Source organism: Micromonospora sp. NPDC049301 (assembly GCF_040678715.1).
In the GTDB taxonomy this organism is placed as follows: Bacteria; Actinomycetota; Actinomycetes; order Mycobacteriales; family Micromonosporaceae; genus Micromonospora.
This window is the reverse complement of record NZ_JBFAQO010000003.1, coordinates 261,915-375,296: the sequence shown is the minus strand read 5'-3', so window position 1 is coordinate 375,296 and position 113,382 is coordinate 261,915. Positions and strand designations below refer to the sequence as shown.

Here is a 113,382-nt window from a genome sequence, read left to right as displayed (position 1 = left end):
CGATCTCCGACCTGTCGAAGACGCGTGAGAGCATCCTCGTACGCTGGGCTCGGCTCGCGGGGCTCGGGCTGCTGCCGTTGATCGCATTGGCGGCCGTGGCGTGGCCGGTATCGGCGTGGGTGCTGCGGCCGGTGCGGAAGCTGGACGCGGCGACCTCGCGGATCTCCGAGGGCGACCTGACGATCCGCGCCGACGCCGAGGCCGGCCCGATCGAGCTGCGGCGACTGGCGGAATCGTTCAACACCATGATGGACGCCGTCGAGAACGCCGTGCAGCGGCAGCGGGCGTTCGTGTCCGACGCCTCGCATCAGTTGCGCAACCCGTTGACCAGCCTCCGGCTCGCGGTGGAGAGCCTCGCGCCGCACCTGCGGCCGGACGGCAACGGGCGGCAGGTGTACGACGTGGCCGTGGACGAGCTGAAGGCGATGCAGCGGATGCTGAACGCGCTGCAGGCGAGTGCCCGGATGGAGAGCATGCGGACCGCGTCGCCGGTGGACCTCGACGACGTGCTGGCGACCCGGGTGGTCCGGTGGCGGGCGTTGACGGCGACGGCGGGGCAGACGCTGGCGGTCGACGTGCCGCCGGGGTTGCGGCTGCTGGAACCGCCGGGCGGACTGGGCAGCATCCTGGACGAGCTGATCAGCAACGCGTTACGGCTGTCGGGCGCGCAGGCGGTGGAGGTGACCGCCCGCGTAGTTCCCGGTGGTGCCGGCGCCGGGAACCGCGCTGGCTCCGCGGCCGCGGGGGTGGTCACCATCGCTGTCCGTGACGACGGGCAGGGGATCGACGTTTCCGAGCGGGCCCAGGCGCTACAACGGTTCTGGCGGTCGCCGCGGCACCAGAACGTGACCGGGACCGGCCTGGGGCTGGCGATCTGCGCCGACCTGGTCGGGGCGGCCGGGGGTGAGCTGCGGCTGGAGGAGGGCCTGCCGCGTCCGGACGGGTCCGGGCACGGGCTCGCCGCAGTGGTTGCGTTACCGGTCGTTCCGCAGGTGGCATCGTCGCCCGGCGCCCCGGCTCCGTCGCCGGTCTGAGGACCCGGTCCCGTCGCCGGCCTGTCGCTGTCCCTGGTCAGCGCTTGCGGTCGCGGAACCAGGCCGCCGCTCCCGGATGGAGCGGAACCGACCCGGTGGAGATCCCGGTGCGTACGTTGATCTGCCACGCTTCGGGAACGGCCGCGGCGTCGCCGCGGCTGGCGGAAGTGATCGTGCCGGTGTGCGTGAAGATCGTGTCGGTGATGGCGTAGACCAGGTCGTCGGGCAGGTCGTTGCGCGCGAGCAGCACGTTCGGCACGGCGACGGTGCGGGTGGCCGGGACGCCGGCGTAGGCGGTCGCGTGGATCATGGCGGGAGCGTAGGGACCGGGGTACGCGGTGAAGAGCGCGTCCGCCTGGGCGTCCAACGGGATCAGCCGGATCGGGTGCCGCTGCGCCAGCTCGGTGATGGCGGGCGTCGGGACGCCGGTCAGGGAGAACATCGCGTCGATCGTGCCGTCACGCAGCGCCGCCGCCGATTCGGCCTGGCTGAGGTACCGAGCGTCGGTGTTCACCGGGCCGAGCTTCAGCACCCGCAGCGACGTGAACTCGGTGCCCGAATTGCGGGCACCGAGGGAGATGCGCTTGCCCTCAAGGTCCCGGAACCCACCGATCGCCGAACCGGCCATGACCACGAGATGCAGATGACTGTCGTAGAGCCGGCACACCGCTGAGAGCCCCTCGGGCGCGCTGCCGTCGGTCGTGATCAGCGCATCCAGGCTACTCAGTCCGAGGTGCGCCTCGCCGGCCCGCAGCATCCGGATGTTGTCGGTGGACGCTCCGCTCGGCACGGTGGTCACCGTGGCGCCAGGCACCTGCTCGGAGATGTGTTCGGCCAGCGCTCCGCCGATGCGCCGGTACACCGCCCCCGCCGGCCCGGTCGCCAGTCGCAGGTGGACCTTGTCAGCCTCGGGCTGCCCGGAGCAACCGACGAGCATCCCTCCCGCGGCCAGGAGCACCGCCCGCCGGCTGATCCGTGGCTCCAGGTTCAGCACCATGCCGAGATGATACGGACGGCGGCCGGCAGCTCACGATTCATCGGCGGTCGGCGGGCCTGGTGCGAGCCGGGACGTGCGCCGGACCGGTCAAGGCTCGATAAGCCATCGAGCTCTGCAGTCTGTCCACCTGAGGATGCGCCCGCTGTAAGCCGGCTGTGAGCCCACTGTGAGCGACGCGTGAGCGGACGGCCTCAATCTGGGCCCTGGTCGGCAGACCGGTGAACTCCAACTGAGAGGTCTCGGGCCATGATGCGGTGGATCGTCGGGTCAAGCGTCAAATATCAACGGCTGGTGCTCGCCATCGCCGTGGCCCTGATGGCCGTCGGCTTCGTTCAGCTTCGTAACACGTCGGTCGAGGCCCTGCCGGAGTTCGGGCCGGTGCGGGTGGACGTGCAGGTCGAGGCCCTTGGGCTCTCCGCCGAGGAGGTGGAGAATCTGATCACCAACCCGATGGAGAACGAGTTCTTCAACGGGATCCCGTGGCTGGCCAAGCTCGAATCCCGCACGCTACCGGGATTGTCGTCGATGGAGATGACGTTCGAGCCCGGAACGGACCCTATCCGGGCCAGGCAGGTCGTGCAGGAGCGCCTGACCATGGTCGCCATGCTGCCGGCCGCCTCGTCGAGGCCGCCGCTGGTGGTGCAGCCCCTCTCGTCGACCGGTCGGCTCATGATGATCGGTTTGTCGTCCCAGGATCGCTCACTGATCGACATGTCGCTGCTGTCGCGCTGGACGATCGTGCCCCGCCTGCTGAGCGTCCCCGGCGTGGCCAACGTGGCCATCTGGGGGTTCCGCGACCGGCAACTACAGGTGCAGGTCGATCCCTCCAAGCTGATGCAGAGCGGCGTCACGCTGGACCAGGTCCTGCGCACGTCGGCGAATGCGCTGTGGGTCTCACCGCTCACCTTTGTGGAGGCGTCTACGCCCGGGCTGGGCGGTTTCATCGACACCGCCAACCAGCGGATCGAAATCCAGCACAACCAGCCGATCAAGACTGCGGCGGATCTCGGCAAGGTCACCGTTCAGGGCGCCGAGGACCGCGGAGTGCTGCTGGGTGATGTCACCCAGATCGTCGAGGACCACCAGCTGCTCATCGGTGACGCGGTCGTCAAGGACACCCCGAGCCTCATGCTCGTGGTGGAGCGATTCCCGGGCGCCAACGTGGCGGACGTGACCCGGGACGTGGAGGCCGCACTCGACGAGCTGCGACCCGCCATGCCGAGCGTCGAGATCGACACGACAGTGTACCGACCGGCCACCTTCATCGAAAAGATGGTCGACCACCTCACCACGACGCTGATCCTCGGCGCCCTCCTCCTGTTGCTGGTGCTCGGCGCCTTCCTGTTCAACTGGCGCACCGCGCTGGTCAGCGTGCTGACCATCGCGTCCTCCGTGGCGCTGACGGTGCTCGTCCTGTCCTGGTTCGGCGTGACCCTCAACATGATGTCCCTGGCAGGGCTGGTGATGGCCCTCGCCATCGTCGTGGACGACGCCGTCGTCTGCGTCGACAACATCCGGCGACGGCTGCGGCAGCACCGCGAGGAGGCGTCCAACGAGTCGGTTTCCGACACCATCCGTACGGCCATCCTCGAGATGCGCGGCCCGCTCTTCGTCGCAGCCCTGATCGCCGCGGTCTCGGTGGTGCCCCTCTTCATCCTCGACGGAGTGCGTGGGGCGTTCCTCACCCCGGTCGCCCAGGGCTTCCTGGCCGCCACGGCGGTCTCCCTGGTGGTCGCGCTGACGCTGGCCCCCGTGCTGGCCACGCTCCTACTCTCCCGGTCGTCGCTGCAGCACGGCCAGTCGCCGCTCGCCCGAGCGTTGGATCGGGCGTACGGCGCGCTGCTGCCTCGGCTGCTCCGCCGGCCCGTATGGTCCTATGCCCTGGTCGGCCTACTCATGGTGGTGGGACTGGCCGCTCTGCCGCTCCTCGGTTCGCGGCCGCTGTCCCCGACGCTTCAGGAGCGGGACCTGCTGATCACCTGGGAGGCGCCCCCCGGCACCTCCCGGCCGGAGATGAACCGGATCACGGGTGCGCTCAGTGCCGAGCTGCGGGCCGTCCAGGGAGTACGCAACGTCGGCGCCCACACCGGGCGGGCACTGGCGTCGGACCAGGTCGTCAACATGAACTCGGGCGAGGTGTGGCTCAGCGTCGACGGGACCGCCGACTACGGCCGAACCCTGGCCGCCGTGCAGCGGGTCGTGGATGGCTATCCCGGGGTGCAGAGCGACGTGATCACCTACTCGGACAAGCGGATCCGGGAGGTGGTGACCCGCGGTGCCACGGACGACCTCATCGTGCGCATCTACGGCAACGACTATGCGGTTCTCAACGAGAAGGCCCAGGAGGTCCTCGGCATCATCGCCGGCATCGACGGCGTCACCGAGCCACGGGTACGGACCGCAGAGGTCGCGCCCACGGTGGAGATCGAGGTCTCCGTCGCCAAGGCCGCGCAGTACGGCCTCAAGCCGGGCGACGTGCGCCGGGCGGCCGCGACCCTCGTCTCGTCCACGGTCGCGGGCAATCTCTTCGACGACCAGAAGGTGTTCGAGGTCGTCGTGTGGGGCGTCCCCGCGGTGCGCCAGAACATGTCCACCATCCAGAACCTTCTGATCGACGCGCCGGTCGGAGGCCCGGGCGGCAGCCCGACCCAGGTGCGCCTGGCGGATGTTGCCGACGTGAGGATCGTGGCGAAGCCGGAGGTCATCACACACGACCAGGTCTCCCGCAGCATGGACGTCGTCGCGAACGTGCGCGGACGTGGTCTGGGTGCCGTCACGAGTGAGGTCAAGGACCGGCTCGCGCAGGTGACCTTCCCCCGCGAGCACCACCTGGAGGTGCTCGGAGAGGCCCAGGCACAGGCGAGTTCCGACTTCCACGTCTGGACCTTCGTGATCGGCGCCGTGATCCTGATCTTCTTCCTGCTACAGGCCGGCCTCGGTAGCTGGCGGGTGGCGTCGCTGTACTTCCTGCTCCTGCCGACGGCCCTGGCGGGCGGACTGCTACTGGCGGCCATCGACCGGTCGGCCGTCTCGGTGGTCGCGCTGCTGGGGCTGCTCACCGTGCTGGCCATGGCCGTTCGGGGCGGCACGCTGCAGATCGTGCGGTACCGGCGGCTGGAAGAGGAAGGCCACAAGCCCGGTGCCGAGCTGGTCGAGCTCGGGTCACGGCAACAGTTCATCCCGGCCGTGACGGGCATCCTGGCGGCGGGGCTGGCTCTGCTTCCCATGGTGATCTACGGCAGCGTCTCCGGCCTCGAGATCGTGAGCCCGCTCGCCCTGATCATCCTTGGTGGCCTGGTCACGACCGCGCTACTGAACCTGCTCGTCCTGCCCGTGCTGTATCTGCGGTTCGCCGTCCGGTCGCCATCGGTGACCGGGTCGGAGCCTCGGGCCGGATCGATACCCGCGCCCAGGCCAGCACCCGGTGCGGCGGGCAAGAAAACCCCTTCAAGCCCGGCTCCGGCCTGATCGGAAGAAGGCAAGTCCCATGCACAGACGAGGAGGCGACCACATGCGACACCGTGGTCGGTGGATGGCAGCGATCCTGATAACGCTGGGCTTGGCGGCCTGCACGACGCCCGCCTCGGACACCTCGGGTGGCCACAAGGAGAGCCCGGCCAGTGTCGAGGCGATGCCGGGCAAGGACGTCAAGAAGGTGACGCTGACCGAGCAGGCGGCGCGACGGGTGGGCATCGCGACGGTCACGATCGGCGCCGCGCAGACCGCGCCGCCGGTCGGGCCGACCCCCTCGCCGGGCCCGCCGGCGACCGTGGTGCCGTACTCGGCAGTGCTCTACGACCCGACAGGCCTGGCCTGGGTCTATACCGTTCCACAGCCGTTGACCTACGTCCGGGAGAAGGTCGTGGTGGCGAGCGTGGGCGGGGCGCGCGGGACCGACGCGTTCCTTGCGCAGGCGCCGCCGGCGGGGACCTCGATCGTGACGACAGGCGTGATCGAACTCTGGGGCGCCGAGCTCGGGGTCGGCAAGTAGTCCATCCAGTCGCTACGAGGGTAGGGACCCCCCACCATGATGCGTTGGATCATTGGAACCAGTCTGAAGCTCCGGTTCCTCGTGGTTGTCGGGGCCTCCATGCTGATGTTCTTCGGCGTCCTGCAGATCCGCGACATGCCCGTCGACGCGTTCCCTGAGTTCGCGCCGCCCCGGGTGGAGATTCAGACGATCTGCATCGGCCTGTCCGCACAGGACGTCGAGGAGCTTGTCTCCGTCCCGCTGGAGCAGGGGCTCACCGGGATCGAGGGCCTGGACGTGATGCGCTCCAAGTCGGTCTCCCAGCTCTCCTCGATTCTCGTGATCTTCAAGCCGGGGACCGACCTGATGGCGGCCCGTCTGCTGATTCAGGAGCGCCTCACCGCCATCACTCCCAGACTGCCGCGCTGGGCCAACTCCCCCTTCATGATCCAACCGCTGTCGTCAACCAGTCGGGTGATGAAGATCGGAATATCCCAGGCGGACAAGTCGGATGCGGCTCACGTCGAGATGGCGCTGCAGGCCTATTGGACGGTTCGGCCCCGCCTGATGCGGGTGCCCGGGGTGGCGAACGTGGCGATCTGGGGCGATCGGTGGCACGTCAAGCAGGCCCTCGTCGATCCCGAGCTCATGAAGCAGCACAACGTCACGCTGGCCCAGGTCATGGAGGCCGCCGGAGACGCGGTCGACGTGGGTCAGCTGAAGTTCAACGGCGGGTTCGAGATCGGCACTGGCGGGTGGGTCGACACCGCCAACCAGCGGCTCCAGGTGCAGCACCAACTGCCCGCGCTGACCGGGCAGCAGCTGGCCGAGATCCCCATCGAGGTGCCGAAGGGCGCCAAGCCGGTCTACCTGAAGGACGTCGCCTACATCACCGACGACATCATGCCGCCGTCCCTGCTCACCGGGGACGCGGTCATCAACGACGGCCCCGGCCTCATGCTCATCGTCGAGAAGCTGCCCTGGGGCAACACCCTCGAGGTGACCCGCGGGGTCGAGGCCGCACTGAAGGAGATGGCGCCGGGCATGCAGGGCCTCGACGTCGATACCGAGATCTTCCGGCCGGCGACCTTCATCGAGACCTCGGTCGAGAATCTCGGTCGTGCGATGGTCATCGGATTCATTCTGGTGGTCCTGATCCTGGTGCTCTTCCTCTTCGAGTGGCGGGTCGCGCTGATCAGCGCCATTTCGATCCCGCTCTCCCTCGTCGCGGCGGGACTCGTCCTGCACTGGACCGGGGCCACGATAAATACCATGATCCTGGCCGGGCTCGTGATCGCCCTCGGCGTGCTCGTCGACGACGCCATCATCGACGTTGAGAACATCGTCCGCCGCATCCGGCAACATCGACGGGCGGGCAGCACGAAGTCGACCGCCGCCATCGTCCTCGACGCGTCGGTGGAGGTCCGTGGTCCCATCGTCCAGGCCACGATGATCATCCTGGTCAGCACGGTCCCGATCTTCCTGCTCACCGGGCTCACCGGCTCGTTCTTCCGGCCGATGGCGTTCGCCTACGGGTTGGCCATCCTGGCCTCGCTGCTGGTGGCCCTGACGGTGATCCCGGCGCTCGCCCTGATGCTGCTGGCACGGTCACCGATCGAGCGGCGGGAGTCACCGCTGGTGCGCTGGCTCCAGCGCGGCTACACCGCGTGGCTGGCACGCATCATCCCGCGTCCCGCCGTCGCCTACGCGACCGTCGTGCTCGTCCTGGCGGGCGGCGTCATGGTGGTACCGATGCTGGGGCAGAACCTGTTCCCCGCGTTCAAGGAGCGGGACTTCCTGATGCACTGGGTGACCCAGCCCGGTACCTCACGCGAGGAGAGTGTCCGCATCACCGAACAGGTCAGCAGGGAACTGCGGGCGATCCCCGGGGTCCGGAACTTCGGCGCCCACATCGGGCAGGGCACGTTGGCCGACGAGGTCGTCGGCATGAACTTCACCGAGAACTGGATCAGCATCGACCCGAAGGTCGACTACGACAAGACTCATGACGCCGTGCAGAAGGTGGTCGACGGCTATCCCGGCCTGCAGCGCGATGTGCAGACCTATCTGAAGGAGCGCACGAAGGAGGTGCTCACCGGCTCCAGCGACGCCATCATCGTTCGCATCGTCGGCGACGACCTCGACGTGCTCCGCGACAAGGCCAACGAGGTCAAGGACCTCGTCGCCGGGATCGACGGCATCATCGACGAACACGTGACGCTGCAGACCACCGTTCCGCAGGTCGACGTCCAGGTCGACCTGGCCAAGGCGGCCCGGTACGGGATCAAGCCCGGCGACGTACGCCGAACGGCGGCCACGTTCATCGCTAGCGAGGAGGCTGGCGATATCTGGCGAAACGGCAAGAACACCGAGGTGCACGTGTGGAGCGTGCCGAGTGCCCGGTACAGCATCGAGAGCGTCCGTAACCTCCTGATGGACGCGGCGGACGGGCGCAAGGTCCCCGTGGGTGAGCTTGCCGAGGTCAAGATGGTGCCCACGCCCAACCAGGTCCTGCGGGAGAACGGCTCGCGGTACATCAATGTGGGTGCCAATGTGGCCGCAGGTAAGGCCCTGAGTGACGTCGCGGCCGAGGTTGAGCGTCGCCTGGCGACGGTGGACTTCCCGCCCGGCTACCACCCACAACTGCTCGGTGAGTACAAGGAGGCGACGAGCGCCCAGGACCGGCTGCGGCTCTTCGCCGGCGTCGCGGTGATCGGGATTCTCTTCCTGCTGACGACAGCCTTCAACAGCTGGCGGCTGGCGTTCCTCGTCCTCCTCACGCTGCCCATGGCCCTGGTGGGCGGGGTCCTCGCGGCATACGTCGGTGGCGGCATCCTCTCTCTCGGCTCGCTCGTGGGATTCTTCACCGTGCTGGGCATCGCCGCGCGCAACGGTATTCTCATGATCAACCATTTCCAGCATCTCGAGCGGGAGGAAGGGGAAAGCTTCGGTCGAAACCTCGTCCTCCTTGGTGCGAAGGAGCGATTCTCGCCGATCCTCATGACGTCGTTGGCGACCGGGCTCGCCCTGGTTCCCCTGGCCATCGAGGGCAGCCTGCCCGGCCACGAGATAGAACACCCGATGGCGGTGGTGATTCTGGGTGGCCTGTTCACCTCGACTCTGCTGAACCTGTTTGTCCTCCCGTCGCTCTATCTGCGTTTCGGCCGACCCAAGGATTCGTCCACGCGCCGGCCGCTTGCGGGGCGGGTATGGCCCACGGCCCTGCGGCCCGGAAGGTCTGATGCCTGACCGGCCCGGCGGACTTTCGGCCCAGCTACGACGAATCGCCGTGGTTGCCGACGGGTCCGCCGGGCCGCTGCGGTCACGGCAGGTCAAGTGCAGGATCGCCGCGAAGGATCGCCCTCTCCAGCTGCTGCAGCTGCGGCGATGTGTCCAGTCCGAGCTCGTCGACCAGCCGACTCCGCGTCAACCGGTAGGTGACGAGCGCGTCGGCGGCGCGGCCGGCGCGGTACAGGGCCAGCATGAGCTGCGCGAGCAATCGTTGGCGGTACGGATACTGCCCGGCGTACTCGGCGAGTTCGTCCAGTACGGCCTCGTGCCGGCCGAGCCGCAACTGCGCGTCCAGCCACTCCTCCACAGCCGTCAACCTCGCCTCCTCCAGTCCCCGGCACAGGTCTTCGACTCGCGGGGTCGCCACGTCGGCCAGCGGAGGTCCGTGCCACAGGTCGAGCGCGCGCCGCAACATCGCCGTCTTCTCCAGGTCGTCCGTCTCAAGACGAGCCCCGGCAAGGAGGGCGCGAAAGCGGTGGGCGTCCACGCTCATCGGGTCGGCCCGCAGAAGATACGTCGGGCCGCGCGTGGTGATCTTCACGCCTTCACGGTCCGCACCGGCCATGGCCAGGACGGTGCGCAGTTGCGAGACGCGGACGTGGATGGCATGACGTGCGGTCGGTGGCGGCGATTCAGGCCATGTCAGATCCACGAGGCGGTCGAGCGGCACAAACTGATTCACGTTCAACGCGAGGATCGCCAGCACAAGCCGCTGTTGGCGTGGCCCGACATCGACTTGCCGATCCCCCGCCCATGCCTCCACTGCCCCCAGAAGCCGGAACTCCACAACCCCACACCCCCCTGCTGCGTCAAACCTCCTCCGCCTCGCTGCGCAGGGTCACGGAACAGCGCCATGGACGCTCGTGATGATCAGGTTGATCGGCCGATTGCCACTTCCCGTATTCCGCCGGCACTAGCCGCATCTGGTTAGCGGAGTCAACGCCTGAACGTGTGTAAACTCGGCTGTAATACGATCTACGCAGGACCGTCAAGTTTAATTCTACTTTGTAATACTATGTTGCAACTCGGCTGATTGGCTGGTCAAGAGGCTCGCCGGATCGCTGGGGATTTCCGCAAATGCCTGTAGGGGCTCCGCACAGCCTCGCAATTTAGTGAGGAGTCGTCGGATCTTCCCGAGCGAGGTCTCGGTCAGCGCGCAGGTAGGCAGATGACGAACCGGGCACCCCGAGGTGCGTCCTCGACGTCTATCGACCCTCCGTGTGCGTCGATGATCTCTTTCGCGATGGCCAGACCGAGACCGGTGCCGCCCGTGCGCCGGCTCCGGTCATCGTCGAGGCGCGTGAATCGCTCGAAGACGCGCTTCCGGTCCGCGCACGCAATCCCCGGCCCGTCGTCGTGGACGATCAACGTCACCCGGCGGTCGTCGCTGCCGAGCGCGATGCTGACCGAGGACGAGGCGTAGTGCTCGGCGTTGTCGAACAGGTTGCGTACGGCCCTGGTCAGGTCGTCGCGACGGCCGTCGACGGCAGCCGCCGAGACCGCGCCGGTGTCGACCCGCAGGTGGCCGCCACCACGGATCCGGGCCGCTTCGGACAGGACGATGTCGTCAAGGTCCACCGGACGGGTCGCCGCGCGAGGGGCGCCGGCGTCCACCCGGGCGAGGAAAAGCAAGTCCCGGACCAGGCGCTCCATCCGGCGATTCGCCGCGAGCAGGTCGGCTGCCGTGTCGTTCCAATTGGTGCTGTCGGGGTGCGCGAGCGCGACCTCCAGGTCGGTGCGCGCCGCGGCGAGCGGGGTCTGCAACTCGTGCGAGGCGTCCGCCACGAAGCGACGTTGACGCTCGGCGGCGGCATTCAACCGGTCGAGCATCATGTTCATCGTGCCCGCCAGCCGACTGATCTCGTCGCCCGTGGCCGGCACGGACACGCGCCGGTCGAGGGATCGTTCGGAGATGTCGGCGACCTCGGCCCGGATAGCGTCCACCGGCCGCAGGGTGCGACCCGCGACCGTCCAGGTCGTGACGGCGACGAGTGCCAGCAGCAGCGGAGCACCGGTGGCAAGAGCGCCCTGGAGGACGTCGACGACGTCATCGACCGGGGAGAGACTTGCCGCAACGTAGACGGTGACCGGTCCCTCGGGCGTAGCCGTGGACAGCGCGATGACCCGGTAGCTGCCGGCCTCGCCGAACGGAAGACCGTCCACTGAGCGCACCTCGGACCCCGCCCCGGGAGAGCCGAACCGGGCGAGAGACTGATCACGCGGCAGTCCGGCGGTGGCGGCCACCACGCGGCCGGCGCCGTCCACGACCTGGGCGATGCTCCCGTCGTCACTCTCGACGGCCAGCTCCGTGGGGAGTGTGCCCTGGCGGGCCAGGGTGGCGACGTCGTGCGCACGTACCCTCGCCATGTCGTCGACGCGTTCGACCAGGGAACGACGGAGAAACACCACCAGGCCCACGGCGGTGACCACGAGGGCGACACCGACGACGATGGTGGCGGCCACGGTGGTGCGGGCGCGCACCGTCGTGAGGCGTGCCCGAGGCCGGGGGTCTTCAGCCGCCATCGGGGTCCAGCCGGTAGCCGACGAGACGGACGGTCTGGATCGCGGATCGACCGAACGGCTCGTCGATCTTCCTGCGCAGATGCCGGACGTAGACCTCGACGATGTTGGGGTCGCCGTCGAACGCGAAGTCCCAGACGTGGTCGAGGATGGTGCCTTTGGAAAGCACTTCGCCCGAGCGCCGCATGAGGAACTCGAGCAGGGCGAACTGGCGCGGAGTGAGTGAGACCTCCGTTTCCCCCCGCCAGACCCTGTGGGCGGCGGGGTCGAGCCGCAGGTCGCCGACATTCAGCGTGGCCGGGCGCTCCCGCGAGCCTCGGCGCAGCAGCGCCCGAATTCTGGCGACCAGGACGACATAGGAGAACGGCTTGGACAGGTAGTCATCGGCGCCGGTATCGAGAGCTTCCGCCTCGTCGAGCTCGCCGTCCTTGGCCGTGAGCATGAGAATCGGGGTCCAGTTGCCGGCGTCACGCAACTCGGCGCACACCTGGAAGCCGTTCTTGCCGGGCAGCATGATGTCGAGAACGATGACGTCGAAGTCGCCGTCCGTGGCCCGCCAGAGGCCGTCGATGCCGTCGAGTGCGACCTCAGCAGCGAACCCCTCGGCCTCCAGTCCACGCTTGATTGACCGGGCGAGGTGCTTGTCGTCCTCGACCACGAGGATGCGCACTCCCCCAGTGTGCCACTCGCCGGCTTACTGCCCGCTGAAGCCGCCGACGCAGACCTGCGGCTCCGTCCGCGTTCAGCCGGTCTTCAGCCAACCCGCCATACAGTCGCCTCGATGTCCTGGTCGACGGACCGCGGGTGGCGCGCCGCCACCTCGCACACGGCGAGAGAGGGGGACGCTCATGTCCAGCGTGCAGCTCGAGGCGGTGCGGCTCACCAAGCGGTTCGGGGACCGTACGGCGGTGGACGGGTTGAGCTTCACGGCTCGACAAGGCGAGGTCGTGGGGCTGCTCGGTCCGAACGGGTCGGGCAAGACGACCACCATCCGACTACTCACCACGGTGCTCGCGCCAACGAGTGGGGAATTCTCGGTGGCCGGTGTTTCCTACACCCGGCCGGCCGAGATTCGACGGCGGATCGGCGTGCTGCCGGAGAGCAGCGGCTACCCCGGACACCAGACGGGCGAGGAGTACCTGCGCTACCACGCGCGGCTGTTCGGCAACGCCCGTCCGGACGCCGCGCGGGTCGCCGAGCGGCTACTGGCGGAGGTGGGCCTGGCCGAGCGTGGCGCGTCGCGGATCTCCACGTACAGCCGCGGCATGCGGCAGCGGCTGGGTATCGCACGGGCGCTGGTCAACGATCCCGCTGTCGTGTTCCTCGACGAGCCGACGCTCGGGCTCGACCCCGCCGGGCAACGTCAGATGCTGGCGATCGTCCGCGAGATCGCGGTGGTCAGGGGATCGACGGTCATCCTCAGCACCCACACCCTTCCGGACGTCGAGGAGATCTGCACGAGCGTGCTGATCCTTCACAAGGGAAAGGTCCTCGTCTCCGGCACCTTCGCCGAGGTCACCCGCGCTGTCCCCACCCAGCGGTACGCGCAGATGCGCGTACCGATCGAGTTGGTCGGTCGGGCCCGGGACGCCCTCGCGGCGGTTGCCGGCCTGGCGATGGAGCCGGCCGATGACCGTCCCGACGTCCTCAAGTTTTCCGTGGACGACCGGTCGGTCGTCACGCAGGCCGGCCCGGATCCGGGCATGAATGGACCGCTGTGGGCGGTGCTGAGCGCCGACGTGCCGGTTCTGTCCTTTGAGGTCGAAGGCGCGCGGCTCAGCGACGCGTTTTTAGCTATGACCGCGGAGGGTGTCCGATGACGACGGGTCTGCCGAGGCGGGTCCGCAACGTCGAACCCGGCGCGGGCGGGGTTAACGGCGATGGCCCGGGTTGGCGGGTCGTCGCCGAACAAGAGTGCCGTGATCTGTGGGTGAGCGGGCGCGGCCCGGTGTTGGTCTTCGCGTTCAGCGTCGTCCTGAGCGTCATGACCTACCTTGCCGGTACCAGTCAGGTGCTCAACTTCCTCGAGCAGCGGGAGGCGGTGAACCTCACCCTGCAGGTTGCGGTGGCGGTCGGCGTCCTCGTCACGCTGGTGGTCAGCGCCGACGCGATCAGCGGGGAGCGGGAACGGGGCACGTTGGAGAGCCTGCTGCTCGCACCCGTCTCCCGCCGGGCGATCGTGCTGGGGAAGATGGCCGCAGCCTTGTCGCTCTGGCTCGCGGCGTTCGTTGTGAGCGTGCCGTATCTGTGGGTGCTCGGGCGCGGAGTGTCCATCGTCGGGCAGGCGCTGCTGCTGGGCCTGCTCGTCGGCACGCTGCTGGCGGTCGCGCTCGCCGCGCTCGGTCTGCTGATCAGCGCCGTGTCGAGTTCCAACAAAGTCAGCCTCGCGGTGAGCCTGTTCCTGCTGTTGGCGCTCTTCGCACCGACCCAGTTGCCCGGCGGCGCGCCGAAGGGCTGGTTCGGTGATCTTCTCGTCCGACTCAATCCGGTCGGCGCGGCGCTGCACTACCTGACGGCTGTGCTCGTCAACGGGCACAGCTGGACGCGGGACCTGTCCTACCTGATCTCTCCGCTACTCACCGCGGTACTGGCCGGCGGCATCCTGGTTGCCGCCGGCACCCGGATCGTCAGGCTGCATGGAGGGGTGAGCGGAACATGAAGACCGGGCTGGCCCTCGCCGGGCTGTTGTTGGCGCTGACGGCTCCCGTCGGCCTGACCGCTTCGGCGGCGGCCGCTCCGCCGCCACTGCCGGGCGTCGTCGAGGTCGTTTTGGAGCAGAGCCGAGTCAACACGGTCGTTGGTGAGCGGTTGACGATCGAGTCCCGCGTGCTCAATTCGGCTGACGCGCCGACGGACCGGCTGGTGGCCCACCTCAACGTCGCGAGCCTGGACGGCGTCTACGTCGACCTCGAGGACTGGTCGGCGGACGTGACCCGGGAAGTTCCGCCGGTGGCGCCGGGCAGCAGCACGTCACTGTCCTGGCAGTTCCAGGCCGTCAACACCGGCAGTTTCGACGTCTACGTCGTGCTCATGCCCGGCGGCGACTCCACTGCGGGTACGGGCCCGCTGGTGGTGAGCCAGCCGCTACACGTGACGGTGGCCGGAAAGCGGACCCTGACCGCAGCGGGCTCGCTGCCGGTTGCCATCGTCGTTCCGGTCGTGCTCGCTCTGGTGGCCGCAGCTGCCAGATACCGCATTCGGCGTATGAGTTGACCCGGGGACACTACCGCCAGATACGCGCCTGACAGTAGCGCGGTCGGCCCCATCGAATGATCGAGCACATATACCGTTCGGCGGACCGGCCGGGGCGACCCGGCCGGCCCTGCCCGGTCAGCGGTGGGTCAGATAGTGGCGGGCCGCCTCACGCAGCCGGGCGTGCATCGCGTCGTACCCGCCGACCCCGCCCAGGTAGCGCTTGTCCACCTTCGCCACCATCGTGTAGTTCGTGTCGCACACGTTGCCGACCGGAGCCTCACCGGCCTGGCTGACCAGTTGGTACGCGTCGAGCTGGTCCAGCCCGACCAGCTCGGCGGTCCAGGTGACCAGGTCGTGCTGACTGATCCGGTAGGCGTCCTCCAGCGGGCGGGCCGAGCCAGTGGACATCAGCGAGTCGTCCGACTCGAGCCGCGGCCACGGGCTGCCCACCCCCTTGACGACGTCCACCACGACCGTGGTGTTCATGGCCGCCTCGATGCCGGTGCCGCAGACCTCGCCATGACCCTGCCGGCAGTGCCCGTCGCCGAGGGCGAAGAGCGCTCCCGACACGTTCACGCCGAAGTACGCGGTGACTCCGGCCCGCAGCTCCGGGGTGTCCATGTTGCCGCCGTGCGCGTCCGGGGTGATCGTCATCCGCGCCTCGAACGCACCCGGCGCCACCCCCGCGGTGCCGTGCATCGGATCCAGCGGCAGCGCCACGGTGTAGTCGTTCCGGCGTGCCCGGTACGTCGCCGTGCCCGCGGCGACGTCGACGTCGTACCGCCAGACCACCTCGTCCAGTGGGGGTTGCAGGGTCGCCGTGGTGTGGGTGCCGGTGAGCGCGCCGAAATGCGGAAAGGTGGTGGACACGGCCCAGTCCCGGGCCGGCTCGATGGAGATGAAGTGCACGGCGAGGGTGTCCCCGGGCTCGGCGCCCTCGATGTGGATCGGCCCCGTCACGGGGTTGAGGTACGGGAACTGGCAGACCTGCGACGGCAGGTCGTCGGTGCTCCGGACCCGACCGCCGAAGCAGTCCTCGGTGTAGAGCTCGAGGATGGTGCCCGGACGTACCCGGAGCACCGCCTCGCGCCCGCCGAAGGTGTAGGCGAGTTCGTCCGGCTCCGGCCGGTACTTCACGACGTCCATGTTCACTGCGGCTCCTTCACCGGCTCATCGGTGTTGTCGTGGGCGACGTCGACGAGCGCGGCCAGCTCGGGACGCCGGCCCGTCAGGTAGAAGGCCAGCAGGACCAGCAGCCCGACGCCCAGCCAGACGAAGCCGAGCACCTGGGCGGCGACCTTGGCGTTGATCACGACGTACAGAAGGATCAGGAATCCGATCACCGGCACCACCAGATGCCGCAACCAGTCCCGGCTGCCGTTACGCACGACGTAGTGGGTCACCACGGAGACGTGCAGCGCCAGGAACGCCGTCATGGCACCGAAGTTGACCAGTGTGGACAGCAGTGAGATGCCGTCGTCCCGGCTGGCCATGTAGAGGCCGAGCGCTAGGGAGATCGCGGCGACCAGCAGGGTGGCGTTGGCCGGCACCTTGTGTTTCGGGTTGATCCGGGCCAGGAAGCGCGGCATCTGCCGGTCGCGGGCCATCGCGTACAGCAGGCGGGAGGTCGCGGCCTGGGCGACCAGGGAGTTGGCGAAGCCCCAGGCGATCGCGGTGGCCAGGGCCGTCAGCCCGGCCAGCCAACCCCCGCCGGCCACCCGGGCCGCGTCGTAGAACGCGGTTCCCTCGGGGTCGCCGTTGTCGAGGAGGCCGGCCGCGTCCGGCACCAGCAGGGCCGCGACCCACGTCTGCACGACGAACAGGACGCCGGCCAGCAGCAGCGCCGCGACCATCGCCCGGCCGATCTGCCGGGCCTCCTCGCGGCTCTCCTCGGCCAGCATGGAGATCCCGTCGAAGCCGAGGAAGGAGAGTACGGCGATCGACACCGCGCCGAAGACCAGCGGCCAAGAGAAGGTGTCCGCGTTGAACAGCGGCCCGAGCGAGACGCCCTCGCCCTTGCCCTGCGCCAGCGCGACCACGCCGACGACCAGGAAGATCGCGAGGATGACCAATTCGGCGACGAGCATCACCCGGTTGACGCGGGCGGTCATCCGGATGCCGAAGTAGTTGACGACGGTGTTGAGCACGACGAAGGCCGCCAGCCACGCCCACACCGGCACCCCGGGCACGAGGGAGTGCATGGCCACGCTGGCCACCAGGTAGAGCAGACCGGGCACGAGGACATAGTCGAGCAGGATCACCCAGCCGGCGAGGAAGCCGACTGGCGGTGCGATGCCGCGACCGGTGTAGCTGTAGACGGAGCCGGCCATGGGGAACGCGCGGACCATCTGCGCGTACGACAGGGCGGTGAACATCATCGCCACCATGCCGATGATGTAGGCCAGCGCGACCATGCCGCCGGAGCCGGCGTACACGCTGCCGAAGATGCCGAAGGGGGCGATCGGCACCATGAAGATCAGCCCGTAGATGAGCAGGTCGGTGAAGCTGAGGGTCCGGCTCAGTTCCTGTCGGTAGCCGAACCGTTCGACCTGGGCGATTGTCTCGGATGGGTCGGGAGGTTGAGTCACGGCGCGCCTCCTTGATCTGGTGAGGCCGCACGTTAGTCCAGCCATCGACGAACAGCTAGATCTATGCGTCTGGATTGAGAACATCGCGAAGCCACGACTCGGAAAAAGTCAGGCTTGACTGTTTGGCGATGCGGCGAAGCGGCCCGTGTGGCTGGCTGTCGTACCCAGCTGTGAGGCTTGCGGTCATGGCGACTTTCGTTCTGATCCACGGCGGCGGGGGCAGCGCTTGGGACTGGCATCTCCTGGTCCCCGAGCTGGCCGACCGCGGCCACGACGTCGTGGTTCCGGAGCTGCCGATCGAGGACAGATCGGCGGGGTTCGCCGAGTTCCGCGAAACGGTCGTCGACGCGATCGGCGACCGGAGCGACCTTGTGGTCGTCGGACATTCGTATGGTGCGTTCACCGCGCCGCTGATCGCCGACAGGCTGCCGGTGCGGCTGATCGTCCTGCTGACTCCGATGGTCCCGAAGCCCGGTGAAAGGCCCGGGGACTGGTGGGGCAACACCGGTTACCGCGGCGTGGAAGGGCTCAGCGAGGAGCAGCAGTTCTACAACGGTGTGCCGGCCGAGATCGTTGCGGAGGCAGCGGCGCATGGCCGGGACCAGGTCAGTGCGGAAGGGAACGAGCCGTGGCCTCTGGACGCCTGGCCGGACGTGCCGACGACGGTGCTCATCGCCCGCGAGGACCGGTTCTTCCCGGCGGACTTCCAACGCCGGGTGGCCGCCGACCGGCTCGGCGCCACCCCGGATGAGATCGACGGTTCTCACTCGGTGCCGCTCAGTCACCCGAAGCAACTCGCCGACCGGCTGACCTCGTACCTGCTGCGCTGACGGCGGCTGAGCCCGCAGCGCCGGGCCGTCCGACTGGCTGCGCTCGGGCCTGGCTGGGGGAAATCCCCCAGCGGAAGACGGCCGTCAGCCGGGTCCCGTCCGGGCGGCCGCGTGCCTAGCGTGATCTTCCGTAGCCTCCAACGACGGAAGGAGTTCGGGTGATCGAGGCCCGGAATCTCACCAGGCGATACGGACCGAGAGTCGCGGTCGACGCACTCAGCTTCGACGTGCGGCCGGGCAGCGTCACCGGCTTCCTCGGCCCCAACGGGTCGGGCAAGTCCACCACCATGCGGCTGATCCTTGGGCTGGACCGGCCCGATGCTGGCCAGGTCCGGGTCGGCGGCCGACGCTACCGCCAGCTGCGCTGGCCGCTGCGCGAGGTCGGCGCGCTGCTCGAGGCCAGGGCGTTCCATCCGGGCCGTAACGCCCGCAGTCACCTGGCCGCGTTGGCCGCCAGCAACGCGATTCCGCGGGCCAGGGTCGACGAGGTGCTCGACATGGTCGGCCTGACCAGCGCGGCCGGGCGGCGGGCCGGGACGTTCTCCCTCGGGATGGGGCAGCGGCTCGGGGTCGCCGCGGCGCTGCTGGGTGATCCGGCTGTGCTGCTGCTGGATGAGCCGGTGAACGGGCTGGATCCCGAGGGGGTCCGCTGGATCCGCGACCTGCTGAAGGCGCTGGCCGCGCAGGGCCGCACGGTGTTCGTGTCCAGCCACCTGATCAGTGAGATGGCGCTGACCGCCGAGCGGCTGGTGGTGATCGGCCGGGGGCGGCTTCTCGCGGACACGACCGTCGCCGAACTGTCGGCCGGGTCGACGTCGCTGGAGGAAGCGTTCTTCCGGCTCACCAGCGGAGCGGTCGAGTACCCGGGTAACGCGATGAAGGAGGCAACGTCATGACCACGACCGCAGGGACGCGCGTGCCAAGCGGCCGTTACGGGCTGGCGCAGGCGGTCCGGATGGAATGGATCAAGCTGCGCAGCCTGCGCTCCACCTGGTGGACCCTGGCCGTCACGGTCGCCGGAACCGTCGGGATCGGGGTCGCTGTGGGCCTGAACAGCCGGGACGCCTCCGCGGACCTGACCAACAACGCGCTGGCCGGTGTGGTCCCCGGCCTGCTGCTGGGGGGTGTGCTCGGCGTACTGACCATGACGAGCGAATACTCCTCGGGAACGATCCGGGCCACGCTGGCTGCCGTCCCGCGGCGCCCCCTGATCCTGGCGGCGAAGGCAGCGGTGTTCGGGGCCGTGACCCTGATCGTCGGGGAGGCCGCGTCCCTCATCGCGTTCCTCGCCGCAGCAGCCACGCTGCGCCACGACATCGCGGCACCCACGCTGGGCCAGCCCGGCGTGCTACGGGCGGTCGTGCTGACCGGGGCGGCCTTCTGCCTGATCGGGCTGCTCGGCCTGGGCCTGGGCGCGATCATCCGGCACAGCGCCGCTGCGATCGGGGTGCTGGTGGCCGGCGTGTACGTGGTCGTGCAGGTCATCGGCTTCATCGCGCACAGCGCGGCGGTGTACATGCCGATCCTGATCCTGGCCAATTCGCTGAGCACGACCAAGCCGGTGACCTGCGGCACCGACGGGGCGTCCTGCCCGGACTTCCTGTCCGCGTGGGCCGGGCTCGGCGTGCTGTCCCTGTACGCCGCGATCGCACTGGGAGTCGGCGGTTGGCTGCTGGCCAAGCGGGACGCGTAGGCACAAGGCGGGGAGGGAGGAGGATGGCGGCATGGGCCTTCCGGTGATCACGCCGACCACGGACCCGCCACCGGGCAGCCAGACGCGGGCCAGGAGCCCATGGGCTGTCGCCCGCAGGGCGGTGGTGGCGCCATCCACCCGGCGTGCGGGCCGCGAGCTGTTGTTCTGCCTGGCCGGGCTGCCGTTCGCCGTGGTCAACCCGCTGGTGCTCTTCGTTCTCATTGTGGACATGATCTGGTTGGTGGCCGGCGGTGGACGGGGTAACCCGTCCCCGGCCGACATGGCCATCGCCGGTGTCTGCGTGGGGCTGCTGCTCGTACTGCTGGTGTCGACGACGGCGGCCCGGAGGCTCGGCTCGCTGCAGCGCGTGCTCGCGGCTCGACTGCTCGGGTTGCGAGTCGCGGCGCCACCGTCGGTGCGGCGTCGCCCCGGCGGTCGGGCCTGGCCCGGCCCGGGTCCGCGGGACGGGGCGGGCTGGCGGGTCGTGGTCTACCAGCTGGCCAAGCTGCCCGTCGGCCTGATCGAGTTGTACGCCGTGTCCCTCTGGATCGGCGGGCTGGTCAACCTGAGTTACCCGCTCCTGTGGGGGGCGTTCCGCAACCACCCGCCGGGAGTCCGGCTGAGCCCGTTGCCGGTGTTCACGCCGTTCGGGTGGTTCGGCGACGGCACGTTCCGCGTCGCGACCTTCCCCGGCACGTTCGCCGCCGCCGCAGCGGGAGCGGCGATGCTGCTGGCCGCCCCGTGGGTGACCAGGGCCGTCACCTCCGTCGACGCCTGGCTGATCCGCGGCCTGCTGGGGCCCGGGCGGCTGGTGCAGCGGGTCCAGGACCTGGAGCTGAGCCGGGCGCTGGCCGTGGACGACTCCGCCGCGCTGCTGCGGCGGCTCGAGCGGAACCTGCACGACGGCGCGCAGATCCGGCTGGCCACGCTGGCCATGAACCTCGGCATGGCCCGGGAGAAGCTCGGCGACGGCGGCGAGGTTCCGGACGCCGCGGCCGTCCGCGAGCTGGTCGACGCCGCGCTCCGGGGCGCCAAGGACGCGCTCGGCGAGCTGCGCAGCCTGGCCCGCGGGATCCACCCGCCGGTGCTCGACAACGGGCTGGCGGACGCCCTCGCCTCGCTGGCCGCCGACAGCGCGATCCCGGTCGAGCTGGAGGTCAGCATCCCGGTGCGGCCCACCCCCGCGATCGAGACCATCGCGTACTTCTGCGCCGCCGAGCTGCTGACCAACGCGGCCAAGCACAGCTTCGCGAACAAGATCGCCATCCGGGCGGCCGGACACCGGGACGTGCTGCTGCTCAGCGTCGCCGATGACGGCACGGGCGGTGCCGACCCGGCCCGGGGCAGCGGCCTGTCCGGGCTCGCGCAACGGGTCGCCGTCGTGGACGGCCGGCTCACGATCGCGAGCCCGCCCGGCGGCCCAACGAAGACCACCGTCGAGCTCCCGTTGCGCGCATGAACGCGCGGGTGGTGATCGCCGAGGACGCGGCCCTGTTCCGGGCGGGGCTCACCCGGCTGATCGAGGACCACGGCCACCGGGTGTGCGCCGCCGTGGGCGATGGCGGCGCACTGCTGGCCGCGGTGGCCAAGCATCAGCCCGACGTCGTGGTGGCCGACATCCGGATGCCGCCGACGCACACCGACGAGGGGCTGCGCGCCGCGCTCGAGATCCGTAGCCAGCATCCCCGCACCGCGGTGCTGGTGCTGTCGCAGTACATCGAGACCAGGTACACGTCCCGCCTGCTGGAAGGTAACGCGGCAGGCGCCGGCTACCTGCTGAAGGAGCGGGTGGCCGACGTCGCCGAGTTCGTCGACGCGCTGGAGCGGGTCGCCACGGGCGGCACGGCGCTCGACCCCGAGGTCGTCGGCCAACTGCTGCGCGTCAGCCGCCGCGCCGACGGCGTGGCGGCGCTCACCGCGCGGGAGCGCCACGTGCTCGCGCTGATGGCAGAGGGGCGTTCAAACGCCGGGATCGCCAGCGCGCTCGTGGTGACCGGCGGGACCGTGGAGAAGCACGTCGCGAGCATTTTCGACAAGCTAGGGCTCCCCCAGGACGAGGCCGACAACCGCCGCGTCCTCGCGGTCCTGCGCTACCTGAGCTCGTAAGACCGCACCGGCCTGCTACGTCCACAGAGGACGACGGCCGAAAAGCCACGACCTCCGACCCACACCTGGATGTATCGCGGTGTTCCTGTCGGGCAGTGGGGGCTAGCCCCCACGTCGGGTTTCGGGTTTTCCGGTTGGTGCCGACATCGAAGTTATTCGTACGCTTTGGGCCAGTCACTTTCCCCTGAAAGGAGCCTCGATGTGAGCGCACATTCCGCAGTCCACAAAACGGTCCGGTGGCGGAGGGCCGTGGCGGCCGCGACGGCTGGCGCGGTGCTGGTCACCGCGGTCGGCGGTGGGGCCGGGTCGGCCGCGCCGCCGGCCCCGGATCACCGGTCCACGGCCGCGGTGCTCCAGCACGGCCTCGACGATCTGCGCGACCTCGGCGTATCCGGGACGCAGGGCCTGGTCCGCGACGGGAACCGGGTGACCGTGGCCCGCAGCGGCGTGGCCGACCTGGACAACGGCACGCCGATGCCGGTCGACGGGTACTTCCGGATCGGCAGCACCACGAAGACTTTTGTGTCGGTAGTGCTGCTCCAACTCGTCGGCGAGGGCCGGATCGGGCTGGACGACCCAATCGACCGCTGGCTGCCCGGTGTCGTCGACGGCAACGGCAACGACGGCCGGCACGTCACCGTACGCCAGGTCCTGCAGCACACCAGCGGCCTCTACGACGCCACGAACGACCTCGCCGCGCTGAAGTCGGCCGACGAGTTCCTGGCGCACCGCTTCGACCACTACACCGAGGCGCAACTGGTGGCGATCGCGATGCGCCACCCGCCGCTGTTCGCCGCCGGCACGCACTGGAGCTACTCGAACACCAACTACCTCGTGGCCGGGATGCTCATCAAACGGGTCACCGGACACCTGTGGCACACCGAGGTACGCACGCGGATCCTGCTGCCGCTGCGCCTGACCCGTACGTTCTACCCCGGCGACCGGCCGACTCTGCCCCAGCCCCACGCCGAGGGGTACCGGCAGTTCGAGCCGAGCGGGCCGCTGGTCGACACGACCGTCTTCAATCCGACCGTGACGGCCTCGGCCGGCGGCCTGGTCAGCACCAGCACCGACCTGGCCCGCTTCTGGCAGGCGATGGCGCGCGGCCAGCTGTTACGGCCCGGACAGATGGCCGAGCTGCACCGAACCGTGCTGGCCGACGGGTTCCAGGGAATCCGGCCCAGCATCCGCTACGGGCTGGGCATCATGTGGATACCCAACCGGTGCGGCGGCTCCTGGGCGCACGTCGGCTCCATGCCCGGAATGAGCACCCTCGCCGCCGTCACCCCGGACGGGCACCGCTCGACGGTCTTGTACCTGGCCACCGAGCTGGCCGACCCGGACCGGGCAACGGCGGTCATCCAACGGGAGATGGCACTGCTCGACGACCTGATCTGCGGCTGACGGTCAGGCGGTGGAGGATCTTTCCGTCCTGGCCGACCTGCCTCGGGCGACCGGGTGCTCGACCGACGCCGGACGGTCTCCGAGCTCGGTCGCGGGTCCCCGTCGTCTCACCGGGGCCTGCCGCGCTCGCGACGCTGATCTTTGCTCGGTGGCCTGCTCCGCCGCGTCGGGCGCCGCGACCGGTGGTGTGGTGCGGCTCGCCGCGGTGTTGACGAGATCCGGCAGGTCCCGCCCGACCACCAGGGGTAGCTCTCGCGTGACGTCCGCAGTCGGCCCCGGCTCGCCCGCCGGGTCGGCGACTCGGGCGACACCTGCCCGTCCCGTCGCGGTTCGCGGCATCGGTGCCGCACGGCGGGTCGTTGCCGGCGGCGCGTCGGCCGGCTCCGCGACGGCGCCTGACACGTCCGTGGTCGACGGCGATTCCGCCCGGCTGATCGCCGAGCGGCCCGCCGTGCTGCGCGGCGTCCGGCGCGCTGGGGCTGCCGGCAGGAGCGGGGCGAGTTCCGCGTGCAGCGCCGCCCACTCGGAGGCGCGAGGCGGGTCGGACTGATCTGTGGTCGAGGTCGGCTGGCCCGTGCCTTCGGACCGCTCCACCTGCCGGCCGGCACGGTCCGGCGTCACCGCCCGGGACCGCTCCGATTCCGGGCGCTCGGCACCGTCTCCCGCCTGCTGTGCGGAGTCTCCGGCCGACTCTGGCCGCACTGAACCGCCGGAGTCCCCGTCCGCCGCAGGGGCTACGGGGACCGCGTCCGTGACCGGCTCGGTGGCGTGGGCGACCAGCCGCTCCGGCGCGTCGGCGAGCAGCCGCGCGGCCGAGGCCAGTGCGACAGGGTCGGGGTGGCCGGCCCGACGCCACCGCCGGCGGCGGCCGCTGGCCGGCAGGTTCCCGGCCAGCACACGCGCGGGTGCCAGATCGGCGGCGATCAGCGCGGTGAGCCCGTCGTAGTCCGCCTGCTCGGCCAGCCGCAGGGCGATCTCGTCGAGGTCGTACACCGCCAGGGCGATGTCCGCGGTGGTGGCGTCGAGTGCTCGGCTGATCTTGCGGCGCAACACCTTTCTGAGCGCCGCCTGCCGCCGCTCGGCGCGAATCTGCGCGCGGGCCGCGTCGAGCGAACCGTACAGCCCGAGGTTGGGGTCGGCCTTGGCCAACGAGCGGGCGCGGCGGGTCAGCCACGGGTGTCGCAACCAGTGCCCGACCGGTTCGTACCCCGGCGTCGTGGGCGGCAGCTGCTGCCTGGCGCGCAGCCGGTCCCGGCGCTGATTCTCGCTGCTCATCAACCACACCAGATAACCGAGCAGCGACATGCCCGCGTAGAAACCGCCTTCGAGGTGGTTACTGTGCGCCAGCCAGTTGAAGGCGACCGCGGCGGCGGCGATTCCGGCCGACAACACCCGGGACAGCATCGCCCCTTCGCCCAGTCGACGGCGCACGTCAGCGTTCGCGAGCACCACGACGCCGCCCAGCTCCAGCGCCCCAACCGCGGGAAGGGCGACGTACCACGGCATGCCGAGCACTTCCATCGCCCCGGACACCTGGCCACCGAGCGCGATCAGCAGCACGACAACGTAGAACCCGGTGCGCAGCACGGCCACGTGCCGCACCGCCTTGTCCAGCTCCGCGTCCCACACCTCCGGCGGCCCGGCGCCTGACGCCCCGCCAATTGACCTTCCGCCGGTCATCCGAATCTGGTCCGGTTCCTGGAACACGCCGAGCAGGTTCCTCTCTCACCCCGGCCCCGGCCTGACCGGCGCCGCGGCCGCCCAACCCGGCGGTGCCGCCCGTCGGGTCGTACCGGAGCCGCGCTCCGGCTGTCGGCCGTCGTCCGCCGCATGCTACAAGGTTCCGGGCGAATTGGAGTTCGCAGATGCCGCGCTGAGCGGGCAGAGTCACTCGGGTGCGTCTGCTCGTCGTGGTTATCCCTCGGACCCGACCGATGCCCGTCCGGATCGGGCACGGCGCGCCACGGCCCGGTCGTCGGGTGAGAGGCTGAGTGGGTGGGCCTGGACATGGGGATCGCCATTCGGCTCGCCGAGGCACGGCTGACGGAGTGGCGACGCCTCGGCTATGCCGCGTGGCGCGCTCTCCTCGACCACAAAGAGATGCGCCAGATCGTTGGCGAAGACGGCCAGCGGTACAGCGTGGTCAGCTACGCCCTTGATGACGGCGATGGGCGTGTCCGCATGTCGGTAGCTGTGGACGACGGCGGCTGGTCCACATGTGTCCCGCTGGTGCGAAACGAGATCATGAATTCGGATGGCACCTTCGTCGCGTGACCTCCTCGTCCCAGCTAGTCACTCAGTTTTTCCGCAGCAGCCCGTTCAGCCGCCGGCGCGCGTGCACATCGTTCTGGCTCAGCACGTTCATCCTGACGCCCGGCCCTGGCAAGTGGTCCATGGGCCACCGATGGGCGTCATGCCGCGAGCCATCGGAGCTGTAACACGCCGCTGAGGCGGTGATGGGCCGGTGAGCGGCGGTCGGGCCCCTCGATTACGGTGACCTTGGAAAGGGGGGTGGGCCATGGCGCCGGAGGTGTCGCCGCGAAGGGCCAGGGCCGTGCTCGTCGCGCTCTCCCTCGCCGCGTTCGCGTTCATCACGACCGAGTTGCTGCCCGTCGGCCTGCTGACCCACATCGCACCCGATCTCGACCGGTCCCACTCGCAGGTGGGTCTGCTGGTCAGCGGGTACGCCGTCGTGGTCGTGCTGGCGTCCGTGCCGCTGGCCCGGCTGACCCAGCGGATACCCCGGCGTCAACTGCTCGGCGTCACGATGCTCCTGTTCGCCGCCGCGAACGCCACCGCCGCGCTCGCACCGACGTACGCCGTGCTGGCCGGCTCCCGCCTCGCAACCGCCCTCGCCCAGGCGCTGTTCTGGTCCATCGCCACGGCCACCGTGACCGGGCCCTTCCCGGTCGCGGTGCGCGGCCGGGTGGTTGCGCTGTTCGCGACCGGGGCGACGCTCGCCCCGGTGCTCGGCGTACCCCTCGGCACCTGGCTCGGGCAGCAGGCCGGTTGGCGCGCGGCGTTCGCGGTGCTGGCCGGGGTGGGTGTGGTGATCGCCGCCGCGGTGCTCGTCCTCCTTCCCTCCTATCCCCCGGCCGCTGGCGGCGCCGCCCGGGGCACCGCACCGGACGGGCGGCGTTTCGTCCTGTTGCTGATCGCGACGGCGCTCGGCATCGGCGGCTTCATGACCCTGCAGACCTACGTCACACCGTTCCTGCTCGACGTGAGCGGCTTCGCCGATGCGGTGCTGGCGCCGCTGCTGTTCGTCTCCGGCGCGGCCGGCGTCGTCGGCACCCTGGCCGCGGCCCGGACTCTGGACACCCGGCCGATCGCTTCCCTGCTGACGCCGCTGAGCATCGGCACGGCCTCGCTGTTCGGCCTGTACGCGCTCGGCGCGCTCCGGCCCGGCGCGGTCGCACTCCTCGCCGGGGTCGGCCTCGCCTACGCGGCGTTCGGCTCCGCCGTGCAGAGCCGGATGCTGCAACTGGCTCCGGGCAGCACCGACATCGCGTCGGCGGGCGTCAGCACCGCCTTCAACGCCGGCATTGCCGGCGGATCGCTGCTCGGCGGTGCCCTCCTGCCCACCTCGGGGGCACGCCCGCTGGCACTCGTCGGCGGGCTGCTGACGCTGGTCGCTCTCACGCTGCTCGCCGTGGACGCGCGGCGGAGCCGCGCCGCCGGGCCAGCCCCGACGGCCGCCCGTTCCCCCACCAGCCCCGCGGCTACGCGGCAGGTCACACCCACCTGACGTATTCACCCCGGCGGGCGACCTGATCCGCGCCACCCTTGCCCCGTTCCGGACCCGGACCTGACAGCGGCAGATCGGGATGCCGGGCGGAGGCAGACGCTGATGCGTACTGTTCCGGTATGGCCCAACGACTCGTCAGCGTGTGGCAACCGTTCTTCCTCGGTAGCGAGAGTCAGGGCGCGGCCATCGATGCCGCGTCCGAGTTGGAGGAGCTCGGCTATTCACGGCTCTGGTTCTCGGGCGGTTTCGAGGAGAACGTCGCCCCTCGCTTCCGGGAGATCCTGGACGGGACCAAGCGCATCGGGGTCGCGTCGGGGATCGTGAGCATCTGGCACTCGTCGCCCGCCGAGGTGGCGGCGTTCGCCCAGGACGCGGAGCGGGCCCATCCCGGCCGGTTCCTGCTCGGTCTCGGCGCCAGCCACGCTGTGCTCGTGGAAGGCAGCGGCACCGCCTACCGCAAGCCGTATTCGAAGATGGTGGAGTACCTCGACGGTCTCGACGCTGCCGGGCTCCCTCCCGAGCGGCGGGTCCTGGCCGCACTCGGCCCGCGGATGCTCGAGCTCTCCCGCGACCGTTCAGCCGGGGCGCACCCGTATTTCGTCCCTGCCGAGCACACCGCCGAGGCGCGAGCGGCACTCGGGCCTGACCGGCTGCTCGCCCCCGAGGTCGCGGTGGTCCTCGAAACAGACGCCACCACTGCGCGCGGCACGGCCCGGCAATACACGAGCGGATACCTCGCACTGCCGAACTACACCAACAACCTGCGGCGGTTCGGCTGGACCGACGAGGACTTCGCGGCCGGCGGCAGCGACCGCCTCGTCGACGCCCTGATTCCCTGGGGCACGGCCGAAGAGGTCGCGGCCGGGCTGGAGAAGCACTACCAGGCCGGCGCGGACGAGGTGGCTGTCCAGGTACTAAATGGCGGCGACGCCACGGCATTCCCCGCCGACGCGTTCCGCGCTCTGGCGGCGGTCCTGATCTGACCTTCCGATGGCCCGCGTCCGCCACGGCGCGGGCCGTCGACTCTACCGGCCACCGTCGCCGGCCGGCGGTGCCGGGAGGCCCTGACGCGTGCCGCTGCGGGACTCCAGCACCATCAAGCGCGGCCGAAGTGGCTGCTCATGCAACGGCGGTGGCCATCCGGCGTACCGCCTCGGTGATCAACTCCGGCGCGGTGGCCAGATTCAGCCGGACGTGGCCATCGCCGCCGGTGCCGAAGGCCACACCGGAGTTGAGCGCCACCCGGCCACGGTCGAGGAACACGGCGGCGGGGTCGTCGCCGAGGCCCAGGGCTCGGCAGTCGAGCCAGGCGAGATAGGTGGCCTGACCGGGGTGGTAGCGGATGGCCGGCAGGTGCTCGGCGAGCAGCGCGACGAGGAGTCGACGGTTGTCGTCCAGGCCGGTCATCAAGGCGTCCAGCCACTCGCCGCCGTCGCGGAAGGCGGCGGTGTGGGCGATCACGGCGAGGTGGCTGGTGCTGACGCTGGCTTCGAACGGAACGCGGGCGAGGTCTCCGGCCGCGGCCGGGCCGGCAATGAGGAGCGCACCCCGCAGGCCGGCCAGGTTCCACCCCTTGGAGGCCGACATCAGCGACAGGCCGTTCTCCGCGCCGGGCACCGAGAGGTACGGCACGAACCGCGCTCCCCCAACCACCACCGGAGCGTGGATCTCGTCGGCGACCACCCGCACCCCGTGCCGCTCGGCCAGACTGGCGACGGCGGCCAACTCGTCCGCGGTGTGCAGGACGCCGGTCGGGTTATGCGGGCTGCACAGCAGGTACGCCGCTGGCCGCCCACCTGCCCGAGCCTGCCGGAACGCGTCCTCCAGTGTGCCGAGGTCGATCCGCAGGTCCTCGCCGAGTGGCGCCTCCACGATCCGGCGGCCGGCGTGCGTCACGAACTCGTAGAACGGCGGGTAGACCGGGCAGTTGACGACCACGGCGTCCCCCGGCTCGGTGACCAGCCGCAGCGCCTCGACGATGCCGTGCATCACGTCGGGCACCAGCGCGGTGCGCTCCACGGCCAGCCCGTCCCAACCCCACCGCCGCCGGGCGAACTCGGCCAGCGCCCGCGGGTACGCCGTGCCGGCGGTGTAGCCGGTGTCGCCGCGCGCGACGGCGTCGGTGATCGCCCGCGCGACCGGCTCGGCCAGCGGCACGTCCATCTCCGCCACCCAGAGCGGCAGCACGTCGTCGGGGTACTCCCGCCATTTGAGGCTCGTCCGTTGGCGGAGCTGGTCGATCGTGAGCTGGCGAAGAGGATTGACCGCGTTTCGGGCACCACTGAGCACACCACTCATGGCGGAAGCCTATTCCGCTCCGTCCCCGCCGGCCCTCCGAGTACGGGGTGCTGAGTGTGGTTTCCGTCGGTTGATGAACGCATGCGCCGTACTGGTTCGTAGCTACCGCCGTCGCCATTCCGGATTCACTTCCGATTCGCCAGGCCGACCGCTTCGGCTGGCTAGCGTCTCCCGGGCATGACCTTGATCGAACCGGTCGGGGTGTCGTGTAGCGGCAGGTCCGCTGGCGGCAGGTCGACAGCGGTTCGCGTGAAATGGGGACCAGATGGAACTAGACCGCAGACAGTTCATCGCCGTGAGCGGCGCGGTCGCCGCCGCCGGGCTGCTGCCCGGGGCTGCGGCATGGGCGGACACCGGCGAGGAGCGTAAGCCCGGTGGGCACGACGAGCCGAAGGGCACGTGGCTGCCGGGTGACACCCATGTCCACGACGACCACTCGTCGGACGGGAGCGCCCCGCGCCAGTTGTCGAACCAGCGCGATCCGGGGAACCTGCCGGTCAGTGACCAGATCAGCTACGCCGAGTCGGTGGGCCTGGCATTCATGCCACTGACCGACCACCGCACCTTCGACCAGCACTGGGATCCGCTCTGGAAGTCCGACCGGCTGCTACTGCTCACCGGTGAGGAGGCGAACGGATCGCCACACGCCATCGTGCTGGGCGCGGTGGATGCGGTGGTGGACGGCGCAAACCCGCCCGGCTCGGCGCCGTTCCGTCATGTGCAGCAGTCGATCTGGGACGCGCATGCCCAGGACGCCGTCTGGTCGGTCGCCCACCCGGACGACGGCGAGTACACCCCGGCCGGTGGCCCGAACGAGAACGCCAGCGCGCAGGGGATCGACACCGTCGAGGTGTGGAACGTCAGCAGCAACCCCGAAGTCGAGATCGAGTACGCCGAGAACCGCTGGAACCACGGGTTCCGCTTCGGCGCGGTAGCGGCGAGCGACAGCCACTTCAAGGAACTGCGGCCGGGCAACGCCCCCGGTCGACCGACCACCTGGGTCTTTGCCGCAGAACGCTCCGTCCGAGCGATCCTCGACGCGTTGAAGGCGGGCCGGACGACGGTGTCGCTGAGCCCGGACGGGCCCTTCGTGACCATCGAGGCCGACGTCAACGGCGATGGCCGGTTCGAGGCCATCTGCGGCGACGAGGTGATCGTCGCCGACCGCGAGCTGTCGAAGCGCGCCGCGCTTCGGGTTCGGGCCAGGTCCGCCGTCGGCATGCGGGTACTCGTCTACGCCGCACCGGGCCGCTCGGCCGGCCCTGTCGCGACCTTCGTACCCACCAGGGACGACCAGACGTACCTGCTCCCGCTCAAGCTGACCGGGGATCACAGCTGGTACCGGGTGGAGGTGCGCGGGCCGGGTGAGCTCTCCGGGCGCGACGCCGATCCGAACCTGCCCGACCAGTTGCGCGGCGCCACGTCACCGGTGTTCGTGTCGGTGCAGCGGGGAGCCGAGCCGGCGCCCGAGATCGCACTGCCGCAGCCTGCCAGCGGCAATGACCGGGCCGAGTTGGTGCTGGGTGAGCAGGGCGAGTTCGCCGGCTTCGCCGACGTCGCGGTGGCCGGTCGGGTCACCCACGTGGTCGCCCAGGCCCACCGGGACCACCGTACGTCGGTGGTGTATCGCCGGCTGGACGGGCACGGGAACAAGCACGCCGACAAGGGAATCGTTCTCTCCGGCGATTCGGGTACGGCACGGGCACCGCGGGTCGCGGCCTCCGGCGACGACGTCTGGGTGGTGTGGCAGGACTCCCGTGGCCACGAGCAGCCCCACCGGCCGGGAATCTACCTGCGCCACAGCCGCAACGGCGGTAGGAGCTTCGAGTCCGCGGTGAAGCTCAGCAGCGGCCAGGGTCGTGCCGAGCAACCCGCGCTTGCCCTGCTCGACGACCGGCACCCCGTGGTGGCCTGGGCGCAGAACAGCGGTGGCGCGTTCGACGTCTACGTTCAGGTGGTCGGGGTCGACCGGACCCCGGTCAACGTCTCCGCCGCCGGCAAGGTCATCGTCCCCGGTACGCCGGACGACGCCCGCTCGCCCATCCACCCGGCCTCGCTCTTCCCGTCGGTGGCCGTGACCCAGCGCGGGGGCATCGTCGTGACCTGGCAGGACAACCGGTTCGACCCGGACGCGGGCTGGACCGGGCACACCCCGCCGCCCGGCCAGGCCGCCAGTGGTGGCACCAACCCGGACGCCTGGGAGATCCTGGCGGCGGCCCGGACCAGCCGGTCGGAGGGCTGGGGTGCGCCCATGCGGGTCAGCGCAAACGACAACGCGGCCGACCGTCACCCGAGCGTCGCCGTGGGCCGTGACGGTGTCCTGGTCGTCATCTGGGAGACCAAGGCCCTCTCGGCCTCCGGGGCCAATCTCTCGCTGCGGGCGAGCCGGTCGGCCGACGGCACGACGTGGTCGGCGGCCGAGTCGGTCGGTCTCGATGCCAACGCCATGAGCCAGCGTCCCCGGCTGGGCGTCGACCCCGACGGCTCCGTCCGCGCGGTCTGGTACGACTCCCGCTCCGCCGACTGGCGCTGGAAGGTCTTCACGTCTCGCCTGGCGGCAACGGGCTGGACGCCGGCGGTCCAGCTGAGCACGCGTGGCAACGGCACGTGGCCGGCGATTGACAACAGCACCGTGGTCTTCACCAGTGACCGAGAGGCGCAGCGCAGCCAGCGCGACGTCACCCAGGGGATCTACCTGATCGCGTGAAGCAAGGTGAACGAGAAGCGGTGACGGTCACTGCTCGCAGCCGCCCCATCCACGCTGTGAACGACAGCGTGGGTGGGGCCCGCCGTCGTCGTCCCCGCCGTTGACGGTCACGGCGTCGGACCACGGGCGGTTGCCTGGTTACCGGTCCCGGGTCGGCTTGCCAGTGGCCGAGCGGGGCAACGTCGTGACGATGACGATGTCACGGGGCAGTTCGGCGCGGGTGAGCCGGTGCCGTAGCCACTCGCGGAGGCTCGCCTCAGTCAACGTGCGATCCGTACGCACCTCGACCGTGGCCAGCAGTCGCTGGCCGAACTCCTCGTCGGGTACCGGCCGCAGCACGGCGTCTGCTACGTCGGGGTGGCTGGTGATCACGGCGGCGACGGGGCCGGGGTACACGTTCTGTCCACCGGAGACGATCATTTCGTCGATCCGGCCGTCCAGCAGGAGCCGGCCCACCAGGTCGAGATGGCCGAGGTCACCGGTGGCGAGCCAGGCTCCGCCCGGCTGCCATCCCCTGACCTGTACCTCACCGACGTGGCCGGGTGGGAGGGGCGCGCCCGCGCGGTCGACGACCCGCAGTCGTACGCCTCGCGGTGCCCGGCCGACGGTGCCGGGCGCGGCTCGCAGGTCGGTAGGCGTGGCCATCGCGGCCCAGCCTGCCTCGGTCGTCGCGTACATGTTGAAGACGCGGTCGCCGAAGAGTCCGCGCAGCCGCTCGCCGAGTTCGGCCGGTAGAGGGGCGGCACCGCTGATCACCGCCCGCAGATGGCGGAGCGAAGGGCGATCGGTCGCGGGTAGGTCGCACATGCGCCGCAGCTGGATGGGCAGTGCGACGAGCAACCGGGCGCGGTGCTCCTCAACCGCGTCGAGCATGTCCTGCGGGTCGCGGCCGCTGACCAGCACCACCGGGCCGCCGAGGGTGAGGCCGGCCGAGAGGTACGTCAGCCCGTAGCCGTGGTGCACCGGTGCGGCGACGGCGATCGGTTCCCCAGGGCGGACCGGGGTGAGCCGCAGGTGGGTGACGGCCGGGCCGAGGAGCATGCGCACCGGCAGGGGCCGCGACACGCTGCGAGGGGTGCCGGTGGTGCCGGACGTGAGCACCGACATCCGGCCCTTGCCGCGCCCTCGGGGCTGATACGCAGCCGGGTCGCCAGCCAACAGCGCGGATATCGGCACGGCGGGCACCGGACAGGCCGGCGCGCCCGGCTCGTGCACCAGCGCAACCAGGCGTTCCCGGGTCACCAGGTCGGTTAGCAGGTCGGCGGGCAGGTCCGGGGGAAGCAGCAGCACGTCAGCGCCGGCGCGGGCCAGGCCGGCCGCCGCCGCGACGAAGCCGCGGTGGTCGCGGCAGGCGAGGCCCACCCGGTCACCGGGCTGTACGCCGAGGGTCGCCTGGGCCGCCGCCGCGCACCTGCCGGCGGCGGCGTCGAGTTCCGCGTACGTGGCCGGTCCGTCCTCATCGATCACGGCGACCGCCGTCGGCGACCCGGCGGCCACCGCCGTGGCGAGGGTACGCCCGTGGCGGCGGCCAGCCCGCGCCAACCGCACCAGCCGGCCCGGCCGCAGAAAACCCGCGCCGGCCATGACCCGTACCGGTTCGGTCGCCGCCACCATCTGTAGCCCCGCGGCGAGCGCTCGCTCCACCGCGCGGGGCAGCACGGCCGCCGCCGCCGAGCCGAGCCGGGCCCACCACGGCCACCAGTCGCGCGGGCGCACGACGGCGCGGCACACGATGTCCGCCGCCTCGTCGGCCGACATCGCCGGCGCACGCCGGTAGTGCGCGGTAGGTGCAAGCATCCGGGTACGCACCAGGTTGAGGTAGACGGTGCTGACGGTGACGTCGTCATGCCGCAGCTCCGCGGCGGCGGTGCGCAGCCACGTGTCGAACGCCGCCTTCGAGGCGTGGTACGCCGACCAGTACGGGGCGTTGATGGCGAGTCCGGCCGTCGAGACGTTCACGACGTGCCCACCGCCGGTGGTCCGCATGCCGGACAGCAGCACCAACAGCAGTTGCGCCGGCCCGAGGTAGTTCAGGTTGATCGTGCGTTCGAGATCGTGGACCCGGTCGGCGGTGTCGGCCACCGCACGGCGGATCGACCGCCCGGCATTGTTGACCACGACATCGATCCGGCGGTACCGCGTCCGCAACTCCTCCGCCAGCGCGGCGGCCTCCGCGGGTACGGAGAGGTCAGCGGGGTGGACGTACGCCACGCCACTCTCCGCCACGATCTCGTCCCGAACCTGCTCCAGCCGTGACGTCGTGCGTGCCACAAGCAGTACGACGGCGCCCGCCGCAGCCAGCCGGCGGGCAGTCGCCGCGCCGATCCCCTCGGACGCGCCGGTCACGAGGACCGTACAACCGTCGACCGCCACGCGCAGCCGGTCAAGACTCACCCCACGTCCGGTGACACCGCCAGCTATCCGCACCCCATGCATGAGCCCGCCCATCGCATGATTGTGGCGTCAGCTTGGCGCACGGCTTCTTCGGCCTGATCCTCATGCAGCCATCCGTCGATCTCAGGACGAGCGGAGTTGCTCGCGGAGCCAGGCCCGGTCGGGGTTCACGACAGCCCGATCCCCGAGCACGACGGTCGGCACCGTCTCGTTGCCGCCGGCTATCGCCCGGACGGCGGCAGCACCCGCCGGGTCCTGCCAGATGTCCACCCAGTGCGCCCGCCGAGCGAGCCGGCCACCGATGTACGCCGGCGCGGCGATCGCCGGCTTCTCGTACCAGTCCGCCGAGGACAACTCGGACTTCCTCGGCACAGGTGCCGGGGTGGGCGTCACACCCGACCCGTACGCATCCACTCCCAGCGTGTCCGTGGTCGGGTCCGGCATCTGGACCGGGGACTCCGCCTTCACCGGAGTCGTAGACGCCGCCCTGATCGCGCCGACGGGGAACGATCTCGGCCTCGGTCTCGGGTACGTACCCAACCCACCCTGGGGCACGAACGTCGTCGACCCACTGCCCGCCCTCGACGGCGCCCCGGTGGGCGCAGCGGCCTTCCTGATCCAATCGTTCTTCTGCCAGTTCTGCATCGATGCCATCGAGCACGGCAAGCCCGACTTCTCGCAGATCACTTCATGCGTCAGTGCGCCCGCGCTCATGCCGATCTCAGCGCCGTGGCCGGGGAGAGACGGGCGGCCCGCAGAGCCGGATAGACACCCGCCAGCCCTCCGATGAGGAGGGCAGCGGCGAGCCCCGCGCCGATCGCGGCAGCCGGCACGAGAGTCTGCCAGCCGCGGACCATGGCCATCACGTACGTGACCGTGGCCCCCAGCATGACTCCCGCCGCGCCGCCGCCCGCGCCCAGCAGCAGCGACTCGACCAGGAACTGCGCCGCGATGTGCCTTCGGGTGGCGCCCAGCGCCCGGCGCAGCCCGATCTCGCCGCGCCGTTCCAGGACCGAGATCACCAGCACGTTCGCGATGCCGATGCCGCCGACCAGCAGAGCCACCGCGCCGAGGCCCAGCAGCAGAACGGTGGCTCCGCCGGCGACCGCGAGCCGGGCGGTGAGCGCTTCCGAGGGCCGGCTCACGGCGACCTCCTCGGGGTGGGCCGGGTTGGCCGCCCGCCCGAGCAGGCCGGCCACCTCGTCGGTGCGCTCGGTCTGCGCCCGCACGAAGATCCGGGTCGGTTTGCCGTCGTACCCGAACTGGTCGGCCGCCACCGGCGCGCCAATCAGCGCTGAAGCGTCCAACTCTGGCGCCAGCTCGACCGGCGCCATGATGCCCACCACCGTGTACCAGCGGTGGCCGAGGTAGACCTGCGGGTGCCCGGTGACGCGGCCGATGCCCAGCGACGTGGCGGCGTAGTGGCCGAGCACCACCGCCGGATAACGGGCCGTCGCCGCGTCCAGGAAGCGGCCGTCCACCAGGGTGCCGTCCAGTGTGGCGAGCAGGCCCGGGTCGGCGGTCCGCACGGACAGCCCGCCGGTCCGCCCGGCCGGCACCTGGTCGTTGCGGTAGATCCGCACGTCGAGCATCGCGGTCGCCGCCGAGGTGAGCACCCCATCGGTACGCGCCACCGCTGTGCCCGCGGTCACCGGCAGCTGGGCCTCCTCCCCGCGGATGGTCTTGCCGCTGCCCACGGTGAGCAGGTTGGTGCCGACCCGATCGATGCGGGCGAGTACGTCGGACTGGCTGGACCGGGTGACGCCGAGCACGGCCACCATGGCCGCGATCCCGATCGCCACCCCGAGGATGGACAGCGCCGCCCGTCCGGGCCGCGACCGCAGGCCCACGGTGCTCACCGGCAGCAGGTCGGCGACGCGCAGGCGGGACCTCACGACCCACCCCCGGTGTCTGCGACCACCAGGCCGTCCCGCAACTGGATGCGGCGCCGCATCGCCGCGGCGACCCGCTCGTCGTGCGTGATCACCACGATGGTGACACCGTCGTCGTTGAGCTCGCGCAGCAGTTCGACGATCTCGGCGCCGGTGACGGAGTCGAGGTTGCCGGTGGGTTCGTCGGCGAGCACCACGGCAGGGCGGCCGACCAGCGCGCGGGCGATCGCTACCCGCTGCCGCTCGCCACCGGACAGATGGGCGGCCGGGAAGTCGGCTCGGTGGGCCAGCCCGACCCGCTCGCAGGCGGTGCGGGCGGCCCGCCGGCGTTCGGCGGCCGGTACACCGCGGTAGAGCAGGCCGGTCGCCACGTTCTCGGCCGCACTCAGCCGCTCCAACAGGAAGAACTGTTGAAAGACGATCCCGAGGAGGTGCGCACGCACGCCGGAGAGCTGCCCGTCCCGCAAATTCTCGACCGGGTGGCCGGCGATGCGTACCGAGCCGCCGGACGGGCGGTCCAGACCGGCGGCCAGGTTGAGCAGCGTGGTCTTGCCGGAGCCGGACGGGCCGGCGACGGCGACCAGTTCGCCGCTGTGCACGGTGAGGGTGACGCCGCGCAGCGATTCGACCGGCGGTGTGCCGGGGTAGACCTTGCGCGCATCGATCAGCTCCAGGACGGCGGTCATGGCTGTGCCTCCTTCTGCCATGCCGCCCTGGTCCTCGCCGGTGACGTCGTCGCGCACCGCGGATGGGTGCCGCTCGGCGTGGTCGGTCATGACGCAGGCACCTCCACGGTCTGGCCCGCGGTGAGGCCGCTGACGATCTCCACCTGGCCGGTGCTCTCGTCGAAGCTGCCCGGTTCCACCTGAACCGCGGCCCCGCCGGCCAGACGTACCTGGTAGCCGCCGCCCGGCCGCGCGAGCAGTGCGGCGATCGGGACCAGCAGGACATCGCGGCGGGTGCCGGTGACGATGTCGACCGTCACCGGTGCCTGATCCAGGTCGGAGCCGCGGGGCAGGCCGACCGCGATGGTGAGTGGGACTGTCGCCGTGTCCGGGTTCGCCGGCTGCTGCGGGCCGTTGCCCGAGTCAGCGGAGGGCGCCGTCGCGACCTCGCCGATGCCGGTGACCCGACCGGCGATCGGTTCGGCGTCCGGCAGGGCGACCTCGACATGGTCGCCGGTGTGGACGGTGCTGCGCTGCGCGGTGTCCAGTTGTGCGGTCACCGCCCGGTCCGTCGACGTCCCGCTGAGCACCGTCGTCCCGGGTCCGACGGTGCCGCCGACCCGGACCGGTAGCTGGGTGACGCGCAGCGGGGCGGGCAGGAAGACGATCTCACCCTGGGTGAGCCGTCCGGTGCGTTGGTACGCCGGCCGCCCCCAGGACGCCTCCCAGCGCCGGATGGCCGCCGCCGTGGCGGCGCTGAAGTGTCGGTCCACAGTGATCCGGTGGTACGGGTCGAAGCCCATGGCCACCAGGTTGCGCTCCAGCTGGCGCACGTCGGGGCCGTCGCTCATCCCGGACCGGAAGTCGCGGTATGCAGGAACGCTGCCCAGCAGGAGGCGGACCGGTATGTCGGCGACCCGGTAGAGGACGGCGCCGCGGCCGATCGTGTCGCCCGAGTCGGGCCCCGCGGTGAGCACGCCCGGTGCGCCCTGATGGTCGACGGTGTAGGAGCCCAGGTACCCGAGGACGCCGCCGACCTGGATGCGCTCGGTGAGCGTGCCTTGGGTGACCTCGGCGGTTCCGATGGGCACCGCTGCGGCGGGTGTGTCGGGGGCGTTCCCCTGGGGGCGGGCGGCGTAGGCCACGCCGGCGGCGAGCGGCGCGGCCACCGCGACCGCGAGCACTGCGCCGGTCCCGCGCCGGCGGCTCACTTCTTGCCTCCGCCGTTGTCGTGGATGCGGACATCCCCGCTCCAGATCTGCCTGCACGCCTGGGCTGCTGTGTTCATCTGCTGGGGCGGGACTCCGTTGGCCAGCGGGGTTCCGGTGAGGTCGAATTCGCCGGCGGCGTTCGGGTCGGGGAACTCGGGGATGCCGTGCTCGCGGATGCACTTGGCGTACTCGCCGAGCTTGCGCACGTCCTCGGACGAGAGCTGTGCCCTGGGGCGGAACGCCGTCGGGGGATACCGGTCCTCGATCGACTTGCACGCCTCGATGACCCCCGGATGGTTCCGCAGGTCGCTCTTCCATTCGTACCCGCCCTGGGATGGGAATTGGAGGTATCCCTCCGAGCTGAGGTCGGCGTCCGGCATCCGAGGCAGACCGTGATCGCGCAGGCACTGGACCCACTCCTGGCCGAGGGCGAGGAGCTGCTGGCGGCTGACCGAGGCAGACGCCGACGGACTTGGCGCTCCGGAGGCAGAACCGCGGCGGTCGCATCCGGCAGCCCCGGCCCCGATCGCGAGCAGTGCGGCGAGGAACACTGTGGACGTTGTTCTGGTCATGGCTACACGGTGCTCGCCGCAGCGATTCAACTCGTCGGACCGGAGTCGGTCCTCTGGCCGCCGCCGGTACCGCGGACGCAGCACCTGAGTCGGACGCTGCCGACGCCGTCCGTCCCTACCATAGGAGAGTGCCCCGGTTCGTGCCGCGCCACTTCCTGACCGACGCCGCCCTCGCGCTGGTGCTGATCGTGCTGACCCTGGGGCCCGGGCTGGTGCTGGAATTCGTGGCCAGGACGAACGCGGATGCCGCGGCGGAGTACGTGAAGAAGAGCACTCTTCCGGCGGGCCCCCGGTGGTGGATGTTCGCCGCGCTGATCGTTCTCGGCCTGCTGATCAGACAACACCACCCTCCGCTGGCACTGGTCCTCACCGGGGCCGGGGTGTTCGGCCATCTGTTCAGCGACGCCAAGTTTCAGCTGCTCGGTATGGCACTTCCGCTGGTCCTGTACACCGTGGCCGCGATGGCCCGAAACCGGCGGGTCTCGCTCGCCGTGCTGGCCCTCACCATGCTGCTGACCTACGCGACGATGCTGAGCGGCCGGATCCATGCCGAACAGCAGGAGTTCACGCAGTCCGGCAAGCAGGTCGCGCAAAGGCAGGTCGAGGGGGCGCCGGCCAAGGAAGGGGTCAAGCCGGCGCTGGTCCCGCCTTCGGTGTTCTCGGTCGACAGACTGGTCAATGTCGGCCAGTCGGTCACGGAGCTGTGGCTGCTGCTGGTCGCGGCGTTCGCCGTTGGTGACGCGATGCGCAGCCGACGCGCGCATCTGGCCGCGGTCGAGCAGCGCACCGCCGATCTGGCCCGGGAGGAGCGGCAACGGGCGGCGCTGGCGGTCGCGGCCGAGCGCGCCCGGATCACCCGGGAGCTGCACGACGTGGTGGCGCACGGGATCTCGGTGATGGTGGTGCAGGCGCAGGGTGCGTCCGCCGCGCTCGACCGGCATCCGGACCGCGCCGCCACCGCGCTGCAGCACGTGATCACCACCGGACGGGCTTCCCTGGCCGAGATGCGCCGGCTGCTCGCCGCGGGGCGCACCGACCCGGCCGGCGACGCGCGGCTCACCCCGCTGCCGGGCCTCGGCGGGCTGCCCGCGCTGGTCGGTCAGCTGCGGTCCACCGGAATGCGGATCGAACTGCACGTCGACGGAGTGCCCGCCGCGGTGCCCGCGGCGGTCGACCTGTCCGCGTACCGGATCGTGCAGGAGGCCCTGACGAACACGCTGCAGCACGCGGGCCCGGGCGCCGGCACGGTGCTGCGGCTGGCATTCGAGCCCGGACGGCTCCGGGTGGAGGTGGCCGACGACGGCACGGGCTTGACGGAAGGGGCGGACGGACGCGGCAACGGGTTGCGGGGCATCGCCGAGCGCGTCGCCATGCTGGGGGGCGAACTGGAGACCGGCGCGGCCGACGGCGGCGGATTCCGGCTGTGCGCGACGCTGCCGCTGCAGGCGCGCGAGAGCACACCGGTACAGCGATGAGCATACGAGTCGTGCTGGTCGACGATCAGACGCTGGTGCGCACCGGGTTCCGGCTGGTGCTGGAGGAGACCGGCGACATCGAGGTGATCGGGGAGGCTGCCGATGGGTCACAGGCATTGAACGTGGTGGCCCGCAGCCGGCCCGACGTGGTCCTGATGGACGTGCGGATGCCCGGCCTGAACGGCATCGAGGCGACCCGCCGCATCCGCCTCGGCCCGCACCCGGCCCGCGTGATCATCCTGACCACCTTCGACCTGGACGAGTACGTGCTCGCCGGGCTTCGCGCCGGCGCCAGCGGCTTCCTGCTCAAGGACGCGCTCGCCGCCGACCTGATCTCCGCCGTACGTGTGGTGGCCGCCGGCGAGGCGGTCGCCGCGCCCACCGTCACCCGCCGCCTCTTCGCGCACTACCTCGGCAAGACCCCGCCCCGGCCCGACACGAACGCGCGGCTGGCGGCGCTGACGGAGCGCGAGCGTGAGGTGCTGACCCTGGTCGCCCGGGGGCTGTCGAACGCGGAGATCGCGGCGGCGCTCTTCGTCTCCGAGAGCACGGTCAAGACGCACCTCGGCCGGATCCTGGCGAAGCTGGGGCTGCGGGATCGGGTGCAGGCGGTCATTCTCGGCTACGAGTGCGGCCTGGTGGAGGTCGACAAAGATCGGTAGGCGACACGGCTCTCCTGGCTGAGGCCGTTCCTCGTCCTCGTCATCGCCTTCTGCCGGACACGCTCGTGTCAACCCACGGAGCCGTGACTGGCGGTGCTGACGACCGCCATCATGATCAGGATGCGCCGCCGCCGTCGGGTCAGCAACGCGAAGCAGGCGGTGAGTGCCACCAGATCCAGCTCGGCCCACTCGCCGGTGACGTCGACGTGGATCGGCCTCCCCGGCCGCCCGGGGAGGCGCACCGCGAGCCGGTGTCCGTCGCGTACCAGCTCACCACCGCGGCGACCGGGCGCCCAGCGGGCCACCCCGCCGGGCCCCGGCACGTGCGACCGGCTCGGGTCGAGCCGGACCGCCCCGCCGTGCTCGGCCCGCGCGGTGACCCCGATGCGCCGGCGGTCGGTCGGCTCGACCGTCCAGAGGCCCGCGCCGGTCCGGATCTCGCCGCACCGCCAGGTCCAGCCGGTGGTACGCAGCGAGGCGCGCGGCCCGGCACCGGAGTCGAGGACGAACACGCCGTCCTGCTTGCGTACGGTCAACGCGGTCATCGGTTCAGCCCTTCCGCACGCGGCCGGGACAGGCCGAGGATGAGGACGACGCCGACGCTCAGGTGCAGCAGCGCGAGCGCCGCCTTCGCTCCCCCGCCGACGCCGCTCGGCGGCCCGACCAGCAGTGACAGCAGCAGGACCGCGACCGCGATCGAGGTCCACCAGGCGCGCGCCCGGTTCGTGAGGCGTTCCAGCAACGCGAGCAGTGCCCAGCCGGCCAGTGCCGCGACCGCGGCGGCCACCACGACCGCGGCCACCGTGATCTGTTGGGTCGCGTTTCCGGTGCCGGCCACCAGGTCGACGCCGGACGCCGAGTGCAGGATCGCGAATTCCGCCGTCGCCACCAGGATCGCGCCCGCCGCCACCGCGGCTCGGCGCAGGAGAAGGTTGTTCGTCATGCCCTGAGTCTGTGGACCGGCCCGGGTCGGGCACGTCGGTCCGGACGCCGCGGTGCGTACATCCGTCGGAGTCGCCGCGTACTACCAAAGGAGGTGGTCCGGCCCTCCGCGAGCCCAGTAGCCTGCGCTGGTGGATGCGGCGACGTGCGACGTGGCCCGGCCGCGGGCCTGGCGTTCCGTCCCGGCGGGCGTGACGACAGTGGTGATGGGCGTGCTCATCGCGACCGTGCTGTGGTCCGCCACCCGCTCCGGGTCGACCGCCCTGGTCCGCGCCGATGTGGTGCTGGCGGTGGCCGCCCTGGCCCTCGTCCCGCTGGTCGTCCGCCACCCGGAGGTCGCCGGCTTGCTGGCGGGCCTGCTGGTGGCGCTGTCGCCGGTGGCCACTCCGGTGGCGAGCTTCGCGGTGCTGTTCACCGCCCGCAGCCGGCCGTTCCGGCAGGCCGCGGTGGTGGCGGCGGTCGGCGTGGCGGGCGAGGCGGTGCAGGCGGTGTGGCGGCCGATGCCCAGCCTGCCGTACGGGTGGCGGCTGGTGCTGATGACGGCCGCGTACGCGGCGTTGTTGGGCTGGGGCACCTGGGCGCGGGCCCGGCACGCCCTGCTGGCGGCGCTGCGGGACCGGGCCTGGCGGGCGGAGCAGGAGCAGGAACGCCGGGTCGTCGAGGCCCGGGCGGGCGAGCGCACCCGGATCGCGCGGGAGATGCACGACGTGCTGGCCCACCGGCTGTCGCTGCTGGCGGCGGCCGCCGGCGCGATGGAGTACCGGCCGGACGCGCCACCCGAGCGGCTCAGCGCCGCCGCCGGGGTGATCCGGGTCAGCGCACACCAGGCACTCGACGAGCTCCGCGAGGTCATCACGCTGTTGCGCAGCGACGACGCCGAGGCGCCGGCTGACGCGCCACCCGGGCAGACCCTGGCCGACCTGCCGCGCCTGGTCGAGGAGGCCCGGGCGGCCGGGCAGCACATCGAGGTCGACGACCCGCTCGGCCCGCCGGTCGAGGTTCCGCCGGCGGTCGGCCGCACCGCCTACCGGATCGCGCAGGAGGCGCTGACCAACGCCCGCAAGCACGCCGCCGGGCAGCCGGTACGACTCGCTCTCGGCGGGGCGCCCGGCTCCGGGCTGAGCATCGCGGTGAGCAACCCGACGACACCCGACGGCGGTGCCGCCGGGCACGACGGCGCTGGCCTGATCGGTCTCGCCGAACGGGCCGCCCTCACCGGCGGCCGCGTCGCGCACCACATCGACGCCTCGGGTCGGTTCCACCTCACCGCGTGGCTGCCGTGGCCGACGTGACCGGCCCGGTCCGGGTCGTCATCGTCGACGACGACCCTCTGGTACGGGGAATGCTGACGATGATGCTCGACGGCGCCGACGGGATCGTCGTCGTGGGAGAGGCCGCCGACGGCGGTGCGGCGATCGGCGCGGTGGACCGGCACATGCCCGACGTGGTGCTGATGGACATCCGGATGCCCGGCGTCAACGGCATCACCGCCACCGAGCGCCTGCGCCGCCGCCCCAGGCCACCGGAGATCATCGTGCTCACCACGTTCGACACCGACGAGCACGTCGTGCGGGCCCTGCGGGCGGGGGCCAGCGGCTTCCTGCTCAAGGACACCCCGCCGGAGCGGATCAGCCAGGCCGTCCGCGCCGTCGCCGCCGGCAACCCGATGCTGTCGCCGGGCGTCACGCGCCGCCTCATGCAGCGGGTTGCGTCCGGCGCCGAGTCCTACGAGCACGCGCGTACCCGGCTGGCCCTGCTCACGCCCCGGGAACGTGACGTCGTGCTGGCCATCGCGCAGGGACGCTCCAACGCCGAGATCGCCACCGAGCTGCTGATGAGCGTGACCACCGTGAAGGCCCACGTCTCGCACATCCTGACCAAGCTGGACCTCGACAACCGTACCCAGATCGCCCTGCTCGCCCACGACGGCCGGCTGGCCTGAGTAGGAGGTCAGCGCATTGCGCGGACGCGGTCGGGCGCGATGGTGGGCAGGACCCGCGCCTGGTCTCGGCCCGTAGCCGACTTGGTCAAGCTCCGGGTACGGCGGCGCCATCCGTCGGCCCTCGCCGGGTGACGGGCGTGCTCAGGACGAGCGGAGCTGCTCGCGGAGCCAGGCCCGGTCGGGGTTCACGACAGCCCGATCCCCGAGCACGACGGTCGGCACCGTCTCGTTGCCACCGGCCACCGCCCGGACGGCGGCAGCACCTGCCGGGTCGTGCCAGATGTCCACCCAGTGCGCCCGCCGAGCGAGCCGGCCAAGGGAGAACCGGAGCTGGAGGCAGTAGCGACAGCCGGGGCGCCAGTACACGATCGGCCGGCCGTCCGCCGCGCTGGCCCGCTGCGCCTCGGCGGCGGCCACCGAGCGAGGGAACGCCCACGGTGACAGCAGCAACGCCAGCGCCAAGAAGATCAGCAACTCGACGCCGCCGACGACGGGCAGACCGGCGGCCAGTTGCGCCACCGCCACCAGCACGCCGCACGCCGCCATCAGGATCGTCAGGGTCCACCGCCGCAGCACGCCGGGACCCTACCGCCAGATACGCGGATGCGCCGTCCTCGCTCGCCACCCACGACCCAAAACGTGTCCCGCATCATCGATCAGAGCCCGGCGGTAGCGCGGTCAGCCCCCCGATCGAATGATCGAACACATCCACGGTGCGACCGTGGAGCTGCTGGAGGCGGCCGGCGCCGACGTTGCTGCTGGCCGAGCTGTCCGGCGTCGCCGGTCGGTACGGCGCCGGCAGTCGCGTCGCGGCCACCAACCGACGACCGTACCTAGCCCGCCAGAGCCGAGGCGGCGAGCCCCGGCACGTCGCTCAACTCGCGATCGGCGCGCAGGCGGTACGTGCAGGGCCAGTACGCCTGACAGTCGCGGCAGCGGCGGGGATCGTCATCGCAATAGCAGTGCCTTCCGGCGATCGCCTGCCAGTTCTCCATGCTCGAGTCCATGGGATACAGGTACCCCGGGAATCTCGGTGCTACCCATCCCTGGCCAGGTGCTCACCTCAGACGGTTCATCGGGCCAAGACGACAACGAGCGTGGCAAGGGCCCCGAGCAGCACGGTGACTCCGCCGAACATGACGTACGGCCACCGCTCACGGGAGCGCCGCGGCTGCGGCCGAAGGGGCTGGGTCGGCAGGTTCCATGCGCGCTGTTACACCCTCAGCGCGGCGACCATCACCAAACCTCCCAGTCCTGGGCCAGCCGGCCCACCGGGCCGGCCAGAATCCTCGCAAACCGGGTGAATCGTCTGACAGAGTGGTCTCTGTGCGCAGGAACATGACCGCGAATCATGACGGGCGCGGCGACAGAGAGGGGCGAGGTATGAGCGACGATCAAGTGCTCACCGGGCCGGGTACGCAGAGCCGTCGGGCCCTGCTCACCGGTGCGGGCGCGGTCGGCGCGGCGGCGGTTCTGGCCGCCTGCGGCGGCGACGACTCCGGCGACGGGGCCGGCGCCCCCACCACCGCCGTCAGCCCCACCGCCACGAGCGCCGACGGCGGCGATTTGGCGGCCGGCCAGCCTTTGGCCAAAACCACCGACATCCCGGTCGGTGGCGGCAAGATCTTCGCCAAGGAAGGCGTCGTGGTCACGCAGCCGAATGCGGGCGAATTCAAGGGCTTCAGTTCGATCTGCACCCACCAGAACTGTACGGTTTCGCGCGTCGAGGGCGGCACGATCGACTGCCTCTGCCACGGCAGCAAGTTCTCCATCGTCGACGGCTCGGTCAAGAAGCCCCCGGCCACGCGGCCGCTCCCGCCTAGGGAGATCAAGCTCACCGGCGACCAGATCTCCCTGGCCTGACCCGCGCCGCACATCTCGGCCCTGGACTTCCTGGCACTGTCTGGCGCGGCTGCTCCACCCGCCAGCACACCGTTGACGGAGGCAGTGCCTGGTCACGTATTGCTGGGGAGGTGGGGGCCCGGTGGGGATATCGGTGCGGGGTGCCGTCGTACACGAATGGCGTCGGCGATGGCGATGGCGGCGAGGACTGTGGCGCCAGCGAGGGCGTTGACGAGCGGTGGTAGGAGCAGCATCGGTGGCAGGAGGCAGGCGAGCGCGAGCAGCCCGATGACGCGGCTTCTGGAGATTTGGTCGTACACCAGGTACTGCAGGACGGCCCGACCGGCGAGGAACAGCGCGGTGCCGCCGAGGATGGAGACGGTCGTGGCCGCGCGTGGACGGCCGAGCGGATCGTCGATGACCAGTTGGGCGCCGACCGACGTGACGACGAGACCGGCGATCATGACCAGGTGGGCGTAGGACACCAGGGTGCCGAGCCGGTCGGGGTCGGCTGACGCCTTGATGGCCGGCGCGATGTCTTCTCCGGCCCGGAAAAGGTAGATCCGCCATACCAGTGCCGTGCCGGCGAATGTCACCACGAACGCCAGGGTCTGGTCGGCAGCAAAGCCGCGACCGGTGAGGCTCGATCCGATGGCCAGAATGACTTCGCCGAGGCCGATGACGAACAGTGCCCGGTTGCGGTCGGCCATGTACTCGCCACCGGCCGGCAGCTGTGCACCGGCCAAGGGCCTGAGTCCTGGCAGCGGGTAGCTGAACCGTCGTGCGGCGTAGATGAGGACAACCGCGAGCGTCCACAGCGCCGTACGGACTGCGCCCGAGGCGAAAGCCCCGATAAGCCAGGGCACCCCGGTGGCGGCGTGCCAGATCGCCGCCCGTCCGGCAACGAGTTGCAGCTCCTGGCCGCGCAACAGGACCACGAGGAACAGACTGCGGCCGATCTGGATGGCCAGGTAGGTGACCGCGAAGATCAGGCCGGTTTTGCCGAACGCTTCGGGGACCGCCGCGGAGAGCACGAGGGCACCCACCATGGTGGCGATGACCAGCAGCTGTACCGACAGCCGCCGCGGGTTCAACAGTCCGGTAACCCGCGCGGTGAGGGACCATACCCATCCGATGGCCAGCAGCAGCACCAAGGTCTGGAACGCGCCGGACCAGGTCAGGTTGTTGAGCAGTTGCTGGGCGAGCGCGCGGAGCGCAAAGACGAACACGACATCGAAGAACAGCTCCAGTAAGGACGCTCGCGCGATGTCCTCGAGCTTGCGAAGCAGTCCGCTTGTGCCACTCGTCGTCACCGAGCCCGCCCGTTCCTACCGGTCTTGGACCGGTATTAGCGTATCCGCCCTCTTTCGCTCTATGAGGTCAAGTCCGTAGCCTCCCTCAAGATCGTCTAGTTGGCACGGTTACGGATCACGCGACCACCGATCCGTAACGCATCAACCGGCGCAGGACAGCCGGCAGATGACGCCAAGGCTGCGCAGCTTTGGCGGCGTGCTCGGCCCACCGGCGGTCAGCCGGTCAGCCAGATCGAGGCCTGTTTGATGTACGCGAGCTGTGCGGCGAAGGCGACCAGTGCCACCGCCACCCCGAGCGCGATCGCCAGCGCGGGGGATCCGCCCAGCACCCCGGTCAGCAGGGCGGCGCCCAGGCCGATCAGCAGTGCGTTGACCGCGCCGACCATCGCTGCCGTGGTGAGCAGCAGTTGCCAGCGAGCCGGCCTGGTGCCCACCGCCGCCGAGATTGCCTGCACGTCGCCCCCACCGGTGACCGCGTCGGCGAAGAAGTCGTGCTCACCGGCGAGCTGGCGGTGGTAGTAGGCGCGGATGCGCTGGATGCGCTTGAGGCTCAGCGAGTTCTCCACCATGTTTTGAACTAACCGGCCGAAGGTGAGCAGACCAGTGATCACCAGGGTCGGCAGCACCGCGCCGAGGTACGGCTTGATCAGGTGGCCGCTGCTGGAGACGAAGCCGAGCCCGATCAGCGAGGCGGAGAGCAGTGACAGGAATATGGTCGCCCGCCCAACGGATTCGGTGATCGTGGCGCTGCGGGAGGTCTGGAGCACGAAATGCTCCGTGGTTAGGGCGGTGAGCAGCCCCTGCTCGCGCGTATCCTCGTCCATGCCGCACCTCCGGTGCTGGTGGCACGCCGCGAACTACTGGGAACTGGCAGCAGCAGTGCCAACGGTCGGTATGCGGCCACACAGGGCGCCTCCACCGCTGCTTGTGGCTTTTGTCATCTGCCGGTATGGCCTGCCGGCGTTGGGGTCCGGGTTTCGGCTGCCGCCTTGATGAGCTGTGCCGCTTCGTCGGGGTGAGAAACCATCGGGACGTGGCTGGCAGGGACTTCGATGGTGGTCGCGCCCATGCGGCTGGCGAACATATGCTGCGCGTCCGGCGGGATCGCCTGGTCCTGTGTGGCGATCAGGTACCAGGACGGCAGCGATTTCCAGGCCGGCACGCCCATCGCATCGTTGAAGGCTGAGCCGGCAATTGGCTGCTGTACGGCGTGCATCACCTTGGCCCGGACCGGGTCGACGTCGGCCGCGAAGTGCTGGACGAAGTCGTCCTGCGACTGCCACATGAAGCCCTGCTTGTCGGTGAACAGGTGCGCCAGCGCCGGCGGTGTGGGTCCCTGCGACAGCAGAGCGCTGAGCGACTCCCCCTGGTCGAGCCCAAAGGCCGCGATGTACACCAGCCCGGCCACGTTCGGCGCGTCGGTGCCGAGGGCGGTCATGATCTGGCCGCCGTAGGAGTGCCCGACCACGATCGTCGGGCCGTCCTGCAAGTTCAGGACTTGGCGTAGCCGGGCGACATCATCGGCCGTCGAGGTCAAGGGGAACTGCGGGGCCGTCACCTGGTAGCCATCGGCCTGTAGGCGCTCGATAACGCCGCTCCAACAGGAGCCGTCGGCCCATGCGCCGTGGACGAGGACGATGTTGGGTCGGCCATTCATGGTGGGTTCCTTCACTACTGGGTTGAGTGGTCGTTTCTGCCGATGCTGGCCTGCGGGCGACGGCTGATATCCGCACGTTGACTGTGCCCGCCGCCCTGATCAGGTGCAGTCAAGTTGCGAGTACCAAATCGGCCTGGGCGTAAACGTGCTCGGCCGGCCCGGGCGGGCGGGCGAGTGCCGTTACAGGTCGGCGGCATTCGTCCGTAGCAGCAGGCGGTTCGTCACCACGACACGATGTGTCGTGACCCGCACGGCCCCGACACGTACCAGGCGCGCCAGAGCGCGGTTGACGGTCACCCTGCTCAGTCCCAGCGTTCGGGCCAGGTCGTCCTGGGAACCGCGCCACTCCCCGGCGCCACCTCGGGAAAGCGCATCCAGCAACGCGGCGACCCGCGCCACCCCGGACAGCGTCGTGGCCTGGGTCAGACGGGTCTGTGCCGTCTGAACGTCGTGTGCCAACGCGGCCAGCACGTGGTTGCGCATCACCTCGTGCTTGTCGATCAACCGCAGGAAAGGCTGGCGGGGCAGCAGCATCGCCACGACCGAGGTGGCCGCGATCAGCCGTGTCGGTGCCGGCCCACCGGCCAGTACCGCAACCTTGTCCACCAGGGCCGGGGCCTGCCAGCGTTGTGGCCACACCTCGGCTCCAGCCCGGCTGGTGTGCGCGGCCACCATGGTGCCCGCCAGCAGCAGCACCACGCCGGTGGCCGGCTCGCCATGGTGCCGGGCCACCGAGCCCGCGCTCAGGCGTAGCGGCTGGCTGTGCCGGACGATGTCGTCGATCGCAGCGCCAGGAAGCGTCCGCAGTGCGGGGATGGAGGTCAGCGGGGTCATGTATCAAGTGATACAGCGACGTCGCCGGTCGCGCCCGTAGCCTCCCGACTATGTGGATCATTGAGTTGGCTTTCACTGATGCGCCAGAGCGGCTGAACGCGCGTGCGGCGCACCGGCAGCACCTGGCCGCGCTGCACGATTCCGGCGTGGTACGCATGGCCGGACCGTTCGCCGACGACAGCGGGGGGCTGATCGTCCTGGACGTCGCGGGTCGCGATCAGGTCGAGGAGGTGATGTCGGCCGACCCGTATTTCACAACTGAGGGAGTTGTCGTACGGCGAGTTGAACGCTGGCAGCCGTTTCTGGCCTGATCCGCGTCCCTTCATCCCTGGGTAACCGGGCAGCAGAACAAGTGCACCGCCGTTCGCCGGGCACCTTCACCCACTGTTGCGGGAACTGTCGTAGCCGGCTTTTAGGCTGGCGTCGTGAGCATGAACGGCAACTGGCTGCGCGTTTCCCCGGACGACCTGGAACTTGCCAGGACCGACCTCGGCTGGGCCTACAAAATCGCGATGGCAGGACGGGACGACAACTCCGGACGCTGGACCGCCACCGACAAGGCATGGAACGGGCTCGACTTCCTACTCGACCGGCTCGGCTTCGGGATTCCGCTGGTCCTTGGAGCGCAGAGCTTCGTGGAGTTGCCAGACGTCGAACCCGACAGCGAGGAGATGTTCGACTTCCTCGAAGACCTCGAGGACGACTGGGGCTACGGGCCGCCCTCCTATCTGACACCGGTCCAAGTAGCGGCTGCTGCCTCGCGGCTGGCCGCGCTCACCGAAGACGATCTCATCCGCGGTGTCGACCCGCAGGAGTTGAACCGCGCCGAGGTTTACCCCGGCACCTGGGAAAGACCCGGCGAGCTGGCGTGGGTGACCCACTATCTGCCAGACGTCCGAAGCTTCTTCGCCGCAGCCGCCAAAGATGGCGAGGCAGTGATCTGCTGGCTTGACTGAGCGGCGGCTCAGCCTCCCGAGCGCTCCAAGTCGTACCGTGTCGGCGAGCGGGAAACGGTCGGGCAACGATGCGACATCGCCGCTGCCGACGCGCTGGCGAGCTACTCGGCTCGCCAGCGCGTCGTGCGGGCTTACGCCCACTTGCCTGATGACGATGGGTGTTACTTCTCGTCCCTGCCGGGACTCCGGCTGATGGACTCCTGATAGACGTCCGCGTAGGTGCGCGAGTCCTTGACCAGGTCGTCGCAGAAGGCGGCGACGTCGTTGCCGATGAGTTCCAGAACCCCCTTGCCGGCCGCGGCGCCCTCCTCGAAGAAGTCGACGATCCCGGGGAGCAGGGGCCCGTCAGGCAGGTCGATCGGTCCGACCTTGAACAGGTACCTCTGCATCTCCTTGTAGACGATCTGGTAGTCCGGCGGGAGCGCCTTGACCCGGGCCACGTGCGCTCGCCACTGCCTCTTGCCCTCGATGATGTCTTGGATGCCCACGTCAGCCTCCTAGCCGGCCCAGTTTCCTTGCGACGTTCCTGTTCAACTGCTCGCGCCACCGGTCGCGATAGGTCCGGGCTCCCTCTCCGCCGGCCAACGCCGAACAGAAGCCTGGGATGTCGTCGCCGAGCACCTCGTGGATGCTCTGCCCGTCCGCCGATGCTTCTTCGAGCAGCCCCAGTGCGGCGTCGAGGATCGGCATCAGGTTGCGACCTGTGAAGCCCCCGTAGGGGAAGAGGTGGCCCTTGATCTGTTCCCACGCCGCCTGGTAGTCGGCCGGCAATGCCTCTGCCCGGGCTTCGATCGCCTTCCATTCCCTGGTGAGGTCGCTGCCTGTGATGGTCTCCCAGAAGCTCATCTCCCACCCTCCTTGAGCCTGTCGATGCGTGATGAGACGTACTGCCATTTCGCCCAGAACCTCGCGAGCTCCTCGCGCCCGGCGTCGTTGAGCGCGTAGAACTTGCGCGGCGGGCCCACCTCGGAAGGTCGTTTCGTCACCTGGACGAGTCCGTTCCTCTCCAGTCGCAGCAGGATGGTGTACACGGTCCCCTCGACGACGTCGGCGAAGCCGAGCTCGTTCAGCTGACGCGTGATCGCGTACCCGTAGGTCTCCTCACCGCCGATGATCTCGAGCACGCAGCCCTCGAGCGTGCCCTTCAGCATCTCCGTCAGGTCGTCCATCGCGGCTCCTCTTCGACCCCTGGTACCTCGTACTACCGGGTACCGCTATACAGTAACACCGAGTACCGCTATGCGGTAGTGCGAGGTAGCTCATCGGAGAGTTCCTCGCTCTGGATCTTCGCCAGGTGCGCTTCGCCCGTCACTGTGGCGGGATCAGCGATCTCCTGCCGAGTGCTCCCGCCGCCGAAGGCGTTGACGCCACAGACACGACCGGGGCTGCTTGAGTGGGTTCAGACAGCGACCTCGGCGCTGAGGACGATGGTGCGCTCCTCGGGCAGGTGCAGAAACTCGGCGTGGCTGGCGGCGTTGTGGGCGAGGGCGATGAACAGGCGTTTGCGCCAGATGGCCATGCCGGGCCGGCGGGTGCAGCGCAGCGTGATCCTGGAGACGAAGTACGAGACCTGGTTGGGGTCGAGGTTGATTCCTTCGGCGAGGGGGTGGGGGGCGGCGCGGCGCAGTACCTCGGGGAAGTCTGTGGGGTCCTGGAAGCCGAAAAGGGCGTCGATGTGGATGATGCCGTCGTTCGGGTCGCCGAGGTCGTCGATGGTGAGGCGCTGGTCCCAGGGGATGTGCGGGACGTTTGCCGTGCGGCCCGTAATGATCACGATTCTTTCGTGCCGGACGTGGTAGTGCGCGACGTTCGCTCGCAGTGCCAGAGGCGTGGTCTCCTTGTTCGGGTGAGGAAACACCGCGGTGCCCGGCACCCAGGGGACCTTCGTGGCGTGCAGGGTGTCGATGAAATCGGGAAGAGGTCCTTCCCGTTCGATCCGCCGGGCGGTGACCAGTTGGGCTCCGCGTCGCCACGTCAGCAGGACCGTGAACAGGATGATCGCGATGAGCAGCGTCAGCCAACCGCCGTGGGTGACCTTGACGAGGTTCGCCGTGAAGAAGGTCAGCTCGAGGCTGCCGAAGACGAGCCCGAACAGCACCAGCCGCCAGGTGGCCCAGCGCCACCGCGCTCGGGCGACGATGAGGAACAGGGTCGTGGTGATCAGGAACGTGCCGGTGACCGCCACCCCGTAGGCGGCGGCAAGGTTCGTGGACGAGCCGAACGCGAACACCACTACCAGGACCGCCGCGAACAGGCTCCAGTTCACCCCTGCGGCGTAGATCTGGCCGTACTGGTGGCGTGAGGTCTGCCGGATGCGCAGGTGCGGCAGGAAGCCCAGCCGCATGGCCTCCCGGGACACCGAGAACGCTCCAGAGATCACCGACTGGGACGCGATGACGGTGGCCACGGTGGCCAGGACGACCATCGGCAGCTGCGCCCAGCCTGGCAGCAGCAGAAAGAATGGATTCTCCCGGCTCTCCGGTGTCCGGACGATCAGTGCGCCTTGGCCGAGGTAGTTCAGCGTCAGGGCGGGGAAGACGATCCCGAACCAGGCCCGGCGGATCGGAGCGCGACCGAAGTGCCCCATGTCTGCGTAGAGCGCTTCGGCGCCGGTGATCGCCAGCACCACCGCGCCCATCGCGATAAACGCGATCACCGGGTGGTCGACGACGAACAGGGCCGCGTACGTCGGTGACAGCCCGGCCAGAACGGCCGGGTGATGTATCACCTCGGCAGCGCCGGCGACGCCCAGGCAGGTGAACCAGAGCAGCATGATCGGCCCGAACACGGCCCCGACCCGTCCGGTGCCCCAGCGCTGGATGGCAAACAGCAGGGTGAGGATCACCGCCGACGCCGGCAGCACGACCACCTCCCACGTCGGGGATATCACCTCCAGCCCTTCCACCGCCGACAACACCGAGATCGCCGGGGTGATCACACTGTCGCCGTAGAACAGGGCCGCGCCGAGCGCCCCAAGCGCCAGCACCGAGGCCGCGCGCTTCTCACTGAGCCTGAGCAGCGCCCCCCGGGCGAGGGCGGCCAAGGCCATCACTCCGCCCTCGCCCTCGTTGTCGGCCCGCAGGATGAAAATGACGTACTTGACCGACACGATCAGGATGATCGACCAGAAGACCCACGAGATCACACCGAACACGTCGGGAGCGTCCGGGGTCAGGCCCCGGTCGAGGGTGAACACCGTCTTCAGCGCATAGAGCGGGCTCGTACCAATGTCGCCGTACACCACCCCCAACGCGCCCAGCAGCAACGCGATCCGCGCCGTACGGTGCCCGGCCAGCGATGTCGGAGAGGTCGTCTTACCATCCCCCGCCGCCCTGTCGCCGCCTACCGCAGGCTGCTCACCATCCGCACGCTCCGCCACCCCACAGGCATACCAACCCAGACGCCTCGTCCTACCATTACTCCGAACTTTGGTTACGGTGGCGCCAGCTACCCCGACTTCCGACTCGCCGCCGGGACCGCTGCCGTGATCGCAACCTCGCGGGGGTGACCTGCGGCGGCGGTCACCGCCCGCCGCGGAGCACGCCCAGCAGGGTCAGCCGCTGCCACGTCGATGACGGGAGCCTGTCCCACCTGCGGCCGGTGACAGGAGCAGCCCGCCAGTGGGCGTACCGTCGGACATTCTCCTGCCTGGGCACCTACCGTCGAGACGGTGGACAGGGCGGCGGCGCAAGGGGTCGCGTGATGACAACCAGGGACGGGGCGTCGACCTCGCGTCGAGACGGTGGTGGGTTTCTGCGCTGGGTGGAGTTGACGGACGGCGACACGGACACGTCGGGCTATCCGTTCACGCTGCCGATCGTCGCCGGACTGCGGGCTGCCGGCCGGTTGGAGCTGGATGCGGCGGTGACGTTCCTGGCCGGAGACAACGGCACCGGCAAGTCGACGCTGATCGAGGCGATCGCGGTAGCGGCCGGGTTCAACCCCGAAGGCGGATCCACCAACTTCCGGTTCAGCACGCGTGCCACCGAATCGTCGCTCGGCGAGCACCTGCGACTGGTACGCGGGATCCGTAAGCCGCGCACCGGGTTCTTCCTGCGCGCCGAGTCGTTCTACAACGTGGCCACCGAGATCGACCGCCTCGGTGTGGCCGATGGCTACGGCGGCGCCAGCCTCCACGAGCGATCTCACGGCGAGTCGTTCCTCGACCTGGCCACTCACCGATTCAAGCCGGGAGGCCTGTACCTGCTCGACGAGCCGGAAGCCGCCCTGTCCGTCCATGGCTGCCTGGCGCTCCTCACCCGCATCCACGACCTTGTCGATGCCGGCTCACAGTTCATCATCGCCACCCACTCCCCCATCCTGCTGGCCGCCCCGCACGCCCGAATCCTCCAAATCGAACCCGACGGCACCATCCGCCACGTCGACTACGACGACGCACAACCGGTGCTGCTGACCCGATCGTTCCTGGCCAACCCACAGCGGTACCTGCACCACCTGTTCAACGACGACAGCTGACCCAGGGCTGGGATCGTCAATCGGTCCGGGTGCGGAGGCTCCGCGCCAGGGCGGGGATCATCACCGTCGCAGGGACGAGGTGCAGCCCGAGGAGGGCGGTGGTGGCGGCGGTGTTCGCCCCGGAGAGGAGGGGCGGGACCAACGAGATCGCGGTCAGCGACACTGCCGTCCACACGAATCGTACGGCGGGGCGAGCGCTCCAACGACGAAGAGCGACGGCAATGACGACGCCCACGACCGAGAAGAAGCCGGTCACCACGGCGAACCCGGACAACGGGATCGTCTCGCCGCCATCGGGGATCTCGAAATCGACGCCAGCGGCCTGGGCAAGCGCCGCGGCGAGGGTGGTGGCCACCATCGCCGCGAGCGTGGCGATCAAGCCGGTGCCGGCGAGCCCGCGGAGTCGGTGGGTGTGGCTGGTCTGGCCCGATGCCGGGCCTGCGACGATCCCATTGTCATTCATGCTGCTCATGTCGTTCCTCCACTCATCCGGCAGCTGACGTACGGGGTGTGTTGACTGGCGTGTGACGGTCCTGGACCTGGGCGTGACGATGCGCACCCTCGCCGTGCGACGGCCGGGGTTCCGCAGGGCGCGGACGCCGGTGCCGCGGAGCCAGAACCCGGCGTCGGGTCCGAGGACCGGCCCGGGCTCGCCGTCGCGCAGCTCCAGCTGCACCCGCCCGCGGGTGACGACGCCGAACGCGTCGCGCCACTCCGCCGCGACCACCGCGACACGCGCGCCACCGCGCAGCGCGAGCGTCCACATCGGGACTACTCCGTGCCGTCCGCCGGCAGGCGCTCCGGCAGCCCGAGCCGCGGGAACTGGTCGTCGTGGAAGATGGTGACCTCGGTGATCGCCCCGCCGGTGACGCGCAGGACGTCGATCGTCAGCGGCAGGTACGCGTTCTCCCGCTCCCGCCAGTGGTAGAAGGCGACGGCTGGCTGCCGGTTCACGGAGGTGGGGACGCCGCGCAGGCCCGTCATGCGGTCGAAGCCGTCCTCGATCCAGCTGTTCACGACCCTGTCGCGCCCGACGTGGAGGCCCGGCGTGGGCGGCATTGAGGACCGGACGTCGTCCCGCAGCATCGCGGCGAGCGCCGGGACGTCCGTGGCCACGCTGGCGTCGGTAAAGCGACGCACCAGCTCGCGCGTCCCGGCGTCCATCTCGTCGCCGGTCCAGTCCTGCCGCTCGGCGGGCAGGTGCTTCCGCATGCCGGCGCGGGCCCGCTGCAGCGCGCTGTTCACCGAGTTGACGGAGTCCCCGAGGAGTTCCGCGACGTCCTTCGCCGGCCAGCCGAGCACGTCCCGCAGGATCAGCACTGCCCGCGGGCGCGGCGCGAGGTGCTGGACTGCGACCAGGTACGCCAGCTCGATCGTCTCCCGCGCGACGGCGACGGTCTCCGGCTCGTCCGCGTCGCCCGCGGGCAGCTCGTCGAGCAACCGGTCCGGGTAGGGCTGCAGCCACAGCACCTCGCCGCCCCTCGCAGGCTCCGGGCGGCACTTGGCGAGCAGGTCCAGGCAGGCGTTGGTGGCGATCCGGTACAGCCAGGCCCGGAACGTCGACCGCCCCTCGAAGGTCTCCCGCCGCCGCCAGGCACGGAGGAACGTCTCCTGCACGGTGTCCTCGGCGTCCTCGAACGACCCGAGCATCCGGTAGCAGTGCACGTGCAACTCTCGCCGGTGCCGCTCCGCCAGTCCCGAGAACGCCGGCTCGTCGACCTCGCCCAGACCGCTCATGCCCAGCTCCTCCAGCCGCGTGTCCGCACTCATCACGTCATCCTTCCGTCTCGTCGTGTCCCGTCGTAGGTGTGACGGCTGCGGGCGCGACAACTCATCACTGGCGTCGGCTCGGCTGAGCCATCCGGCCCCGCCGTGGGCCTGATCTGGTTGACCAAGCCCGGCGGGCCGGATGTTTTGGGTGCTGCTGGCGACTGCCGTCGGGCTCCGGCTGTCCGGAGTTGCCAAGGGTCAGCCGAAGCAGTTGGGGACGGGTTGGTCGCTGCCGGTGCAGTTGGTTGAAGATCCGGCCGGGCGCGTCAGCTCGCTCGCCGCCGACGAGGGGCAACGCGGGGTATGCCGTGCGTACCCGGCCGCCAAGCTCGCCAGGCTGACCGCCCTCAAGAGCGTCTGGGATCCGCAGAACGTCTTTCACCTCAACCACAACATCCGGCCGGCGGTCACGGCCGGCCGGAACCCCGGCACGACGCCGCAGCCCTGGCGAGGTTCCGGACCGGCGGGTCGGGCAGCGGGAATGGGAGCGTGATGCCGTCAAGTGCGCGGGGGCAGAGGCAGTCCCGCTGCTCGGGCAGCCGTTCGGCAATGGAGAGCAGCAGGGTACGCAGCCGGGCCGTGTTCTCGCCGAAGACCCGGAACACCTCCTCCTGGGTCACGGCGTCGCCGCCAGCGACCCCGACATCGAAGTCGGTGACCAGCGCGATCGCGGTGTAACACAGCGCCAACTCCCTGGCGAGAACGGCTTCCGGGTGGCCGGTCATGTTGATGATCGACCCGCCGAGGCCGGCGTACCACTGGGATTCCGCCCGGGTGGAGAAGCGCGGCCCCTCCACGACGACCATCGTGCCTCCGTCGTGCGCGGCCATGTCGTGCCGCCGCGCCGCCGTCAGCACCGACGTGCGCCCGTTGGGACAGTACGGGTCGGCGAAGGAGACGTGTACCGCGCCTTCGTCGTAGTAGGTCTGGATGCGGCCGCTGGTGCGGTCGATCAGCTGGTCGGGCACGACGAGCGTGCCCGGTCCGAGTTCGGGCCGGAGGCTACCGACCGCGCACGGGGCGAGAATCTGGCGTACGCCGATCGAGCGCAGCGCCCAGAGATTGGCTCGGTAGGGGATCCGGTGCGGCGGAAGCCGGTGGTCCCGCCCGTGCCGCGGCAGGAACGCCACCGAGCGGCCGGACACCTGGGCCACCGTGATCGGATCGGAGGGTGGTCCGTACGGGGTGGGCACTGTGTGCTCGACGGCCCCATCGAGCAGGGCGTAGAGCCCGGAGCCCCCGATGACCGCGATTTCGGCGAGAGGTTCCACCGCCAACCTTTCTGTGTTGTGCCTGTGCCAGGTCACCCTGGCCCCGATGCGACCGGCTGCCCAGAGCGTTGCCGCCACCGGGCCAACCTGATCACCCACACCGTCGCGCTGATCAGGAAGAGCCCACCGCTGATCGCCAGCCAGCGGGCGACGTACGGAAACCGGTCCTGGCCGGTCGCGGCCCGGTAGGTGTCCTCGCTCAGGCCGAGGATTCCGGGAAGGAAGACCAGGAAGAGGATCCCGGCGGCGAGCGCCGGTATTCGGACGTGGTTCAGCAGGCTGCTTCGCGCCGGCCCGACCTCGCGGCCTCCGCCGCGGGCCGCCCGACGCAGTGCGCGGTCCACGGTCGCGTAGCCCGGGAAGAGGATCAGGTCGTGGGACACGACCGCGCCCACGAACCACAGCAGCATGGGGCCAGCCGTCGCCTCGTCTGCCAGCCGCAGCGCGACCCAGCCGGCGACGGCGAGACACAAGATCATGAGCAGTGCGTGCCGCAGACCCGCGCCGTAGCCGGTTCGTAGGCGTGCGACGACCTCACTCATCGCCGCGGCTCCGGAACTCGATGCGGGCCACCCATTTCGTGCAGTGGACGCCGGGCAGTGCCGGGACGATGACCCGCGCCGGATATCCGTGGTCGACGGACAGATCGACGCCGTTGACCCGGAGCGCGAGCAGCGAATCGGGGTCGAGAACCTGGTTGGACTGCAGCGTCGCCTGCCGGAACAGGCCCGCGGATTCCAGCGACTGGACGTGCGCCGAGGCGGGATCGGTCACGCCGGCGAGGACGGCCAGGTCGCGAAGCCGTACCCCGGTCCAGGTCTGGAGAGTCGACCAGCCCTCGACGCAGGCGATTGGCAGCCGGGCGGTGTGCTGGCCCATCGCCAACAGGGCGACGCGGTCGAGTTGGACGGTGCTACCGGCCCCGGTGAGCGTCAGCTGCCAGTCCGGGCCGGTGTCCGCCGGTCGGATGCCGGCCGCCGCGGCGGAGCGGTTGATCTGAAAACCGTTCGGTCCCGTACCGGGATTCCGCCCGCGTGGCAGCAGAAGGGCGGCGCGGCGGAGCGGACCGTCGAGAGTCTGCCCGACCGTCAGCACCGCCAGCAGCAGCGAGCCGCCGCCGACCAGGGCTACCGCGCCGCGCCGGCTCAACGTGGCCTGTTCGGGAAGGGCCGGTACCAGCCCGTCCGGGTCGGCCGGTTCGGGCCGGGTCGCGGCGCGGGAGGTGTGCAGGACGTCCCGGGCCGGGCGGGACCGCAGCGCGGTGACCATCCGGGGCAGCTTCAGAGCGACGTGCGAGACGAGCGCGACGGTGAAGACCCACGCACCGAAATAGTGCGCGGTGTAGAAGTCGAAGCCGAAGAGGTACGAGTACTGAATGTTGAGCAGGCCGGTGACGATCTGGAAAAGGATCCCGCCCACGAGGAGCAGCAGGGACAGTCGCTCCAACACCTGAGCCACCGAGCGGGCCGGTGGCCAGTCGAACAACTTGGGGACCACCGACCAGAGCTTGGCGAGCACCACCGGGATCAGGACGATGCCGAGGCCGACGTGCAGGCCCTGGGTGAGACGGAACAGCCAGGACGGGCGGGTCGGCCAGTCGAAGGGTGGTAGCCGCAGCCAGCCCACGTCGTGGGGGAAGGCCTGCCCGAACTGCGGCCCGTAGGCGGCATAGTCGAGCAGCCCAGTGATGATCACCACGGGGAGCGAGACGAGCAGCACCACGCCGAAGACGGACGTGAGCCAGGGGCCGCGCAGCGGGCTGCGCCATGCCCGCTGGACGGCTCGGGCGCCCGGCGCCGGGTGCTGTTCCAGCGCCCGCCACAACCGGGCCGGGAAGGCGACGCCGCGCGAGCCCGCCGGGCCGGGGCGGCGTACGTCATCCGGCTGCCCGGGATCCTCGGGGCCGGAACGTCGGGGAGTGCGGGCTGGCACTGGCTTCTCCCTCGCCACCTCGGGGAACGCATCCCGGTCGAGCTGGAGCGGCGTCCCATTACGCGGACGTTCGCCTGCCGCCCCTAGGGATGCAGGCTAGAAGATGCAGCCGCCACCCGGTCGTAATCGCGCCTTACGGAACACTTACCGGCTGGGATGCTCCGACGCGGGGAGCGTGACCCGGACACCCGGTTGTTACGGAGTCCTGACGTGCGGCCGGAAGCACCCCGCCCGGGGCACCGGTTGGCCTAGCGTGACCAGGATGCGCGTACTCGTCACCGGCGCGGCCGGGTTCATCGGATCGCAGGTCGCGGATCTGCTCGCGGCCGAGAGCCACGAGGTGGTCGCGCTGGACGCGCTGCTGCCGCAGGCGCACCGGGGAGAACTGCCCGACTGGTCCGTCCGGCACGACGTGGTACGCGGCGACGTACGCGACGCGGCGCTCCTGGAACGGCTGCTGACCGGCGTGGACGCGGTCTGCCACCAGGCGGCCATGGTCGGGCACGGTCTCGACCCGTCCGACGGCCCCGACTATGTCAGCCACAACGACCTCGGCACCGCCGTGCTGCTCGCCGCGATGTACCGGAGCGGGGTGCACCGGCTGGTCCTGGCCAGCTCCATGGTGGTGTACGGCGAGGGTCGGTACGCCTGCGCCGAGCACGGGGTCGTTCGCCCCGCGCCCCGCCGGGCCGCGGATGTCGCGGACGGTCGGTACGACCCGACCTGTCCGCGCTGCGCCGAGACACTCACCCCGCTGCTGGTGCCCGAGGACGCGCCGCTGGAGCCACGCAGCACGTACGCGGCCAGCAAGCTGGCGCAGGAACATCTGGCCACGGCGTGGGCCCGGCAGATCGGCGGCGACGTCTGGGCGCTGCGCTACCACAACGTCTACGGCCCCCGGATGCCGCGGGACACACCGTACGCCGGTGTGGCTTCGATCTTCCGCTCCGCGCTGGCCACCGGGCTGCCACCCCGGGTGCTCGAGGACGGCCGGCAGCGGCGCGACTTCGTCCACGTCACCGACGTGGCCCGGGCGAACGTGCTCGCCCTCGCGACCCCGGCCCCCGATGCTCTGGTGCCGGTGAACATCTGCTCCGGCGAGCCGCACACCGTCGGCGAGCTGGCCACGGCGCTCGCCTCGGCGATGGACGGGCCGGCGCCCGTGGTGGTCGGGGGCGCCCGCGCGGCCGACGTGCGGCACGTGACGGCCGACCCGCAGCGGGCGGCTGAGTTGCTGGGCTACAGCGCGCGGGTGCGCTTCACCGAGGGGATCACCGCGTTCGCCACCGATCCGCTGCGTGAGCCGGCCATCCTGAGCGGGTGATCCGCCGAGGCCGGGTCACGAGACGGTCCACAGCAGGTGGTTGACCGCCAGTGCGGTCGCCGCCTGCCCTATCAACCACCAGCGACGGGTCTTCTCCGGCAGCAGAGCCGCGGCCACCAGCAGCCAGACCGCGAACGGCAGCCAGATCCGCTCGACCTCGGCCTTGCTGAGCCCGGACAGATCCGCGCCGACGACGGTCAGCGCGGCGACCAGCGGAAGCAGCGCCGCTGGACTGGCCGCGCGTGCCGCCGTGGCGAGGTCCCGCGGATCGCGATGCCCGGGGCCCAGTCGGGCGCGCACCGCGGCGACGGCGGCGAGCACCGCCCGGCGTAACGCCGGCCCGAGCACCGGGCCGGTCGACAGCAGCAGCGCCGCGAGATTCGCCCAGACCCAGTAGGCGTACGGGCGGTCGGCCGCCCAGCCCTGGTAGTAGCGCTCCACCACCAGCCGGTACCCCACCCACCAGTGGAAGCCGGCGGCCGTGAACGCGAGCACCACCGCGGCAACCCCGGCGAGCGCGGCGAACAGTGCGCCCATTCGGCGCGCCGGTCGCAGCGCGATCACGGCCAGCGCGAGCAGCCCGACCAGCACGAACCCGTACGACAGATAGAGCGCGAAACCGAGCAGCAGGCCGCCGGCCGCCGCCGCGAGCGGTCCCCGTGCCGCCAGCAGAGCCAAGCCTGCCGCGACCACCCCGGCGAAGATCCCGTCCGCGGAGGCGCCGATCCAGACCGCACCCGGCAGCAGCACCAGGAACGGCACGACGGCCCGCGCGGCGTCGGCGGCGCCGAGCGCGCGCAACGTCACGGGTACCGACACGGCCACCGTCGCCCCGACGAGGACGCAGGCCAGTCCGGCGGCCGTACCGCCACCCAGACCCACCCGGTCGAGCCAGACGAAGAGCAGCAGCGCGCCGGGCGGGTGGCCGGCGGTGTGGGTGGACCAGGCCTCCGGCTGGAAGTCGAGGATCCGGGCACTGAAGCTGACCAGCGCCGATGGAATGTCGGTGACCCGAGGCACCTCGTGCAGGTATTCCGCCTGCGCGGTCAGCCTGCGGGTCAGGCCGTCCGACCAGCCGTCCACCAGGGCGAGCGACAGCGTCCAGGCGACCGCGCCGAGCCAGGCCACGGCCAGCAGGACGCCCCACCGGGCCGTCCTGGCCCAGCGCGGTCCCGCTCCGATCACACCGGCGGCGACCAGCACCGCGATCGGGGTGCCCAAGCCGATGTGCGGCTGCCAGGTCGCGTACAGCGGAGCCGCGTCGGCGTGCAGGCCCACCTCACGCCGGTTGAGCAGCAGGCCGATGAGCACCGCGGCGACGAGCAGCGCCGCCTCGACGCCCAGCAGCACGAGGTCGGCGGGTCGGCGGCGGAGGGGAGCCCGTTCGGGGGCGGGGGCGAGAGCGGAACCGCGGTCCATGACGATCGGACGGTACGGCCACAACCGGCCCGTCGGCAGCCGAATCACGAGGTCGTCACCGTTCGGTAAGAACCGCTCCGGCAGTAAGGGTTCGGTAATCACTTTCCGGTCCCGGCCGGTCCGCGAAGGTTCTAGCGTCGCCGATATGCCGACTCAGTTCGACCGCGACGCTGCCGCGCCGACCCCGATCGACGTCGTGTTGCCGTGCCTGGACGAGGCCGCCGCACTCCCCCGGGTGCTCGCCGCGCTACCGCCCGGCTACCGGGCGATCGTGGTGGACAACGGGTCCCGGGACGGTTCGCCGGAGGTCGCCACCCAGCACGGCGCACAGGTGGTACACGAACCTCGCCGGGGCTATGGCGCCGCCGTTCACACCGGGCTAGAGGCCGCCGGGACGGAGCTGGTCTGTGTGCTCGACGCCGACGGCTCCTTCGACCCGACCGAACTGCCCGCCCTGGTCGCGCCGGTCGCTACCGGAACGGCGGACCTCGCGGTCGGTCGCCGCCGGCCCGTCTCTGCCGGAGTGTGGCCGTGGCACGCGCGGGCCGGTACGGCCCTGGTCGCGGCGCTGCTCCGGCACCAGGGCGTACCCCTGCGCGACCTGAGCCCGATCCGGGTGGGCCGCCGCGAGGGGCTACTCGCCCTGGGCGTCGCCGATCGGGCGTTCGGCTACCCGCTGGAACTGCTGATCCGAGCGGCCGCCGCCGGCTGGCGCATCCGCGAGATCGACGTGACGTACGCGGCCCGCGCCGCCGGCACCCGGTCGAAGGTCTCCGGCTCGGTACGCGGCACGTTGCGCGCCACCCGCGACTTCGCGGCCGTGCTGCGCACCGTGGGCGTGAACCGTTGATCTCCGCCGGCGCTCCCGGCACCGCGCCCCCCGGCGGCAGTTCGGACGGCACGAGCGCGGTTCTGCTGGTGGTGGCCAAGGCGCCGGTGCCGGGTGCGGTCAAGACCCGACTCTGCCCGCCCACGACTCCGCTGCAGGCGGCCCGGATCGCCGCCGCAGCGCTGCGGGACACCCTGGACGCGGTCCGCGCCACCCCCGGGGTGACCCCGGTGCTCGCGTGCGCGGGCCGGCTGGCCGACGGCGAGGACGGCGCCGGGCTGACCGCGGCGACCGCCGGTTGGACGGTGCTCCCGCAGCGCGGGACCGGGTTGGGAGAGCGACTGGCCAACGCCCACGCGGACGTGGCAGTGGCCTTTCCGGGTCGACCGGTGCTCCAGATCGGCATGGACACCCCACAGGTCACGGCACATCGGCTGGCCGCCGCCGTGCGCCGGCTCGCCAGCGTGGAGGCGGTCCTGGCCGAGGCTGCCGACGGCGGTTGGTGGGCGTTGGGGCTACGCGACCCCCGACACGCGTCCGTGCTCCGGACCGTGCCGATGTCCACGCCTGACACCGGCCGGCGTACCCGGGCCGCGCTGGTGCGACGAGGCGTGCGGCCCGTGCCGCTGCCGGTGCTGCGCGACGTGGACGAGTGGCCCGATGCGGTGGCGGTGGCCGCAGCGATCGGCGGGGGTCGCTTCGCGCGGCAGGTCGCGGCGGTCCACCGCACCCTGGTCTCCGGCGGGCTGCGATGAGTTCCATCTCCACCGTCTCCGCGAACGGCGGCGGTTTCACCTCCGCGCTGCGCGCCCGGGACACGGACGACCACTGGCTCGTGTACGGGGACGGCGCACGCAGCCGGCTGCCGGTCCGTCGCTGGCGCGGGCCGGCCGAACCGGCGACAGCCGAGGTGTTGGCCCGCTGCACCGGCCCGACGCTCGATCTCGGGTGCGGCCCGGGCCGGTTCACGCTGGCGCTCGCCCGCGCCGGGATCACCGCGGTCGGGGTCGACGTCTGCGCCTACGCGGTCGCCAGCACACGGGCCCGAGGAGCCGTGGCCATCCACCGCGACCTGTTCGACCCGCTGCCCGGTGAGGGCCGATGGGCCCATGCCGTCCTGCTCGACGGGAACGTCGGTATCGGCGGTGACCCGGTCGCGCTGCTCCGCCGCTGCCGCGCCCTGCTCGACCCGGCCGGCACGGTGCTGGTCGAACTCGATCCGCCGGGCTCCGGGCTGTGGCAGGGGCTCGCCCGAATCGCCGCACCACATCGTGCGGGCCGTTCGGTCCTCGGCCCGGCGTTCCGCTGGGCCCGACTAGACACCGGGGCCGCCCAGCACGTCGCCTCCCGGGCCGGCCTGTCCGTGCGGGAGATCGTCGAGCACGGCGGGCGCTGGTTCGCCGAGCTCACCGTGTCGCCGTCCCCGCCGACGACGCACCGCTGAGCCGCTCGCTTCGTCGGGCCCGGAGAGCACCCCGCCGACGGGGGTGGGCCCAGCCGTAACCATCTCGCAAGGACTTCGCCGGTCGGCATCGCCCCAACCGCTGATTACGCTGGGCCGCGATGGACACCAGCAGGCGGCCGGGAGCATCTGGGAGCGGCCAATGACGCAACAGGTGCTCGTGGTCGATGACGACCGGACCGTCAGCGACGTGGTCTGCCGCTATCTCGAACACGCGGGCTACGAGGTCAGCCACGTGGGTGACGGGGCCGCCGCGCTCACCGCCATCGCTCGTCGGGCGCCGCATCTGGTCGTCCTCGACCTGATGCTGCCGAAGGTGAGTGGTCTGGAGGTCTGCCGCGAGCTGCGGTCCGGCCCGGAAGGCGTACCGATCATCATGCTGACCGCGCGTAGCGACGAGACCGACCGGGTCCTCGGCCTGGAACTCGGCGCCGACGACTACCTCACCAAGCCGTTCTCGCCGCGCGAACTCGTGCTTCGGGTGCGCTCGGTGCTGCGTCGCACCGGCGGTGTGCCGCGCTCCGAGCACCCGTCGGAGGTGTTGACCGACGGCGATCTGGTGGTGCGGACCGGTCCCCGGGTGGCGCAGTCGGGTGCGACGGAGCTGTCCCTGACGCTGCGCGAGTTCGACCTGCTCGCGCATCTGATGCGGCACCCGAGGCAGGCTTTCGCCCGCGCCGACCTGCTGGAGCAGGTGTGGGGCTGGAACTTCGGCGACCAGTCGACCGTCACCGTGCACGTCCGACGGCTGCGGGAAAAAATCGAGAGCGACCCGTCCAACCCGCGGCGGATCGTGACGGTCTGGGGCGTCGGCTACCGGTACGAGCCGACCGATGCGTGATCTTGTGCTGATCTTCGCGCTCGCCCTCGGCGCGGCACTCGTCGTCGGCCTCGCCGGAGGGCTGCTGCTACGGCTACTGCGCCGCAGCTCGATCACCGTGCACCTGTGCGTACTACTCACCGTCACCGTGCTCGCTGTCGTGGGCGGCGTCGCCGCCGTCGCCAAGGCGATGTTCCTGTCCCGGCACGACCTCGAGGTCGTGCTGATCACGGTCGCCGCGGCCGCCGTCGTCAGCCTCGGCATCGGCGGGCATTTCGGGCATCGGCTGGCGCGCGCGGCGGTCTGGGCGGACCAGGCCCGCGCCCGGGAACGGCACCTGGAGAAGGGTCGCCGTGATCTCGTCGCCTGGGTGTCCCACGACCTGCGTACGCCACTTGCCGGCCTCCGGGCGATGGCGGAGGCGCTGGAGGACCAGGTGGTACGGGACCCGGTGACGGTCGCCGAGTATCACCGGCGGATCGGCGTGGAGACCGACCGGATGACGAGACTCGTCGATGACCTGTTCGAGCTCTCCCGGATCAACGCGGGGGCGCTCCGGCTGTCGCTGGCAGCGGTACCCCTCAGGGACGTGGTGTCGGACGCGCTGGCTGCCGCCGCGCCGCTCGCGGACGCCCGTCGCATCCGTCTGGTCGCCCCCGAAGCCGGCTGGCCCACCGTGGTGGCCAGTGAGCCGGAACTGGCGCGGGTGGTGGCCAACCTGCTGCTCAACGCAGTGCGCTACACACCGCACGACGGCACCGTACGGATCGAGGCGGGCCATGACCGGGATGACGCGTGGCTGTCCGTGGCCGACACCTGCGGCGGGATTTCCCCCAGCGACCTGCCCCGGCTATTCGACGTGGCATTCCGCGGCGAGCCGGCTCGCTCCCCCGGGCAGAGCCCTGGCGGCGCCGGCGGACTCGGCCTGGCGATCGTGCACGGGCTGGTCGAGGCGCACGGTGGCAAGGTCGACGTGCACAACACGATCGAGGGATGCCGGTTCGTCGTCCGGTTGCGCACAGCATGACCGCTGGCTGCTGAACGTCACACGAATTTGCCCTAGATCGACGATGATTGGTGAGGTAACGGGTACGCGTCAGCGTGGCGGCGAGGCCTGCTCTAGTGGGCGTCCGTGGGCTCGGATCGTGTCCGAGACGGCGACGCCGAGCAGGACGGCGGCAGCTGCTGCAGCGACCCCGAGTGGAGGCAGGCCCACCATCACCGGCGCCATGGCCGCGAGGACGAGGATCCCGATCGGCCGTGGCCGGGACACGCGGGCGAATGCCACGTACTCGAAGACTGAGCGCCCGGCCAGGTACAGCGCGGGCCCGCCGAGGATGGCGCCGACCCAGGCGGGTTTGGCCTGTCCGGACGGATCCAAGAGGACGAGTTCGGAACCGGCTGAGGTGCCGAGGATGCCAACCACCATGAGCAGATGGGAAAACTCGGCCAACCGACCGAGCCGGCCGGGGTCGGCGGATGCCGCGACGGCCTCGCCCAGGATCTGGCCGGCTCGGTAGAAGTAGATCCGCCACAGCAACACCGTGGTGAGGAACGACAATGTGAGGGCCAATGTTCGTTCAGCCACGATCGGACCGCGTAGCAGACTCGATCCGGTGGTCAGGATCGTCTCACCAAGCGCGACGATGACGAGCTGCCAGTAGCGTTCGGCCAGGTGCTCGCCCGCGACGGCCCACGGGGACACCCGCGAGCGACCCAGCCGCGGTACCGGCCAGCCGAGTCTGCCCCCCAGGTAGTCGATCGCCAGGGCCAACGTCCAGAGCGAATTGCGCGTCAGCTCAGGTGCGAAAGCTCCGGCGAGCCACGGCACGGCCGACGCGCCGAACCAGACGAGCGCCAGCATGTTGACGCGGCGCAGATCGTGACCCCGCACGACGAGTGCGAAGAAGAGGGTGCGGCCCACCTGGATCGCGACGTACGTGCCCGCGAAGAGCAGGCCAGTCTCCGCGAGAGCCCCGGATATCGCGACCGCCAGGAACAGGCTCCCGAGCATCGTCGCGAGGACAACGAACTGGGTCGCCGGCTGGAACGGATCGAATCTGCTGGTCATCCATGCCGTCTGGGTCCAGATCCACCAGACGGCCAGGAGCAGCAGCAGAGTCTCACCGTTTTCCGAAAGCGAAGTGCTCAGCGTCCCGGCGACGTGACCCCTGGTGTAGTCCAGCACCAACTCGTGCACGATCCGGGTGAGCGCGAAGACGTACACGAGATCGAAGAACAGTTCCAGGAAGGTGGGCCGCTGCGGACTCTCACGCCTGCGCAGCATCTTGGCCACTCTGTTCGTCGTCACCGGCCCGCCCGCTTCATCGGCTTGTCGCTGAAGCAGTCGTACCACGTCGCCGCGCCGCCCACGGATAAGACGCAGCCCCGATGACTGAAGGGCCTGACGGCCGATAAGGCGCCCAGCACCTTGCCTCTCCCATTGCGGCAATGGCCAGCTGACCGATGTGCTATGCGCGTTCCGCGCAGGGCTGACACCGCGGGCAACGACTACCGGACGCGGCACCACGGGCCGGGTTGCCCGCTCTCGCGGCCCACCTGTCAACTCCCCCGGCAACCGCCACAACGGATCCTGCGTGGTCGTGCGACGCGGGCGCTCGCCCACCGTGCTGCAATACACCGGCGGCGAGTACCGGGAACTCGCCACCACGGACCGGTTCGCGCAGATCGTCCTGGTCGCCGGATGAGTCAGCGGCCTGCCCGTGCCGCTTCCGCGTCTGGGCGCCCTCGTGGGGCTGGATCCTCGTCGGTCCCGCCCGCCGCGGCCCGGCAAGGGCTTCCCACGCCAGGATCGTCGCCGAGGCCTCCGATCTGCGGTCCTACCTCGCCCGCTCGATGCCGCGGGAGTCCGTCAGCGAGCGGAGTCCCATGGTGGTCTTGCCTCCCTGCGCCCGACCAGGGGTTTCCCTCATCCGTCCCGACCGCGCCTCATCGATGGTCCGCGTAGACCAGTTCGTATCCTTCGGCCATCCGCTCGTTCGAGAAATTCCTGGTGACGTGCTCGCGGCAGGCCCGCCCATTGAGGCGGGCGGCGTCGTGTAGGGCCTGCGGCAGATCGCTGGGGTCGTCCCGGACGAAGCCCGTGACGCCGTCCCGCACCAGTTCACGCATCGCTCCCCGTTTCAACGTGACCACCGGCGTGCCGGCGGCCATCGCCTCGATCACCACCATCCCGAATGGCTCCTCCCACTGGATGGGCATGATCAGGCACCGGGCGGACAGCAGGAGCCGTTCGGTCGCCGCCCGGTCCGGGTTGAGGATCACGTCCACGTCCGGGCCGAGCACCGGCTCGACCACCGCACGGAAGTACTCCTGCTCGAACGGCTCGACGCACTTGCCGGCCAGCACCAGGGGCAACCCGGCCGCCCGACACGCCTCGATTGCCAGCTCCGGCGCCTTCTCGGCGCTGAATCGGGCTAGCCACAGGACCGGCCCTCCGTCCCCCCGCGGCCGGCCGGTCAGATCGTCGATGTCCATACCGTTATGCACGGTGCCGTACCAGGGGAGGTCGGGGGCCAAGCGGCGTTGGGCATCGGAGATCGCGACCAGCCGAACGCCGGAGCCGAGCGAGCGCAGCACGTCGCCGTACTCGTCGAGAGGGCTACCGTGCACCGTCAGCACCGTGGGGACGCTCCGCCGCTCGGCCGTGAGCGGCCCGACCACGGTGTGGTCGTGGACGATGTCGAACCCGCCGGCGTCGATCATCCGGTTGACCCGGGCGATGTGGGCTACCTCCGGCAGGAGCTCGCCCAGTCGCTCCACCTGCACCTCGCCGACGGTAGCCGCGAGTCGGGCCTGGGTGCCGGTCTCCGAGCCGGCGCCGAAGAGGGTTATGTCGTGCCCCCGATCGACGAGGGCGTCCACCAGCCCGGCGACCACCTGCTCTACACCGCCGTAGCCCGGCGGCGGGATCTCATACCACGGAGGCACCACCATCGCAATTCGCAACAGCCGACGGTCGTCGTCCATTTTCCTCGTGTTCCTGCGCGCCATCCGCGCACCTCCCGCCGGTCGCACGTTCGTCGACCCGGCAGCAACCATGCGCGGCGGGCCGGACGACCCGCCGGTGCCAGGTCTGGCGGGGCCTTCCCAAACCCGCCGGGGTTACACGGGCGCCAGGTCCCCCTCACGCGGTCGGTCGTATGCCTCACGCGGGGCTCGGGGGCCGCCGGGAGGAAAGCGCCCAACCTGTTACCGGGCCGCCCCTTTTGCCCAACCCGCATACTTTGTCCGGCTCGCCGTGCGAAGGTCTGGATGACTGTTTCGCGAAAGAATTGTTCTGGGAGTAGCTCATGCCGAAGCGGGCGAGCGCGGAGCCCCAGGACCGCCAGCCGGCGATCCTGGCCCCGGCGGGGTTCGGCGGCTATCCCGGCCCGCTTCGTCCACCGGTGCCGGGCAACACGCTGCTACGGCTGCTCGCCACGACCGACGCCAAGCAGATCGGCCTGCTCTATCTGAGCACGTCGTTCTTCTTCTTCATCGCCGCGGGCATCGAGGCGCTACTCATGCGCGCGGAACTGGCCCGGCCCGGGTTGCAGTTCCTGTCCTCAGAGCAGTACAACCAGTTGTTCACCTCGCACGGCACGATCATGATGTTCCTGTTCGCCACCCCGCTGGCGTTCGCCTTCGGGAACTACCTGGTGCCGCTGCAGATCGGCGCGCCAGACGTCTCGTTTCCCCGGCTCAATGCCCTCGCCTACTGGCTCTACCTTCTCGGCGGGCTGATCGTGCTGGGCTCGTTCGCCAGCCCGGGCGGGGCCGCGGACTTTGGCTGGACCGCGTACGCCCCGCTCAGTCACTCCGCACACACCCCGGGCGTGGGCGCGAACGCCTGGATCATCGGCCTGGTGCTCTCCGGCGTCGGCACGATTCTCGGGTCGGTCAACCTGATCACCACGGTGCTGACGCTGCGCGCGCCCGGGATGACGATGTGGCGGATGCCGCTGTTCACCTGGGCCATGTTCATCACCGCGCTGATGGCGATCGTGGTGTTCCCCCTGCTGTCCGCCGCGCTTCTCGGCCTGCTGTCCGACCGCCTCCTGAACAGCCACGTCTACGACCCGAGCAACGGCGGACCGATGCTGTACCAGCACCTGTTCTGGTACTTCGGCCATCCAGAGGTGTACATCGTGGCGCTGCCGTTCTTCGGCATCATCAGTGAGATCCTCCCGGTTTTCTCGCGTAAACCGCTGTTCGGCTACAAGGGCATGGTCCTCGCCCTGTGGGCGATCTTCTTCTACTCGCTGAACGTCTGGGCGCACCACATGTTCGCCACCGGGCAGGTGCTGCTGCCCTTCTTCTCGATCATGACCTTCATCATCGCCGTACCAACCGGGGTGAAGTTCTTCAACTGGATCGGCACCATGTGGAAGGGTCAGCTCACCTTCGAGACGCCGATGCTGTTCGCCGTCGGGTTCCTGGTCACGTTCCTGTTCGGCGGCCTGACCGGTGTTCTGTTGGCCAGCCCGCCGGTCGACTTCCACACCCACGACAGCTACTTCGTGGTGGGGCACTTCCACTACGTGCTCTTCGGCACCATCGTCTTCGCCGCGTTCGCCGGGGTGTACTTCTGGTTTCCCAAGATGACCGGCCGGCTGCTCGACGAGCGCCTCGGCAAGGTCCACTTCTGGACCATGTTCGTCGGCTTCCATACCACCTTCCTCGTGCACCACTGGCTGGGCAACGACGGCATGCCCCGCCGCTACGCCGACTACCTGCCGACTGACGGGTTCACCACCCTGCACACGGTCTCCACCCTCGGCTCGTTCGTCCTCGGCGTCTCCACCCTGTTCTTCATCTACAACGTCTGGAAGTCCTGGCGGTTCGGCTCCGCCGTCTCCGTGGACGACCCGTGGGGATACGGCAACTCACTGGAATGGGCCACCACCTGCCCGCCCCCGCTGCGCAACTTCGACCGGATGCCCCGCATCCGCTCCGAACGCCCCGCCTTCGACGCCAAATACGGACCCCTGGTGTCCGACCTGGGCCGAGACCTGCCGCAACGCGCCGCCACGCCGCCGCAGCAGCTGCACGAGGAGCTGCATCGCGAGCCGCACCGCGGGGAGTCTCCGAGCGCCGAAGGCGCCCACGGCACGGAGGAGGTCACGGGCTACCGGCCAGCGCCGCAATCCGGCGCCCGCCCGGTCGACGTGCCGGCACCGGAGGACGTTCGCCGGCCCAGCTTCGCGCAGACGGACGAGGCCGACGAGGACCCGCTGGACTCCCAGCGCGGCCCGCAGGCGCCGTCGCAGTGGCGGCATCCGGGCGAGGCCGGCGACGACAGCGACCGCTCGTAGCGGCAATGAGCGTTGCTCGGTCGCGCCACGACACCCTGTCCACATGAGACGCCGCCGCACCGCCATGACCGCCCGGACCCTGCTTGCCGTCACGGCGCCGGCACATGGCACGAGACGCCAGGGCCTTCTGGTGAATGACGTGGTCGCTCCGCGGCCCGGCCCGAACGTCGATCGCCGGTTTCCCACCATCCTCAATGCACCCCGATCCGGTGATCGCTCGAGGTTTCCCCGGCGCGACCCGGTCGAGTCGGAACGCTGAAGGGGTGGAGCAGCGATCGCGACGACCCGCGCTGGGACGCCTGCTGTCCGTCAGGCGCGCCCTGTGGTCGCTAGCCGTCGGTGTCGTCGCCGGGACGGCCACCGCGCTCGCCGGGGCGCCGGCGCTGACGCCGCTGGTGATCTGGACGATCGCGGCGGGCACGAACCTCGTCTGGGTATGGCGCGCCTGCTGGTCGGCGAGCCCCGAGCGCACCGAGGAACTCGCCGAGGCGGAGCGGGACTCCCGTTCCACCGACACGGCGATCCTGATCGCGTCCGTTATCAGTATCGCCGCAGTGGCCGAGGCGCTCGTCCGCGCCTCGGGCGAGCAGGACATGGTGGCTGTCGCGCTGGTGTTCCTCAGCGTCGTCGCGGTCGTCCTGGCGTGGGCGCTGGTGAACACCGTCTTCGCGTTCAAGTACGCCCGGCTGTACTACCGCGACGACGACGGCGGCATCGACTTCAAGCGGGAAGACCGCCCGGCGTACGCCGACTTCGCGTACGTCGCCTTTACGGTTGGCATGTCCTTCGCCCCGGGCGAGAACGAACCGACCACCAACCACATGCGCAGGATCGCGCTCGGGCACGCGCTGCTCCTGTACGCCTTTGGAACCGGCATCCTGGCCGTCGCCGTCAACCTGGTCACCAACCTGGGCCAGTCATGACCCCCGGCTCGCCACTGCGACCGTCCCGGACGCGCCACGTGGCTTCCTCGCGGGACGGATGGGAGTGCAGGATGACGGTCGCCGCAGGCAGAGAACTCAGCTGATGACCACGAGGTTGATCCTGGTCGTCGCGGTGGCCGTGATCGTCGCGGCGGGCCTCCTGGCCGGCGTTCTCGTCGAGCGTCGGGCAGGTGCTCGTCGCTACCGCTGGCTGCTCGCGCCGCTGTACCGCGCATCCCGGGGCCCCGCCGTCGCGGTGCTGCTCCTCGCGGCACTGTACGTGGCAATCCGCGCGTACCCCGGCGCGGGACACCACCCCGGCCGGCACGTCGTCGTAGTGCTGTTGATCGCGAGCGTGACGTGGCTGATTCTTCGCGCCCTGCACGTCGCCGAGAGGGTCGCGTTCAGCCGGCTGCCGGGCGAGACGCGGGCCGATCGCCGGGTCCGACGCGCCCGCACCCAGATCCGACCCGTCCGGCGCCTCACCTCCGTCGTGGTGACAGTCGCGGCGATCGGCCTGATCCTCACCACCTTCCCCGCCCTGCGCAGCATCGGGCTGTCCGTACTCACCTCGGCGGGTGTCATCGGCGCACTGCTCGGCCTGTCCGCGCGCACCGCGCTCGGCAACGCCTTCGCCGGTATCCAGGTTGCCTTCGCCGACGGCCTCCACCTGGGGGACGTCATCGTCGTCGACGGGCAGTGGGGACGCGTCGAGGAGGTAAAGCTGACCAACGTGGTCATCCGGCTCTGGGACGACCGGATGCTCATCCTGCCCACCACCTGGTTCACCGAACACCCCTTCCAGAACTGGACCCGGCACGAGACGCGGGTCATCGGAGAGATCCGGATCCACGTCGACCACACCGTCGACCTGGACGACCTCCGTGCCGAGACAAGGCGGCTCATCGAATCGTCACCGCTGTGGGATCGGCACCAGTGGGTGCTACAGATGGTGGACGCGACGCCGCAGACCGTCGTTGTCCAAATCCAGGCATCGGCGGCCGACGGGCCGAGTGCGTGGGATTTGCGCTGCGACGTGCGCGAGGGCGTCATCCGGTACCTGCGCGACCACCGCCCCGAGTGGATGCCTCGCACCCGCAATGAGTACCACCCCTGAGCCCGCACACCCGCTGACGCGAGGGCCTGGTCTCGCCACCTACGGGTTCACCTGGGGTGGCAGGGTGTGGAACCAGGTTCACCCACGTTCCCCGTACCGCTGTTCTCCCAGCCCCAGGACCACAGGTGTGGCTCAGACGGTGTGGACGCTGGCCGCTGGCGGGTTGGCCACCTGTGGCAGGGTCTCTTCTGCCTTGGATCGAAGGATGTCGGCGGTGAGGGCGGCGACTACGCAGAGGCCCACGGGCAGGAAGAATGTGTAGTTCAGCGGCATAAGGTGGGTTAGGGGTCCGATGATGGCGGGTCCGGCAAGCATGCCCAGGTAGCCGAGGCCGGCGACGCGGGAGACGTTCTTTCCGGCGGCGTTGGGGTCGGCGTGGCCGGCCGCGCTGAAGAGTTGCGGGATAGTGCCAGACAGTCCGATGCCGAACAGCACCCAGCCGGCGATAGCCAGCGGGATCGACGGTGAAAGGGCGATCATCGTGAGGGCGAGTGCCGCCAGTGCCGATCCGTAGCGGACGATGGCGACGGGGCCGAAGCGTGCGACGACCCGGTCGGTGAGGAAGCGCCCAATCGTCATGGCGGTGGCGAACGCACCGTAGGCGAGGGCGGCGGTGGCGACGGGCGCGTCGAGCACGTCGCGCATGGCCAGCACGCTCCAGTCGTTGGCGACGCCCTCGCTGAGCATCAGCATCAAGGCGAGCGCGGCGAGCGCCCAAATGCGAAGGGGCGTGGTCCGCCAGGTGGTGGCCTTGGCGGTGGAGCGCTCCGGCGCGCTGGCGGCTTCCAGCCTCGGTAACAGTGCGGGTGCGGCGACTGCGGTGACGGCGAGGGCGAAGAGACTGGCCGCGGTCAGGGTCGCCGTCGTGCTCCAACCCCAGCTGAGGGTCCGGGCGCCGACCAGCGCGGCGAGAACCCCGCCGATGGAGAACACGGCGTGGAACGCGGACATGATCGGACGCTTGTACCGGGCTTCGACCTGAACAGCGTGGGTGTTCATGCTGACGTCCAGGCTGCCGTTGCCAATGCCAAATGCCAGCAGTGCCACGCCCAGTGTCCACGCGTTCGTGGCGAGCGCGGGCAGGACGAGCGCCGCACTGCACAGCGCCGCGCTCATCGGCACGACCTTGCGAGCGCCGAACCGGTCGGTAAGCGGCCCGACCAGTTGCATTCCGGCGAAGGCACCGGCGCCGAGGAGCAGCAGGAGCCAGCCGAGCACGGCGTGGCTGATCCCGGCCCGGTGTTCGACGGCTGGGATGTGGACGATCCAGATCCCCAAGACGAAGCCGTTGAGGGCGAAGTAGGCGAAGGTGGCCAGCCGGGCGGCCCGCAAGGATCTCGTCATGCTTCCGAACATATCAAACATGATTCGCGTTCGAAAACTTGTCGATCGAACGCGCGGGGTGTTCAATGAGCGCATGGCGAGCGTGGACCGACACCAACAGATCACCGATGCCGTACGGCGGGCCGGGCAGCTCAGCGTGGCGGCGCTGGCGGAACTGACCAGCACCTCGGAGATGACGATCCGCCGAGACCTGGAGATCCTGACTGAACAGGGCGTCCTGGAGCGTTACCGCGGTGGGGCCAGAAGCCTGCTGTTGCGCGGCGAGGAACCCCCGTTCGCGCTTCGCGCCCAGGACGACTTGGCGGTCAAGCAGCGCATCGCCGCAGCGGTAGCCGGCATGATCGCCGACGGCGAGGCGGTCGTCATCGACAGCGGCACTACCTGCCTCGAAGTGGCCCGCGCCCTGACCCACCGTCGCCTGACCGTCATGCCGCTGTCCCTGCACGCGGCCAACGCACTGGTCGGCGCACCCCAACTGAGGCTTCTCCTGCCCGGCGGGGAGCCGCGCCCCGGTGAGTTGGCGCTCACCGGCCCCCTCGCGGAGGCGTCGCTTGCCGCGCTGCGCTTCGACACCGCAGTCATCGGCTGTTGTGGCCTGAACGCCTCGAACGGCCTGACCGCGTACGACCTGGCCGATGCTGCGATCAAGCGTGCCGTGATGGCCTCGGCCAACCGCGTCATCGCGGTCGCCGAGGCGGGGAAGTTCTCCCGCACCGCCCTCGCCTTCGTCGCGCCGACGTCCGCGCTGCACGCCGTCGTGACCGGAGACGACGCCCCCAACGACGAGGCTGACGCACTGGAAGCCGCCGGCGTCGTCGTGCGGAGGGTCTGAGCCGATGGCGGACACCGTGCTCTTCGACCTGTTCGGCGTCATCGCCCGCCAGCAGTCTTCTTCCGGCAAGGAGTTGCTGGTGACGACGGCGGGTGTCTCAGCCCCCGGCTTCTGGGAGTCTTACTGGGCGCTGCGTATGCCCTACGACCGTGGTGAGGTGACCGGATCCGAGTACTGGCGGCAGGTAGCGGCGACCCTCGGCACCACCTTCGATGAGCACCAGATCGCCCGCCTCATCGACGCGGACATCGCTAGCTGGAGCGCCGTCGACGACGACATGGTCGCCCTTGTCGAACAGACGGCGGCATCGGGGCGGCGGGTCGCACTGCTGTCGAACATCCCGGAAGAACTGGCCGTGCATTACGAGAAGCACCACCGCTGGTTGAAGCACTTCGACACAGTTGCCTTCTCCTGCCGTATCGGCCATGCGAAACCCGAGCCGCAGGCCTACCGGTGGTGCTGCCGCGCCCTCGACCTCGCACCAGGACGCATCCTGTTCGTTGACGACCGCGCAGAGAACGTCCAAGCTGCCGAGGCAATCGGCATGCCCGGCCACCTGTTCATCGGCCCCGGGCACGCTCGCCAGGCCATCGCCGAGCTGGACACCGTGCCGCAGATGCAGTAGCGGATCTGTCGATCGCCCTATGGCACTCGTCGAAAGGTACGGATTCGGCTGGTTCGGTTCGCGTAGCGGCGAAACCCTCGAAGTGTTCGGCCAAGTGGTCGACTTCGTCGACAGCTTCGGGCGCCTCGGAGCCTCGGATCACCGCGGTGTTCCTCGTCAGCTCCTCGCTCGACGCAGCCAATCCTGCGTCAGCGACCGCAGCAGCGCGGGTTGTTCGAACGGCAGGTAGTGTCCGGCCGCGTCAACCACGGTGAAGGTGCCTCGGGGATAGTGGCGCATGGAGCGGAACTGGTCGGCATAGCCGACTATCCCGTCCTGTCGGCCGGTGATCACGCTGACCGGACCGCCGAAGACGATGTCGGCCTCCTCGTCGGGAAGCGCGAAGTCAAGCCCCCCTCGCAGCTCTTCTTGGAACTCCTCATCGCCGGGGCCGCCGGAGTCCAGGGCCGCGAGCACCGTCGCGACGACAGCCGGGGTGCGATGACCCAGAGCGACGTCAAGGTGTGCCCGCAGTTCGGCGGGAGCAGCGTCCAGCCAACCCGTGGGCGCTTCGGGCGGCTCAAACTCAGGCAGGTCCCGGCCTTCTCGTGAGATTTTGACGCCCGGGCAGACGAGGAGCAGGCCACGGACAAGCTCGGGCCGCTGGCGCGCGATCCCGGCGGCGAGGTAGGCGCCGTAGGACGCACCAGCCAGCAGGACCGGTGCGCCGACGTGGCGGTCGAGCCACGCGCACACGGTGTCCAGCAATGCCTGGGATTCGGCTCTGCAGGTCGCCGGGGAGTCTCCGTGCCCGGGCAGATCCAGGTACACCTCTCGCAGGCCGGCACCCGCGAACGCAGGCGTGAAGGCCGCAGCCATGGCGGCGCGCGTCATGCCGAACATCGGAAGGCACGCCACCACCTTTTCGGCTCGCCCTGATTCATCAAACGCCAAATTCATGTCCAAATCCCCACAAGTGTCTTCAACGGGTGCTGTGCTCGGGACACGGTCGCCGAAGGATGGCCGTGATCGCTAGTGGCAGCCTTGTCACTCTCCCCCGGTGAGTGCGGAGTCGCCGACGGGCAGCGGGAGGCGATGGAGAACAGTCAAGCCGGCGGCGATCACGCCGAAGGCGATGATGGCGATGGCGCAGAACAGCAACGTCTCGCGGGCACCGAGGGCACTGACGAGCGGGCCGCCGAGCATGGTGCCGGCCGGTACTGCCACCACGGTGACGGCGCCGTTGGCGGCGAGGACCTGTGGCCGGTTCGCGTTCGTGGTGCTGCGTTGGAACAACGCCATCGACGTGGGCATGTACGGCGCCCACACCGCGCCGCCGATGGCGAAGGACAGTAGGGACAGGCCGGTGGGTGCGCCCAGCCCGAGGGGCAGCATGGTGAGACCGAAGCCCACGACGATGCCGATGGTGACGACCCACAGCGACCATCGGCGTAGGTAGCCGACGGTCAAGCCACCGACGAGGGCACCCGCACCGAACGCCATGTAGTAGGTGCCGAGCAGGGTGGCCGAGGCGTGCAGTTCGTCGGTGATGTAGAGGGGAAGGGCGACGTAGACGGGTCCGAAGAGAAAGAAGAACCCAAAGCTCAGAGTGAGCAGGCCAAGCAGGCTGCGGTTGCGGCGGATGACGCCGAAGCCGGCAGTGCGTGAGGCGCCGACCTGCGCCCGTCCCGGTCTGTCGGTGGCGGGTACGGCCAAGTGGTAGGTGAGCGCAAGGACGGCGAAGGTGGCCGCGTCGATGGCGATCACCCACACAGCCCCGCCCCAGCTGATCAAGAGCCCGGCCAGCGGAGGGCCACCGATGGTGGCCATCTCGGCGATGATGCCGAGGACGGCGTTACCCGCCAAGTGGTGGCGTACCGGGAGCACCTCGGCGATCAACGTGTAGCGTCCCGCCGAACCCCACGAGTGCAACAGCGACGAGATGGCCAGCAAGGTCACGTACAACCCGAGGCTCAGCGCCCCGAAGACGTACGCGACAGGAATCGCCGCAAGCGCGCCGGCGCGCAAGGTCGCGTCCCACCCGGCCAACTGCGCGCCGCCACGCCCACCCAACACCCGGCCGAACACCAGGGTGCCCACCACGCTGGGCACGGTGTACGCCGCCACTGCGAGCGCCACCCACATGCCACGCTGCCCCGGCGACGCCAACTGCAACGCCAACCAGCTCACCGCGACGATCGCCATGCCATCACCCAGGGCGGACACCGTCAGGCCGGGCAGGATCCGGCGCAGCAACGCATGGCTCAGCACAGGCCAGTATGGCGAGGAATGCGGGAACCGCCGCGTCACGGTCGCGGGTGTCATCCGTTCACGGAACACCACGAGGAGCAGCGACATCAATAAAGGTAGCTGTCAGCATAGTTTGCTCACAGCCGAACTGGTGCCCATGGCGCCCTGACCGATCCAGCCGGGACACCCGACGTACGACCCGGCCGTCCTGGCGGACAAGCTCTGGCACATGCACACCGGCCGCGAACAGTTCCGGGTCTTCGCCGAACACATGCCGACCGCAGCCTGAAGTCTCCACGCGTCGAGCATGGCCATGATGATCCGGTTGGCCTCCCCGCGGAAGCCGTACCGGGCGAGGCCATGGGCGATGAGCGAGTTGTCGTGCGGCCAGACGGTGCCCCGGTGATAGCCGATCGGGTTGTAGGCGGGGTCGTCGGTGGAGAACAGGATGCCGTCCCAGGAGTCGCGCCAGCATTGGTTGCCGAGGCCCTGGGATGAGCGGGTGGCGTATTCGTCGTAGCCGTCGTTGTTGCGGTCGCCGTACTCGTCGATCCAGCGCAGGGCACAATGCACTGGTCATGGCGTCGCAGTCGGCTCCGGGTGTCAGCCGACGGGATCCGCTACCGGTTCAGCATGGTGGGACATCGCGACTCGCATCGACACATGGCGCGTCTACCGCCGCGACGCTGGGCGGGCCGTAACCCCGGCGAACACCAGCCATCCCGAGAGCAGGTACGCGCTGGCCTCTTCAATGTCCGCTGGGGAGTCGTGTAGTCGCCGAAGTCCGCGCCCCAACCGGCCGCCGCCGGCTGACGAGGCCGCCACGCCCACATCGATAATGGCGGCGTGACGGATGAGCTGGTTCGTAGATTAGCTGAGGCGAAGCGACGCCAAGAAGAGACTGGCTGGTCCGATCCGCACGCCGCGCGGATCGCCTCACGCGAGGTTGTGGCCGCCGAGCGTGCCCTCGCAGCAGCCCGCGGCGACCAGTACGCCGAAGTTATCGATATCGGCTTCCAATGGGATTCTGGCGCTCCGCTACCGCACCTGCTCGCCAACGGTTCCCGCGCGTTCGTCGTCTGTTACGCAACCGAACCGAACCCGGACTGGGACGGCACCTACGTCCGGATCGTCTCCCCGAACGACGAGGAGCCCGAAGTCTTCGGCGTAATCGAATTCTGGCGGTGCGCCTCCGTCCGCCTCGGCGCACCCAACGACGAAGCCCTACACGGCCACCCCCTCAACGACAAGGGCCTGGAGTTCTACGCTCCTCACGAGGTCCACAACTCGCAGTGGCTCGAAGAGCACATCCGCATCAACTCCGTGCACTCCAATCACTCCGACAGGCCCTGGCGAGAACTGCACCACTACTTCCTGGCCTTCCACGACGAAATGTTCGAAACCCTTGCCGCAGGGGTCGAGACACGGCTGATCCACGGCACGCTGACGCCGCTACTCAACGAGCTGATGAAGGAACTCGTCGAATGGCCGCACCGGAAGGCATGAACCCAGCACGGGATATGGACGAGCAGCACCTGGACGGCTTCACGGTGGAGGGCACCAACAGCAGCCTGGACGGGCCGGAGCCGTTCAGTGTCCTCTACCGCGGCACCACCGGGCAGCCGGAGATGATCGCGCTACCCCCGAACCTGGAGCAGGCCGGCTGTCAGGTCGAGGCGGACCGCTCGGCGAGAGCATGCTCTTGAGAGCCCGTCTCATACCGGTTGGACTCGTGGCACCCTGGTTACACCGCCCCGCATCGCCGTACGTACGGCGGTGGCTCAGTGGCCGCGAAACGCTTCCTCCAGCCACCATGAGCCGCGCGCGGCGCAGACCTTGGCGTCGACCACCAGCGGCCGGTTTCGGGGACCAGCGACCCATTGGCGTACCGGCCCGAGATCGTCGACGGTCCGGACGGTCAACCCGTCGCAGCCGTAACCGCGGGCGATCGCGGCCAGGTCGGTCTCGGGGAAGGTGACCGTCTCCAACGGGTGCCCGTCCGGGCCGAAGTGGTGCACCTCGGCGCCGTACGCCGCGTCGTCGTAGATCACCACGAGGAGGGGCAGCGCCAGCCGGACGGCGGTGACCAGTTCGGTCGCGGACATGACGAAGCCACCGTCGCCGACCGCGGCGACGGTGAGCCGGTCCGGCCGGGCGACCGCCGCGCCGAGCGCACTGGCGAGGCCGAGCCCGACCGACTGGAACGCCTGGGTGAAACAGAATCCGGCCACGTCCGGCACGTCGAGCCACATCGACGGGTAGCCCATGAAGTTGCCGGAATCGACCACCACCGTCCGGTCGGGCGGCAGCAGGTCGTCCAGGGTGGCCGAGAGTGTCCTGGGGTCGATCGTCGCCGGAGCGCCGGCCGGCGCCGACCCACCCTCGTCCCGGTACGGGACGGTCCGCCACCGGCCGTGGTCGCGAATCCGTTGTGCCAGCTCCGGCGTACGCCAGCCGCCGGTCCCGGCCTCCACGGGCCCCGTGGAGCCGGCGCCCAGCCGACCGAGCACCGCCTCGGCGACCGCCGACACCTCGCCGGCCACCGTCAGGTCAACCGGGCGGTTCACCCCGAACGCGGCCGGGTCGTGGTCCACCTGGACGACGACGGCGGAGGGCGGGATCAGTTCGCCGTGCCGGGTGGTCCACATGTTCAGCGTGCTGCCCCACGCGACGACCAGGTCCGCCGTGCCGATCAGTTCGGCGGCGAGCGGGGTGGCGAAACCGCCGGCCACGTCGATGTTCCACGGGTTCCCGGCGAACAGTCCCTTCGCCGCGGCCGAGACCGCGAGCAGCGCGCCGCACGCGTCGGCGAGCCGGGCCAGCGGTTCCCGGGCCGCCCGGGCGCCCCGACCCGCGATGAATACCGGTCGACGTGCGGCCTGGAGCGCGGCCAGCAACGGCTCGACCTGCGGGGCGGTGGCCGGGGTCGGCGCGGCTGCAGGGACCGGGCCGGACCACGGTTCGGTCATGGTGCGCTGCACCTCCAACGGGAGGCCCAGCACCACCGTCGCGCCCCGGGCGGCAGCCCGGTACGCCGCGCCCGCGTCCTCGGCCGCGTGCGTCGCGCGTACCCGGTGGAAGTCGGCGCCGACCGCGGTGGCGAGCGCCGGTAGGTCGATGAAGAAGTTCGACCGGGGCGCGGTCGCCTCCGGGGCCAGGACCACCATCGGGGTACGGCTCTTCGCGGCCTCGGTGAGACCGGTCAGCGCGTTGGTGACGCCCGGACCCTGGTGCACCGAGAGCAGGCCCACCGTCCCGGAGGTGCGGGCGTACGCGTCCGCCATGCTCGCCGCGCCGCCTTCGTGGGCCGCCGCCACGAACCGGGCGCCGGCCGCCACAAGCGCGTTCGTGACATGGAAGTTGCCGCTGCCGACCACCCCGAAGACGTACCGTGCGCCGTGTCCGTACAGAACCCGCCCGACCACCTCGGCTACCCGCATCTGCGGCCCGGTCCTACCGTTCGACCAGCGCGAGGACCCGGCACGGGCTGCCGGACCCGGAGACGATCGGCAGCGGTCCGGCGATCACCACCGCGCCGGTCGCCGGCAACTGAGTCAGGTTACGTAGCTGGGTCAGGCCGTACTTCTCCTGGCCGAGCAGGAACGAGTGGCACGGGAACGGCGGGTCGAACGAATGCGCGGCACCCGCGTCGGTGCCGACCGTCTCCACCCCGACGCCCTGGATCGGCGACTCCTCGGCCAGCCAGCGGGCGCACTCGACGGAGATGCCCGGGGTACGCCCGGCGTTGGCGTACCGCTCCGGGTCGTCGCCGTACGCGTCCCAGCCGGTGCGGTAGAGCAGCCAGCCACCGGTGGGCAGGGCACCGTGTTCCGCCTCCCACGCCTTGATGTGCTCGACCTCGAGCAGGAAGTCAGGGTCGTCGGCGGCGTCGGCGGCGTGGTCGATCACCACCGCCGGGGCGATCAACTGACTCACCGGGACCTGCGACACGTCCGCGCCCTGTTGACCGGTGACCCAGTGCACCGGGGCGTCGAAGTGGGTGCCGGTGTGCTCGCCGGTGGAGAAGTTGTTCCAGTACCAGGCCGGACCGCGGTCGTCGTACCGGCTGATCTCGCTGAGCCGGAACGGCCAGGTCTGGCCGAACTGCTCGGGCAGACCCAGGATCGGGGTCTGGTCCGAGAGCGGAGCGGTGAGGTCGACAACCTGGATCCGGCCGCTGGAAAGAGCGGCGACAAACTCCTGCAGCACCGTCATGCGGCGACGGTACACCTCACTCACATTCCACGATGGACTCTCGAACGGGGCGTGTCGGCACGATCTTCAGTTGTCCTCTCAACGGCGCGGTCACAGCGGCAGCGTTCACCCGGCGGCCGGCAGATCGGCGATCCGCGTACCGAGATCAAGCTCCAGCGGACCCCGGGTCTGCAAGCCCCGGTCGAACAACTTTTTCGACCGGTCCTGCACCTCCGGGGCGGCGACCAGCTCCTGGAACCGGCGGCCGTCGGCGCGTACGGCCTCTGCAGGCGGCAGCGTCAGCTCGTTGATCGCCCGCTTCGTGGTCTGGATCGCCGCCGAGGGAAAAGATGCGATCCGTCGGGCCAGCGTGGCCACGAACTCATCGAGCTCGGCATCCGGCAGCGCCCGGTTGATCCACCCATACCGCTCCGCGAGGTCGGCGTCCGCGTCCTGCGCGCCGAGGATCATCTCAATGGCCCGTCCTCGGCCGAGCAGGCGCGTCAGGTGTTGTAGGCCACCAGCCCCGGGTGCCACGCCGAAACCGCACTCGGGCTGGCCGAGCACCGCGTTCTCCCGCGCCGCGAAGCACATGTCGCAGGCGAGCACGAACTCGCTACCCGCTCCCCGAGCCCGTCCGCGCAGCTTCGCGATCGTGACGACCGGTGCGTCGCTCAGCTTGCGCAGCACCATCCCGAGAAAGGCGTCCTGCGGACCCCCGCCCGCCTTGGCCGCCTCAGCCGAGTACTCGGCGACCTTGGTCAGGTCGACGTGAGAAATGAAGAAGTCCGGGTCGGCGGTGTCGAAGACGACCACCCGCACCTCTGTGGTTCTGGTCAGTCGGTCGAGCAGGGTGACCAGGTCCCGCACCACCTCCGGGCCGATCATGTTGATCGGCGGCGCGTCCAGCGTCACCGTCAAGACGCCGACGGTCAACTCAGTACGCAGGGTCTCGAACGAGGTGTTCACCCGCCGGCTCCTCTCCGTCGCGCAACCGAAGGCGCGGGCAGCGGCGGTGGGATCCACGGAACGACCAGCGCCGGGGCTCCACGTCACGCGACGGATCGGCGCCCATGGTCGATGTCGATCGTACGGACTGCCTCCGCGCGTGCGTGGCGCTTCGCCAGATCCCGAATCGCTCTCCCACCTAGCCCCGCGCGACTCCTTATTGGCGGCCGTCGAGCAGGCGGTCAAGGTTCACTGCTGTGTCGATCAACGAAAGGTGGCTGAACGCCTGCGGGAAGTTGCCGGTCTGCTCGCCGCTGGGCGCGATCTCCTCCGAGTAGAGGCCGAGTGGGCTGCTGTAGGTGAGCATCTTTTCGAAGATCAGCGTGGCGTCGTCGAGCCGGCCGGACTCGGCGAGGGCCCGGACGTACCAGAAGGAGCACATGGTGAAGGTGCTCTCCTGCCCGGGAAGGCCATCGGGCGAGGCGGCCGGGTCGTACCGGTAGACCAAGCTGTCGGACACGAGTTCCCCGTCCATCGCCCGCAGCGTGGAATGCCACATCGGGTCCATTGATGAGACCAGTCCGACGCCAGGCATGGCGAGCAGCGACGCGTCCAGGACGTTGGTCGCGTAGTGCTGGACGAAGGCACCGCGCCCGGGGTGGAAGCCACGGGCCATGATCTGTTCGTAGATCTGGTCTCGGTTACTCAGCCAGCGAGCGGTGTTGGCCGGTCGTCCGCGTCGGTGCGCGAGGCGGACAGCCCGGTCAAGGGCGACCCAGGACATCAACCGCCCGTAAGTGAAGTCCTGGCGGCCGCCGCGGGTTTCCCAGATCCCATCTTCGGGCTGGTCCCAGTGCTCGCAGAGCCAGTCCACCAGTCGCACGGTGTTCAGCCACAACTGGTGGGAGGTCTGCAGACCATGGCAGTCGGCCTCATAGAGGCCGTTGAGCAACTCGCCGTAGATGTCGAGTTGCAGCTGGTTCGCGGCGCTATTGCCGATCCGCACCGGCGCTGATCCGCGGTAACCCTCGAAGTGGTCGAGCACCTCCTCCGAGACGTCGGGGGAGCCGTCGATGCGGTACATGATCTGCAGCGGCACCTCCCGGTCCCAGGCCTCCCGGACCCGGTCGTCGACCCAGTGGATGTACTGCCGCGCTTCGTCGGTGAAGCCCAGCTTGAGCAGGATGTGTGCGGAGATTGACGCGTCGCGAATCCAGGTGTAGCGGTAGTCCCAGTTGCGCTGGCCGCCGACCTGCTCGGGCAGCCCGGCCGTGGGGGCGGCGATGAGCGCACCGGTCGGCGCGTACGTCATGAGTTTCAGCGTCATCGCGGAGCGTTCGACCGTCTCCCGCCAACGGCCGGTGTAGCAGGAACGGCCGAGCCAACGCCGCCAGAAGTCGCGGGTCTGCTCCAGCAGCTCCTGCACCTCGTGCGGCGTGTAGAAGCGTGGCCGGTCAGGCGACACTCCTGTTTCCAGAACAGCACCCCCGGCCTCGCCCTCGCGCAGCGTGGCGACGGTCCATATGCCACCGTCCTTACACCGGACTCCCTGCTCGCCGGGCCGGGTCTCGGGGTATCGAACGAGGCTCACGGCGAGGGAGAGCGCGGGGCTGCGGAAAACGTGACCCGCGGGGTACGCGTGGAGTTCGTGCCGATCCCGCCCGTAGTTGAAGCGGGGTTGGCAGTCGACACGGAACCGCATCACACCTCGGACGACCCGCAGCATCCGCACCAGGCGGTGGCGATCGGTGGGCTGGTCCCCGGCGACGGGCATGAAATCCACGAGCTCACCCACGCCGTCGGCGCTCAGGAAGCGGGTGATCAGGATCGGCGTACCGGGTAGGTACAGCTGCTTGCTTACGTAGTCGACGCCCTCTGGCGACACCTGGAAGTGCCCACCCTTGTGCCGATCGAGCAGTCCGCCGAACAGGCTCGGCGAGTCGAACCGCGGCGCACAGAACCAGTCCAGCGTCCCGTCCATCGCCACCAGCGCCGCGGTCTGCAGATCACCGATCAAGCCGTGGGCTTCAATTGCAGGGTACGAATCCAACCAGGCCTCCGGGTTATCTCATCATTACCAAACTACCTTGTACCGGACGAAGCCTCCTATAACTCCGCACCACGGGCACAACTCATCACTGAGCTTGTTCCTGGACATCGCGGGGCGGCGCCAAAGGCTGTTCGCTCTGGCGCACGTGGACAGGGTTCTTCCGCCGAGCAGGGTCGGAGCTCGGATCGCAGAGCATGAGAGCCATGCCACCAGCCGCTGATTGGCTCTCGACCCCCAACGGCCTGCCAGCGAGATTGCAGATCTGATGCCGCAACTTCCGGGAGTTGTCATGCAGGTAGCCGTCGTGACCTTCGACGGGTTCAACGAGCTCGACAGCTTCATCGCCTCGGCGCTGATCAACCGCTGCCGTAAGGACGACTTGGAGGCCTTCATCACGACGCCGACGCCGGTGGTCACGTCGATGAACGGCGTCGAAGTCGCTGGACAGCGCCCGATGGAGTTCGTGACCGAAGCCGACGTCGTGCTGATCGGTAGCGGGGTGAAGGCGCGAGACGTGGTCGCCGACGATCAGCTGCTGTCCAGGCTGCTGCTCGACCCCTCGCGACAGCTGATCGGCGCGCAGTGCTCCGGCGCGCTGGTGCTCGCCCGGCTCGGGTTGCTGGCCGACATTCCGGCCTGCACGGACATGACGAGCCGGCCCTTCGTCGAAGCCTGCGACGTCACCGTGCTGGACGCGCCGTTCCACGCCGAGGGCAACGTCGCTACGGCGGGCGGTTGCCTGGCGTCCCAGTATCTCGCCACGTGGGTGATCACCCGAATGCTCGGGGAGGGCGCCGCGCGCGACGTCATCGATTACGTGGCTCCGGTCGGCGAAAATCAGGAGACTGTCGAGCGGGCCGTACGCGCCGTCCACGCGGGTGAGGTTGCACTGCGCTGACGCGCTGTCAGCCTTTCAGGCCGCATGCAGTCATGGCGGCGATCCCTGCGCGCATCGAAGGCGTGGCATTGAAGTACGAGCGCGAGCATGTTGCTGCCATCGTCGAGATGCCGTGCCGCCGCGTACTGGCGGACGAACCTGACCATGCGGCAGATCGGTCCGCTGTTCGAGCTGTCGCAGTCCGCCGCCCACCGGGTCATCGACACCCTCGGGCCGCTATTCGCCCTGGTCCCGGTACGCCGGCGGCGGGTCGACCAGATCACGATCGTTGACGGCACCCTGGTCCCGACCGGCGACCAGGCGTGGTCGGGCCGATGTGGCGCAGGCGATCAGCGGGTACGCCCGCCCTCACCAGCTGGTTCGCGATGGCGCTCGAGGGGTGGTCCAGGAAGACCGCCACGTGTTGGTCGTCGCCGAGGTAGCAGGCGGCGGCCAGGGTGCCGACGTTGATGGGGTCGAGTCCGTGGACCTCGCGCAGATCGAGGACCAGACGCAGCGGCCGGTCGTGCCGGATGGCCCGAACGAGGGTGCGACGCAGGTCGATCGCGTCGTCGGCGTCGAGTAGGCCACGTGGTTGTATGACAAGGGTGCCGTCTGAGTTGGTGTCGACGCCGACCGTGGCACCGGTCATCGCGTTGCCTTCCGTCACCTGGTGTTTCCCGAGCCGTCAGATTAGAGGCTGGAGGACGGGTGGTCGACCGTTGGCGCGAATGTTCACCACGTCACGAACAGATCACGAGCACGGTCGTGATCAGCGCGACGACCGTCGCCAGGCTCGCAGCCAGGAGTGCTCAGATCGTTCAACGGCGCACCCGATAGCGCAGGTGAAGCACCCGATTGCCCTGAATCACCACGTCAGGATCCTCCAACAGGTGCTGCGCGTGGACCGACCCGAAGTAGCGCTTGCCGGACCCGAACACGACGGGTACGACGTCCATGCGCACCTCGTCGACCAGGCCCGCGGCAAGCACCTGGCCACCGACGTCGCCGGCGGCGACCTCCACCATGCGGTCACCCGCAAGCTCCTGCGCCTTGGCCACGGCTGCCTCGACGCCGTCGACGAAGTGAAACGGTGCCTCGGGGTCCCAGCCCTCGGGCTCCGGCCGGTGCGTCACGACGACCACGTGGTCGATCCCGCCCGGAGGCTTCCCGTCCCAGCCGTCCGTCATGTCGAAGACGTGGCGGCCGACGATTGTCACCCCGATCTGGTCCCAGTACGGCCGGGTGTAGTCGTAGGACGTCTGCGACACCTTCACCTCGCCGCTCTCGTCCAACGGGACGTCACCGCTGGACAACCAGTCGAACAGCGGTCCGGGCTGGTCATTCTCGTCCGCGACGAAGCCGTCCACCGACACCGAGCTGTACATGACCACCTTGCCCACGGGGCTCTCCTCTGCTTTCGGGTGCCCCCAAATTAGCGTGTCGTGAGCTGTCGCTCTTGTACGAAATCAATCGGCCGGCAGCGGCCAGCCGTCCAGCACGTGGCCGAGCGCCCGGCCAGCAGTTCGGCGCGTGGACCGTCACCACCGGCAGCGTCGGCCTGACCCGCGACTGGCAGGCCGCGGAAGGTAGCCAGTCAAGCCCGGTGCTGGAACAGGCGTCTCGACCCACCTCAATGGTGCTGTCGTCGTGGATCCGCATCGTGGGCGACGTGTGGCTGGTCGGAACGCACCCGCAGATCAGATAAGGGCCGATCTGTCAATAAGCGAATCAAGATTGGGTGAGGCCACAAGCGACCCGGAACTTCAAGGCATTGAGATTCCCATCTCTGCCGGCAGAGTTCCTGGCCGACGAGGAGAAACCGACTCTATGCTTGCCGCCGGAATACGCTGCGGCGTATCCGGTCCGAGCGGAACACCAATTCGAGGATTTGCGAATGCGATCAAATTCTGCTCTGAGCAACGGCACTGCTGGCGTCAGCGAAGTAACACCGAACGGCGAACCGCCGACCTCTACCGCGGAGGGCGTCGCGCGCCGGTCCGCGGTCGCCGAAGAACAGGCGTTTCTCGACTTGGCTACGGCCCGGCGCGACAGGTTGGCCGAACACCTACAGGGCGAGCTTTCGTCAGAGGCCTTGGACGCGTTGGAGCGGGCCCGGCAGCGCATGCTCCGCCAGCAGTACGACGAGCTAGGGCGAGCACGGGAAGGGCTGGTCTTCGGCCGCCTCGACGGTCTTGATGGCACCGTGCGACACGTGGGCCGTGTCGGTCTCCGCAACGACGGCGAGGACAGTGAGCCGTTGCTGGTCGATTGGCGCGCTCCCGCAGCTCGGCCCTTCTACACCGCGACGGCTGTCGACCCACAAGGTCAGGCACGGCGCCGCCACATACGTACGAGGGGATCGGCCGTTGTCGGCGTGGACGACGAGCCGCTGGACGGGACCATGACGGCGGAACTCGTTGGTGAAGGCGCTCTCCTGGCCGCCCTCGACCAGCGGCGTACCGGCCGCATGTCGACGGCGATCTCGACGCTGCAACGCGAACAGGACGACATCATCCGGGCCGAGGCGACCGGCCCGCTGATCGTTCAGGGCGGTCCCGGCACCGGCAAGACCGTGGTTGCTCTGCACCGCGTCGCCTACCTGCTGTTCGCCCACCGAAACATGGCCGACCAAGCGGTCCTGGTCCTCGGTCCCTCGCCGCGGTTCCTCCAGTACATAGCCCAGGTGCTGCCCGCGCTCGGTGAGACCGCCGTCGTCTCGGCGACCTGCGACACTCTGCTGACCGAGATCCGCGTGGGCCGCGACGAGAGCCGTCTTCTCGCCGAGATCAAGGGCCGTGCCCTCTGGCAGCCCGCGCTCGAAAACTACGTCATGTCGCTGCTCCCCCGGCCCCGTGAGCTGAAGCTGCGCTGGGAGGGCGAGTTCTACGTCATCACCACCGCAACAGTGGCGCAGGCGCTCGCCTCGGCGGTGCAGGGACGCCCGTACCACCGCGCCCGCGCGGCGTTCGCCGAGCAGTTGCACCACCTCCTTGCCGAAGTCGTCGTCGAGCAGCGCGAGGCGCTGATGAACGAGATGGAGGAGGGCTTCGAGGACATCCTCGCCCGCGTCGACAGAGACATGCGGCAAGACCACCACTCCGGCAGGACGTCCACCGGCAGTGACATCGACGGATTACTCTCCGATGAGGAGATCGAACACCTCCGTAATCGGATCGCCGAGAACGCCACCATCGCCCGGTTCATCGAGGCATGGTGGCCCACCCTCGACGCCGAAACCCTGCTGGGTGACCTCCTGACCAACCGCACCCTGCTGGCCCGGTTCGCCCCGCAGCTGTCCCCGCAGGAGATCACCGCCGTCTCGGCCGAGCCCACCCCATGGGCATCGAGCGACATCCCCCTACTCGACGCCCTCGCCGACCTACTCGGCGAGGTCGACGCCCCGCAACCACAGGGCGAGTTCGTCGCCGACCGCGCTCGCCGGCAGCGCGGCTGGGTGTACGGCCACGTCGTCATCGACGAAGCGCAAGAGCTGTCCGAGATGCAGTGGCACATGGTCCTACGGCGCTGTCCCAGTCGATCCATCACCGCCGTCGGCGACATCGACCAGGCGGAGGCAGCGCACCGGCACACCAGCTGGGCACAAGCGGTGCGGGCGGCTTTCGGAGACCGCTGGACCGCCGCGGAACTCACCATCTGCTACCGGACCCCGCGCGAGGTCATGGACCTCACCGAACCGGTCTTGCAGAAAGCTGGCAGCCACAACACGCCGCCACGGGCGGTACGCTCCTCCGGCATCGCCCCCTGGAAGCTCACGATCACACCCGCCGACCTTGCCGACGCCGCCGCCCAAGCTGTGCGCCAGCTGCAGCAACGGTGGCATGGCGGCACGGTCGGCGTCATCGCCCCCGCCGACCGCATCGGCGAACTCCTAGCCGTGCTGAGTGATGTGCCCGTGCTCACCGCAACCCAGTCCAAAGGATTGGAATGGGACGCGACGCTACTCATCGACCCCCAAGGCATCGCCGCTGAACCGCGCGGCTGGAACGGCCTCTACGTCGCGCTCACCCGATGCACCCAGGAACTCGGACAGCTGATACTCACGCAGCAATCACCACACCCATGACAAAGCCTCCGGACGTCAGGCGCCTCCTCGGGACGTGAGGCACCGGAGGTGAGCAAGTGACCACCGTCGACGCGGCGTGCGGCTACTTGCCGGCGAAGCTACCTCCCCGGCTCACCCAGCCCGTCGACCAGGCCCTCGTCTTCGCCGCGGTGAGGCCCTCGGTCCCCGAGTAGCAGCAACTGTCCCCGGCTGCCGGGAGCTGGTTACGACGGTGCCCACCCAGATAGCGGACCAGTCCGATGACGTCCTCCGGTACGAGTTGCCCGGCCCGGCCACGCCGTTGGCGATGATCCACAAGAAGGGCGGGACCGTTCGTGTCCCCGAATCCTTACGAGCGAGCGCGGATGATCGTCTTCCCGGTGATCCGCTCGGTCGGGTTGAGAGCGGCGACGGCGTCGTCGAGGTCTGCGATGTTGCCGATGTTCGTCCGCAGTCGCCCGTCCCGTACCCGCCGGACGATTTCACCCAGTTGGGCGCGATCGGGCGTCACGACGAAGTCGATCGCCAGGCCGTCCGCGGGCCGCGCCTCGGGCGGTCCGACGACGGACACCAGGATTCCTCCGGCTCGAATCAGGCCCGCGGACCGCTTCCCGATGTCGCCGCCGATGACATCGAAAACCAGATCGAGTCCACCGACGGCTTCGAGGACGTCGTTCTCGAGGTCGACGAACTCCTGCGCGCCGAAGTCGAGCGCCTTGTGACGGTCGGCAGCGCGACCGGTGCCGATGACGTAGGCGCCGAACTCACGTGCGAGCTGCGTCACCATCGAACCGACTGCGCCGGCCGCTCCGTGCACGAGGACGCTCTGCCCCGTCTGAAGGCGGCCGTGCTCGAACAGTCCCTGCCAGGCGGTCAGGCCAGAGATCGGCAGGCTCGCGCCCACCGCGAAGTCGACGTCGCCGGGCAGCGGCGCGAGGTTGCGCGCCTCGACGGCCACATACTCCGCCAGGGTGCCGTCGCGAGTCCAGTCCGTAAGGCCGAACACCCGCTGTCCCACCGACAGTCCCGTCGTGCCATACCCGATAGCGCTGACCACTCCGGCCAGCTCGTGTCCGGGAATCGACGGCGTCCGGTCACGGCCGAGGCGATCGGTCCAGGTCGAGGGCCAGGCCATCTCCGTCGGGACGAACCCCGACGCATGAACCTGAACGACGACGTCGTTGAGTGCCGGTTCCGGCTCAGGCCGCTCCACCAGCGTCATCCCGGCCGTTCCCGCAGCCTCGTCCGTCACCACAATCGCCTTCATTCGATACCTCCTTGTATCCAGTCCTCGTCCGCACTGTCACGAGGAACAAATTTCCGTTTCCCAGCATTGGCGGCGTCAGGCCTCCGCCCCGGACCACACCGCGCTGATCGGTAGCGGTTCGGGCGCGAGGATCTTGTTGGGAGTTGCGGGGACGTCCGTCGAACTCGGCACCGGAGGACAAGTCGGGCAGCTCAGCGCTACCGGAGGCGCCCCGTCGGACGCCACGAACCTAGTCGCGGACAAACTGGTCTGTCAAGTCCACTCTCGGGTCTAGTAGATATCGCCGCAGCCGCGAAAAACCCCAGTTCATTTGCCGCTACGAGGCAACAGTGCAGCCTGGTCCAGATAGCATCTTCGGACCTTATAGTCCATGCAAGGTGGAGGCTGCGGGAATACAACCAACCCGGAGGGTGTCTGTACTTGCGTGCCAGGTGCGCTTCACCTGGCTCCGCAGCTTCGCGTCGCAAGGCCGTGAAGGGAGAGCTGTGCCCAGCTGGGACAACCATGAGCCCGGCATTTACGTCGACGCCGTGTCCGGCGAGCCGCTGTTCGCATCGGTCGACAAGTACGACAGCAACTCCGGCTGGCCGAGCTTCACCAAGCCGATCGCCAAGACGAACGTGGCGACTACCGCACCCTGCTCACGAGTGACACCACCACTGGCACCGACGACAAGCAAGGAGACGACGTGACCACCGAAAAGGCAATCCTCGCCGGCGGCTGCTTCTGGGGCATGGAGGAGTTGTTCCGCCGCCAGCCCGGCGTCGTGTCCACGCGCGTCGGCTACAGCGGCGGCGACGTCCCGAACGCCACCTACCGCAACCACGGCACCCACGCGGAGTCCATCGAGGTCGTTTACGACACCGACAAGACCGACTTCCGCGCGCTGCTCGAGTTCTTCTTCCAGATCCACGACCCTTCGACGAAGAACCGCCAGGGCAACGACATCGGCACCAGCTACCGCTCGGCGATCTTCTACACCAGCGACGAGCAGAAGCGGGTCGCCGAAGACACGATCGCCGACGTCGACGCCTCGGGTCTGTGGCCCGGCAAGGTTGTCACCGAGGTCACCGCGGCAGGTGACTTCTGGGAGGCCGAGCCCGAGCACCAGAACTACCTGCAGACCTACCCCAACGGTTACACCTGCCACTTCCCCCGCCCCGGGTGGAAGCTTCCGAAGCGGGCGACGGCCTGACACCTCCGGCGCGCGGACCGGGGTCCGCGCGCCGGCCCGCAGCCGAGGTGGTCGGCCCGGACGAGGAGGCGGCCGGATGGGTGCGCGCTCTCGCCTGCGGGCCGCTCATGACGCATGGCCGAGCAACTCCTGAGCAGATAACAGCTAGGACGAAGTAGTCCAGGAAAGCTGGCACGATCGATGATCTGGCGGTGGTGGCACGCCGTTGATCAAGACGATCGGCGCATGCGCTCGTCCTTCAGCATCGAGTAATGCGACATGGCACCGCATGGACTCTAAGGTCCCATTTTCCCGAGATGATCTGGCGCGCTGGATACACTTGACAGATGAGCAACGAGCAGGTGGCTGCCCCGACGAACAAGCGGAGGATCAGTCAACGGGGCATCGCGACGCGAGAGCGGATCCTCGAGGCAGCGAACCGGCTGATGCTCGTACGCGGAGTGAACGCGACAACCCTTGACGACATCCGCGAGGCAAGCCAGACGAGCAAGTCTCAGCTCTACCACCACTTCGCCGACAAGCAGGAGCTCGTGCGGGCGTTGGTCACATATCGAGGCACGCTTGTGCTTCAGCGTGAGCGTGCAGGGCTCGAACGACTCAGATCGTTCTCGGGGCTGGTCCGGTGGCGCAACGCGCTGGTCCAGGCCAACTCGCTGAACAACGGCAAATACGGGTGCGGCCTCGGGTCGATGGCTCTCGAGCTGTCCGATCAAGATGAGCAGGCCCGATCGTCTCTGTCGGAGACGTTTGCGGCATGGGAGAAGCTGATCAGTGATGGTCTGCACCGGATGCGGGACAGCGGTCTACTGCGCCAGGACGCCGACCCGGAGAAGTTGGCCACGGGGTTGATGGCCGCTTTGCAAGGCGGCTACTTGCTGGCGAACGCCGCGCACAACGTGTCACCAATGGAAGTCGCTCTGGACATGGCACTGGAACACATCCAATCGTTCCTCGTGGAGCCGTCCGGTGAGCCGACCCGATAATTGGGCCCGTTAGTCGTGATCAGGCTGCTTCCGGCGGGTGCGAGCAGCCCGCAGGTCGATGAGAGCGAGATCACCATCGCCAGCATCATCGATCCCGGTGGCGGCACCTGGACCCCGGTTGACCACGCCACCTTCGATAAGGGCTCCACCATGCCCGACGAGCGTCGACTGGCCATGCGCTGGCCGGGAGGCGACGATGCGCGAACGACGGCACACCTGAGCCATAGCGGACCATCTGGTCCGTTGTCGGACTTGGAGTTGATGGAGTTTAGCTGGGGATGTTGGGCCCCGGCCGCCTATCGGTAGAGCTTGAGCCACCAGCCGTCCTGATTCACCACGCCGGGCGGTTCCAGCATTGAGCGGGCAGTTGGACTATCTAGTCCGGGAAGGCTAGCCTGCGGAGGCACGAGGTCGTGGGGTGATACGCCTGGCCTCAGCCCCCGCTCAGACTGCGGCTCGGCTGCTGCTGGGTCCGTATACCTGGACCGTCATCACTGGATCTACACGAAGGCACGGCTGATGAAAACCGATCAGGATCATGTCGTCGCATCCGCCCGAGTTGTCCTTCCGGCCACTGAGCGCCGGCGCACGGACATGACCACCCGCGGCTTCACGTTCGTCGCCGATGAACCGCACAACGGCGCGCTCGGCGAAGGCCCGACGCCGACGGAGTACCTGTTGATGGCGCTCGCGTCGTGCACTGCTCAGACGCTGCGGCAGTATGTCGACTACAAGTACGACACCGCCGGTGACATCACCGTCGAGATTGACTACCACGAACCCGAGCAGGAGGGCGCAGAGCGTTACCTGCAGCGCACGATCACGCTCAGCGAGGACCCTGACCCCGACGACTTGACGGTCATGCACGAGATTGCCGAGAGGTCCCCGGTGACCCTGCTGATTCAGTTCGCATGGAGCGTGAGGACCGAGTTCGTCGGGCCGCGCTGAGGACACGCCGATCGCTCGGCGATCACGACCGTGCCGCAAGCGGTTGCCGTTGCGCCCCAGGCGGCGACAGTGTTTCCGTCGACCGCGGTAGCTCGAACACGATGCGGCGCCTTGCATGCGGCGCAGGTCTCGGCCCTGGCGGATGGCCGGTGACTCGTGCCGGCGGCTCAGAACAGCGTTGGTGTGGTCGGCTCGGTGACGGTGGATCGGCTGCCGGGCACAATGAACGTGTCGCAGGTCGTGCAGTCGGGGATCGGCAGCCCGTGGCGCTGCAATGCCTGGCTCACCCGTACCCGGGCCGCATTGATCCTGCTGGCCGGCGCGCTCCCTCGGCGACCGCCACGGCCGCAGCCGAATCATCCTTTCGGTATCGCCGGGGCTCACCATCGCATCGATCATGTGCGTGGTCGTCCTGAGCGTGAGCTCACTGATAGTCGCCCGTGTCCGGCAGGACATCGGCGGGCCTCGTCGCTCTCCCCGCAGCCAACCACAGCTGCGGCGGCGCGATCAGTACTGACCCGAAAAGTCGCGTGCCCCATTGCGGCACGTGATCCAGCTATCCATGCTGGCCCGGCCAGAGCCTCGGAAGGTGACGTGTGCCCGAAACCAAGACCGGCCGAACGATCTGGAAGCGGAACCTAGCGTCACCGCTGCGAGCATTCTTGCGAATTGAGTCCGGCAGCGCCGGAGTGCTCGTGGCCGCCATCGTCGCCGCACTGCTCTGGGCCAACATCGACCTCGGCTCCTACGAAGCCGTATGGCGCACCCAGTTGTCCGTGCGCCTCGGACACCTCGAACTCTCCCGCGACCTGCACACCTGGATCAACAGCGGCTTGATGACGCTGTTCTTCCTTGTCGTCGGCCTTGAGGCGCGGCGCGAGTTCGACCTCGGCGATCTCCGGGACCGGCGACGTTTCGTGCTGCCCAGCGTGGCCGGCGTGATCGGCATGCTGATCCCGGTACTGATCTTCCTGGTGATCAACCACGGCGGGCCGGGCGCGCACGGCTGGGGCGTGGCTATGTCGACCGACACCGCCCTCGCGTTGGGCCTGCTGGCACTGCTCGGCCGGGGTGTGCCCGACCGGGTCCGGATCTTCCTGCTCACCGTGTTCGTGGTCGACGACTTGATCGCACTCATCGTCATCGCCCTGGTCTACAGCGAGGACATCACGGTGATGCCCATCGTGGTGGCCGTGGCGGCATTCGCGGTCATGCTGGCCTTCCGCGCAGGCGGCGTCCGACGGGGCTGGGCGTACGCGCCGGTCGCCATCGTGATGTGGGGCGCGCTGCTGGTCAGCGGAGTCGACCCGGTGGTGGCCGGACTGGCCATCGGGTTGACCGCATTTGCCTACTCTCCCGGCCGAGCTGAGCTCGAGAAGGTCAGCGGGCTGTTCCGGTCGTTCCGTGAGCAGCCGACGCCCACGCTCGCGCGTACGGCTTCGATCGGCCTGGCGAACACGCTATCGCCCAACGACCGCCTTCAGCGCATCTACCACCCATGGTCCAGCTACGTCATCGTGCCAGTGTTCGGCCTGGCCAACGCCGGGATCAGCATCGACGGTCCGTTCCTGACCCAGGCGTTCGCGTCGCCTGTCACCTGGGGCGTGCTGCTCGGGTATGTCGTCGGCAAGCCGCTCGCCGTGATCGGCACCTCGGCCGGGCTCACCTGGCTCTCACACGGGCGCATCCGTCCGGCCGTGGGCTGGGCGGGCGTGCTCGGCAGCGGCACGATCGCCGGTGTCAGCTTCACGGTGTCGCTGCTGATCGCCAGCCTGGCCTTCACCGGCGACCAACTGGCCGAGGCCAAAGTCGGGGTGCTCAGCGCCGCGATCGTATCCTCGGCGCTGACCTGGATCGCGTTCCGCGTCACTAACACGTTGCCTGAGGACAAGCGCATCCGGGCGCTCTTCGGCGACATGACGGAGCTGAACGATCTCACCCCGGCGGTCGACGAGAAGCAGGACCACGTCCGCGGCCCAGCCGGTGCGTCGGTAACGCTGGTGCAGTACGGCGACTTCCAGTGCCCGTACTGCGGGAAGGCCGAGCCAGTCGTCCGCCAGTTGCTGGGCGACGCCGACCTGCGTTTCGTGTGGCGTCACCTGCCTCTGTCAGACGTGCATCCGCAAGCCCGGCTAGCAGCCGAGGCCGCCGAAGCAGCCGCCGCTCAGGGCAAATTCTGGCAGATGCACGACCTCTTGCTCTGCCACCAGGACGAGCTGGACATCACTGCTCTCATCACATATGCAGGCGACCTCGGTCTGGATCAGAAACGGTTCCACGACGACCTGATAAGCCAGGCCCACGCCGGCCGCGTCGACAGCGACATCGACTCCGCCGACAACAGCGGAGTGTCCGGCACCCCGACGTTCTTCATCAACGGCCGCCGCCACTACGGCGCCTACGACATCACCGCCTTGACTGCAGCCATTCGAACGGCCCGAGCCCGCGCCCGCCTCGGCCGCGACGCACCAGCGACCCGTACGTAAACGCGTTCTGTTGACACGACGGCAAAGCGGTCGGCCGTCAGACCCTGCCGCGCGGACTCTTGCCTGACGCGCAGCGATGGAGCCTCAAGAGGATCCGAGACCTCATCGGGGCTCGCAGCAGCGCCGGCGAACAGGAACCGAGATTTCTCACGCGCCTCGGCGCAGTACCACCTACTGCGGCGTGCCCAGCACTTCCGCCTTGGCGCCGCGGCGGATCAGCCACGAGGTTGGCGGCCAAGCCGCAAAGAAGCCGATGATCAACCCGATCTGGACAATGAGCCAGAACACCGGACTTCCCGGCTGAAGGCTCTCGTGGAAAACCATGAACTCCATCAGCGCCAGCCAGCCCAATAGGGCGAACTCGAAGACGGAAACACCCAGCAGGTCCCCTCTGAGGAATCTCCGCATTGCGGTCCACGCCCTCTGGCCACCGGCGCCAGCCTCGGCGAAGTAGCGAAACGCAAGTCCCACCAGCACTGCGGCCACGTAGTCGCCGATGAATTCTGGCCACAATCTCTTGTCCAGAATTTCCAGATTAAATCCGAAGGCGAAAAGGGTGCCAATGATGGCACCCAGAAGGCAGTGCGTCGCACAATGCAAGGTTCCAACTATCGTGGCAGCATGTCGCGGCCTTTTAGGCGGGGTGCGGTGCCGCTTCAGCCATCGGGGAGACTGGGGTCTACCCCACTGTCGGTAGGCAACGACGGCTGCGGGGCCAAAGTAGAGGGCGCTTGCCGGCCAGACAATCTCCATGATTTTGACCGGCTGACGATATCGCAGAACAAGGTGATCGAAAACGATGACGACGGTGCTGGCTAAGCCCACAAAGAGCACAGCCCACGAGAGCACCACGAGCCATGTTGGTTGCAGAACCATCTCCTTTTCGGCTCAGGACACTCCATGCGATGCCGGTGAGGGGGATATGACAAGCTCCACCACAAGGGCTGCCCTTCTTCGGGTGAGCCCACGCGGCCTACCGTCGCGTCCGCAGGGAGCGGGAAACCTTGTCGAGCCGGACTGAGTCACAAGCGTCGTGGGCCGGTCAGCAGGGCGGCCGCGCGCAGCGACTCGACAGCTGTCAGGAGAGCGGCGCCGAAAAGCACCGTGTCTTTGAGCAGGAATTGCCCCAGCTGAGAAAGGATCAATATCCCCTGCCCTTTCTGCCGAGCCTCAGGCGTCGTGGCAAGGAAGCTGAGTGTGGTGAGGAACATCCCCATCGCACCGAAGCTACCGATCGCCGACGCCCTGGGCGCAAGCGGCTTGGCGGCAATCAGAGAGCCCAGGGTGATCTCCGTGACCCCGATGAGTCGGTTGAGCTTCTGTGCGCCCAGCCTCGTGCGGACCCGCGAGAACAGCGGACTCGAGGTGACCAGCGGCTCGTCGTTCTCCACCTCGTACGGCTTGAACTTCAGCGCACCGATCCACAAGATGTTCGTCGTCAGCGCGTAGCGCAGGACCGAGAAGCCTACGGAGGCGAGTTCATCCGCGGACGAGTGTCGTGTGCCCATCGCTCGCTCCTAGTCGCTGTGTCGGCGGGTCGGCGTGCTGGGATACCCGCAATGACCAGCAACACGCACCGAGGGCGCGACTCCGCGCTGACGACATCCCGGGCGGTCTCCGCGCCGCTTGCGCAGTCAGGTACGAGTCCTCATCGCTCCCGGAGACAACGACACAGCCGTGCTGATCGCTTCGGACCCCGCCCGCCGGCCATGGCGCTGCGCACGCGCGGAGGGGCCGGCGAGTGAGTCCCGCCGCCCCCTCCGCGCGAGGTCACCGTCCGTACAGCTCGAATTCGTGGAGCGAGAACCCGTACGAGGTGGCCCGCTTGACCCCGTACACCCGCACGTAGCGGGCGGTGACCGGGGCGAAGGTGGCGTTGTCGACGCCGCCGTTGCCGGTCGTGGTGGTGAACACCGGCGTCCAGGAACTGCCGTCGCCGGAGACCTCGATCCGGTACGACGTGCCGTACGCGGCCTCCCAGCGCAGCACCACCCGGCTGACACTGCGGGCCGCGCCGAGGTCGACCCGGATCCACTGGTTGTCGTTGTAGCTGCTGGCCCACCGGCTGCTCAGGCTGCCGTCGACCGCCTTGTCCGGAGTGTGGCTGGTCAGGAACTGGGTGCTCGACGCGGTCGCCGGACGACCCTGCGCCAGGTTGGTGACGTCGTCGCCCCGGCGCGCCGGGAATGACACGACCTGCTGGTAGGTGGGACGGTTCTGCCAGGCGATCAGCGGGTGGGTGATGCCGCCCAGCCCGGACTGGGCGATCGAGTCGGCGCACCACTGGTCGCCGGCCCCGCAGGACTTGTCGCCCGGGTAGACCGTGGTGGCCGGCACCGCGGCGGCTTGACCGAGCGTGTCGAGCAGGGACTGCCGGCACGCGCCGAGGTTGCCGTTGCCGCAGTACGCGCGGCCCAACCCGCCGGCGACGGGGTCGCCGAGCACGGTGCGCAGGTCCTTGTCGACGTAGCCCCACCAGCCGTACTGGAACGACGAGCCCTTGTGCGCCTGACCCTGCAACGCCCAGCTCGCGGCGCCGTCGCGCCCGCCGTTCTGGCCGCCCGACGGCGCCTCGTTCACCTCGATGGCGTCGACCAGCGCGGCGTAGAGGTCCGGCCCGAGGCCGGCGCGGAACTGCGCCGAGGCCAGCAGCGGCCACCAGGCGTCGAAGATCCGGATCGCGTCGGCGTGCTGGTAGACCTTCGTGCCGGGGGACGTCTCCACCCGGCGGGCCCCGGCCTGCTGCCAGGCCCGCAGCTTGCCCACCGCGTCGGCCAGCGCCGGATCCGTGACCGGCGTGCTGTTCAGCACCCGCAGCAGGTCGCCGAGAACCTGCTGGCCGCGCAGGTCGGTCACCGCCGCGTCCGCCATGATGCTGACGACGTCGGCGCGGCCGAGCTTGCGCTGGGCGATCGCGGCCCGCACCGGGCCGTCGAGCAACTGCCCCCGGTGCACTGAGCCGAAGCTGAAGTTGCCGTCCGCCGCCCCGAAGTCCCGCGCCTGCTTGTTGTTCCAGCTGACGTAGTAGTCCTGGTTGACCGACTGCGGATGCGCCGACACCGGGGTGTAGGTGGCGTCGTTGGTGTCCGAGTTCCAGCCGGCCCACTCGTACGCCGGCTCGGCCTTCGTGGGCAGGTTCGGGTCGGCGGTGGCCGGACGGACCGGGTTCGAGCCGGAGTTGAAGTACGCCGCCTCGGTCGAGTTGACGTAGAACCAGTTGAACGCGTACCCGACGTTGGCCGCGGACGCCTGGAAGGCCGCCGCGCTGCCCATCGCCGACGGGTCGTTGTAGGCCTGGAAGCCGATCGCCGAGTCGGCCTCGTGCCGGTAGGTCGAGCGCAGCTTGGTGAACGCGGTCGGCTGCCCGTTCACCAGGCCCCGGTAGGCCACCAGCCCGTACCTGGTGCGCAGCGCGCGCAGCGTGTACGAGCCGGCCGGGGTGGAGTCGGCCAGTGTTGGCGACCAGGAGTTGCGCTGCTCCAGCGCCTCCATAACGAGGCACTGCCCGTGATAGAGGTAGCGGTTGGTGTGCAGCGTCGGGGCGCTGCCGTCGGTGGTGCACAGCGGCACCGCGTACGTATCGGTGAGGTCCTGGGAGGCGGAGGTCGCGCTCCACGCGTAGTCCTGGCCCCGGCCGAGCAGCACGTAGAGGTTGAGCCCGGCGAACGCGGCGCCGCGAGCGCTGATGCCCGGCCCCTGCAGTTCCTGGAGCATCAGCAACTGCGGCGCGAAGTAGCCGGTCTGCGGCCCGAACACGGCAACCGGGTTGCCGGTGGTGGTGTGCCGTCCGGAGACCACGACCGCGTTGGACATGCCGTGCGCGCGCAGGTTGGACAGGCCACCGAGCAGCCCCTGGGTGGCGGTGCCGGTGCCGGTGCGGGCGGCGGCCCCGCCGCTGGCGTCGTAGGCGAGGGGCTCGGCGACCACCGAGCCGGCGTCGGGGAGCACGGCGCTGGTCGCGCCCGGCGGCGTCGCCCCGTACGGGAAGCTCTGCCCGTCGTGCAGGGTGAGCACGGTCTCCGGGTCGTTCTGCGACCGGAACGCCGCCCACACCCGGTCGCCCTCGGTGGCGCCGTACTTGGCGCGGGCGGCCACCCGGACCAGCGCGGACTGGATCTCGCTGCCGCCGCCCCCGCCGAAGAGCCCGCCGATGACGCCGGCGGTGGCGATGAGGTCGGTCATGGTGAAATGCGTCGGCTTGCCGGCACCCGCGAGCACGTACTCACCCGGGTAGTTGTCCTCGGCGATCGACTTGTCGATGTAGGCGTTGATGCCGGCGATGTAGTCGACCACGTCGGTGTAGAGCTGCTGGCCCCGGGTGCCCTTGAGGCGCAGCGCGTCCACCTGGGCCTGCAGGTCCGCCTCTGAGTAGGGCGAGGTGGCCCAGATGCTCTGCTCCAGCTCACGGTTGCCCGGCGCGCCACCGGCGAACGAGGTGAGCGTGCCGCGACCGGCGTGCCGCAGCAGGTCCATCACCCAGAGCCGGTCCTGGGCCCCGGCAAAGCCGGCGCCGAACATCGTGCCGGCGCGGGTGGTGCCGGTGACGTGCGGGACGCCGGTGGCCTTGTCGCGCACGATGGTGACGTCCGCGCGCGGCGAGACGGTGCTCTCGACCTGCGCGGCCGGGACACCGAACGAGGCGTCGTTGTAGAAGTGGGCGATCTGCTCGTCGGTCAGCCCGGCGTAGTTGTAGACCAGGTTCGCGTACTCGTCGAGCTGGTCGCTGGAGTGCGCCGGTCGGGTGCCCAGCGCTTGGTGCGCCAGGATGGCGACCAGCGTGGCGTTGCCGTTCTGCCCGGGGGGCAGGATGTCGGCGCACTGGCCGAGGCAGTAGTCGTTGGCGGCGAACGTGCTGGCGGCCAGCGCCGGTGACGGCGGGCTCACCGTCAGGACGCTCGCGGTCAGGGCGGCGGCGGTGAGCGCCGCGAGCCGGGTACGGAGAGCGGGACGGGGCATGGCGATCCTCCGGGGACGCGGAGTCGGGCCGTTCGGTTACGCCCGGCTTCCGGTGCCGACGTCTCGCCCTCCGCGCCCGGGCGATCCACCCCGGAGGTGAGAGTGACTCATATCTATCTCTGGGCAATGATCGACGCAGGACCGCCTTCCGGGATACCCGTCGTTCACCACGCGCCAATGCCGACGTTTCGCCGTCCTTCGCCATCGGCTCGGGTCACCCGGTAGGTTCCGGGCGCGATCGCGGTTCGGATGCGTCCAGCGTCGCCGACGACGCATTGAGCCTCTTCCAAGCCGATCTTGCAGCTCAGCGCCGAAGACACGAGCCATGCGTCGGAGGTCAGCGCGCGCGTACGCCTGATACCGGCGACTTCGCCGTTGATCGGTAGCCGGTAGAACGGAATGAACGCGGCGACTGCGATCAGTCAGGGCGTCCTCCCGGTAGCTCCAACGACCTCGGGCGCACTGATCACCCCTGGCGACACCGGTTGCCTGCGGATCTCCGCGGCGTTAGGTTGAAACTCATCGATGATTATCTACATCGCATAGTCCGGGGGCTCGCATGTCCACGTCTGTCACTCGCCGCAGTGTCCTGGCCGGTGGCGCCGGTGCCGCCATCGGCCTAGCGCTTCCCGGCCCCGCGCACGCCGATGGCCACCGCCCCACCAGCGTGAGCTTCACCCTCGACGCGAGAACGCTCGACGGCGGTGAGCAGGTCACCTCGGTCACACTCGACACCAGCCTGCTCGGGCCGATCGACCCCGCCGGGCTCTCCCCCGGCACGTTCGGCGTGCATGCCAAGGCCACCAGCCCGATCCCGATCGCTCCCGGCGAGCTGATCTTCAGCGAGTACGACCTGGACCGCACCGTGACGGCGGCCCGCCTCGACCGGCACGGAAACATCGTGCTGGAGCTGAGTCACGCCGAAGGCCAACTCGGCGGTGGCACCCTCGGCTACATCGTGAGCAGGGGCCGCAACGTCCGGCTGGACCTCGTCTACACCATCACGCAGAACACCCCGCTCGCCCGGCGCCACGGCCCGCCGGTCACCATCAGGCGCTTCGTGCAGGGCCGGCTGTCGAACCCCGAGGTGGACGCCTTCAGCCACCACGTCTCGGGCTCGGGCATGAAGTACCGGTTGTACTCTCCGGAGCGTTCGCCCCGCCACGGTCGGCTGCCGCTGATCGTCTGGCTGCACGGCGGCGGCGAGGGTGCCTCACTGCCCGACGACTACTACGACAACGAGACCACGCTGCGCGCCAACCGCGGCGCGCTGGGCTTCGCCACCCCGGAGGCTCAACGGATCTTCTCCGGCGCGTACGTCGTCGCTCCGCAGAGCACCTCCTACTGGATGGAGGACGGCCCCCGGTTCGCCCCGCTGATCCGCGAGATCGTCCAGGACCTCGTACGCCGCAAGCGTGTCGACCCCGACCGGATCTACGTGGTCGGTTGCAGCAACGGCGGCTACATGTGCCTGGAGATGACCGTTGCCTATCCCGACCTGTTCGCCGCGTCGGTGCCGATCTGCGGCGTCGTCGAGCCGCTCAACGCGGAGGGCCCGCCGCTTATCACCGACGCGGAGCTGGCGGGGATCCACACCCCGACCTGGCTGGTCACCTCGCGCGACGACGACACCGTGCCACCCGAGACCAACACGATCCACGCCCACGACCTCATCCCGGGATCACTGATCACCCTGTACGACCATGTCGTCTGGAACGGCCACCAGTTCCCCGGTCACTGGTCCTGGATCTACGTGGCCCGCAACGACCCGAAGCGCAACGGCACCCACATCTGGCAGTGGATGACCCGCCGTCGTCGCTGATCCACCGTCCGAGGTCTGCGAACCCGCGCGACCCTGCGCGAGCAGGAACCAATCGATGGGTAAGCCATCGGTACCCATCGCGAGGCGCATCTCGGCCTTCCTCTCATGGCACCTCGACCTCGACGAGATCTGGCGCAGCCCGTTCACGGCCTGCACGTGATCGTTGACGAATGGGACCAGGGCTGGGGTCGCGGCAATCAGGAACTCGCCGCGGCGGTTCGCCAGCTATGCCGTGATCGCCTATCCCGCGTACGGGCGTCGCCAGTGCTTGCCCTCACCGAATCGACACCGACGCGCGTCAATGTTGTCAGCGTCGACCCACACGTGCTGGAATGGCTCATATCGCCGCAGCGCGGGGGCAACCGTGCTGAGAACGGCCAGCACGGGAGCATCGTAGGGCCGGCGACGCGTCACTTTGACAGACGCTCGCATGCCCCATCGCCGGGCCATCGCCATGACGGCGGGCACTCTGCCGGGCAGGCATTCTCGCCCGCCACACGTATCCCCCGGCACGCGTCCCCGACGGCCGACGCGCTCGACGCCTGACATGCCAGGGGCATCCGATTCGGTCTGCCAGTGCACCAACCGGCGATGAGGTGAGAAGCGATGATGATTTCCCGAGAGAGTTTCGCGGGGTGGTACCGAAACCGCCTGGTGTGGGTGGTGGTGATCCTGCTGGCGGTGTTGGCCGGCACGGTCGTACTGGTCAATCGGGCCGAACCGGAGGCGGAGCCGGCGGATCTGCAAGCGCAGATTGTGGCCCGGATGCGGACCACGCTCGAACAGGCGGACCCGGGGCAGCACAACCACGCCGGACACAGCGCCCAGCAGGGGGACACCGCGGAGAAGCCGCCAGTGATCTGCGGGGTTCGCGTCTACGGCTACGAGCCGGCCGAGGCCACCGCTCTCGCCGACGTCCAGAAGGTCTACGGCTTCCACCTCTGCGGGGTCGCCGAGCAGAAGCGCCCCTGGGACGTGGCGGTCAAGCTGGCCGGCCCTGTGATCATGGACATGTCCACCCACCCTCCGGGCATCCAGGTCGTCGAGGCGACAGCCGACGTCATGTTCGTCGACCGGCTGCGGGAGATGTTCCCAGCCAAGTACGCGACATTGGCGCAAAAGGAGGCGCTGACCGCTGCGGAGATGGCCGACCAGCGCCGCCGGTATGACGCCGCAGCCGGGCTTTGACCATGCCGGGTGGCCGAGCAGGGCACCTGGAGCCCTCATCGATCCGACGATCCCGGACAGCTCGCTCCACATTCACCTATAGATAGATCAGGATTGATATTTGAGTTGATAGATGCAACAGTGGCTTTGGGAGCGTTCCCATACTGATCGACCGTACCGAGGAACGGAGGATGAACAGTGCGTTCACACAAGCCCGATCAATCCGGCGGACGACCCCGGTCAACCGTCCGCCGGTCCCTCCAGGCGCTCGTCCTGATGTTCGCCATGGTGGCCGGTACGCTGCCCTGGACCGGCGCAGCCCAGGCACACGGCACCGTCATCAATCCGGCGACTCGCGCGTACCAGTGCTGGAAGACCTGGGGCAGCCAACACACGAACCCGGCCATGCAGCAACAAGACCCCATGTGCTGGCGGGCGTTCCAGGCCAACCCCGACACCATGTGGAACTGGATGAGCGCGCTGCGGGACGGCCTCGCCGGCCAGCACCAAGCCCGCACCCCGGACGGACAGCTGTGCAGCAACGCCCTCTCCAGGAACGACACACTGAACCAGCCCGGAGCGTGGAAGACGACCACCGTCAGCCGCAACCTCACGGTCCAGATGTACGACCAGGCCAGCCATGGTGCTGACTACTTCCAGGTCTACGTCACCAAGCAGGGATTCAACCCGGCCACCCAGCGGCTCGGGTGGGGCAACCTCGACCTGATCACGACGACCGGGCGGTACGCGCCGGCGCAGAACATCTCGTTCAACGTCTCGCTCCCTGCCCGCAGCGGGAACCACATCCTGTTCGTGCTCTGGAAGGCGTCACACCTGGACCAGACCTACATGTGGTGCAGCGATATCAACATCACCTGATCGGCAGGTCCGACCGGCACGGCACCACTCCGGCCCAGGCGCGCTGGCGCCCTGGGCCGGAGTGTTCTTCCGGTAGTGCCAGGAGCCGGGCCAGAGCCTCACCGTCGTGGTCGCGGAGCATCTGCCGCAGATCCTGCAAGCCTGATGGTGCGGAGGCCCTTCGAACTTGAGGATGCCCGGCGCGCGCGTCCGAGCGAAGTCATCATCGACCGCCTTGGCCAGCGAAGAAGCCTTTGCCCGCGCACGGCCGGCAACTTGTATATCGATCGGGGTGAATTTAATGTGGAAACGCTCCCAGACCACACCCTCCACCCACCTGCTCGAGGAGCTGAACATGCAGCGACGGCGTTTTCGCCCAGCCACCATGCTGGCCGGGCTGCTCATCCTGACCCTGTCCGTGCTTCTGTCGCCACCGGCACCGGTGGCCAGCACTGCCGCAGCCGGCACATCCCACACCCGTGCGGCGCCACTCGCTGAGCTGACCGTGGTATCCGAGCGGGTGGCGTTCGGTCTGCAGCGTCCGATCGCGCTTACTGGACTGCCGGACGGTCGGATGCTGATCGCGGAGAAGAACGGCACCGTCCGCGCATACCACCCCGATACCGGCTTGGCGGCAGAGCCGGTGCTCGACCTGACCGCCCGGATCGACACGTCGGACAACGAGCGCGGCCTTCTCGGCATTACGCCTACGCCGAACTTCGCGCGGACCGGGATCCTCTACGTGGCCTACACGAGCCTGCCGGCCGGCGCGCTGACCCTGGCGCGGGTGCCCATCGGCGCTCCCGACCGACTGCAGGTGCTGCTCACCCAGGAGCACGCCGAGTACGGCAACCATAACGGCGGACAGGTAGCCTTCGGCCGCGACGGCTACCTCTACTGGTCCCTTGGCGACGGCGGCAACGCGAACGACCCGTTCAAGACCGGTCAGAACCTCGGCACCCTGCTCGGCAAGATTCTGCGGATCGACGTCAACCGCGTCTGCGGGGGTAAGCCCTACTGCGTACCCTTCGACAACCCGTTCGTCCGCGCGCCGGGTGCGCGGCCGGAGATCTGGGTCTACGGGCTGCGCAACCCGTGGCGGTTCTCCATCGACCCGGTCGACGGCTCGCTGTGGATCGGTGATGTCGGCCAGGGCCTGGTCGAGGAGATCAACCACATCCGCCCGTCGCAGCGTGGAGCGAACCTCGGTTGGTCCTGCCGAGAGGGCACGCCGGTCTTCGACCCGGGGCAATGCCGGTCGGGCACGCGATACACCGATCCGGTCTTCGAGTACGACCACTACATGACGGAGAACTGCTCGGTGATCGGCGGCGTGGTGTACCGAGGGTCCGCCACCCCGGAGGCCCGGGGCACCTACATCGCGAGCGACTACTGCTCGACCCTCGCGTTCGCCGTCCGCCCCAAGCTCACGGGTGGCTACGAGTCCGCCACGATCGGCAACTTCCCCACCCAGCCGACCGCGATCGGCACCGATGTGCACGGCGAGTTGTACGTGCTCAGTGACCTCCCGGGATGGCTGAGCCGGGTACGGTTCGAGCGGGTCCCGCCAGCCTCTGGCACCGGGGTGACGAACCGCTGAACCTCGGGCCAATCCCTCCGCATCCGTGACACCACTGTGGACGGCCGCGCACGGGCGGCCGTCCACGCCGGGTCCGGCCCCCACCGCTTCGCCTACCGCCCCACTCGGCTCCGCCAGCGAGATTGTCGGCACGCAGTCGATCCGACCATCGTCACAGGGCCGATTGCTTCTGCCGCATCGGATCCACGGTTGGCGCATACAGGTCGTGAGGACGATTGCCTGAGCGAATCATCGGCGCCGGTGATTGTGTTGCCGTTGAGAGGGGCCCGGATCGCCCGGGGGGGCAGGTGCTCGACGAACTCGGCTCCAAGAGTGGCCGACCACCGGCCTTGGACCCCGAGCGGTACAAGCAGCGCAGGCCGTGGAGTGTGGGATCAACCGCCTGAAGCGCTACCGGGCCGTCGCGACCCGCTTCGACAAACTCGCCGTGCGCTACGAAGCCACCGTACAGATTGCCGCCATCAACGAGTGGCTGTGACCGACTTCGACACAGGCCCTAAGGGACGTCTCGCAACCCGATTTCTTTTCCTGAGGACGGCCGTCGAGCACCTGGCCCGGGTTGGACGAGGGCCTGGCAGGTCGTCGAGGACCAGGTGGGCACCACCGTTTGGGGTCATCTGCTGGACGGGAACTGCCCTACAGTCGACGGCACGGTCGACGGAAGGAACCTCATGGACGAGAACGACGAGAGGATGTTCCGTACGTCCGCCCGCCTCACTTTCGTGTTCATGCTGCTGATGGGCTTGCTGGCTTGGGTTGTCGTCCAAGCCGTGCTAGCACTCATCGCCGGGCGGTCGCCGGCTGATTTGACGAGCATCGCCGCTTCAGGCGTCCTCTACGCCGTCCTTTTCAGCGCTCTCTCGCTTGTGCTGCACCGCAGGAATTGGTCATCGGTCGAAGTCACCGGTCCGGCACTGGGGCTCGTCGAGAAGGGGCGATTGGCCGTCCTCCCGTGGCAGGCGATCCAGTCGGCGACGGTCCGCCGTCCTGGCCCGTTCGCCGTCCTCCAGGTCACTTTGCGCCCAGGAGCGGTCGCGCCGTCCGCCACGACGCTTCGTCCACAAATCCGTGCCGGTCAGCCTGTCTACACGGTCAACGTCGGACTGCTTCGGCCTGCGACGGGCGTCCTGCGTACCGAACTTGCCCGCCACCTGCCACAGGTCGCCTCCCGCTCCTGATTTTCGCTCGCGAAGTCACTCGGACGACCACCGCCAGCACCGGCTCAGGGCCGTTTCGTAACCCACCAACTGTCCCCCGAGGACAATGCTGAAGACGGCGTGGATCAGGTCATATCCTCAGCCCGGCCGGAGTGGATCTTCCCGTTCACCGGTATGCAGCCCGCCCAGTTTCGCCGGCTGGTCCGCCTGGTTGCCGAACGTGGTGGGGACGTCATCACTGACGGCCGGCCGGGCCGGCAGTGGGCGCTCGACCTTGCCGATCGGGTGCTCCTGGTAGCCGCCTACTGGCGCACCAACCTGCCATGCGCCAGATCGGGCCGCTGCTCGGCGTCTCGCACTCTGCCGCCCACCGGGTCATCGACACGATCGGACCGTTGCTTGCCCTGCCCCGGTCAGCCGGCGGCCGGTCGATCAAATCGCCATCGTCGACGGCACTCTGATCCCCACCAGGGACCACCGCCTCGCGGCACCCACCAGGCCGAAACGCAAACGGTGCGCGCTGCAGTGGATCTCAGCGCACACCGTGTAATGACTGGTGTCCGAGGGGCGACACGAACGGTTTCCCCACCGCTGGCCCTGACCGGGATCCTGGGGCTCCGACAGTTGGCCCATTCGGCCTGGACATGAGCCGCCGCAGGGGTCAACGGTCACCGAGCACGACGGTGAGCAGCAGCGGCAGGAGCAGGGCGGCCACCAGCAGGAACACTCTCAGCCGGAAGGCGCGCAGTGCGACGGCCCGCTTCACCCACACGCCGAGCCGGGCGGGCGCGGAGCGCCCGGCGAGGATCGTGGAGGGCTCGGTCGTCACGACGGGGCCAGCATCCATGGTGTTCCTCTCTGGATCATTGAGCGCCTGACCCCTGTCTGGGTGTCCCCGGAGGGGGCCGGTCACCCGAGCCGGGTCCTGAGTAGGGTCAGGGACTGCTTCAGCAGCCTGGAGACATGCATCTGCGACAGTCCGACCTCGTTGGCGATCCGCTTCTGGGTCAGGTGGTCGTGGAACCGCATCGTGAGGATCCGACGCTCACGCAGGGGAAGGGCAGCGAGGAGTGGCCGAAACGCGAGGCGCTCGTCCACCTGGGCGAAACCGGGATCCACGGCCCCGATGAGCGCGAGGGTCTCGAAGTCGTCGGTGCGGTGGTGTGGCGCGTCGAGAGACACCAGCCGGTAGGCCTGCCCTGCGAGGACGGCGGTCAGGATCTCGTCGACGCCCACCTCGAGCTGGTCGGCGAGTTCGGCGGCGCTGGGGTGGTGGCCCTGCCGCTGCGTCAATTCCCCCGTGACGTCGCGCATCCTGCTGGTCAGTTCCTGCACCTGGCGGGGTACCCGCATGTCCCATGTCGCATCACGGAAGTGGCGGCGGAGGGCGCCGAGGATGGTCGGGACCGCGTAGCCGGAGAAGGGCACACCTCGCTCCACGTCGAATCCGTCGACGGCCTTGACCAGGGCCAGCGCGGCGACCTGCGCCAGGTCGTCGTACGGCTCCCCGCGTCCGACGTATCGGCGGGCCAGTCGGCCAGCCATCGGCAGGTCGTTCTCGATGATCCGGGCCCGGAGCCTCGCGCGAGCGGGATCGTCGCGGTTCAGGGCCGCAAGTCGACGCAACAACTGTTCGCGCGTTCCCGGTGCCTGAAGCAGCCGAGTACGGGAAACGGGCGGAAGGGGGATGACCATTGTTGAAGCCCCTTATGGGCTGGTGGCGGCGAGATCGGCGGCCACCGGGGACCCGGGCGACAGCCTCACCGTACGCCCAATCGTCCGGGCGGGCACCGCGGAATCCGTACGGTGGGACCGGACCACCGCACGGCGCCCGACCGGCGATGTGCTGAGCCGGCACTCAGCCAGGGCGCCCGGCTGGAGCTTCGGGCGGGAGCGGCTCGGACCCGTCGACGATTGCCTGGGCCAGATCGGACAGTCGCCGGTTGTGGGTGCGGGCGCCGCTGCGCAGCAGCGCGAAGGCCTCCCCCACGTCGACCTGGAGGCGCTCGGCGAGGACACCCTTGGCCTGCTCGATCAGGACACGGCTGTTGAGCGCGGTCTGCAGCTGTTCGGTGAGGATGTCGCGGCGGTGGATGGCGCGTTGCTGGAGCAGGCCGATGGTGGCCACATCGGCCAGTGCCTGACCGATCCGGAGCCTGCCTTCATCGAGTGCGCCGGGCTGGCTGTCGAAGAGGTTCAGCGCGCCGATCACCTCGGAGCGCAGGCGCATGGGCAGGGCGTGTACCGCTGCGAACCCGACCTCGGCCGCGGCGGCGGTGAACCGGGGCCACCGACCGGTGGCGGACAGGTCGACCACCGACACGGGTCGGCCGGTGCGAAAGCAGTCCACACAAGGCCCCTGGTCGGTCTGCAGCTGAAACAGCTCCAGCAGCCTCGTGCGTTCAGAGGATGCGGCCACCACCTGCAGGGTGCCCTGCTGGTCGGTCAACAGCAGCCCGGCCGCCGAGACACCGAGCAGCTGGACAGATCGTTCGGTCAGCACGTGCAGGAACTCAAGCACGTCGAAATCGTCGACGAGTGTGTCAGCCATTTCCACGAACACGTCGGACAACTGGATCTCAGCCATGTCACTCACCCTCGTCATACGATGGTCCCACCGGCTCCTTGGCTTCAGCCCGCCCCGCCAACCTGTGTGTCCTCCGTGGGATCGAAACGCAGTCGGCGGGCGACCACGTCGCCTGCCACATCCCGGAGGCGTCGGTCGTGGGAGTAGGCGAAGGCACGTAACCGGATGAGGGCCACCGCCGCGGTCACCCCCAACTGGACCGTGACCATACCGGTGGCCTGGTGCACCTCGGGATGCTGCGAGCCGACCTGCTCCGGCCGACCCTCGTCCGGGGCCGACCGGTCGCGCCCCCCGCCGTCCAGCAGCACCGCGCAGACCGTGTCCGCCAAGGCCAGCGCGTCGGCCAACTGTTCGCCGTCGAGGCCCCCGGAGCGCGCGCGGTAGAGGTCGAGCACGCCGAGGCGGATCCCGCCGACCTGCAGCGGCAGGGCGAACACCGCACGGACCCCGGCGAGCACCGCCGCCGGGGCGAACGCCGGCCAGCGGGCCCGACAGTGGGGGGCTGCCAGATCGGCGACCAGATCCGGGGCGCCGGTGATCGCGTCCACGCACGGACCCTCACCGAGGGTCAGGGTCAGCTCCTCCAGGTCCGAGGCGGTGCGGTCGCTGGCATACAGCACCTCGCGTGGGGTGGCGCGCAGCGTCACGGCGACGGCGGCGGCGTCCACGCCGGTGGCCGACACCGACACCGCACAGACGTGGTCAACCTCGACCGTCCCGCCCTGGGCGACGTTGGTGACCAGTGCCCACAGCCGGATCCTACGTTCGGAGTTCATAGGCCGGCCCTGACGGG

Annotated in this window: 102 protein-coding genes and 6 pseudogenes (1 of these 108 cut by a window edge); 56 read left to right on the top strand and 52 right to left on the bottom strand. The window is 69.6% G+C overall.

The genetic code is table 11. The features are described from left to right. Window positions 1-1,034: the 3' portion of a HAMP domain-containing sensor histidine kinase gene (locus AB0K07_RS11610; RefSeq protein WP_363753590.1), read on the top strand. It extends 448 nt beyond the left edge of the window; only the last 1,034 of its 1,482 coding nucleotides appear in the window; its start codon lies beyond the left edge, outside the window; it ends in the stop codon at window positions 1,032-1,034. 37 nt (window positions 1,035-1,071) lie between these two features. On the opposite strand, the gene AB0K07_RS11605 is transcribed toward AB0K07_RS11610, so the two are convergent. Continuing rightward, on the bottom strand, window positions 1,072-2,031 hold the full coding sequence (locus tag AB0K07_RS11605; protein WP_363753587.1) for a TAXI family TRAP transporter solute-binding subunit: 960 nt from the start codon (window positions 2,029-2,031) through the stop codon (window positions 1,072-1,074). A 291-nt stretch (window positions 2,032-2,322) separates the two neighbouring features. Here AB0K07_RS11605 and AB0K07_RS11600 point away from each other — a divergent pair, with 291 nt between their 5' ends. The 3 genes from AB0K07_RS11600 (at window position 2,323) to AB0K07_RS11590 (ending at window position 9,250) form a co-directional block, all read left to right on the top strand. Continuing rightward, complete coding sequence (locus tag AB0K07_RS11600; protein ID WP_363753584.1) at window positions 2,323-5,499, top strand: efflux RND transporter permease subunit; 3,177 nt, start codon at window positions 2,323-2,325, stop codon at window positions 5,497-5,499. A gap of 64 nt (window positions 5,500-5,563) precedes the next feature. After that, a complete protein-coding gene (locus AB0K07_RS11595) occupies window positions 5,564-6,022 on the top strand; it encodes a hypothetical protein (RefSeq protein WP_363753579.1) in 459 nt (152 codons plus the stop codon). A gap of 36 nt (window positions 6,023-6,058) precedes the next feature. Next, window positions 6,059-9,250: an efflux RND transporter permease subunit gene (locus AB0K07_RS11590; RefSeq protein ID WP_363753577.1), complete on the top strand. Its 3,192-nt coding sequence runs from the start codon at window positions 6,059-6,061 to the stop codon at window positions 9,248-9,250. A gap of 73 nt (window positions 9,251-9,323) precedes the next feature. On the opposite strand, the gene AB0K07_RS11585 is transcribed toward AB0K07_RS11590, so the two are convergent. The 3 genes from AB0K07_RS11585 to AB0K07_RS11575 all read right to left on the bottom strand — a co-directional run bounded on the left by AB0K07_RS11585 (window position 9,324) and on the right by AB0K07_RS11575 (window position 12,482). Then, complete coding sequence (locus tag AB0K07_RS11585; protein WP_363753575.1) at window positions 9,324-10,079, bottom strand: AfsR/SARP family transcriptional regulator; 756 nt, start codon at window positions 10,077-10,079, stop codon at window positions 9,324-9,326. Between the two features lie 362 nt (window positions 10,080-10,441). Further along, window positions 10,442-11,557, bottom strand: a complete 1,116-nt coding sequence (locus AB0K07_RS11580) for a HAMP domain-containing sensor histidine kinase (protein ID WP_363753573.1) — start codon at window positions 11,555-11,557, stop codon at window positions 10,442-10,444. A gap of 247 nt (window positions 11,558-11,804) precedes the next feature. Then, the gene (locus AB0K07_RS11575; RefSeq protein ID WP_363753571.1) at window positions 11,805-12,482 is read right to left on the bottom strand and encodes a response regulator transcription factor; all 678 of its coding nucleotides are present in this window, start codon (window positions 12,480-12,482) and stop codon (window positions 11,805-11,807) included. Window positions 12,483-12,660: 178 nt separating this feature from the next. Between AB0K07_RS11575 and AB0K07_RS11570 the strand changes: the two genes are divergently transcribed. From AB0K07_RS11570 to AB0K07_RS11560, 3 genes are read left to right on the top strand one after another with little or no spacing between them, the layout of a single operon-like run. Beyond that, a complete protein-coding gene (locus tag AB0K07_RS11570; protein ID WP_363753568.1) occupies window positions 12,661-13,632 on the top strand; it encodes an ABC transporter ATP-binding protein in 972 nt (323 codons plus the stop codon). After that, complete coding sequence (locus AB0K07_RS11565; protein ID WP_363753566.1) at window positions 13,629-14,471, top strand: ABC transporter permease; 843 nt, start codon at window positions 13,629-13,631, stop codon at window positions 14,469-14,471. Before AB0K07_RS11570 ends, AB0K07_RS11565 begins: the two co-directional genes overlap by 4 nt. Continuing rightward, window positions 14,468-15,025: a hypothetical protein gene (locus AB0K07_RS11560; RefSeq protein ID WP_363753564.1), complete on the top strand. Its 558-nt coding sequence runs from the start codon at window positions 14,468-14,470 to the stop codon at window positions 15,023-15,025. Before AB0K07_RS11565 ends, AB0K07_RS11560 begins: the two co-directional genes overlap by 4 nt. A gap of 117 nt (window positions 15,026-15,142) precedes the next feature. On the opposite strand, the gene AB0K07_RS11555 is transcribed toward AB0K07_RS11560, so the two are convergent. Both AB0K07_RS11555 and AB0K07_RS11550 read right to left on the bottom strand, forming a co-directional pair. Next, window positions 15,143-16,153, bottom strand: coding sequence for an acetamidase/formamidase family protein (locus AB0K07_RS11555; RefSeq protein WP_363754310.1), 1,011 nt, complete (start codon window positions 16,151-16,153; stop codon window positions 15,143-15,145). A 2-nt stretch (window positions 16,154-16,155) separates the two neighbouring features. Then, on the bottom strand, window positions 16,156-17,595 hold the full coding sequence (locus AB0K07_RS11550) for an APC family permease (protein WP_363753562.1): 1,440 nt from the start codon (window positions 17,593-17,595) through the stop codon (window positions 16,156-16,158). 185 nt (window positions 17,596-17,780) lie between these two features. On the opposite strand from AB0K07_RS11550, the gene AB0K07_RS11545 reads away from it, so the two are divergent. From AB0K07_RS11545 to AB0K07_RS11520, 6 genes are all read left to right on the top strand, one after another. Beyond that, window positions 17,781-18,425 (top strand): alpha/beta hydrolase, encoded by a 645-nt coding sequence (locus AB0K07_RS11545; RefSeq protein ID WP_363753560.1) that lies wholly within the window; start codon window positions 17,781-17,783, stop codon window positions 18,423-18,425. 158 nt (window positions 18,426-18,583) lie between these two features. Then, window positions 18,584-19,321 carry an ATP-binding cassette domain-containing protein gene (locus tag AB0K07_RS11540; RefSeq protein ID WP_363753557.1) on the top strand — a complete coding sequence of 246 codons (738 nt, stop codon included), beginning with the start codon at window positions 18,584-18,586 and terminating at the stop codon, window positions 19,319-19,321. Continuing rightward, window positions 19,318-20,118, top strand: coding sequence for an ABC transporter permease subunit (locus tag AB0K07_RS11535; RefSeq protein ID WP_363753555.1), 801 nt, complete (start codon window positions 19,318-19,320; stop codon window positions 20,116-20,118). Before AB0K07_RS11540 ends, AB0K07_RS11535 begins: the two co-directional genes overlap by 4 nt. A 31-nt stretch (window positions 20,119-20,149) precedes the next feature. Further along, the gene (locus AB0K07_RS11530) at window positions 20,150-21,577 is read left to right on the top strand and encodes a sensor domain-containing protein (protein WP_363753552.1); all 1,428 of its coding nucleotides are present in this window, start codon (window positions 20,150-20,152) and stop codon (window positions 21,575-21,577) included. Then, window positions 21,574-22,224, top strand: a complete 651-nt coding sequence (locus tag AB0K07_RS11525; protein WP_363753549.1) for a response regulator transcription factor — start codon at window positions 21,574-21,576, stop codon at window positions 22,222-22,224. The genes AB0K07_RS11530 and AB0K07_RS11525 overlap by 4 nt, the downstream gene beginning before the upstream one ends. A gap of 249 nt (window positions 22,225-22,473) precedes the next feature. After that, window positions 22,474-23,628: a serine hydrolase domain-containing protein gene (locus tag AB0K07_RS11520; protein WP_363753546.1), complete on the top strand. Its 1,155-nt coding sequence runs from the start codon at window positions 22,474-22,476 to the stop codon at window positions 23,626-23,628. A gap of 3 nt (window positions 23,629-23,631) precedes the next feature. Here AB0K07_RS11520 and AB0K07_RS11515 read toward each other — a convergent pair whose 3' ends face one another. After that, on the bottom strand, window positions 23,632-25,335 hold the full coding sequence (locus tag AB0K07_RS11515) for a hypothetical protein (protein ID WP_363753543.1): 1,704 nt from the start codon (window positions 25,333-25,335) through the stop codon (window positions 23,632-23,634). A 300-nt stretch (window positions 25,336-25,635) separates the two neighbouring features. Here AB0K07_RS11515 and AB0K07_RS11510 point away from each other — a divergent pair, with 300 nt between their 5' ends. The 3 genes from AB0K07_RS11510 (at window position 25,636) to AB0K07_RS11500 (ending at window position 28,359) form a co-directional block, all read left to right on the top strand. After that, window positions 25,636-25,902 carry a hypothetical protein gene (locus tag AB0K07_RS11510; protein ID WP_363754307.1) on the top strand — a complete coding sequence of 89 codons (267 nt, stop codon included), beginning with the start codon at window positions 25,636-25,638 and terminating at the stop codon, window positions 25,900-25,902. A gap of 244 nt (window positions 25,903-26,146) precedes the next feature. Further along, the gene (locus AB0K07_RS11505; protein ID WP_363753540.1) at window positions 26,147-27,376 is read left to right on the top strand and encodes an MFS transporter; all 1,230 of its coding nucleotides are present in this window, start codon (window positions 26,147-26,149) and stop codon (window positions 27,374-27,376) included. 119 nt (window positions 27,377-27,495) lie between these two features. Further along, the gene (locus tag AB0K07_RS11500) at window positions 27,496-28,359 is read left to right on the top strand and encodes an LLM class F420-dependent oxidoreductase (RefSeq protein WP_363753537.1); all 864 of its coding nucleotides are present in this window, start codon (window positions 27,496-27,498) and stop codon (window positions 28,357-28,359) included. Window positions 28,360-28,495: 136 nt separating this feature from the next. Here AB0K07_RS11500 and AB0K07_RS11495 read toward each other — a convergent pair whose 3' ends face one another. Beyond that, a complete protein-coding gene (locus tag AB0K07_RS11495) occupies window positions 28,496-29,674 on the bottom strand; it encodes a MalY/PatB family protein (RefSeq protein WP_363753534.1) in 1,179 nt (392 codons plus the stop codon). A 265-nt stretch (window positions 29,675-29,939) separates the two neighbouring features. Here AB0K07_RS11495 and AB0K07_RS11490 point away from each other — a divergent pair, with 265 nt between their 5' ends. After that, window positions 29,940-32,381: a CehA/McbA family metallohydrolase gene (locus tag AB0K07_RS11490; protein ID WP_363753532.1), complete on the top strand. Its 2,442-nt coding sequence runs from the start codon at window positions 29,940-29,942 to the stop codon at window positions 32,379-32,381. Between the two features lie 138 nt (window positions 32,382-32,519). On the opposite strand, the gene AB0K07_RS11485 is transcribed toward AB0K07_RS11490, so the two are convergent. The 6 genes from AB0K07_RS11485 to AB0K07_RS11460 all read right to left on the bottom strand — a co-directional run bounded on the left by AB0K07_RS11485 (window position 32,520) and on the right by AB0K07_RS11460 (window position 39,115). Continuing rightward, complete coding sequence (locus AB0K07_RS11485) at window positions 32,520-34,727, bottom strand: SDR family NAD(P)-dependent oxidoreductase (protein WP_363753530.1); 2,208 nt, start codon at window positions 34,725-34,727, stop codon at window positions 32,520-32,522. Between the two features lie 171 nt (window positions 34,728-34,898). Beyond that, complete coding sequence (locus tag AB0K07_RS11480; protein WP_363753527.1) at window positions 34,899-35,147, bottom strand: hypothetical protein; 249 nt, start codon at window positions 35,145-35,147, stop codon at window positions 34,899-34,901. Window positions 35,148-35,485: 338 nt separating this feature from the next. Then, window positions 35,486-36,670 carry an FtsX-like permease family protein gene (locus tag AB0K07_RS11475; RefSeq protein WP_363753525.1) on the bottom strand — a complete coding sequence of 395 codons (1,185 nt, stop codon included), beginning with the start codon at window positions 36,668-36,670 and terminating at the stop codon, window positions 35,486-35,488. Next, window positions 36,667-37,353, bottom strand: a complete 687-nt coding sequence (locus AB0K07_RS11470; protein WP_363754304.1) for an ABC transporter ATP-binding protein — start codon at window positions 37,351-37,353, stop codon at window positions 36,667-36,669. The genes AB0K07_RS11475 and AB0K07_RS11470 overlap by 4 nt, the downstream gene beginning before the upstream one ends. 86 nt (window positions 37,354-37,439) lie before the next feature. Beyond that, window positions 37,440-38,543, bottom strand: coding sequence for a peptidoglycan-binding protein (locus AB0K07_RS11465; RefSeq protein ID WP_363753522.1), 1,104 nt, complete (start codon window positions 38,541-38,543; stop codon window positions 37,440-37,442). Then, on the bottom strand, window positions 38,540-39,115 hold the full coding sequence (locus tag AB0K07_RS11460; protein WP_363753519.1) for a hypothetical protein: 576 nt from the start codon (window positions 39,113-39,115) through the stop codon (window positions 38,540-38,542). Before AB0K07_RS11460 ends, AB0K07_RS11465 begins: the two co-directional genes overlap by 4 nt. Window positions 39,116-39,243: 128 nt before the next feature. Here AB0K07_RS11460 and AB0K07_RS11455 point away from each other — a divergent pair, with 128 nt between their 5' ends. Further along, window positions 39,244-40,590 carry a histidine kinase gene (locus AB0K07_RS11455; protein ID WP_363753516.1) on the top strand — a complete coding sequence of 449 codons (1,347 nt, stop codon included), beginning with the start codon at window positions 39,244-39,246 and terminating at the stop codon, window positions 40,588-40,590. Further along, window positions 40,587-41,252 carry a response regulator transcription factor gene (locus AB0K07_RS11450; RefSeq protein WP_363753513.1) on the top strand — a complete coding sequence of 222 codons (666 nt, stop codon included), beginning with the start codon at window positions 40,587-40,589 and terminating at the stop codon, window positions 41,250-41,252. The genes AB0K07_RS11455 and AB0K07_RS11450 overlap by 4 nt, the downstream gene beginning before the upstream one ends. A 68-nt stretch (window positions 41,253-41,320) precedes the next feature. On the opposite strand, the gene AB0K07_RS11445 is transcribed toward AB0K07_RS11450, so the two are convergent. Together AB0K07_RS11445 and AB0K07_RS11440 are read right to left on the bottom strand one after the other, a co-directional pair. Then, complete coding sequence (locus AB0K07_RS11445; protein ID WP_363753510.1) at window positions 41,321-41,797, bottom strand: hypothetical protein; 477 nt, start codon at window positions 41,795-41,797, stop codon at window positions 41,321-41,323. Beyond that, window positions 41,794-42,195 (bottom strand): DUF6069 family protein, encoded by a 402-nt coding sequence (locus AB0K07_RS11440; protein WP_363753508.1) that lies wholly within the window; start codon window positions 42,193-42,195, stop codon window positions 41,794-41,796. The genes AB0K07_RS11445 and AB0K07_RS11440 overlap by 4 nt, the downstream gene beginning before the upstream one ends. 130 nt (window positions 42,196-42,325) lie before the next feature. Between AB0K07_RS11440 and AB0K07_RS11435 the strand changes: the two genes are divergently transcribed. Both AB0K07_RS11435 and AB0K07_RS11430 read left to right on the top strand, forming a co-directional pair. Further along, the gene (locus tag AB0K07_RS11435; RefSeq protein ID WP_363753506.1) at window positions 42,326-43,486 is read left to right on the top strand and encodes a histidine kinase; all 1,161 of its coding nucleotides are present in this window, start codon (window positions 42,326-42,328) and stop codon (window positions 43,484-43,486) included. Beyond that, window positions 43,474-44,136: a response regulator transcription factor gene (locus tag AB0K07_RS11430; RefSeq protein WP_363754301.1), complete on the top strand. Its 663-nt coding sequence runs from the start codon at window positions 43,474-43,476 to the stop codon at window positions 44,134-44,136. Before AB0K07_RS11435 ends, AB0K07_RS11430 begins: the two co-directional genes overlap by 13 nt. A 141-nt stretch (window positions 44,137-44,277) precedes the next feature. Here the strand turns inward: AB0K07_RS11430 and AB0K07_RS11425 are convergent, their stop codons facing one another. Both AB0K07_RS11425 and AB0K07_RS11420 read right to left on the bottom strand, forming a co-directional pair. Then, window positions 44,278-44,712 carry a glutaredoxin domain-containing protein gene (locus AB0K07_RS11425; RefSeq protein WP_363753504.1) on the bottom strand — a complete coding sequence of 145 codons (435 nt, stop codon included), beginning with the start codon at window positions 44,710-44,712 and terminating at the stop codon, window positions 44,278-44,280. Between the two features lie 257 nt (window positions 44,713-44,969). Continuing rightward, a complete protein-coding gene (locus tag AB0K07_RS11420) occupies window positions 44,970-45,131 on the bottom strand; it encodes a hypothetical protein (protein ID WP_363753502.1) in 162 nt (53 codons plus the stop codon). A gap of 388 nt (window positions 45,132-45,519) precedes the next feature. Between AB0K07_RS11420 and AB0K07_RS11415 the strand changes: the two genes are divergently transcribed. Beyond that, a complete protein-coding gene (locus AB0K07_RS11415) occupies window positions 45,520-45,999 on the top strand; it encodes a Rieske (2Fe-2S) protein (RefSeq protein WP_363753500.1) in 480 nt (159 codons plus the stop codon). Window positions 46,000-46,091: 92 nt separating this feature from the next. Here AB0K07_RS11415 and AB0K07_RS11410 read toward each other — a convergent pair whose 3' ends face one another. From AB0K07_RS11410 to AB0K07_RS11395, 4 genes are all read right to left on the bottom strand, one after another. Beyond that, window positions 46,092-47,291: a low temperature requirement protein A gene (locus AB0K07_RS11410; RefSeq protein WP_363753498.1), complete on the bottom strand. Its 1,200-nt coding sequence runs from the start codon at window positions 47,289-47,291 to the stop codon at window positions 46,092-46,094. A gap of 215 nt (window positions 47,292-47,506) precedes the next feature. Then, a complete protein-coding gene (locus tag AB0K07_RS11405) occupies window positions 47,507-48,115 on the bottom strand; it encodes a hypothetical protein (RefSeq protein WP_363753496.1) in 609 nt (202 codons plus the stop codon). A 113-nt stretch (window positions 48,116-48,228) separates the two neighbouring features. Further along, complete coding sequence (locus AB0K07_RS11400; RefSeq protein WP_363753494.1) at window positions 48,229-48,948, bottom strand: alpha/beta hydrolase; 720 nt, start codon at window positions 48,946-48,948, stop codon at window positions 48,229-48,231. Window positions 48,949-49,128: 180 nt separating this feature from the next. Continuing rightward, window positions 49,129-49,782 carry a Crp/Fnr family transcriptional regulator gene (locus tag AB0K07_RS11395; protein ID WP_363753492.1) on the bottom strand — a complete coding sequence of 218 codons (654 nt, stop codon included), beginning with the start codon at window positions 49,780-49,782 and terminating at the stop codon, window positions 49,129-49,131. 50 nt (window positions 49,783-49,832) lie between these two features. On the opposite strand from AB0K07_RS11395, the gene AB0K07_RS11390 reads away from it, so the two are divergent. Both AB0K07_RS11390 and AB0K07_RS11385 read left to right on the top strand, forming a co-directional pair. Next, a complete protein-coding gene (locus AB0K07_RS11390) occupies window positions 49,833-50,093 on the top strand; it encodes a YciI family protein (RefSeq protein ID WP_363753489.1) in 261 nt (86 codons plus the stop codon). Between the two features lie 120 nt (window positions 50,094-50,213). After that, complete coding sequence (locus AB0K07_RS11385) at window positions 50,214-50,738, top strand: DUF1877 family protein (RefSeq protein ID WP_363754298.1); 525 nt, start codon at window positions 50,214-50,216, stop codon at window positions 50,736-50,738. Window positions 50,739-50,899: 161 nt separating this feature from the next. Here the strand turns inward: AB0K07_RS11385 and AB0K07_RS11380 are convergent, their stop codons facing one another. From AB0K07_RS11380 to AB0K07_RS11365, 4 genes are all read right to left on the bottom strand, one after another. Beyond that, a complete protein-coding gene (locus AB0K07_RS11380; RefSeq protein WP_363753487.1) occupies window positions 50,900-51,226 on the bottom strand; it encodes a DUF1048 domain-containing protein in 327 nt (108 codons plus the stop codon). 1 nt (window position 51,227) lies between these two features. Further along, the gene (locus tag AB0K07_RS11375) at window positions 51,228-51,584 is read right to left on the bottom strand and encodes a DUF1048 domain-containing protein (protein WP_363753484.1); all 357 of its coding nucleotides are present in this window, start codon (window positions 51,582-51,584) and stop codon (window positions 51,228-51,230) included. Then, entirely contained in the window at window positions 51,581-51,907 is a 327-nt protein-coding gene (locus AB0K07_RS11370) for a PadR family transcriptional regulator (RefSeq protein ID WP_363753482.1), read from the bottom strand. Before AB0K07_RS11370 ends, AB0K07_RS11375 begins: the two co-directional genes overlap by 4 nt. Before the next feature lie 230 nt (window positions 51,908-52,137). Beyond that, a complete protein-coding gene (locus AB0K07_RS11365) occupies window positions 52,138-54,117 on the bottom strand; it encodes a potassium transporter Kup (RefSeq protein ID WP_363753480.1) in 1,980 nt (659 codons plus the stop codon). A 323-nt stretch (window positions 54,118-54,440) separates the two neighbouring features. On the opposite strand from AB0K07_RS11365, the gene AB0K07_RS11360 reads away from it, so the two are divergent. Beyond that, entirely contained in the window at window positions 54,441-55,214 is a 774-nt protein-coding gene (locus AB0K07_RS11360) for an AAA family ATPase (protein WP_363753477.1), read from the top strand. Between the two features lie 16 nt (window positions 55,215-55,230). On the opposite strand, the gene AB0K07_RS11355 is transcribed toward AB0K07_RS11360, so the two are convergent. Together AB0K07_RS11355 and AB0K07_RS11350 are read right to left on the bottom strand one after the other, a co-directional pair. Beyond that, entirely contained in the window at window positions 55,231-55,980 is a 750-nt protein-coding gene (locus tag AB0K07_RS11355) for a DUF6069 family protein (RefSeq protein WP_363753474.1), read from the bottom strand. Window positions 55,981-55,985: 5 nt separating this feature from the next. Continuing rightward, on the bottom strand, window positions 55,986-56,984 hold the full coding sequence (locus AB0K07_RS11350; RefSeq protein WP_363753471.1) for an RNA polymerase subunit sigma-70: 999 nt from the start codon (window positions 56,982-56,984) through the stop codon (window positions 55,986-55,988). 139 nt (window positions 56,985-57,123) lie between these two features. Between AB0K07_RS11350 and AB0K07_RS11345 the strand changes: the two genes are divergently transcribed. Then, a complete protein-coding gene (locus AB0K07_RS11345; RefSeq protein WP_363753469.1) occupies window positions 57,124-57,477 on the top strand; it encodes a BBE domain-containing protein in 354 nt (117 codons plus the stop codon). Here the strand turns inward: AB0K07_RS11345 and AB0K07_RS11340 are convergent. The 3 genes and pseudogenes from AB0K07_RS11340 to AB0K07_RS11330 all read right to left on the bottom strand — a co-directional run. Next, a pseudogene (locus AB0K07_RS11340) lies at window positions 57,455-58,255 on the bottom strand (S-methyl-5'-thioadenosine phosphorylase); the annotation flags it as partial. The gene AB0K07_RS11345 and the pseudogene AB0K07_RS11340 sit on opposite strands and share 23 nt — an antisense overlap. 32 nt (window positions 58,256-58,287) lie before the next feature. Then, window positions 58,288-58,797, bottom strand: a complete 510-nt coding sequence (locus AB0K07_RS11335) for a hypothetical protein (protein ID WP_363753467.1) — start codon at window positions 58,795-58,797, stop codon at window positions 58,288-58,290. Continuing rightward, window positions 58,790-60,079: a molybdopterin-dependent oxidoreductase gene (locus AB0K07_RS11330; RefSeq protein ID WP_363754295.1), complete on the bottom strand. Its 1,290-nt coding sequence runs from the start codon at window positions 60,077-60,079 to the stop codon at window positions 58,790-58,792. The genes AB0K07_RS11335 and AB0K07_RS11330 overlap by 8 nt, the downstream gene beginning before the upstream one ends. Window positions 60,080-60,449: 370 nt before the next feature. On the opposite strand from AB0K07_RS11330, the gene AB0K07_RS11325 reads away from it, so the two are divergent. Then, the gene (locus AB0K07_RS11325) at window positions 60,450-61,511 is read left to right on the top strand and encodes an NAD-dependent epimerase/dehydratase family protein (protein WP_363753465.1); all 1,062 of its coding nucleotides are present in this window, start codon (window positions 60,450-60,452) and stop codon (window positions 61,509-61,511) included. 15 nt (window positions 61,512-61,526) lie between these two features. Here AB0K07_RS11325 and AB0K07_RS11320 read toward each other — a convergent pair whose 3' ends face one another. Next, window positions 61,527-62,930, bottom strand: coding sequence for a hypothetical protein (locus AB0K07_RS11320; protein ID WP_363753462.1), 1,404 nt, complete (start codon window positions 62,928-62,930; stop codon window positions 61,527-61,529). Window positions 62,931-63,075: 145 nt separating this feature from the next. On the opposite strand from AB0K07_RS11320, the gene AB0K07_RS11315 reads away from it, so the two are divergent. The 5 genes from AB0K07_RS11315 to AB0K07_RS11295 all read left to right on the top strand — a co-directional run bounded on the left by AB0K07_RS11315 (window position 63,076) and on the right by AB0K07_RS11295 (window position 67,068). Beyond that, window positions 63,076-63,780, top strand: coding sequence for a glycosyltransferase family 2 protein (locus tag AB0K07_RS11315; protein ID WP_363753459.1), 705 nt, complete (start codon window positions 63,076-63,078; stop codon window positions 63,778-63,780). Next, window positions 63,780-64,514 (top strand): DUF2064 domain-containing protein, encoded by a 735-nt coding sequence (locus tag AB0K07_RS11310; protein ID WP_363754292.1) that lies wholly within the window; start codon window positions 63,780-63,782, stop codon window positions 64,512-64,514. Before AB0K07_RS11315 ends, AB0K07_RS11310 begins: the two co-directional genes overlap by 1 nt. Then, complete coding sequence (locus AB0K07_RS11305; protein ID WP_363753456.1) at window positions 64,511-65,203, top strand: class I SAM-dependent methyltransferase; 693 nt, start codon at window positions 64,511-64,513, stop codon at window positions 65,201-65,203. The genes AB0K07_RS11310 and AB0K07_RS11305 overlap by 4 nt, the downstream gene beginning before the upstream one ends. A gap of 160 nt (window positions 65,204-65,363) precedes the next feature. Next, window positions 65,364-66,062: a response regulator transcription factor gene (locus AB0K07_RS11300; protein WP_363753454.1), complete on the top strand. Its 699-nt coding sequence runs from the start codon at window positions 65,364-65,366 to the stop codon at window positions 66,060-66,062. Next, a complete protein-coding gene (locus AB0K07_RS11295; protein ID WP_363753452.1) occupies window positions 66,055-67,068 on the top strand; it encodes an ATP-binding protein in 1,014 nt (337 codons plus the stop codon). Before AB0K07_RS11300 ends, AB0K07_RS11295 begins: the two co-directional genes overlap by 8 nt. A 69-nt stretch (window positions 67,069-67,137) precedes the next feature. On the opposite strand, the gene AB0K07_RS11290 is transcribed toward AB0K07_RS11295, so the two are convergent. Further along, the gene (locus AB0K07_RS11290) at window positions 67,138-68,328 is read right to left on the bottom strand and encodes a low temperature requirement protein A (RefSeq protein WP_363754289.1); all 1,191 of its coding nucleotides are present in this window, start codon (window positions 68,326-68,328) and stop codon (window positions 67,138-67,140) included. 662 nt (window positions 68,329-68,990) lie between these two features. Beyond that, a complete protein-coding gene (locus AB0K07_RS11285; protein ID WP_363753450.1) occupies window positions 68,991-70,031 on the bottom strand; it encodes a glycosyltransferase family 4 protein in 1,041 nt (346 codons plus the stop codon). Between the two features lie 323 nt (window positions 70,032-70,354). Here AB0K07_RS11285 and ctaD point away from each other — a divergent pair, with 323 nt between their 5' ends. The 3 genes from ctaD to AB0K07_RS11270 all read left to right on the top strand — a co-directional run bounded on the left by ctaD (window position 70,355) and on the right by AB0K07_RS11270 (window position 74,398). Then, window positions 70,355-72,358: a cytochrome c oxidase subunit I gene (gene ctaD, locus AB0K07_RS11280; RefSeq protein WP_363753448.1), complete on the top strand. Its 2,004-nt coding sequence runs from the start codon at window positions 70,355-70,357 to the stop codon at window positions 72,356-72,358. A 194-nt stretch (window positions 72,359-72,552) separates the two neighbouring features. Then, window positions 72,553-73,281: a DUF1345 domain-containing protein gene (locus tag AB0K07_RS11275; RefSeq protein WP_363753446.1), complete on the top strand. Its 729-nt coding sequence runs from the start codon at window positions 72,553-72,555 to the stop codon at window positions 73,279-73,281. 103 nt (window positions 73,282-73,384) lie between these two features. Continuing rightward, window positions 73,385-74,398 carry a mechanosensitive ion channel domain-containing protein gene (locus AB0K07_RS11270; RefSeq protein WP_363753443.1) on the top strand — a complete coding sequence of 338 codons (1,014 nt, stop codon included), beginning with the start codon at window positions 73,385-73,387 and terminating at the stop codon, window positions 74,396-74,398. A gap of 132 nt (window positions 74,399-74,530) precedes the next feature. Here AB0K07_RS11270 and AB0K07_RS11265 read toward each other — a convergent pair whose 3' ends face one another. Next, window positions 74,531-75,742 carry an MFS transporter gene (locus tag AB0K07_RS11265; RefSeq protein WP_363753441.1) on the bottom strand — a complete coding sequence of 404 codons (1,212 nt, stop codon included), beginning with the start codon at window positions 75,740-75,742 and terminating at the stop codon, window positions 74,531-74,533. A gap of 73 nt (window positions 75,743-75,815) precedes the next feature. Here AB0K07_RS11265 and AB0K07_RS11260 point away from each other — a divergent pair, with 73 nt between their 5' ends. Next, complete coding sequence (locus AB0K07_RS11260) at window positions 75,816-76,574, top strand: DeoR/GlpR family DNA-binding transcription regulator (RefSeq protein ID WP_363754286.1); 759 nt, start codon at window positions 75,816-75,818, stop codon at window positions 76,572-76,574. Window positions 76,575-76,578: 4 nt separating this feature from the next. Next, a complete protein-coding gene (locus tag AB0K07_RS11255; RefSeq protein WP_363753440.1) occupies window positions 76,579-77,199 on the top strand; it encodes an HAD family phosphatase in 621 nt (206 codons plus the stop codon). Between the two features lie 156 nt (window positions 77,200-77,355). On the opposite strand, the gene AB0K07_RS11250 is transcribed toward AB0K07_RS11255, so the two are convergent. From AB0K07_RS11250 to AB0K07_RS11240, 3 genes and pseudogenes are all read right to left on the bottom strand, one after another. Next, window positions 77,356-78,138 (bottom strand): alpha/beta hydrolase, encoded by a 783-nt coding sequence (locus AB0K07_RS11250; RefSeq protein WP_363753438.1) that lies wholly within the window; start codon window positions 78,136-78,138, stop codon window positions 77,356-77,358. 87 nt (window positions 78,139-78,225) lie between these two features. Then, window positions 78,226-79,539 (bottom strand): MFS transporter, encoded by a 1,314-nt coding sequence (locus AB0K07_RS11245; protein WP_363753436.1) that lies wholly within the window; start codon window positions 79,537-79,539, stop codon window positions 78,226-78,228. Window positions 79,540-79,725: 186 nt separating this feature from the next. After that, window positions 79,726-79,992 (bottom strand): annotated as a pseudogene (locus tag AB0K07_RS11240) (hypothetical protein); the annotation flags it as partial. A gap of 282 nt (window positions 79,993-80,274) precedes the next feature. On the opposite strand from AB0K07_RS11240, the gene AB0K07_RS11235 reads away from it, so the two are divergent. Together AB0K07_RS11235 and AB0K07_RS11230 are read left to right on the top strand one after the other, a co-directional pair. Further along, entirely contained in the window at window positions 80,275-80,934 is a 660-nt protein-coding gene (locus AB0K07_RS11235; RefSeq protein WP_363753433.1) for a hypothetical protein, read from the top strand. 14 nt (window positions 80,935-80,948) lie between these two features. Further along, a complete protein-coding gene (locus tag AB0K07_RS11230; RefSeq protein ID WP_363753430.1) occupies window positions 80,949-81,134 on the top strand; it encodes a hypothetical protein in 186 nt (61 codons plus the stop codon). 75 nt (window positions 81,135-81,209) lie between these two features. On the opposite strand, the gene AB0K07_RS11225 is transcribed toward AB0K07_RS11230, so the two are convergent. The 4 genes from AB0K07_RS11225 to AB0K07_RS11210 form a co-directional block, all read right to left on the bottom strand. Continuing rightward, window positions 81,210-82,868 (bottom strand): thiamine pyrophosphate-binding protein, encoded by a 1,659-nt coding sequence (locus AB0K07_RS11225; protein WP_363753428.1) that lies wholly within the window; start codon window positions 82,866-82,868, stop codon window positions 81,210-81,212. 13 nt (window positions 82,869-82,881) lie between these two features. Next, window positions 82,882-83,643: a cyclase family protein gene (locus tag AB0K07_RS11220; RefSeq protein ID WP_363753426.1), complete on the bottom strand. Its 762-nt coding sequence runs from the start codon at window positions 83,641-83,643 to the stop codon at window positions 82,882-82,884. 105 nt (window positions 83,644-83,748) lie between these two features. Further along, on the bottom strand, window positions 83,749-84,591 hold the full coding sequence (locus tag AB0K07_RS11215; RefSeq protein ID WP_363753424.1) for an enoyl-CoA hydratase/isomerase family protein: 843 nt from the start codon (window positions 84,589-84,591) through the stop codon (window positions 83,749-83,751). Window positions 84,592-84,787: 196 nt separating this feature from the next. Continuing rightward, the gene (locus AB0K07_RS11210) at window positions 84,788-86,620 is read right to left on the bottom strand and encodes a glycoside hydrolase family 15 protein (protein WP_363753422.1); all 1,833 of its coding nucleotides are present in this window, start codon (window positions 86,618-86,620) and stop codon (window positions 84,788-84,790) included. Window positions 86,621-86,909: 289 nt separating this feature from the next. On the opposite strand from AB0K07_RS11210, the gene AB0K07_RS11205 reads away from it, so the two are divergent. Together AB0K07_RS11205 and AB0K07_RS11200 are read left to right on the top strand one after the other, a co-directional pair. Next, window positions 86,910-87,518 carry an AraC family transcriptional regulator gene (locus tag AB0K07_RS11205; RefSeq protein ID WP_363753420.1) on the top strand — a complete coding sequence of 203 codons (609 nt, stop codon included), beginning with the start codon at window positions 86,910-86,912 and terminating at the stop codon, window positions 87,516-87,518. Between the two features lie 123 nt (window positions 87,519-87,641). Further along, window positions 87,642-87,809: pseudogene (locus AB0K07_RS11200) on the top strand (transposase family protein); the annotation flags it as partial. Here the strand turns inward: AB0K07_RS11200 and AB0K07_RS11195 are convergent. Together AB0K07_RS11195 and AB0K07_RS11190 are read right to left on the bottom strand one after the other, a co-directional pair. Further along, complete coding sequence (locus AB0K07_RS11195) at window positions 87,778-88,149, bottom strand: STAS domain-containing protein (RefSeq protein WP_363753418.1); 372 nt, start codon at window positions 88,147-88,149, stop codon at window positions 87,778-87,780. The pseudogene AB0K07_RS11200 and the gene AB0K07_RS11195 sit on opposite strands and share 32 nt — an antisense overlap. A 169-nt stretch (window positions 88,150-88,318) precedes the next feature. Then, on the bottom strand, window positions 88,319-88,900 hold the full coding sequence (locus AB0K07_RS11190) for a dihydrofolate reductase family protein (RefSeq protein WP_363753416.1): 582 nt from the start codon (window positions 88,898-88,900) through the stop codon (window positions 88,319-88,321). 56 nt (window positions 88,901-88,956) lie between these two features. On the opposite strand from AB0K07_RS11190, the gene AB0K07_RS11185 reads away from it, so the two are divergent. Together AB0K07_RS11185 and AB0K07_RS11180 are read left to right on the top strand one after the other, a co-directional pair. Next, window positions 88,957-89,205, top strand: coding sequence for a hypothetical protein (locus AB0K07_RS11185; RefSeq protein ID WP_363753414.1), 249 nt, complete (start codon window positions 88,957-88,959; stop codon window positions 89,203-89,205). Between the two features lie 189 nt (window positions 89,206-89,394). Beyond that, window positions 89,395-91,584, top strand: coding sequence for a UvrD-helicase domain-containing protein (locus AB0K07_RS11180; protein ID WP_363753412.1), 2,190 nt, complete (start codon window positions 89,395-89,397; stop codon window positions 91,582-91,584). A 328-nt stretch (window positions 91,585-91,912) separates the two neighbouring features. Here the strand turns inward: AB0K07_RS11180 and AB0K07_RS11175 are convergent, their stop codons facing one another. Continuing rightward, window positions 91,913-92,830 carry an NADP-dependent oxidoreductase gene (locus AB0K07_RS11175; RefSeq protein WP_363753410.1) on the bottom strand — a complete coding sequence of 306 codons (918 nt, stop codon included), beginning with the start codon at window positions 92,828-92,830 and terminating at the stop codon, window positions 91,913-91,915. A 497-nt stretch (window positions 92,831-93,327) separates the two neighbouring features. On the opposite strand from AB0K07_RS11175, the pseudogene AB0K07_RS11170 reads away from it, so the two are divergent. The 6 genes and pseudogenes from AB0K07_RS11170 to nhaA all read left to right on the top strand — a co-directional run. After that, window positions 93,328-93,438, top strand: a pseudogene (locus AB0K07_RS11170) (peptide-methionine (R)-S-oxide reductase); the annotation flags it as partial. Window positions 93,439-93,518: 80 nt separating this feature from the next. Then, complete coding sequence (msrA, locus tag AB0K07_RS11165) at window positions 93,519-94,025, top strand: peptide-methionine (S)-S-oxide reductase MsrA (RefSeq protein ID WP_363753408.1); 507 nt, start codon at window positions 93,519-93,521, stop codon at window positions 94,023-94,025. A 326-nt stretch (window positions 94,026-94,351) separates the two neighbouring features. Then, a complete protein-coding gene (locus AB0K07_RS11160) occupies window positions 94,352-95,008 on the top strand; it encodes a TetR/AcrR family transcriptional regulator (RefSeq protein ID WP_363753405.1) in 657 nt (218 codons plus the stop codon). Window positions 95,009-95,023: 15 nt separating this feature from the next. After that, window positions 95,024-95,314: a hypothetical protein gene (locus AB0K07_RS11155; RefSeq protein WP_363753403.1), complete on the top strand. Its 291-nt coding sequence runs from the start codon at window positions 95,024-95,026 to the stop codon at window positions 95,312-95,314. A 213-nt stretch (window positions 95,315-95,527) separates the two neighbouring features. Further along, window positions 95,528-95,956 (top strand): OsmC family protein, encoded by a 429-nt coding sequence (locus tag AB0K07_RS11150; protein WP_363753400.1) that lies wholly within the window; start codon window positions 95,528-95,530, stop codon window positions 95,954-95,956. A 596-nt stretch (window positions 95,957-96,552) separates the two neighbouring features. Further along, window positions 96,553-98,442: a Na+/H+ antiporter NhaA gene (nhaA, locus tag AB0K07_RS11145; protein WP_363753397.1), complete on the top strand. Its 1,890-nt coding sequence runs from the start codon at window positions 96,553-96,555 to the stop codon at window positions 98,440-98,442. A 171-nt stretch (window positions 98,443-98,613) separates the two neighbouring features. Here nhaA and AB0K07_RS11140 read toward each other — a convergent pair whose 3' ends face one another. The 3 genes from AB0K07_RS11140 to AB0K07_RS11130 all read right to left on the bottom strand — a co-directional run bounded on the left by AB0K07_RS11140 (window position 98,614) and on the right by AB0K07_RS11130 (window position 103,398). Next, the gene (locus AB0K07_RS11140) at window positions 98,614-99,195 is read right to left on the bottom strand and encodes a DUF4396 domain-containing protein (protein WP_363754284.1); all 582 of its coding nucleotides are present in this window, start codon (window positions 99,193-99,195) and stop codon (window positions 98,614-98,616) included. A 269-nt stretch (window positions 99,196-99,464) separates the two neighbouring features. Continuing rightward, window positions 99,465-99,950, bottom strand: a complete 486-nt coding sequence (locus AB0K07_RS11135; RefSeq protein WP_363753395.1) for a DUF417 family protein — start codon at window positions 99,948-99,950, stop codon at window positions 99,465-99,467. Between the two features lie 262 nt (window positions 99,951-100,212). Continuing rightward, entirely contained in the window at window positions 100,213-103,398 is a 3,186-nt protein-coding gene (locus tag AB0K07_RS11130; protein ID WP_363753392.1) for a penicillin acylase family protein, read from the bottom strand. Window positions 103,399-103,957: 559 nt separating this feature from the next. On the opposite strand from AB0K07_RS11130, the gene AB0K07_RS11125 reads away from it, so the two are divergent. The 7 genes and pseudogenes from AB0K07_RS11125 to AB0K07_RS11095 all read left to right on the top strand — a co-directional run. Continuing rightward, a complete protein-coding gene (locus AB0K07_RS11125; protein ID WP_363753390.1) occupies window positions 103,958-105,220 on the top strand; it encodes a PHB depolymerase family esterase in 1,263 nt (420 codons plus the stop codon). A gap of 609 nt (window positions 105,221-105,829) precedes the next feature. Next, the gene (locus tag AB0K07_RS11120) at window positions 105,830-106,408 is read left to right on the top strand and encodes a hypothetical protein (RefSeq protein ID WP_363754282.1); all 579 of its coding nucleotides are present in this window, start codon (window positions 105,830-105,832) and stop codon (window positions 106,406-106,408) included. Between the two features lie 177 nt (window positions 106,409-106,585). Continuing rightward, complete coding sequence (locus AB0K07_RS11115; protein WP_363753389.1) at window positions 106,586-107,266, top strand: lytic polysaccharide monooxygenase; 681 nt, start codon at window positions 106,586-106,588, stop codon at window positions 107,264-107,266. A gap of 280 nt (window positions 107,267-107,546) precedes the next feature. Continuing rightward, the gene (locus tag AB0K07_RS11110; protein WP_363753386.1) at window positions 107,547-108,845 is read left to right on the top strand and encodes a PQQ-dependent sugar dehydrogenase; all 1,299 of its coding nucleotides are present in this window, start codon (window positions 107,547-107,549) and stop codon (window positions 108,843-108,845) included. A gap of 302 nt (window positions 108,846-109,147) precedes the next feature. Continuing rightward, window positions 109,148-109,323 (top strand): annotated as a pseudogene (locus AB0K07_RS11105) (IS5/IS1182 family transposase); the annotation flags it as partial. 193 nt (window positions 109,324-109,516) lie between these two features. Then, window positions 109,517-110,023 (top strand): hypothetical protein, encoded by a 507-nt coding sequence (locus AB0K07_RS11100; protein ID WP_363753383.1) that lies wholly within the window; start codon window positions 109,517-109,519, stop codon window positions 110,021-110,023. Window positions 110,024-110,176: 153 nt separating this feature from the next. Next, window positions 110,177-110,501, top strand: a pseudogene (locus AB0K07_RS11095) (transposase family protein); the annotation flags it as partial. 162 nt (window positions 110,502-110,663) lie between these two features. Here the strand turns inward: AB0K07_RS11095 and AB0K07_RS11090 are convergent. The 4 genes from AB0K07_RS11090 to AB0K07_RS11075 all read right to left on the bottom strand — a co-directional run bounded on the left by AB0K07_RS11090 (window position 110,664) and on the right by AB0K07_RS11075 (window position 113,365). Then, window positions 110,664-110,831 (bottom strand): hypothetical protein, encoded by a 168-nt coding sequence (locus AB0K07_RS11090; RefSeq protein WP_363753380.1) that lies wholly within the window; start codon window positions 110,829-110,831, stop codon window positions 110,664-110,666. Between the two features lie 80 nt (window positions 110,832-110,911). After that, window positions 110,912-111,697 carry a SigB/SigF/SigG family RNA polymerase sigma factor gene (locus tag AB0K07_RS11085; protein ID WP_363753377.1) on the bottom strand — a complete coding sequence of 262 codons (786 nt, stop codon included), beginning with the start codon at window positions 111,695-111,697 and terminating at the stop codon, window positions 110,912-110,914. Between the two features lie 163 nt (window positions 111,698-111,860). Beyond that, window positions 111,861-112,589 carry a GAF and ANTAR domain-containing protein gene (locus AB0K07_RS11080; protein ID WP_363753374.1) on the bottom strand — a complete coding sequence of 243 codons (729 nt, stop codon included), beginning with the start codon at window positions 112,587-112,589 and terminating at the stop codon, window positions 111,861-111,863. Window positions 112,590-112,633: 44 nt separating this feature from the next. Beyond that, on the bottom strand, window positions 112,634-113,365 hold the full coding sequence (locus AB0K07_RS11075) for a GAF and ANTAR domain-containing protein (RefSeq protein WP_363753371.1): 732 nt from the start codon (window positions 113,363-113,365) through the stop codon (window positions 112,634-112,636). Window positions 113,366-113,382 lie beyond the last annotated feature (17 nt).

Coding starts and splice junctions, on each gene's coding strand:
- AB0K07_RS11605 (WP_363753587.1), bottom strand. CDS start 2,031: ATGGTGCTGAACCTGGAGCCACGGATCAGCCGGCGGGCGGTGCTCCTG.
- AB0K07_RS11595 (WP_363753579.1), top strand. CDS start 5,564: ATGGCAGCGATCCTGATAACGCTGGGCTTGGCGGCCTGCACGACGCCC.
- AB0K07_RS11590 (WP_363753577.1), top strand. CDS start 6,059: ATGATGCGTTGGATCATTGGAACCAGTCTGAAGCTCCGGTTCCTCGTG.
- AB0K07_RS11570 (WP_363753568.1), top strand. CDS start 12,661: ATGTCCAGCGTGCAGCTCGAGGCGGTGCGGCTCACCAAGCGGTTCGGG.
- AB0K07_RS11565 (WP_363753566.1), top strand. CDS start 13,629: ATGACGACGGGTCTGCCGAGGCGGGTCCGCAACGTCGAACCCGGCGCG.
- AB0K07_RS11560 (WP_363753564.1), top strand. CDS start 14,468: ATGAAGACCGGGCTGGCCCTCGCCGGGCTGTTGTTGGCGCTGACGGCT.
- AB0K07_RS11555 (WP_363754310.1), bottom strand. CDS start 16,153: ATGGACGTCGTGAAGTACCGGCCGGAGCCGGACGAACTCGCCTACACC.
- AB0K07_RS11545 (WP_363753560.1), top strand. CDS start 17,781: ATGGCGACTTTCGTTCTGATCCACGGCGGCGGGGGCAGCGCTTGGGAC.
- AB0K07_RS11535 (WP_363753555.1), top strand. CDS start 19,318: ATGACCACGACCGCAGGGACGCGCGTGCCAAGCGGCCGTTACGGGCTG.
- AB0K07_RS11530 (WP_363753552.1), top strand. CDS start 20,150: ATGGGCCTTCCGGTGATCACGCCGACCACGGACCCGCCACCGGGCAGC.
- AB0K07_RS11525 (WP_363753549.1), top strand. CDS start 21,574: ATGAACGCGCGGGTGGTGATCGCCGAGGACGCGGCCCTGTTCCGGGCG.
- AB0K07_RS11510 (WP_363754307.1), top strand. CDS start 25,636: ATGGGGATCGCCATTCGGCTCGCCGAGGCACGGCTGACGGAGTGGCGA.
- AB0K07_RS11505 (WP_363753540.1), top strand. CDS start 26,147: ATGGCGCCGGAGGTGTCGCCGCGAAGGGCCAGGGCCGTGCTCGTCGCG.
- AB0K07_RS11500 (WP_363753537.1), top strand. CDS start 27,496: ATGGCCCAACGACTCGTCAGCGTGTGGCAACCGTTCTTCCTCGGTAGC.
- AB0K07_RS11495 (WP_363753534.1), bottom strand. CDS start 29,674: ATGAGTGGTGTGCTCAGTGGTGCCCGAAACGCGGTCAATCCTCTTCGC.
- AB0K07_RS11490 (WP_363753532.1), top strand. CDS start 29,940: ATGGAACTAGACCGCAGACAGTTCATCGCCGTGAGCGGCGCGGTCGCC.
- AB0K07_RS11470 (WP_363754304.1), bottom strand. CDS start 37,353: ATGACCGCCGTCCTGGAGCTGATCGATGCGCGCAAGGTCTACCCCGGC.
- AB0K07_RS11460 (WP_363753519.1), bottom strand. CDS start 39,115: ATGACCAGAACAACGTCCACAGTGTTCCTCGCCGCACTGCTCGCGATC.
- AB0K07_RS11450 (WP_363753513.1), top strand. CDS start 40,587: ATGAGCATACGAGTCGTGCTGGTCGACGATCAGACGCTGGTGCGCACC.
- AB0K07_RS11445 (WP_363753510.1), bottom strand. CDS start 41,797: ATGACCGCGTTGACCGTACGCAAGCAGGACGGCGTGTTCGTCCTCGAC.
- AB0K07_RS11440 (WP_363753508.1), bottom strand. CDS start 42,195: ATGACGAACAACCTTCTCCTGCGCCGAGCCGCGGTGGCGGCGGGCGCG.
- AB0K07_RS11420 (WP_363753502.1), bottom strand. CDS start 45,131: ATGGAGAACTGGCAGGCGATCGCCGGAAGGCACTGCTATTGCGATGAC.
- AB0K07_RS11415 (WP_363753500.1), top strand. CDS start 45,520: ATGAGCGACGATCAAGTGCTCACCGGGCCGGGTACGCAGAGCCGTCGG.
- AB0K07_RS11405 (WP_363753496.1), bottom strand. CDS start 48,115: ATGGACGAGGATACGCGCGAGCAGGGGCTGCTCACCGCCCTAACCACG.
- AB0K07_RS11400 (WP_363753494.1), bottom strand. CDS start 48,948: ATGAATGGCCGACCCAACATCGTCCTCGTCCACGGCGCATGGGCCGAC.
- AB0K07_RS11395 (WP_363753492.1), bottom strand. CDS start 49,782: ATGACCCCGCTGACCTCCATCCCCGCACTGCGGACGCTTCCTGGCGCT.
- AB0K07_RS11390 (WP_363753489.1), top strand. CDS start 49,833: ATGTGGATCATTGAGTTGGCTTTCACTGATGCGCCAGAGCGGCTGAAC.
- AB0K07_RS11385 (WP_363754298.1), top strand. CDS start 50,214: ATGAACGGCAACTGGCTGCGCGTTTCCCCGGACGACCTGGAACTTGCC.
- AB0K07_RS11375 (WP_363753484.1), bottom strand. CDS start 51,584: ATGAGCTTCTGGGAGACCATCACAGGCAGCGACCTCACCAGGGAATGG.
- AB0K07_RS11370 (WP_363753482.1), bottom strand. CDS start 51,907: ATGGACGACCTGACGGAGATGCTGAAGGGCACGCTCGAGGGCTGCGTG.
- AB0K07_RS11360 (WP_363753477.1), top strand. CDS start 54,441: ATGACAACCAGGGACGGGGCGTCGACCTCGCGTCGAGACGGTGGTGGG.
- AB0K07_RS11355 (WP_363753474.1), bottom strand. CDS start 55,980: ATGTGGACGCTCGCGCTGCGCGGTGGCGCGCGTGTCGCGGTGGTCGCG.
- AB0K07_RS11350 (WP_363753471.1), bottom strand. CDS start 56,984: ATGAGTGCGGACACGCGGCTGGAGGAGCTGGGCATGAGCGGTCTGGGC.
- AB0K07_RS11345 (WP_363753469.1), top strand. CDS start 57,124: ATGTTTTGGGTGCTGCTGGCGACTGCCGTCGGGCTCCGGCTGTCCGGA.
- AB0K07_RS11335 (WP_363753467.1), bottom strand. CDS start 58,797: ATGAGTGAGGTCGTCGCACGCCTACGAACCGGCTACGGCGCGGGTCTG.
- AB0K07_RS11325 (WP_363753465.1), top strand. CDS start 60,450: ATGCGCGTACTCGTCACCGGCGCGGCCGGGTTCATCGGATCGCAGGTC.
- AB0K07_RS11320 (WP_363753462.1), bottom strand. CDS start 62,930: ATGGACCGCGGTTCCGCTCTCGCCCCCGCCCCCGAACGGGCTCCCCTC.
- AB0K07_RS11315 (WP_363753459.1), top strand. CDS start 63,076: ATGCCGACTCAGTTCGACCGCGACGCTGCCGCGCCGACCCCGATCGAC.
- AB0K07_RS11305 (WP_363753456.1), top strand. CDS start 64,511: ATGAGTTCCATCTCCACCGTCTCCGCGAACGGCGGCGGTTTCACCTCC.
- AB0K07_RS11300 (WP_363753454.1), top strand. CDS start 65,364: ATGACGCAACAGGTGCTCGTGGTCGATGACGACCGGACCGTCAGCGAC.
- AB0K07_RS11295 (WP_363753452.1), top strand. CDS start 66,055: ATGCGTGATCTTGTGCTGATCTTCGCGCTCGCCCTCGGCGCGGCACTC.
- AB0K07_RS11290 (WP_363754289.1), bottom strand. CDS start 68,328: ATGCTGCGCAGGCGTGAGAGTCCGCAGCGGCCCACCTTCCTGGAACTG.
- AB0K07_RS11285 (WP_363753450.1), bottom strand. CDS start 70,031: ATGGACGACGACCGTCGGCTGTTGCGAATTGCGATGGTGGTGCCTCCG.
- ctaD (WP_363753448.1), top strand. CDS start 70,355: ATGCCGAAGCGGGCGAGCGCGGAGCCCCAGGACCGCCAGCCGGCGATC.
- AB0K07_RS11275 (WP_363753446.1), top strand. CDS start 72,553: ATGCACCCCGATCCGGTGATCGCTCGAGGTTTCCCCGGCGCGACCCGG.
- AB0K07_RS11270 (WP_363753443.1), top strand. CDS start 73,385: ATGACCACGAGGTTGATCCTGGTCGTCGCGGTGGCCGTGATCGTCGCG.
- AB0K07_RS11265 (WP_363753441.1), bottom strand. CDS start 75,742: ATGACGAGATCCTTGCGGGCCGCCCGGCTGGCCACCTTCGCCTACTTC.
- AB0K07_RS11260 (WP_363754286.1), top strand. CDS start 75,816: ATGGCGAGCGTGGACCGACACCAACAGATCACCGATGCCGTACGGCGG.
- AB0K07_RS11255 (WP_363753440.1), top strand. CDS start 76,579: ATGGCGGACACCGTGCTCTTCGACCTGTTCGGCGTCATCGCCCGCCAG.
- AB0K07_RS11250 (WP_363753438.1), bottom strand. CDS start 78,138: ATGAATTTGGCGTTTGATGAATCAGGGCGAGCCGAAAAGGTGGTGGCG.
- AB0K07_RS11230 (WP_363753430.1), top strand. CDS start 80,949: ATGGACGAGCAGCACCTGGACGGCTTCACGGTGGAGGGCACCAACAGC.
- AB0K07_RS11225 (WP_363753428.1), bottom strand. CDS start 82,868: ATGCGGGTAGCCGAGGTGGTCGGGCGGGTTCTGTACGGACACGGCGCA.
- AB0K07_RS11220 (WP_363753426.1), bottom strand. CDS start 83,643: ATGACGGTGCTGCAGGAGTTTGTCGCCGCTCTTTCCAGCGGCCGGATC.
- AB0K07_RS11205 (WP_363753420.1), top strand. CDS start 86,910: ATGCAGGTAGCCGTCGTGACCTTCGACGGGTTCAACGAGCTCGACAGC.
- AB0K07_RS11195 (WP_363753418.1), bottom strand. CDS start 88,149: ATGACCGGTGCCACGGTCGGCGTCGACACCAACTCAGACGGCACCCTT.
- AB0K07_RS11180 (WP_363753412.1), top strand. CDS start 89,395: ATGCGATCAAATTCTGCTCTGAGCAACGGCACTGCTGGCGTCAGCGAA.
- AB0K07_RS11175 (WP_363753410.1), bottom strand. CDS start 92,830: ATGAAGGCGATTGTGGTGACGGACGAGGCTGCGGGAACGGCCGGGATG.
- AB0K07_RS11160 (WP_363753405.1), top strand. CDS start 94,352: ATGAGCAACGAGCAGGTGGCTGCCCCGACGAACAAGCGGAGGATCAGT.
- AB0K07_RS11150 (WP_363753400.1), top strand. CDS start 95,528: ATGAAAACCGATCAGGATCATGTCGTCGCATCCGCCCGAGTTGTCCTT.
- AB0K07_RS11140 (WP_363754284.1), bottom strand. CDS start 99,195: ATGGAGATTGTCTGGCCGGCAAGCGCCCTCTACTTTGGCCCCGCAGCC.
- AB0K07_RS11135 (WP_363753395.1), bottom strand. CDS start 99,950: ATGGGCACACGACACTCGTCCGCGGATGAACTCGCCTCCGTAGGCTTC.
- AB0K07_RS11130 (WP_363753392.1), bottom strand. CDS start 103,398: ATGCCCCGTCCCGCTCTCCGTACCCGGCTCGCGGCGCTCACCGCCGCC.
- AB0K07_RS11125 (WP_363753390.1), top strand. CDS start 103,958: ATGTCCACGTCTGTCACTCGCCGCAGTGTCCTGGCCGGTGGCGCCGGT.
- AB0K07_RS11120 (WP_363754282.1), top strand. CDS start 105,830: ATGATTTCCCGAGAGAGTTTCGCGGGGTGGTACCGAAACCGCCTGGTG.
- AB0K07_RS11110 (WP_363753386.1), top strand. CDS start 107,547: ATGTGGAAACGCTCCCAGACCACACCCTCCACCCACCTGCTCGAGGAG.
- AB0K07_RS11100 (WP_363753383.1), top strand. CDS start 109,517: ATGGACGAGAACGACGAGAGGATGTTCCGTACGTCCGCCCGCCTCACT.
- AB0K07_RS11085 (WP_363753377.1), bottom strand. CDS start 111,697: ATGGTCATCCCCCTTCCGCCCGTTTCCCGTACTCGGCTGCTTCAGGCA.
- AB0K07_RS11080 (WP_363753374.1), bottom strand. CDS start 112,589: ATGGCTGAGATCCAGTTGTCCGACGTGTTCGTGGAAATGGCTGACACA.
- AB0K07_RS11075 (WP_363753371.1), bottom strand. CDS start 113,365: ATGAACTCCGAACGTAGGATCCGGCTGTGGGCACTGGTCACCAACGTC.